Annotated in this window: 111 protein-coding genes and 1 tRNA gene (1 of these 112 only partly in view); 54 read left to right on the top strand and 58 right to left on the bottom strand. The window is 71.6% G+C overall.

The genetic code is table 11. The features are described from left to right. The 13 genes from ACFYNL_RS10595 to ACFYNL_RS10535 all read right to left on the bottom strand — a co-directional run. Positions 1-679, bottom strand: the 5' portion of a protein-coding gene (locus ACFYNL_RS10595; protein ID WP_388799826.1) for a GvpL/GvpF family gas vesicle protein. The gene continues 266 nt to the left of window position 1, outside the view; 679 of the gene's 945 nt are visible here — the first part of the coding sequence; the start codon lies at positions 677-679; its stop codon lies off the left edge, out of view. After that, positions 676-1,113 carry a gas vesicle protein gene (locus ACFYNL_RS10590; protein ID WP_388799823.1) on the bottom strand — a complete coding sequence of 146 codons (438 nt, stop codon included), beginning with the start codon at positions 1,111-1,113 and terminating at the stop codon, positions 676-678. Before ACFYNL_RS10590 ends, ACFYNL_RS10595 begins: the two co-directional genes overlap by 4 nt. Before the next feature lie 134 nt (positions 1,114-1,247). After that, entirely contained in the window at positions 1,248-1,781 is a 534-nt protein-coding gene (locus tag ACFYNL_RS10585; RefSeq protein ID WP_388799820.1) for an ABC transporter substrate-binding protein, read from the bottom strand. Between the two features lie 52 nt (positions 1,782-1,833). Next, the gene (locus ACFYNL_RS10580) at positions 1,834-2,100 is read right to left on the bottom strand and encodes a gas vesicle protein GvpG (protein WP_019755480.1); all 267 of its coding nucleotides are present in this window, start codon (positions 2,098-2,100) and stop codon (positions 1,834-1,836) included. Positions 2,101-2,149: 49 nt separating this feature from the next. Further along, positions 2,150-2,863, bottom strand: coding sequence for a GvpL/GvpF family gas vesicle protein (locus ACFYNL_RS10575; RefSeq protein ID WP_388799817.1), 714 nt, complete (start codon positions 2,861-2,863; stop codon positions 2,150-2,152). Between the two features lie 8 nt (positions 2,864-2,871). Next, positions 2,872-3,339, bottom strand: a complete 468-nt coding sequence (gene gvpJ, locus ACFYNL_RS10570) for a gas vesicle protein GvpJ (protein ID WP_388800604.1) — start codon at positions 3,337-3,339, stop codon at positions 2,872-2,874. Positions 3,340-3,390: 51 nt separating this feature from the next. Further along, positions 3,391-3,723, bottom strand: a complete 333-nt coding sequence (locus ACFYNL_RS10565) for a gas vesicle protein (protein ID WP_388799814.1) — start codon at positions 3,721-3,723, stop codon at positions 3,391-3,393. Positions 3,724-3,767: 44 nt separating this feature from the next. Further along, complete coding sequence (locus tag ACFYNL_RS10560; protein ID WP_388799811.1) at positions 3,768-4,199, bottom strand: DUF937 domain-containing protein; 432 nt, start codon at positions 4,197-4,199, stop codon at positions 3,768-3,770. Between the two features lie 255 nt (positions 4,200-4,454). Further along, positions 4,455-4,844, bottom strand: coding sequence for a D-ribose pyranase (gene rbsD, locus ACFYNL_RS10555; RefSeq protein WP_388799808.1), 390 nt, complete (start codon positions 4,842-4,844; stop codon positions 4,455-4,457). Beyond that, positions 4,841-5,830: a ribokinase gene (locus tag ACFYNL_RS10550; RefSeq protein WP_388799805.1), complete on the bottom strand. Its 990-nt coding sequence runs from the start codon at positions 5,828-5,830 to the stop codon at positions 4,841-4,843. The genes rbsD and ACFYNL_RS10550 overlap by 4 nt, the downstream gene beginning before the upstream one ends. Positions 5,831-5,949: 119 nt before the next feature. Next, the gene (locus ACFYNL_RS10545; RefSeq protein WP_388799803.1) at positions 5,950-7,905 is read right to left on the bottom strand and encodes a substrate-binding domain-containing protein; all 1,956 of its coding nucleotides are present in this window, start codon (positions 7,903-7,905) and stop codon (positions 5,950-5,952) included. Beyond that, a complete protein-coding gene (locus ACFYNL_RS10540) occupies positions 7,895-9,424 on the bottom strand; it encodes a sugar ABC transporter ATP-binding protein (RefSeq protein ID WP_388799800.1) in 1,530 nt (509 codons plus the stop codon). The genes ACFYNL_RS10545 and ACFYNL_RS10540 overlap by 11 nt, the downstream gene beginning before the upstream one ends. Continuing rightward, positions 9,421-10,437 (bottom strand): LacI family DNA-binding transcriptional regulator, encoded by a 1,017-nt coding sequence (locus ACFYNL_RS10535; protein ID WP_388799797.1) that lies wholly within the window; start codon positions 10,435-10,437, stop codon positions 9,421-9,423. Before ACFYNL_RS10535 ends, ACFYNL_RS10540 begins: the two co-directional genes overlap by 4 nt. A gap of 252 nt (positions 10,438-10,689) precedes the next feature. Between ACFYNL_RS10535 and ACFYNL_RS10530 the strand changes: the two genes are divergently transcribed. Continuing rightward, positions 10,690-11,055 (top strand): hypothetical protein, encoded by a 366-nt coding sequence (locus ACFYNL_RS10530; protein ID WP_019756724.1) that lies wholly within the window; start codon positions 10,690-10,692, stop codon positions 11,053-11,055. 272 nt (positions 11,056-11,327) lie between these two features. On the opposite strand, the gene ACFYNL_RS10525 is transcribed toward ACFYNL_RS10530, so the two are convergent. Then, the gene (locus ACFYNL_RS10525; RefSeq protein ID WP_388800601.1) at positions 11,328-11,777 is read right to left on the bottom strand and encodes a MarR family transcriptional regulator; all 450 of its coding nucleotides are present in this window, start codon (positions 11,775-11,777) and stop codon (positions 11,328-11,330) included. A gap of 123 nt (positions 11,778-11,900) precedes the next feature. Here ACFYNL_RS10525 and ACFYNL_RS10520 point away from each other — a divergent pair, with 123 nt between their 5' ends. After that, on the top strand, positions 11,901-12,773 hold the full coding sequence (locus tag ACFYNL_RS10520; protein WP_388799793.1) for an alpha/beta fold hydrolase: 873 nt from the start codon (positions 11,901-11,903) through the stop codon (positions 12,771-12,773). 88 nt (positions 12,774-12,861) lie between these two features. On the opposite strand, the gene ACFYNL_RS10515 is transcribed toward ACFYNL_RS10520, so the two are convergent. After that, positions 12,862-13,032, bottom strand: a complete 171-nt coding sequence (locus ACFYNL_RS10515) for a hypothetical protein (protein ID WP_019756725.1) — start codon at positions 13,030-13,032, stop codon at positions 12,862-12,864. Between the two features lie 527 nt (positions 13,033-13,559). Between ACFYNL_RS10515 and ACFYNL_RS10510 the strand changes: the two genes are divergently transcribed. Together ACFYNL_RS10510 and ACFYNL_RS10505 are read left to right on the top strand one after the other, a co-directional pair. Next, positions 13,560-15,809 (top strand): ATP-dependent RecD-like DNA helicase, encoded by a 2,250-nt coding sequence (locus tag ACFYNL_RS10510; protein ID WP_388799790.1) that lies wholly within the window; start codon positions 13,560-13,562, stop codon positions 15,807-15,809. A 263-nt stretch (positions 15,810-16,072) separates the two neighbouring features. Beyond that, on the top strand, positions 16,073-17,362 hold the full coding sequence (locus ACFYNL_RS10505; protein WP_388799787.1) for a citrate synthase: 1,290 nt from the start codon (positions 16,073-16,075) through the stop codon (positions 17,360-17,362). A 642-nt stretch (positions 17,363-18,004) separates the two neighbouring features. On the opposite strand, the gene ACFYNL_RS10500 is transcribed toward ACFYNL_RS10505, so the two are convergent. The 3 genes from ACFYNL_RS10500 to ACFYNL_RS10490 form a co-directional block, all read right to left on the bottom strand. Further along, entirely contained in the window at positions 18,005-20,317 is a 2,313-nt protein-coding gene (locus ACFYNL_RS10500) for a heavy metal translocating P-type ATPase (RefSeq protein WP_388799784.1), read from the bottom strand. 8 nt (positions 20,318-20,325) lie between these two features. Then, positions 20,326-20,565 (bottom strand): heavy-metal-associated domain-containing protein, encoded by a 240-nt coding sequence (locus ACFYNL_RS10495; protein WP_388799781.1) that lies wholly within the window; start codon positions 20,563-20,565, stop codon positions 20,326-20,328. Positions 20,566-20,912: 347 nt separating this feature from the next. Next, positions 20,913-21,584 carry a TetR/AcrR family transcriptional regulator gene (locus ACFYNL_RS10490; protein WP_388799778.1) on the bottom strand — a complete coding sequence of 224 codons (672 nt, stop codon included), beginning with the start codon at positions 21,582-21,584 and terminating at the stop codon, positions 20,913-20,915. Between the two features lie 161 nt (positions 21,585-21,745). Between ACFYNL_RS10490 and ACFYNL_RS10485 the strand changes: the two genes are divergently transcribed. Both ACFYNL_RS10485 and ACFYNL_RS10480 read left to right on the top strand, forming a co-directional pair. After that, a complete protein-coding gene (locus ACFYNL_RS10485) occupies positions 21,746-23,974 on the top strand; it encodes an MMPL family transporter (RefSeq protein ID WP_388799775.1) in 2,229 nt (742 codons plus the stop codon). 188 nt (positions 23,975-24,162) lie between these two features. After that, a complete protein-coding gene (locus ACFYNL_RS10480) occupies positions 24,163-25,206 on the top strand; it encodes a zinc-dependent alcohol dehydrogenase family protein (RefSeq protein WP_388799772.1) in 1,044 nt (347 codons plus the stop codon). Positions 25,207-25,209: 3 nt separating this feature from the next. On the opposite strand, the gene ACFYNL_RS10475 is transcribed toward ACFYNL_RS10480, so the two are convergent. The 4 genes from ACFYNL_RS10475 to ACFYNL_RS10460 form a co-directional block, all read right to left on the bottom strand. Next, entirely contained in the window at positions 25,210-25,800 is a 591-nt protein-coding gene (locus ACFYNL_RS10475; RefSeq protein ID WP_388799769.1) for a GNAT family N-acetyltransferase, read from the bottom strand. A 54-nt stretch (positions 25,801-25,854) separates the two neighbouring features. Further along, a complete protein-coding gene (locus ACFYNL_RS10470) occupies positions 25,855-26,055 on the bottom strand; it encodes a helix-turn-helix transcriptional regulator (protein ID WP_388799766.1) in 201 nt (66 codons plus the stop codon). A 482-nt stretch (positions 26,056-26,537) separates the two neighbouring features. Continuing rightward, positions 26,538-27,473 (bottom strand): helix-turn-helix domain-containing protein, encoded by a 936-nt coding sequence (locus tag ACFYNL_RS10465; RefSeq protein ID WP_388799763.1) that lies wholly within the window; start codon positions 27,471-27,473, stop codon positions 26,538-26,540. Between the two features lie 153 nt (positions 27,474-27,626). Then, positions 27,627-28,544, bottom strand: coding sequence for a sugar phosphate isomerase/epimerase family protein (locus ACFYNL_RS10460; protein WP_388799760.1), 918 nt, complete (start codon positions 28,542-28,544; stop codon positions 27,627-27,629). A gap of 123 nt (positions 28,545-28,667) precedes the next feature. Between ACFYNL_RS10460 and iolC the strand changes: the two genes are divergently transcribed. The 6 genes from iolC to ACFYNL_RS10430 all read left to right on the top strand — a co-directional run bounded on the left by iolC (position 28,668) and on the right by ACFYNL_RS10430 (position 35,379). Then, positions 28,668-29,618 (top strand): 5-dehydro-2-deoxygluconokinase, encoded by a 951-nt coding sequence (gene iolC, locus ACFYNL_RS10455; RefSeq protein WP_388799757.1) that lies wholly within the window; start codon positions 28,668-28,670, stop codon positions 29,616-29,618. Beyond that, positions 29,615-30,505 (top strand): deoxyribose-phosphate aldolase, encoded by an 891-nt coding sequence (locus ACFYNL_RS10450; protein WP_388799750.1) that lies wholly within the window; start codon positions 29,615-29,617, stop codon positions 30,503-30,505. Before iolC ends, ACFYNL_RS10450 begins: the two co-directional genes overlap by 4 nt. A 7-nt stretch (positions 30,506-30,512) precedes the next feature. Beyond that, the gene (locus ACFYNL_RS10445) at positions 30,513-31,235 is read left to right on the top strand and encodes a 5-deoxy-glucuronate isomerase (RefSeq protein ID WP_388799747.1); all 723 of its coding nucleotides are present in this window, start codon (positions 30,513-30,515) and stop codon (positions 31,233-31,235) included. Beyond that, on the top strand, positions 31,232-33,115 hold the full coding sequence (gene iolD / locus ACFYNL_RS10440; RefSeq protein WP_388799743.1) for a 3D-(3,5/4)-trihydroxycyclohexane-1,2-dione acylhydrolase (decyclizing): 1,884 nt from the start codon (positions 31,232-31,234) through the stop codon (positions 33,113-33,115). The genes ACFYNL_RS10445 and iolD overlap by 4 nt, the downstream gene beginning before the upstream one ends. 14 nt (positions 33,116-33,129) lie before the next feature. Continuing rightward, entirely contained in the window at positions 33,130-34,632 is a 1,503-nt protein-coding gene (gene mmsA / locus ACFYNL_RS10435) for a CoA-acylating methylmalonate-semialdehyde dehydrogenase (protein WP_388799740.1), read from the top strand. A gap of 594 nt (positions 34,633-35,226) precedes the next feature. Next, a complete protein-coding gene (locus tag ACFYNL_RS10430; protein ID WP_388799737.1) occupies positions 35,227-35,379 on the top strand; it encodes a hypothetical protein in 153 nt (50 codons plus the stop codon). A gap of 241 nt (positions 35,380-35,620) precedes the next feature. Here ACFYNL_RS10430 and ACFYNL_RS10425 read toward each other — a convergent pair whose 3' ends face one another. The 4 genes from ACFYNL_RS10425 to ACFYNL_RS10410 all read right to left on the bottom strand — a co-directional run bounded on the left by ACFYNL_RS10425 (position 35,621) and on the right by ACFYNL_RS10410 (position 37,706). Then, complete coding sequence (locus ACFYNL_RS10425) at positions 35,621-36,289, bottom strand: class I SAM-dependent methyltransferase (protein ID WP_388799735.1); 669 nt, start codon at positions 36,287-36,289, stop codon at positions 35,621-35,623. A 78-nt stretch (positions 36,290-36,367) separates the two neighbouring features. Continuing rightward, on the bottom strand, positions 36,368-36,835 hold the full coding sequence (locus ACFYNL_RS10420; RefSeq protein ID WP_388799733.1) for a glycine-rich domain-containing protein: 468 nt from the start codon (positions 36,833-36,835) through the stop codon (positions 36,368-36,370). A gap of 182 nt (positions 36,836-37,017) precedes the next feature. Further along, complete coding sequence (locus tag ACFYNL_RS10415; RefSeq protein WP_388799731.1) at positions 37,018-37,338, bottom strand: hypothetical protein; 321 nt, start codon at positions 37,336-37,338, stop codon at positions 37,018-37,020. Then, entirely contained in the window at positions 37,335-37,706 is a 372-nt protein-coding gene (locus ACFYNL_RS10410; protein ID WP_388799728.1) for a DUF6415 family natural product biosynthesis protein, read from the bottom strand. Before ACFYNL_RS10410 ends, ACFYNL_RS10415 begins: the two co-directional genes overlap by 4 nt. A 163-nt stretch (positions 37,707-37,869) precedes the next feature. On the opposite strand from ACFYNL_RS10410, the gene ACFYNL_RS10405 reads away from it, so the two are divergent. Continuing rightward, entirely contained in the window at positions 37,870-38,721 is an 852-nt protein-coding gene (locus ACFYNL_RS10405) for a helix-turn-helix domain-containing protein (protein WP_388799725.1), read from the top strand. Positions 38,722-38,738: 17 nt separating this feature from the next. Continuing rightward, the gene (gene cyaB / locus ACFYNL_RS10400) at positions 38,739-39,299 is read left to right on the top strand and encodes a class IV adenylate cyclase (protein ID WP_388799722.1); all 561 of its coding nucleotides are present in this window, start codon (positions 38,739-38,741) and stop codon (positions 39,297-39,299) included. 68 nt (positions 39,300-39,367) lie between these two features. Here cyaB and ACFYNL_RS10395 read toward each other — a convergent pair whose 3' ends face one another. Beyond that, positions 39,368-39,886 carry a hypothetical protein gene (locus tag ACFYNL_RS10395; protein WP_388799719.1) on the bottom strand — a complete coding sequence of 173 codons (519 nt, stop codon included), beginning with the start codon at positions 39,884-39,886 and terminating at the stop codon, positions 39,368-39,370. Positions 39,887-40,293: 407 nt separating this feature from the next. Here ACFYNL_RS10395 and ACFYNL_RS10390 point away from each other — a divergent pair, with 407 nt between their 5' ends. From ACFYNL_RS10390 to ACFYNL_RS10380, 3 genes are all read left to right on the top strand, one after another. Continuing rightward, positions 40,294-42,951 carry a CocE/NonD family hydrolase gene (locus ACFYNL_RS10390; RefSeq protein WP_388799716.1) on the top strand — a complete coding sequence of 886 codons (2,658 nt, stop codon included), beginning with the start codon at positions 40,294-40,296 and terminating at the stop codon, positions 42,949-42,951. After that, positions 42,948-43,814 (top strand): ABC transporter permease, encoded by an 867-nt coding sequence (locus tag ACFYNL_RS10385; protein ID WP_388799713.1) that lies wholly within the window; start codon positions 42,948-42,950, stop codon positions 43,812-43,814. Before ACFYNL_RS10390 ends, ACFYNL_RS10385 begins: the two co-directional genes overlap by 4 nt. Before the next feature lie 147 nt (positions 43,815-43,961). Beyond that, the gene (locus ACFYNL_RS10380) at positions 43,962-45,503 is read left to right on the top strand and encodes a von Willebrand factor type A domain-containing protein (RefSeq protein WP_388799710.1); all 1,542 of its coding nucleotides are present in this window, start codon (positions 43,962-43,964) and stop codon (positions 45,501-45,503) included. Positions 45,504-45,519: 16 nt separating this feature from the next. On the opposite strand, the gene ACFYNL_RS10375 is transcribed toward ACFYNL_RS10380, so the two are convergent. Further along, positions 45,520-46,125 carry a chorismate mutase gene (locus ACFYNL_RS10375; protein WP_388799707.1) on the bottom strand — a complete coding sequence of 202 codons (606 nt, stop codon included), beginning with the start codon at positions 46,123-46,125 and terminating at the stop codon, positions 45,520-45,522. 202 nt (positions 46,126-46,327) lie between these two features. On the opposite strand from ACFYNL_RS10375, the gene ACFYNL_RS10370 reads away from it, so the two are divergent. Together ACFYNL_RS10370 and ACFYNL_RS10365 are read left to right on the top strand one after the other, a co-directional pair. Then, a complete protein-coding gene (locus ACFYNL_RS10370; protein ID WP_388799704.1) occupies positions 46,328-48,247 on the top strand; it encodes an AMP-dependent synthetase/ligase in 1,920 nt (639 codons plus the stop codon). 89 nt (positions 48,248-48,336) lie between these two features. Continuing rightward, positions 48,337-49,629, top strand: coding sequence for a glycosyl hydrolase (locus ACFYNL_RS10365; protein WP_388799701.1), 1,293 nt, complete (start codon positions 48,337-48,339; stop codon positions 49,627-49,629). Positions 49,630-49,665: 36 nt separating this feature from the next. Here ACFYNL_RS10365 and ACFYNL_RS10360 read toward each other — a convergent pair whose 3' ends face one another. From ACFYNL_RS10360 to ACFYNL_RS10325, 8 genes are read right to left on the bottom strand one after another with little or no spacing between them, the layout of a single operon-like run. Continuing rightward, a complete protein-coding gene (locus ACFYNL_RS10360; protein ID WP_388799698.1) occupies positions 49,666-50,811 on the bottom strand; it encodes a GNAT family N-acetyltransferase in 1,146 nt (381 codons plus the stop codon). Beyond that, the gene (locus ACFYNL_RS10355) at positions 50,808-51,482 is read right to left on the bottom strand and encodes a lipopolysaccharide biosynthesis protein (RefSeq protein WP_388799695.1); all 675 of its coding nucleotides are present in this window, start codon (positions 51,480-51,482) and stop codon (positions 50,808-50,810) included. The genes ACFYNL_RS10360 and ACFYNL_RS10355 overlap by 4 nt, the downstream gene beginning before the upstream one ends. After that, entirely contained in the window at positions 51,479-52,621 is a 1,143-nt protein-coding gene (locus ACFYNL_RS10350; protein ID WP_388799692.1) for a glycosyltransferase, read from the bottom strand. Before ACFYNL_RS10350 ends, ACFYNL_RS10355 begins: the two co-directional genes overlap by 4 nt. Then, positions 52,618-53,409 carry a polysaccharide deacetylase family protein gene (locus tag ACFYNL_RS10345; RefSeq protein WP_388799689.1) on the bottom strand — a complete coding sequence of 264 codons (792 nt, stop codon included), beginning with the start codon at positions 53,407-53,409 and terminating at the stop codon, positions 52,618-52,620. The genes ACFYNL_RS10350 and ACFYNL_RS10345 overlap by 4 nt, the downstream gene beginning before the upstream one ends. After that, positions 53,399-55,111, bottom strand: coding sequence for a murein biosynthesis integral membrane protein MurJ (murJ, locus tag ACFYNL_RS10340; protein WP_388799687.1), 1,713 nt, complete (start codon positions 55,109-55,111; stop codon positions 53,399-53,401). The genes ACFYNL_RS10345 and murJ overlap by 11 nt, the downstream gene beginning before the upstream one ends. Continuing rightward, positions 55,108-56,448: an O-antigen ligase family protein gene (locus ACFYNL_RS10335; protein WP_388799684.1), complete on the bottom strand. Its 1,341-nt coding sequence runs from the start codon at positions 56,446-56,448 to the stop codon at positions 55,108-55,110. Before ACFYNL_RS10335 ends, murJ begins: the two co-directional genes overlap by 4 nt. Positions 56,449-56,454: 6 nt before the next feature. Then, positions 56,455-57,918, bottom strand: a complete 1,464-nt coding sequence (locus ACFYNL_RS10330; RefSeq protein ID WP_388799681.1) for an exopolysaccharide biosynthesis polyprenyl glycosylphosphotransferase — start codon at positions 57,916-57,918, stop codon at positions 56,455-56,457. Continuing rightward, complete coding sequence (locus ACFYNL_RS10325) at positions 57,915-59,057, bottom strand: glycosyltransferase (RefSeq protein WP_388799677.1); 1,143 nt, start codon at positions 59,055-59,057, stop codon at positions 57,915-57,917. The genes ACFYNL_RS10330 and ACFYNL_RS10325 overlap by 4 nt, the downstream gene beginning before the upstream one ends. Positions 59,058-59,481: 424 nt before the next feature. Here ACFYNL_RS10325 and ACFYNL_RS10320 point away from each other — a divergent pair, with 424 nt between their 5' ends. Beyond that, positions 59,482-59,787 (top strand): hypothetical protein, encoded by a 306-nt coding sequence (locus tag ACFYNL_RS10320; RefSeq protein ID WP_388800598.1) that lies wholly within the window; start codon positions 59,482-59,484, stop codon positions 59,785-59,787. A 394-nt stretch (positions 59,788-60,181) separates the two neighbouring features. Here ACFYNL_RS10320 and ACFYNL_RS10315 read toward each other — a convergent pair whose 3' ends face one another. The 4 genes from ACFYNL_RS10315 to ACFYNL_RS10300 form a co-directional block, all read right to left on the bottom strand. After that, complete coding sequence (locus tag ACFYNL_RS10315; RefSeq protein ID WP_388799674.1) at positions 60,182-60,502, bottom strand: hypothetical protein; 321 nt, start codon at positions 60,500-60,502, stop codon at positions 60,182-60,184. 61 nt (positions 60,503-60,563) lie between these two features. Next, positions 60,564-60,884 carry a hypothetical protein gene (locus tag ACFYNL_RS10310; protein ID WP_388799670.1) on the bottom strand — a complete coding sequence of 107 codons (321 nt, stop codon included), beginning with the start codon at positions 60,882-60,884 and terminating at the stop codon, positions 60,564-60,566. A 62-nt stretch (positions 60,885-60,946) separates the two neighbouring features. Further along, on the bottom strand, positions 60,947-61,285 hold the full coding sequence (locus ACFYNL_RS10305) for a hypothetical protein (RefSeq protein ID WP_388799667.1): 339 nt from the start codon (positions 61,283-61,285) through the stop codon (positions 60,947-60,949). Positions 61,286-61,682: 397 nt separating this feature from the next. After that, on the bottom strand, positions 61,683-62,078 hold the full coding sequence (locus tag ACFYNL_RS10300; RefSeq protein WP_388799664.1) for a hypothetical protein: 396 nt from the start codon (positions 62,076-62,078) through the stop codon (positions 61,683-61,685). 248 nt (positions 62,079-62,326) lie between these two features. Between ACFYNL_RS10300 and ACFYNL_RS10295 the strand changes: the two genes are divergently transcribed. The 5 genes from ACFYNL_RS10295 (at position 62,327) to ACFYNL_RS10275 (ending at position 65,785) form a co-directional block, all read left to right on the top strand. Next, positions 62,327-63,040 carry a beta-glucanase gene (locus ACFYNL_RS10295; protein WP_388799661.1) on the top strand — a complete coding sequence of 238 codons (714 nt, stop codon included), beginning with the start codon at positions 62,327-62,329 and terminating at the stop codon, positions 63,038-63,040. Then, on the top strand, positions 63,037-63,657 hold the full coding sequence (locus tag ACFYNL_RS10290) for a vitamin K epoxide reductase family protein (protein ID WP_388800595.1): 621 nt from the start codon (positions 63,037-63,039) through the stop codon (positions 63,655-63,657). Before ACFYNL_RS10295 ends, ACFYNL_RS10290 begins: the two co-directional genes overlap by 4 nt. Before the next feature lie 108 nt (positions 63,658-63,765). Beyond that, positions 63,766-64,263 (top strand): tyrosinase family oxidase copper chaperone, encoded by a 498-nt coding sequence (locus tag ACFYNL_RS10285; RefSeq protein WP_388799658.1) that lies wholly within the window; start codon positions 63,766-63,768, stop codon positions 64,261-64,263. Then, complete coding sequence (locus ACFYNL_RS10280; protein ID WP_388799655.1) at positions 64,247-65,107, top strand: tyrosinase family protein; 861 nt, start codon at positions 64,247-64,249, stop codon at positions 65,105-65,107. Before ACFYNL_RS10285 ends, ACFYNL_RS10280 begins: the two co-directional genes overlap by 17 nt. A gap of 84 nt (positions 65,108-65,191) precedes the next feature. Continuing rightward, positions 65,192-65,785, top strand: coding sequence for a DUF2087 domain-containing protein (locus tag ACFYNL_RS10275; protein ID WP_388799651.1), 594 nt, complete (start codon positions 65,192-65,194; stop codon positions 65,783-65,785). A 15-nt stretch (positions 65,786-65,800) separates the two neighbouring features. On the opposite strand, the gene ACFYNL_RS10270 is transcribed toward ACFYNL_RS10275, so the two are convergent. Continuing rightward, positions 65,801-66,760, bottom strand: coding sequence for a D-2-hydroxyacid dehydrogenase family protein (locus ACFYNL_RS10270; RefSeq protein ID WP_388799648.1), 960 nt, complete (start codon positions 66,758-66,760; stop codon positions 65,801-65,803). A 182-nt stretch (positions 66,761-66,942) separates the two neighbouring features. Between ACFYNL_RS10270 and ACFYNL_RS10265 the strand changes: the two genes are divergently transcribed. After that, positions 66,943-67,725: an SDR family NAD(P)-dependent oxidoreductase gene (locus ACFYNL_RS10265; RefSeq protein ID WP_388799645.1), complete on the top strand. Its 783-nt coding sequence runs from the start codon at positions 66,943-66,945 to the stop codon at positions 67,723-67,725. Positions 67,726-67,764: 39 nt separating this feature from the next. Here ACFYNL_RS10265 and ACFYNL_RS10260 read toward each other — a convergent pair whose 3' ends face one another. Further along, positions 67,765-68,745, bottom strand: coding sequence for a LuxR C-terminal-related transcriptional regulator (locus tag ACFYNL_RS10260; protein WP_388799642.1), 981 nt, complete (start codon positions 68,743-68,745; stop codon positions 67,765-67,767). Between the two features lie 268 nt (positions 68,746-69,013). Between ACFYNL_RS10260 and ACFYNL_RS10255 the strand changes: the two genes are divergently transcribed. From ACFYNL_RS10255 to ACFYNL_RS10235, 5 genes are all read left to right on the top strand, one after another. Continuing rightward, the gene (locus ACFYNL_RS10255; protein ID WP_388799640.1) at positions 69,014-69,355 is read left to right on the top strand and encodes a hypothetical protein; all 342 of its coding nucleotides are present in this window, start codon (positions 69,014-69,016) and stop codon (positions 69,353-69,355) included. A 423-nt stretch (positions 69,356-69,778) separates the two neighbouring features. Further along, complete coding sequence (locus ACFYNL_RS10250; protein ID WP_388799637.1) at positions 69,779-69,952, top strand: hypothetical protein; 174 nt, start codon at positions 69,779-69,781, stop codon at positions 69,950-69,952. 86 nt (positions 69,953-70,038) lie between these two features. After that, positions 70,039-70,278, top strand: a complete 240-nt coding sequence (locus tag ACFYNL_RS10245) for an MbtH family protein (protein ID WP_388799634.1) — start codon at positions 70,039-70,041, stop codon at positions 70,276-70,278. Further along, the gene (locus tag ACFYNL_RS10240; RefSeq protein WP_388799631.1) at positions 70,275-70,592 is read left to right on the top strand and encodes a hypothetical protein; all 318 of its coding nucleotides are present in this window, start codon (positions 70,275-70,277) and stop codon (positions 70,590-70,592) included. The genes ACFYNL_RS10245 and ACFYNL_RS10240 overlap by 4 nt, the downstream gene beginning before the upstream one ends. Before the next feature lie 15 nt (positions 70,593-70,607). Next, the gene (locus ACFYNL_RS10235; RefSeq protein ID WP_388799628.1) at positions 70,608-71,129 is read left to right on the top strand and encodes a hypothetical protein; all 522 of its coding nucleotides are present in this window, start codon (positions 70,608-70,610) and stop codon (positions 71,127-71,129) included. A gap of 456 nt (positions 71,130-71,585) precedes the next feature. Here the strand turns inward: ACFYNL_RS10235 and ACFYNL_RS10230 are convergent, their stop codons facing one another. After that, positions 71,586-72,320 carry an HAD family hydrolase gene (locus ACFYNL_RS10230; protein ID WP_388799625.1) on the bottom strand — a complete coding sequence of 245 codons (735 nt, stop codon included), beginning with the start codon at positions 72,318-72,320 and terminating at the stop codon, positions 71,586-71,588. After that, positions 72,317-73,591, bottom strand: a complete 1,275-nt coding sequence (locus tag ACFYNL_RS10225) for an MFS transporter (protein ID WP_388799622.1) — start codon at positions 73,589-73,591, stop codon at positions 72,317-72,319. Before ACFYNL_RS10225 ends, ACFYNL_RS10230 begins: the two co-directional genes overlap by 4 nt. A 39-nt stretch (positions 73,592-73,630) precedes the next feature. On the opposite strand from ACFYNL_RS10225, the gene ACFYNL_RS10220 reads away from it, so the two are divergent. Continuing rightward, positions 73,631-74,575, top strand: a complete 945-nt coding sequence (locus ACFYNL_RS10220; RefSeq protein ID WP_388799619.1) for a carbohydrate kinase family protein — start codon at positions 73,631-73,633, stop codon at positions 74,573-74,575. On the opposite strand, the gene ACFYNL_RS10215 is transcribed toward ACFYNL_RS10220, so the two are convergent. The 12 genes from ACFYNL_RS10215 to ACFYNL_RS10160 form a co-directional block, all read right to left on the bottom strand. After that, a complete protein-coding gene (locus tag ACFYNL_RS10215) occupies positions 74,523-75,029 on the bottom strand; it encodes an NUDIX domain-containing protein (RefSeq protein ID WP_388799616.1) in 507 nt (168 codons plus the stop codon). The two genes, ACFYNL_RS10220 and ACFYNL_RS10215, sit on opposite strands and share 53 nt — an antisense overlap. A gap of 54 nt (positions 75,030-75,083) precedes the next feature. Then, positions 75,084-76,340: a UbiD family decarboxylase gene (locus ACFYNL_RS10210; protein ID WP_388799613.1), complete on the bottom strand. Its 1,257-nt coding sequence runs from the start codon at positions 76,338-76,340 to the stop codon at positions 75,084-75,086. Further along, positions 76,337-76,912 carry a phosphoribosyltransferase gene (locus ACFYNL_RS10205; protein ID WP_388799610.1) on the bottom strand — a complete coding sequence of 192 codons (576 nt, stop codon included), beginning with the start codon at positions 76,910-76,912 and terminating at the stop codon, positions 76,337-76,339. Before ACFYNL_RS10205 ends, ACFYNL_RS10210 begins: the two co-directional genes overlap by 4 nt. Beyond that, on the bottom strand, positions 76,909-78,066 hold the full coding sequence (locus ACFYNL_RS10200; protein ID WP_388799607.1) for an IMP dehydrogenase: 1,158 nt from the start codon (positions 78,064-78,066) through the stop codon (positions 76,909-76,911). The genes ACFYNL_RS10205 and ACFYNL_RS10200 overlap by 4 nt, the downstream gene beginning before the upstream one ends. Before the next feature lie 14 nt (positions 78,067-78,080). Then, positions 78,081-78,683 carry a GTP cyclohydrolase I gene (gene folE / locus ACFYNL_RS10195; protein ID WP_388799604.1) on the bottom strand — a complete coding sequence of 201 codons (603 nt, stop codon included), beginning with the start codon at positions 78,681-78,683 and terminating at the stop codon, positions 78,081-78,083. Next, the gene (locus ACFYNL_RS10190) at positions 78,683-79,312 is read right to left on the bottom strand and encodes a 7-carboxy-7-deazaguanine synthase QueE (protein ID WP_388800592.1); all 630 of its coding nucleotides are present in this window, start codon (positions 79,310-79,312) and stop codon (positions 78,683-78,685) included. The genes folE and ACFYNL_RS10190 overlap by 1 nt, the downstream gene beginning before the upstream one ends. A 150-nt stretch (positions 79,313-79,462) precedes the next feature. Continuing rightward, complete coding sequence (locus ACFYNL_RS10185; RefSeq protein WP_388799576.1) at positions 79,463-79,831, bottom strand: 6-pyruvoyl tetrahydropterin synthase family protein; 369 nt, start codon at positions 79,829-79,831, stop codon at positions 79,463-79,465. A gap of 108 nt (positions 79,832-79,939) precedes the next feature. Then, the gene (locus ACFYNL_RS10180) at positions 79,940-80,116 is read right to left on the bottom strand and encodes a (2Fe-2S)-binding protein (RefSeq protein ID WP_388799573.1); all 177 of its coding nucleotides are present in this window, start codon (positions 80,114-80,116) and stop codon (positions 79,940-79,942) included. Next, positions 80,113-81,441 (bottom strand): aminotransferase class III-fold pyridoxal phosphate-dependent enzyme, encoded by a 1,329-nt coding sequence (locus ACFYNL_RS10175; protein ID WP_388799570.1) that lies wholly within the window; start codon positions 81,439-81,441, stop codon positions 80,113-80,115. The genes ACFYNL_RS10180 and ACFYNL_RS10175 overlap by 4 nt, the downstream gene beginning before the upstream one ends. Further along, complete coding sequence (locus tag ACFYNL_RS10170) at positions 81,438-82,403, bottom strand: nucleoside-diphosphate kinase (RefSeq protein ID WP_388799567.1); 966 nt, start codon at positions 82,401-82,403, stop codon at positions 81,438-81,440. The genes ACFYNL_RS10175 and ACFYNL_RS10170 overlap by 4 nt, the downstream gene beginning before the upstream one ends. Positions 82,404-82,407: 4 nt before the next feature. Continuing rightward, a complete protein-coding gene (locus ACFYNL_RS10165; protein ID WP_388799564.1) occupies positions 82,408-83,451 on the bottom strand; it encodes a formyltransferase family protein in 1,044 nt (347 codons plus the stop codon). Then, positions 83,448-84,629, bottom strand: a complete 1,182-nt coding sequence (locus tag ACFYNL_RS10160) for a hypothetical protein (protein ID WP_388799561.1) — start codon at positions 84,627-84,629, stop codon at positions 83,448-83,450. The genes ACFYNL_RS10165 and ACFYNL_RS10160 overlap by 4 nt, the downstream gene beginning before the upstream one ends. Before the next feature lie 256 nt (positions 84,630-84,885). On the opposite strand from ACFYNL_RS10160, the gene ACFYNL_RS10155 reads away from it, so the two are divergent. The 16 genes from ACFYNL_RS10155 to ACFYNL_RS10080 all read left to right on the top strand — a co-directional run bounded on the left by ACFYNL_RS10155 (position 84,886) and on the right by ACFYNL_RS10080 (position 100,005). After that, a complete protein-coding gene (locus tag ACFYNL_RS10155; RefSeq protein WP_388799558.1) occupies positions 84,886-85,566 on the top strand; it encodes an HAD family hydrolase in 681 nt (226 codons plus the stop codon). Further along, complete coding sequence (locus ACFYNL_RS10150; RefSeq protein ID WP_388799555.1) at positions 85,563-86,423, top strand: HAD family hydrolase; 861 nt, start codon at positions 85,563-85,565, stop codon at positions 86,421-86,423. The genes ACFYNL_RS10155 and ACFYNL_RS10150 overlap by 4 nt, the downstream gene beginning before the upstream one ends. Next, the gene (locus tag ACFYNL_RS10145; RefSeq protein ID WP_388799552.1) at positions 86,417-87,073 is read left to right on the top strand and encodes a dTMP kinase; all 657 of its coding nucleotides are present in this window, start codon (positions 86,417-86,419) and stop codon (positions 87,071-87,073) included. The genes ACFYNL_RS10150 and ACFYNL_RS10145 overlap by 7 nt, the downstream gene beginning before the upstream one ends. Then, positions 87,070-88,017: a hypothetical protein gene (locus ACFYNL_RS10140; protein WP_388799549.1), complete on the top strand. Its 948-nt coding sequence runs from the start codon at positions 87,070-87,072 to the stop codon at positions 88,015-88,017. The genes ACFYNL_RS10145 and ACFYNL_RS10140 overlap by 4 nt, the downstream gene beginning before the upstream one ends. 67 nt (positions 88,018-88,084) lie before the next feature. Then, on the top strand, positions 88,085-88,870 hold the full coding sequence (locus ACFYNL_RS10135) for a hypothetical protein (protein WP_388799546.1): 786 nt from the start codon (positions 88,085-88,087) through the stop codon (positions 88,868-88,870). Between the two features lies 1 nt (position 88,871). Next, positions 88,872-89,906, top strand: a complete 1,035-nt coding sequence (locus tag ACFYNL_RS10130) for a Gfo/Idh/MocA family oxidoreductase (protein ID WP_388799543.1) — start codon at positions 88,872-88,874, stop codon at positions 89,904-89,906. Further along, the gene (locus ACFYNL_RS10125) at positions 89,903-90,646 is read left to right on the top strand and encodes an SDR family NAD(P)-dependent oxidoreductase (protein ID WP_388799540.1); all 744 of its coding nucleotides are present in this window, start codon (positions 89,903-89,905) and stop codon (positions 90,644-90,646) included. Before ACFYNL_RS10130 ends, ACFYNL_RS10125 begins: the two co-directional genes overlap by 4 nt. Beyond that, a complete protein-coding gene (locus ACFYNL_RS10120; protein WP_388799537.1) occupies positions 90,643-91,314 on the top strand; it encodes a pyridoxamine 5'-phosphate oxidase family protein in 672 nt (223 codons plus the stop codon). The genes ACFYNL_RS10125 and ACFYNL_RS10120 overlap by 4 nt, the downstream gene beginning before the upstream one ends. Beyond that, positions 91,232-92,260 carry a diiron oxygenase gene (locus ACFYNL_RS10115; RefSeq protein WP_388799534.1) on the top strand — a complete coding sequence of 343 codons (1,029 nt, stop codon included), beginning with the start codon at positions 91,232-91,234 and terminating at the stop codon, positions 92,258-92,260. The genes ACFYNL_RS10120 and ACFYNL_RS10115 overlap by 83 nt, the downstream gene beginning before the upstream one ends. A 28-nt stretch (positions 92,261-92,288) precedes the next feature. After that, positions 92,289-93,086 (top strand): hypothetical protein, encoded by a 798-nt coding sequence (locus tag ACFYNL_RS10110; protein ID WP_388799532.1) that lies wholly within the window; start codon positions 92,289-92,291, stop codon positions 93,084-93,086. Next, positions 93,086-93,367: a PqqD family protein gene (locus tag ACFYNL_RS10105; protein WP_388799529.1), complete on the top strand. Its 282-nt coding sequence runs from the start codon at positions 93,086-93,088 to the stop codon at positions 93,365-93,367. The genes ACFYNL_RS10110 and ACFYNL_RS10105 overlap by 1 nt, the downstream gene beginning before the upstream one ends. Before the next feature lie 370 nt (positions 93,368-93,737). Further along, entirely contained in the window at positions 93,738-95,963 is a 2,226-nt protein-coding gene (gene asnB / locus ACFYNL_RS10100) for an asparagine synthase (glutamine-hydrolyzing) (protein ID WP_388799526.1), read from the top strand. Between the two features lie 16 nt (positions 95,964-95,979). Continuing rightward, complete coding sequence (locus ACFYNL_RS10095; protein ID WP_388799523.1) at positions 95,980-96,978, top strand: ABC transporter ATP-binding protein; 999 nt, start codon at positions 95,980-95,982, stop codon at positions 96,976-96,978. Next, positions 96,975-97,775, top strand: coding sequence for an ABC transporter permease (locus ACFYNL_RS10090; protein ID WP_388799520.1), 801 nt, complete (start codon positions 96,975-96,977; stop codon positions 97,773-97,775). The genes ACFYNL_RS10095 and ACFYNL_RS10090 overlap by 4 nt, the downstream gene beginning before the upstream one ends. A 24-nt stretch (positions 97,776-97,799) precedes the next feature. After that, the gene (locus ACFYNL_RS10085; protein WP_388799517.1) at positions 97,800-98,597 is read left to right on the top strand and encodes an ABC transporter permease; all 798 of its coding nucleotides are present in this window, start codon (positions 97,800-97,802) and stop codon (positions 98,595-98,597) included. A gap of 190 nt (positions 98,598-98,787) precedes the next feature. After that, positions 98,788-100,005, top strand: coding sequence for a helix-turn-helix domain-containing protein (locus ACFYNL_RS10080; protein WP_388799515.1), 1,218 nt, complete (start codon positions 98,788-98,790; stop codon positions 100,003-100,005). 97 nt (positions 100,006-100,102) lie between these two features. Here the strand turns inward: ACFYNL_RS10080 and ACFYNL_RS10075 are convergent, their stop codons facing one another. Further along, on the bottom strand, positions 100,103-100,711 hold the full coding sequence (locus ACFYNL_RS10075) for a hypothetical protein (protein ID WP_388799512.1): 609 nt from the start codon (positions 100,709-100,711) through the stop codon (positions 100,103-100,105). 479 nt (positions 100,712-101,190) lie between these two features. Between ACFYNL_RS10075 and ACFYNL_RS10070 the strand changes: the two genes are divergently transcribed. Continuing rightward, positions 101,191-102,234, top strand: a complete 1,044-nt coding sequence (locus ACFYNL_RS10070) for an alpha/beta fold hydrolase (RefSeq protein WP_388800589.1) — start codon at positions 101,191-101,193, stop codon at positions 102,232-102,234. Between the two features lie 92 nt (positions 102,235-102,326). Then, the gene (locus tag ACFYNL_RS10065) at positions 102,327-102,449 is read left to right on the top strand and encodes a hypothetical protein (RefSeq protein WP_388799509.1); all 123 of its coding nucleotides are present in this window, start codon (positions 102,327-102,329) and stop codon (positions 102,447-102,449) included. Between the two features lie 511 nt (positions 102,450-102,960). On the opposite strand, the gene ACFYNL_RS10060 is transcribed toward ACFYNL_RS10065, so the two are convergent. Continuing rightward, positions 102,961-103,033, bottom strand: a tRNA-Arg gene (locus ACFYNL_RS10060). Positions 103,034-103,354: 321 nt separating this feature from the next. Here ACFYNL_RS10060 and ACFYNL_RS10055 point away from each other — a divergent pair. The 4 genes from ACFYNL_RS10055 (at position 103,355) to ACFYNL_RS10040 (ending at position 109,889) form a co-directional block, all read left to right on the top strand. Next, a complete protein-coding gene (locus ACFYNL_RS10055) occupies positions 103,355-104,965 on the top strand; it encodes a dynamin family protein (RefSeq protein WP_388799505.1) in 1,611 nt (536 codons plus the stop codon). A gap of 219 nt (positions 104,966-105,184) precedes the next feature. Further along, on the top strand, positions 105,185-107,383 hold the full coding sequence (locus ACFYNL_RS10050) for a GTPase (protein WP_388800586.1): 2,199 nt from the start codon (positions 105,185-105,187) through the stop codon (positions 107,381-107,383). Between the two features lie 358 nt (positions 107,384-107,741). Continuing rightward, a complete protein-coding gene (locus tag ACFYNL_RS10045; RefSeq protein WP_388799502.1) occupies positions 107,742-108,206 on the top strand; it encodes a single-stranded DNA-binding protein in 465 nt (154 codons plus the stop codon). Between the two features lie 261 nt (positions 108,207-108,467). Next, complete coding sequence (locus tag ACFYNL_RS10040) at positions 108,468-109,889, top strand: Cys-Gln thioester bond-forming surface protein (protein WP_388799499.1); 1,422 nt, start codon at positions 108,468-108,470, stop codon at positions 109,887-109,889. Positions 109,890-110,118 lie beyond the last annotated feature (229 nt).

Below are 110,118 nucleotides of genomic sequence, written 5' to 3'. Positions count from 1 at the left end.
CGAGGTAGGCGTCGTTGGCGAGGTTCTCGCTGCCGGGGCGGGCGAGGGAGCCCTGCTGGGGGCGGTGCCGGGCGCGTTCCACCGCCAGGCCCCGCGCCTGCTCCTCCGTCCGGCGCACGGCCTCCTCCGCGGACCGCCGGATGTCCTCGTGCGCCTGGTGGTGCTGCCTGCGGCGGCGCAGATACGCGCGTCCGGGGGCCGGGTCGGCCACCAGGGCGCCGGACGCCGCGGGCGGAGGAGCGGGCTCGGAAGAGGCCGGGGTCTCGGCGTACACCTTCACGCCCCACTCCACATGGTCGTCGAACCGGTCGAGCAGCGCGGTGAACACGTCCTGCCGTTCGCGCAGCATCCGTTCGACCCGGCTCTCGTCGAGGTAGACGGTGGCCAGCCGCAGCGGCAGGACCGTCGTACGGGCGGCGAGCGTCTCGATGACGAGGTGGTGGGCGCGGGCCGTCGACTCCAGCCAGGCGAGGTCCTCCAGGCGCGCCCTGAGAGCCGCCTGGGAGAACTCCTCCCCGGGCACGGCGCTGACCGCGGCGGCCACCGGACCCGAGTGCACCAGGGTGACCGGGGCGTCCGCCACACCGCGGACACCGGACAGCGCGGCCTGCGCCGCGGCCGCCGCCGAGCCGGACGAACGGACCACGGCGTACGCGTATCTCAGCCGCTGTCCGCTCACGGCTCCCGGCCCTCGGCGTCGTCCTTCTTGCGGCGAATGCGGCGCGGCTCCGCGCCGGGACCCCGCTCGGTCTCCCGCGACCGGGTCTCCGGGCGCCGCTCGCCCGAGCCGCGTGCGGGCAGTTCGCCCGCGGGCCGCGCCTTCGCGGCCTTCTCGACCTTCGGGGCCTGCTCAGTCCGCTCCGCCTTCTCGGCCTTGTCGACCTTGCGGCGCAGTTCCTCGACCTCGGTGCGCAGGCTCTCGTTCTGCTCCTCCAGCGTGCGCCCGCGATGGGCGCGGGAGGAGAGCGCGGGGTCGTGCTCCCACCAGTCGATGCCGATCTCCTTGGCCTTGTCGACCGAGGCCACCAGGAGGCGGAGCTTGATGGTCAGCAACTCGATGTCGAGCAGGTTGATCTTGATGTCGCCGACGATGACGATGCCCTTGTCGAGCACGCGTTCGAGTATGTCTGCGAGGTTCGCACTGGATCCCCCGCCGCCGTAGGGGTACATCCCCTGTGACGGTGCGGACCCGGTGGGCACGGGCTCGGTCACGGCGTTCTCGACCTCGTTTCCCGGAACACCGGCGGTCACCCACGGCGCCCGCGCGTCGGGCGGGGTTCCTCGTCGGTGTCGTCGTAGCGGTCGTCGGGCTCCCGGTCTTCGTCCACCCCTTCCTCGTAGTCGTCGTCCGCGTTTTCGTCCGCGTCGTCATCCGCGTCTTCGTCCGCGCTCTCTTCCTCCTCCTCGCCCTGCTCCTCCTCGTCTTCCTCGTCCTCCTCCCACTCGCCCTTCTCCCCCTCCTCCCCTTCCTCGTCCTCGGCCCGCCCCTGCGTCCGCTCCCGCAGCCCCGCGGTGCGTTGGTGGAGCGCCTCGGCGAGGCTGTCGGCCTTCGCTGTCAGGACCGACGTCGCCGCAGCCTTGCCGGCGTCCGTCAGTTCGGAGCGCACCTGGTCGGTGAGGTCGTGCACCGAAGGGGACTCCTGGAGGGCCTTGCCGACCTGGCCCGGCCTGATCCGCGATCCGGCGAGCAACGCGCCGAGGCCGAGGGCGAGCTTGGCCTTCCTGGTCCGCCCCAGCACATAGCCGCCCAGCAGAGCGGCGCCGATCGTCGCGTTGTTCATGGCCCGTCTTCTTTCCTCACCCGCCTGTCGACAGCCCCTGGTCCCGGGCCCCTCACGGCCCGCCCTGCTGCCCTCCCCGGCGCAGCTGGTAGGCCCTGATCTCCTCCAACCGGTGCAGCAGGGCCTCCTCCTGCCGTGCGAACTCCTCGTCGTCGATCCGGCCCTCGGTCCACGCCCGTTCCAGCTGCACGAGTCCCTCCTGCACGGGAGCGGGGTCGTAGTACTCGTCCTCGGCGGTCCGCACCACCTTGTCGAGCACCCAGCCGATGCCCCGCACGGGGGCGAACGGCAGCCCCAGAATCCCGGTGACCAGTCCCACGGCACCTCCTCGCGCTCCTCATGGCCGGCCCGGCCGCCCCGCGCGTCCCTCAGACGAAGCTGTACGGCGGCAGCGGCCCGCGCATCCGCACCTCCACACCCTCGCCGTAGCGTTCCGCCAGGTCCTGACCGGCCCGGTCGAACTCCTCGGCACGGTCCTCCTCCACCAGGAAGGAGGCGTTCACGACGTACTGCTTCGACGGCTCGGCGACCTTCTCCGCCACGGCGAGCGGCCGCAGCGCCGCGACGACTTCCGCGGCGATCGCGTCCTGGCGGGCCTGCACCTCCTGAGCCACCATCTGGCCGAGCGCCAGCCGGTCCTCGTACGTCCCACCGCCCTCACGGGTGCGCTGGTTCAGCTCACGGATCTGTGCGTTCTCCTCGACGACGGCACGCAGCACCCAGTCCTCGTCGACGACACCCTTGACGTTGAACTCCGCCCGCCCCGCCAACTCGTCCAGGCGTTGCGTGAACGCCTGCGCCTGCTCCTCCAGCACACCGCGCACGGCGGAGTCGTCCGCGGCGACGAACCCGAAGCTCAGCGGCAGCACGGTGCCGTCCGTCCAGAGCCGTGCCTGGACCTCCTGGTGCGCCGACAGGTCGCGCCGCGTCACCGACAGATCGTCGGGGGCCTCGCTGACGACGGCGCACAGGGAGTCGCCCCGCACCACGCGCACCTCACCGGGGGGATCGCCCACGCCCTTGGTTCCGCCCAGGTCCAGCGGATGGGAGTCCTTGGTGATCGCGTACACATACACGGACATCGGGTCGCTCACTCCTCCCGGTCCCGTGCGGAACGGCGCTGCGAGCCGTGCTCGGAGCGCTCACGCCGCTTCTCGCGGGTGCGCTCGCGCTCCCCCTCCTCGTCACCGCCGCGCCCCTTGAGCGACTCGCTGACCGCCTCGACCGCGCCGGACAGCGCCCCTTTGCTCTTGCCCCGGGCGCCGCTCTCCACGGAGTCACCGACGATGTCGGTGAGCTGGGAGGGTGCCTTGCGGCCCGACTCCAGATCCAGCCGGTTGCACGCCTCGGCGAAGCGCAGATACGTGTCGACGCTGGCGACCACCACGCGCGCGTCGATCTTCAGAATCTCGATGCCGACCAGGGAGACCCGTACGAACGCGTCGATGACCAGGCCCCGGTCCAACACGAGTTCCAGCACGTCGTACAGGTTTCCCGACCCGGCCCCGCCGCCCGCGGGCCCGGGTACGCCGGCACCACCGTTGCCCTGTGGCACCACAGTCACGGTGCCGTCCCTTCCGGCCCGACTCCCCGGCGGGGGCGGGACGACCTAGCGGCCGTCCCTCCGGTCCACCTGCGCGCGCGTGTAGCGACGCCCACGCTCGTACGACACCAGCTGCCCCTCCGGGTCCAGAACCACGTGGTAACTGGCCATCACGCTGGTCGTCTCGGGAATGCGTTCCAGCTCTACTACTTCTACGGAGGCTTCCCAGCCCTGATCCGTCGGCTTCAGTGCGGAAACCGACTCGGGAGCCCTCCCCAGCAGCTCACCGAGCTGCTCGATCGCGAACCGGATCGCTCCGGCGGCGGAAACCCGCGGCTCGGCGGGCGTCTGCCGTTCGGAGGAGCGCACCTTGCGCGGCTCACGATCGCTCGTGATCATTCACCTTCTCGCTCTGTTCCTCCATCATCGGTCCCACGCGCAGCTCACGCCACTTCTCTCGTGCGGCGCAGCACCGCCTGCCCGGCGCGCTGCCTGCCTGCCGCCCGCTTGGTGAGCACCGCGAGCACCACCGGGACCACCATCTCCACCACCCGGGCCACCGCACCGGACGGCAGCCCCGTCCTGCGCGCCACCGCGCCGGCGACCGGCTCGGCCTCCTCGGCCAGCAGCCCGGCCATCAGGCCGCCCGTGGCGAAGCCGCCCAGCGTGGCCACCCCGGTGAGCGGGGCGTCGTGGGGGGTCGCGACCGCCTCCGCCTCATCGGACAGCGCCGCCACCGTCGTACCGACCATCTGCCGGGCCCCTGTCTCGTCCGTGCCCAGCAGGCTCGCGATGCGCCCGATCCGCTCGTCGCCGAGTTCGTCGAGCACATCGTCCTGAAGGCTCGTGAGGGGGTTCTCAGCTACCTCTGACATGTCTGAAACGCTACGTCCGACCGGATTCACCGGCACGCCGAGGGCGGTGGGAAAAGAAATTCCAGGAAACCGTGCAACCCTTCCCGGCCCAGGCGGGTCGTACTTGGCATCGGAACTCTTGGAGGGGGATCTGGGGGGATCGCGGGGGTTCCGACGGGAGGGGAAAACGCGAGGGGCCCGGTCGACGGACCGGGCCCCTCGAAACCTCTTCCGGCATCGCCGGGCATCTGCCCGAGCCTCAGCGCGCACCGGGCGTCAGAAGAACACCCCGCAGTGCAGCAGCACATTCGCGTACGGCCGCGCCTCCCCGGTCCGTACGACCAGCCGCGCCCCGGCCGACAGCTCCTTGAGCCGCTCGTGCGTGACCAGCTCCAGGTCGGGAAACTCCTGCTCCAGCAGGGCGGCCGCCGCCGGATTCGCCTCGCGGACCTCCGAGGCCGCCGTCGCCCCCTCCACCGCCAGCTCGGCCAGCAGACCGTCCAGCACCACGGCGAACGACGGCACCCCGGCCCGGAAGGCCAGGTCGACGACTCGGGGGCCGTCGGGTATCGGCATGCCCGCGTCGCACACCAGCACACCGTCGCCGTGACCCAGCTCGGCCAGCGCGCCGCAGAGATGACGATTGAGGATTCCGGCCTTCTTCACTCGGATCCCCCTCGCCGGCCTTCACGGGGCGCGCCGTCCCACCCCCGGCCGGGGGGCCGCGGCGTGTCCCTGGGAGGGGCACCGCACGCGGCCTCGACCTCCGCCGCCGTCGGGAAGGACTCCTGCGCGCCCTCCTTCGTGACCGCCGCCGCCCCCACCCGTGCCGCGTACGCCGCCGCGTCCACCGGCGACGAGCCCGCCCCGAGCCGGAAGGCCAGCGCGGCCGTGAACGCGTCGCCCGCGCCCGTCGTGTCCACCGCGTCCACCCGCACGGACGGCACCCGCGTCACCCCGTCCGCGGAGGCCACCAGCGCGCCCTGCGCCCCCAGGGTCACCACCACCGACCGGGGCCCCTTGGCGAGCAGGATCCGCGCCCAGTCCTCCGGGGTCTCGCCCACCGCGGAGTCACCGAGGATGACCTTCGCCTCGTGCTCGTTCACGATGAGCGGGTCGCAGGCCGCCAACACCTCCGTCGGCAGCGGCTGGGGCGGGGACGGGTTGAGCACGAAGCGGCTGCCGTCGGCCAGGCTGCGCACGACCTCCACGACCGTCTCCAGCGGGATCTCCAACTGGGCCGAGACCACCCGCGACGCCTGGAAGAGGCTCGCGGCGGCCCGTATGTCGTCCGGGGCGAGCCGTCCGTTGGCCCCCGGCGAGACCACGATGCTGTTGTCCCCGGACGGGTCCACCGTGATCAGGGCGACGCCGGTCGGCGCGCCGCCGACCAGGACGCCCACCGTGTCCACACCGGCCGCCCGCTGCGAGTCGAGCAGCAGCCGCCCGTGCGCGTCGTCGCCGACCCTGGCCAGCAGGGCCGTACGGGCGCCGAGACGGGCGGCCGCGACCGCCTGGTTGGCGCCCTTGCCGCCCGGGTGGACGGCGAGGTCGGAGCCGAGCACGGTCTCGCCGGCCCCCGGTCGGCGCTCGACGCCGATCACCAGGTCGGCGTTGGCCGACCCTACGACCAACAGGTCGTAGTCGTACATGAGGTCGCTCCCCTGATAGGTCCCCGTGTGACGTGAGGCGGACGGCCCCGTGCGGTATGAGCCGGGGCCCGCCCCATGCTCCCGCAACGGCCGTCCGCCTGTTCGCCGTTCGCCTTCTGTCAGCCGCCGAAACCGGCCACGTTCTCCTTCGTGACCACCTTCACCGGCACCTTCACCATCTCCTCGGTCCTCTTGCCCTCGGCCGCCCGCAGCGCGTTGTCGACCGCGATCCTGCCGAGTTCCTTGGGCTGCTGCGCGACGGAGGCGTACAGCGTGCCCGCCTCGACCGCCTTCAGGCCGTCCGGAGTGCCGTCGAAGCCGACCACCTGGACCGACTTGCCGGCCTTCGACCCCAGCGCCTTGACCGCACCCAGCGCCATCTCGTCGTTCTCCGCGAAGACGCCGTCGATGTCGGGGTGGGCCTGGAGGAGGTTGGTCATGACGTCGAGGCCCTTGGCGCGGTCGAAGTCGGCCGGCTGCTTGGCGACCACCTTGATGCCCGGGTAGGCCTTGAGGCCCTCGGCGAAGCCCGCGCCGCGCTCCCGGCTGGCGGAGGTGCCGGCCTGACCCTGCAGGATCACGATGGTGCCCTTGCCGCCCAGCTTCTCGGCGAGCGCCTTGGCGCCCAGCTCGCCGCCCTCGACGTTGTCGGAGGCGACCAGGGCCGCCGTCCGCGCCTTGTTGACGCCGCGGTCGACTCCCACGACGGGGATGTCGGCCTTGTTGGCCGCCCGCACCGACGGACCCGCCGCGTCCGAGTCCACCGGGTTGACGATGATCGCGCCGACGCCCTCCGACGTGAAGTTCTGCAGCTGGTTGGCCTGCTGGGAGGCGTCGTTCTGGGCGTCGGTGACGGTCAGGTCGACGCCCAGCTTCTTCGCCTGCGCCTCCGCGCCGGCCCGGATCTGCACGAAGAACGGGTTGTTGAGGGTCGACAGCGAAAGACCCACCTTCCGCGTCGTCGCCGAGGACGAGCCGCCGTGCAGGAAGGACGTGGCACCGACGATCGCCGCCGCGACCACGGCCGCGAGGACGTACGTCGCCGCCTGCCTGCCCTTGTCGCCGGGCCGACCGGCGCCCGACGGCGCCACGCCGGCCCCGGCCTTGCGCCGCACCGTGTCCAGCAGCACCGCCAGCGCGATGACGACGCCGATGACGACCTGCTGCCAGAAGGCGGACACCGACAGCAGGTTCAGGCCGTTGCGCAGCACCGCCAGGATCAGAGCGCCGATCAGCGTGCCGGACGCCTTGCCGGTGCCCCCCGCGAGCGAGGCGCCACCGATGACGACCGCCGCGATCGCGTCGAGTTCGTAGCCCTGCGCGGCCTGCGGCTGAGCCGAGGACAGCCGGGCGGCGAGCACGATGCCCGCGGCGGCGGCGAACAGCCCGGAGAAGGCGTAGATCGCGAGCTTGTGCCTCCGCACCCGCAGACCGGACAGGCGGGCCGCCTCCTCGTTGCCGCCGATCGCGTACATCGAACGGCCGATGTACGTCCGGCCCAGCACGAACGCCGTGATCAGGCCCATGCCGACCATCACCAGCACGGGCACCGGCAGCCAGCCGCCGAGCGCGTCACCGAGACGCGAGACCGAGTCGGGCAGGGCGATCGGGGAGCCCTGCGAGATCACCAGGGACAGACCGCGGGCCACCGACAGCATGGCCAGCGTCGCGATGAACGGCGGGAGTTTGCCGTACGAGATCAGGAAGCCGTTGACCAGGCCGCACACCGCGCCGGTCGCGATGGCGAGGAGCACGGCGACGAGGACCGGGACGCCTTGCGACGTCGCGCTCCAGGCCAGGACGGTGGCCGACAGGGCGGCGACCGAGCCGACCGACAGGTCGATGCCCGCCGAGACGATGACGAAGGTGACACCGAAGGCGAGGATGGCGGTCACGGCCGCCTGGACGCCGACGTTCAGGAGGTTGTCGGCCGTCAGGAAGTCGCCGGACAGCGCCGACATCGCGACGACGAGGACGATGAGCGCGGTCAGCGCGCCGTTGTCGAGCAGGATGCGGCGCAGGCCGCCCGAGGCGCCACGCGCGCCCGTCGAGCTCTTGAGCGTGTCAGTGGCCACGGGTGGCCTCCGTTTCGGTCTTCTCGTGAGTGGGGTTGCTGACGGCGAGCGCCATCACGGCGTCCTGGGTCGCCTCGCCGGAGGTGAGTTCGCCCGCGATCCGGCCCTGGGCCATCACCAGGACCCGGTCGCTCATGCCGAGGACCTCCGGCAGATCGCTGGAGATCATGAGCACGGCGGCGCCCTGCGCGGTGAGTTCGTTGATGAGCTGGTAGATCTCGACCTTCGCGCCGACGTCGATCCCGCGCGTCGGCTCGTCGAGGATCAGCACCCTGGTGTCGGCGAGCAGCCACTTGCCGATGACGACCTTCTGCTGGTTGCCGCCGGAGAGGGTGCGCACATGCTGGCCGAGTCCGGCCATCCGCACCCCGAGCTGCCGGGCGATCCGTTCGGCCGCCGCACGCTGCCCCTTGCGGTCGACGAGCCCCGCGCGCGTGGCCGAACGCAGCGTCACCAGCCCGAGGTTCTCCTCGACCGACGCGTCCAGCACCAGCCCCTGGCCCTTGCGGTCCTCGGGGATCAGCCCGATGCCCGCGGCCATCGCCGCGTTGACGTCGTGCCTGGCGACCGGGCCGCCGGCGACCTTGACGCTGCCCCTGTCGTACGGGTCGGCCCCGAAGACCGCCCGCACCACCTCGGTGCGACCGGCGCCGACCAGCCCCGCGACACCGACGACCTCACCGGCGTGCACCTCGAAGCCGACGTCGTGGAAGACGCCGTCCCGGGTGAGCCCCTCGACGGTCAGCAGCGCGGCGCCGCGATCGGCCCGTGTCCGCGGGTACTGCTGCTCGATGGAGCGCCCCACCATGAGCCGTACCAGCTCGTCCTGCGGCGTCGAGGCCGGGACCTGTCCGACGCTTCGGCCGTCCCGGATCACCGTCACCCGGTCGCCCAGCGCCGCGATCTCCTCCAGGTGGTGCGTGATGAAGACGACCCCCACGCCGTCCTCGCGCAGCCTGCGCACGATCGCGAAGAGCTTGTCGACCTCCTCGGAGGTCAGTACGGCCGTCGGCTCGTCCATGATCAGCACACGCGCGTCCAGGCTGAGCGCCTTGGCGATCTCGACCATCTGCAGGCGCGCGATGCCGAGTTCGCGGACCCGCGCGCGCGGAGAGACGTCGACGCCCACGCGCGCGAGGAGGACCTCGGCGTCGGCGTCCATCTTCTTCCGGTCGATCATTCCGAAGCGGCGCGGCTGCCGGCCGAGGAAGATGTTCTCCGCGACCGTCAGATCGGGAACGAGGTTGAACTCCTGGTAGATGGTGGCGATCCCGAGCCGTTCGGAGTCCTGCGCCCCCTGGATACGGGTCTCCTCGCCGCCGACCAGGATCCGCCCGGCGTCGGGTGTGTAGGCACCGGAGAGCATCTTGATGAGGGTGCTCTTGCCCGCGCCGTTCTCACCGAGCAGCACATGCACCTCGCCCCGGCGCAGATCGAAGTCCACGCCGTCCAGCGCGACCACGCCCGGGAAGGCTTTCCGTACGCCCTCGATGCGCAGCAACTCGTCCGCGTCGCTCACGTCTGGCTCCTGTTCTGTGCGGGGTCCTCGCCGCACGAGCGGCGTACGACGAGTCGGGCGGGGAGGGTGACGGACGCGGGGGGCCGCCCCTCGATGCGGTCGACCAGGGCCCGCACGGCGGCCCGGCCCAGCTCGCCCGTCGGCTGGGCGATCGCCGTGATCGGCGGGTCGGTGTGCACGAACCACGGGATGTCGTCGAACGCGGCCAGCGCGAGGTCGTCCGGGACGCGCAGCCCACGCGCGCGTACGGCGTCCAGGGCGCCGAGCGCCATCAGGTTGTCGGCCGCGAAAACGACCTCGGGGGGCTCCGGCAGGTCGAGGAAGCCCTCGGTGACCCGACGTCCGCTCTCGGCCTGGAAGTCGCCCTGGCCTATGTAGACGTCCGGGAGCGCGAGCCCCAGCGCGGCGAGCGCCTCCCGAAAGGCATCCACACGCTCGCGTCCGGTCGTGGTCGCCGCCGGTCCTGCGATGATCGCCAGCCGCCGGTGGCCGAGGCCGTGCAGATGCGCCACGAGGTCCCGTACGGCATCGCACCCGTCCGCCCGCACCACCGGCACGTCCACCCCCGGGATCCACCGGTCCACGAACACCATCGGCGTCCCCGCCCGCGCGGCGTCCAGCATCAGCGGGGAACCGCCGTCCGTGGGGGAGACCAGCAGGCCGTCGATACGGCGGTCCAGCAGCGTCCTGACGTGGTGGTCCTGCAGGTCGGGCCGCTCGTCGGCGTTGCCGATGACGACGCTGTAGCCGAGCGCGCGGGCCTCTTCCTCGACGGAGCGGGCCAGTTCGGTGAAGTAGGGGTTCATCACGTCGCTGATGACCAGGCCGAGGGTGCGGGTCTGGTCGGTGCGCAGGGAACGGGCGACGGCGTTGGGGCGGTAGCCCAGGGTCTCGACGGCGGCCAGGACGCGTGTGCGTGCCTCGGCGCTGACCGACGGATGGTCGTTCAGGACGCGCGAGACCGTGGCGACGGAGACGCCCGCCTCGGCGGCGACGTCCTTGATGCTCGCCATCGCCGTTCCACCTCCTTGTGGATCGTTGGGGTCGATGCCCGATGCCCGATGCCAGGCGCCCGGTGCCCGAGGCTCGTGGAATCGATTACATCGACGTGTTAGGGAGGATGGAATCGATTACATGGAAATTAATCAAGCCCTCAACCACGCCCCGAGACCGGATCGTGATGTCGCGGCCCGTCACGAGGCGATCCACGCTGGAAGTGCGGGGGTCGTGCGCCGAAGGTCCTCGTGGGCCGGAGCGGAGGAGTCATGACGGCAGCCAGGCGCGAGGAGGCACCCGTCATCGTCGGCGGTGACGGCGTGGAGGTGCGCAGCAAGGCGATCGGCGGCGGCATGTCCGTCGGTTACGTCAGCCTGCCCGAGGGGACCGACATGGGCCCCGCGCTCAAGGGCCTCGAAGGCGACGCCTGTCCGTGCCCGCACTGGGGCTACCTGCTGAAGGGCCGGCTGCGGATGCTGACGCCCGAGGGCGAGGAGTACTACGAGGCGGGCCAGGCGTACTACTGGGGGCCCGGCCATGTCCCGGTGGCCCTGGAGGACTGCGAGTTCGTCGAGTTCTCACCGACCGAGGACTTCCAGGCGGTGCTGGACCACGTGCTGGCCCAGGGCGGGTGAGCGCCGGGCGGCTTGTCCTCTCGTTCGGTCGGGGGCTGCCCGGGGTGCTCCGCCTGGGAGTGGCTCGCCTGCGAGTGCTCCGCGGCCGGGGAGTGCCGGGCCGCGCCGAGGCCGCGGGTCGTGAGGGGATGGCCCCCCGGTGCGCCCGGGTCGGCGGGTCACGAGTCCGTCGCCCGCTTCCTGCGACGGAGTGCGCCGCCCCCTTTCCCCGACGGGGGTCCGTCACCCTCCTCCCGCGACGGCGTCCGGCGTGGCCCGTCCTGGCCCCGGGTTCACGCGCTCCCTGTCGCCTGCTGCCGGTCCTCCTGGGCAGCCTCCCGCATCCCCGTCAGAAAGCCTCTGATGGCGGCGAGTTCACGCGCGTCGTACCCGTGCAGCAGATCCACCGCCCGGTCGATCAGCGGTCCGAAGTGCTGCCACCCGAGGGCGACGGCCCGCTCGTCCACCGTGACCGTGACCTTGCGGCGGTCCCGGTCGCTGCGCACCCGCCGCACATGTCCCGCCCGCTCCAGCCGGTCGACGAGTGCCGTGGTCCCCGCCGAGTTCAGTCCGAGCGCCGCGCCGAGCTGTCCTGCGGTGGTCTCCTCGCCCGCGCGGGCGGCGTCCATCAGGGCGATCAGCGCCCGTACGTCCGTGGGATGCATGCCGTTGCGCTGGGCGAACCGGGCGCTGTGCATCCCCAGTTCGACAGTCACCGCACGCAGCAGATGGACGATCTCCATCTCGGGCGTCCGTCCGGCCCCGTCGACGGACTCCTCGAACTCCTGGTCGGACACGTGCCGCCTCCGGCTATCATCTCGCTGAACAAGTATCTCGGTGAGCGAGATAATAGGGGGTTGCCGCTCATGAGCGCTCGCGATACGTACGACATGCACGCCTTTCACGCCGCCTACGACCAGGTCATGTCCACGTGGTCGGCGCCGGTGGAGGTCGCGGCCGTGCCCACGCCCCACGGCGTGACGCACGTCAACGTGTCCGGCCCGGCCGACGGCCCCCCGCTCGTCCTGCTGCCGGGCGGTGGCGGCGCGACCTCCGCCTCCTGGTACCGGCAGGCCGCCGAACTCTCCCGGGTCCACCGGCTGTACGCCGTCGACCTGATCGGCGCCCCGGGGCGCAGCACGCCCGCCGCCGACCGCCACCCGCGCACGCTCGCCGACCTGGCGGCCTGGCTGGACGCCCTCCTCAAGGGCCTCGGCCTCGCCGTGACCGACCTGGGCGGGTACTCGTACGGCGCCTGGATCGCGCTGCACCACGCCCTGCACGCGCCCGACCGGGTGCGCCGCCTGGTCCTGCTGGACCCGACCCAGTGCTTCGCCGGGTTCAGGCCGCGCTACCTGTGGCACGCGCTGCCGATGCTGCTGCGGCCCACACCCCGGCGGGTCCGCGCCTTCCTGGAGTGGGAGACGGGAGGTGCGCCCCTCGACCCGGACTGGCTCGCGCTGCAGGAGGCGGCCGCAGGCTTCCCCGCCCTGCAGCCGGTGACCGGGTCGCGCCCCGCGCCGGACGCGCTGCGCCGCCTGGAGCTGCCGGTCCTGCTGCTCCTCGCGGGAGGCAGCCGAGCCCATGACCCCGCCGAGGTGGCCGCCCGCGCCGAAGCGCTGCTGCCGCGCGTCACGGCGATCACGCTGCCGGAGGTCTCCCACCACGCCCTGCCGCTCGCGGCTCCGGCCGAGGTGGGCCGCCGTTTCACCGACTTCCTCACCCGCTCCACGGGCTGAGCGCCGGCCCGTCCCGCGAGGGTGCCGGTCGCGTGTGCCGGTCGGCGTACCGCCGTAGGCGACCCGGGGCCCGGCCCGCCGGCCGGCCTCACCGCCGCAGGCTGTAACTCACCAGCGACGCCCCGACGACCGACCCGAACGCCGGCAGCAGGAAGGGCGCGAAGACCTCCCATCCCCACGCGATCCCCGCGCACGCCGCCGTGACGTTGATGGCCAGCGACAGGATCCACAGGGCGACACTCTGGGCCTGGGGTGACATCGTCTCCTCGTCCTCGTGTGTTCGGGGGGAAGGTCCTGGACGGGCGGATATCAATCCGGTCCCGGTCTCGGAGAGGCAGGGAATTCCGAACCGGGTGTGCGCGTCGAAAGGGGAGCGCCGGAGGTGTTCCCGCTCGGCGCGGACGGTCCCGGAGCCACGATCGCGTGGTGACCGGAAAGCGCCGGAGCCATCACGAGCAGCGCCAACGTGCCGACCGCGCACAGGCCGACGAGCAACCTCCCGGCGGTGTACGCGGGCCGGGGGGCGTTCGGGCCCGGGGGAGGCATCGGTATCACGGTCGCTCCGGAATCGACTCCGTTCCCCCTTTTGGCAATCCCCTGGATTCTGGCACGAGAAAGGAAACCGAAAGACGCCCCGAGGATGCTTGAACTGTAAATCTTCGAGCTTCCTTGTGAATTCACCGTGAAAGCTGAGCGATCTTCCGCATACTGATCGGTTGCTTTATGGGGAGCGCATTCCGGCTCGCGCCCCCTCGGCTGTCGTACCCGGGCGGTAGCGTTCGGATCATGTCCAATCAGGCGGGGAGCGGTGAGCGGCGACTGGCGGTGCTCGAAGGCGTGTTGGAGCGCATCACCTACGCCAACGAGGAGAACGGCTACACGGTCGCCCGGGTGGACACCGGCAGAGGCGGCGGTGACCTCCTCACCGTCGTCGGCGCGCTGCTCGGCGCCCAGGTCGGCGAGTCGCTGCGCATGGAGGGCCGCTGGGGCTCCCACCCGCAGTACGGCAAGCAGTTCACCGTCGAGAACTACACGACCGTCCTGCCGGCCACGGTCCAGGGCATCCGCCGCTACCTCGGCTCCGGACTGGTCAAGGGCATCGGCCCGGTCTTCGCCGACCGCATCACCCAGCACTTCGGCATGGACACCCTGAAGATCATCGAGGAGGAGCCCAAGCGGCTCATCGAGGTGCCGGGCCTCGGCCCCAAGCGCACCAGGAAGATCGCCGACGCCTGGGAAGAACAGAAGGCGATCAAGGAGGTCATGCTCTTCCTCCAGACCGTCGAGGTCTCGACGTCGATCGCGGTCCGCATCTACAAGAAGTACGGCGACGCCTCGATCTCGGTCGTGAAGAACCATCCCTACCGGCTGGCGGCCGACGTCTGGGGCATCGGCTTCCTCACCGCCGACAAGATCGCCCAGTCCGTCGGCATCCCGCACGACAGCCCGGAGCGCGTGAAGGCGGGACTGCAGTACGCCCTGTCGCAGGCCACCGACCAGGGCAACTGCTACCTCCCCGAGGAGCGGCTGATCGCGGACGGGGTGAAGCTGCTCCAGGTCGACACCGGGCTGGTCATCGAGTGCCTCGCGGAGCTGGCCCAGGTCCCCGAGGACGGCGGCGATCCCGGGGTGGTCCGGGAGAAGGTCCCCGGCCCGGACGGCGGCTCGGAGCCGGTCACCGCCGTCTACCTCGTCCCCTTCCATCGGGCCGAACTCTCCCTGTCCGCCCAGCTGTTGGGGCTGCTGCGCACGGACGAGGACCGGATGCCGGGCTTCCGTGAGGTGGCCTGGGACAAGGCGCTGGGCTGGCTGAAGGGCCGCACGGGCGCCGACCTGGCCCCCGAACAGGAGGCGGCCGTCAAGCTGGCGCTGACGCAGAAGGTCGCCGTCCTCACCGGCGGTCCCGGCTGCGGCAAGTCCTTCACCGTGCGCTCGATCGTGGAGCTGGCCCGTGCCAAGAAGGCCAGGGTCGTGCTCGCCGCCCCGACGGGACGCGCCGCCAAGCGCCTGTCCGAACTCACCGGCGCCGAGGCCTCCACCGTCCACCGCCTCCTGGAGCTGAAGCCCGGCGGTGACGCGGCCTACGACAAGGACCGGCCGCTCCAGGCCGACCTGGTGGTGGTCGACGAGGCGTCCATGCTGGACCTGCTGCTCGCCAACAAGCTGGCCAAGGCCGTACCGCCGGGCGCCCATCTGCTCTTCGTCGGTGACGTCGACCAGTTGCCCAGCGTGGGCGCGGGCGAGGTCCTGAGGGACCTCCTGGCCGACGGCGGGCCGATCCCGGCCGTGCGGCTGACCCGGGTGTTCCGGCAGGCGCAGCAGTCCGGTGTGGTGACCAACGCGCACCGGATCAACGCCGGGCAGCATCCCGTCACCGACGGCATGAAGGACTTCTTCCTCTTCGTCGAGGACGACACGGAGGAGGCCGGACGGCTCACGGTGGATGTCGCGGCCCGCCGGATCCCGGCGAAGTTCGGCCTCGACCCGCGCCGGGACGTGCAGGTCCTCGCCCCCATGCACCGCGGCCCCGCCGGCGCCGGCACCCTGAACGGCCTGCTCCAGCAGGCCATTACCCCCGGACGCCCGGATCTGCCGGAGAAGAGGTTCGGCGGCCGGGTCTTCCGCGTCGGCGACAAGGTCACTCAGATCCGCAACAATTACGAGAAGGGGGAGAACGGCGTCTTCAACGGCACCGTGGGCGTGGTCACCTCGCTCGACCCGGTCGAGCAGCGCCTGACGGTGCTGACCGACGAGGACGAGGAGGTGCCGTACGACTTCGACGAACTGGACGAACTGGCGCACGCGTACGCGGTGACGATCCACCGTTCACAGGGGAGTGAATATCCCGCCGTGGTGATCCCGGTCACCACCGGTGCATGGATGATGCTCCAGCGGAACCTGCTCTACACGGCGGTGACCCGGGCCAAGCGGCTGGTCGTCCTCGTGGGGTCGCGCAAGGCGATCGGTCAGGCGGTGCGCACGGTCTCCGCGGGGCGGCGGTGCACGGCGCTCGACCACCGGCTCGCCGGCTTCTGACCGGTGACCGACTCCCGCTCGGTCAACTCCCTGACCTGCCGGTTCGTGGGGGCCCGAAAAAAATGATCGATCAAACGAGTCGTGAAGGTCACAGAGCACTTCCAGATGGGGAAAACAGCGGGCAGGATGACAGGTTGGCGGCACTCAGTGCCGCCAATAGGCCCAATGGTCGACCCCGAGTGCACTCTCCTGAGCCGAATGGGGGAGGGTAGAGACAGTCAGGGCAACCTCGAAGATGAGGCACAACGTCGGTGAGGGAAGACGTGAGCGACAACTCTGTAGTACTGCGGTACGACGGCAACGAGTACACCTACCCGGTGATCGACGGCACCGTCGGTGACAAGGGCTTCGACATCGGCAAGCTCCGAGCCCAGACCGGTCTCGTGACCCTGGACAGCGGCTACGGCAACACCGCCGCCTATAAATCCGGCATCACCTACCTCGACGGTGAGCAGGGCATCCTCCGGCACCGCGGCTACCCGATCGAGCAGCTGGCCGAGCGCTCCACCTTCCTGGAGGTGGCGTACCTGCTGATCAACGGCGAGCTGCCCACCGTCGACGAGCTCGCGACGTTCAAGAACGACATCACCCAGCACACCCTGCTGCACGAGGACGTCAAGAACTTCTACAAGGGCTTCCCGCGCGACGCCCACCCGATGGCGATGCTGTCCTCGGTCGTCTCGGCGCTGTCCACCTTCTACCAGGACAGCCACAACCCGTTCGACGAGCGTCAGCGCAACCTCTCGACGATCCGCCTGCTCGCCAAGCTTCCGACGATCGCGGCGTACGCGTACAAGAAGTCGATCGGCCACCCGTTCGTCTACCCGCGCAACGACCTCGGCTACGTCGAGAACTTCCTGCGCATGACCTTCTCGGTGCCGGCGCAGGAGTACGAGCTCGACCCGATCGTGGTCGCGGCCCTGGACAAGCTGCTGATCCTGCACGCGGACCACGAGCAGAACTGCTCGACCTCCACGGTCCGCCTGGTCGGCTCCTCGCAGGCGAACATGTTCGCCTCGATCTCCGCGGGCATCAACGCCCTGTGGGGCCCGCTGCACGGCGGTGCCAACCAGTCGGTGCTGGAGATGCTGGAGGGCATCCGCGACGCCGGCGGCGACGTCGACTCCTTCATCCGCAAGGTGAAGAACAAGGAGGACGGCGTCCGCCTGATGGGCTTCGGCCACCGGGTGTACAAGTCCTTCGACCCGCGCGCCAAGATCATCAAGGCTGCCGCGCACGACGTCCTTTCGGCCCTCGGCAAGTCCGACGAGCTGCTGGACATCGCGCTGAAGCTGGAGGAGCACGCGCTCTCCGACGACTACTTCGTCTCGCGCAACCTCTACCCGAACGTCGACTTCTACACCGGCCTGATCTACCGGGCCATGGGCTTCCCGACCGAGATGTTCACGGTCCTGTTCGCCCTCGGCCGGCTGCCGGGCTGGATCGCCCAGTGGCACGAGATGATCAAGGAGCCGGGTTCGCGCATCGGCCGCCCGCGCCAGATCTACACCGGCGTCGTGGAGCGCGACTTCGTTCCCGTCGAGGAGCGCTGAGCCTCGTCACCAGGAGCCCCGTGTCCGGCGTCGGCCGGGTGCGGGGCTTTCGTGCGTGCGTGCGCGGGCGGCTTGGCTGGGACGGGCCTTGCGGGGCTGCCCGTATGACGGGCCTGCCCCTATGACAGAAGGCGCCCTGGCGGCGGTCCCCCCACGGGCCGACGTCCAGGGCGCCTTCCCATGTCCCGGTGCGGATTCCCCCCACGGGATCCGGCCGGGCGTCTGTGAAGTCAGCGCCTGAAATCGCTGTTGAGCTAAACGAGCAGAACTCGACGTACTCATGTATGCGGTTGTGGTGTGCGATCTGCCGGGACAGCGCACGCTCGGGACGGCCGCTCAAAGCTTCCCGAGGTGCGTGCCCCGGCGACGCAACTCTGAGGAAGTCCCCCAAGACATCCCCAGATGCCAGGTGGCGCCCCCCAAGACGCCGACTGACATCGTCAACTTAGACCTTCGAACCCCTTCGATGGTTACGTTCACATCACTGTGATCTGCGTCTCTTGCATATGTCCGTTAGATGCGCAAGAGCCCCGATACGGCGATCGAGACCCCAGCGTAAGGACGATGCGCGAGTCTTGTGAAGAGCTTATGTGAGCCGGGCGCGGGACTCCAGAGGGGCCCAGCGGGGTTCTTACTACGAATTCACCGGAACGTCCGCAGCCGCAGGCTGTTGGTGACCACGAACACGGACGAGAAGGCCATCGCGGCCCCCGCGATCATCGGGTTCAGCAACCCGGCGGCGGCCAGCGGCAACGCGGCGACGTTGTACCCGAAGGCCCACACGAGGTTGCCCTTGATCGTGCCCAGCGTCCTGCGGGACAGCCGGATCGCGTCCGCCGCCACCCGCAGGTCCCCGCGCACCAGCGTCAGGTCGCCGGCCTCGATCGCCGCGTCAGTCCCCGTCCCCAGGGCGAGACCCAGATCGGCGGTGGCGAGCGCCGCCGCGTCGTTGACGCCGTCACCGACCATGGCGACGCACCTGCCCTCGCGGCGGAGCCGCCGTACGGTCTCGGCCTTGTCCTCGGGCAGGACCTCCGCGATCACCTGATCGATACCGACCGCCTGCGCGACCGACTCGGCGACGGCCCTGTTGTCCCCGGTCAGCAGGACCGGGGTGAGGCCCAGCGCGCGCAGCTCGCGCACCGCCTCGGCGCTGGTCTCCTTCACCGCGTCGGCGACCGCGAGGACCCCGCGCACGGAACCGTCCCAGGCGACCACGACGGCCGTACGGCCCTCCTGCTCGGCCTGCGCCTTGGCGCGGGCGAGTTCGGCGGGAAGCCCGGCGGTCTGCTCGGCGAGCCGCCCGACCGTCACGTCATGGCCCTGCACGCGCCCGCGTGCGCCCCGCCCGGGCACGTTCCGGAACTCCTCGACCTGCGGCAGTGGACCGACCCGCTCCTCGGCGCCCAGGGCGACGGCACGGGCGACCGGGTGCTCCGAGGCGTGTTCCACGGCGCCCGCGAGCCGCAGCACCTGCTCCTCGTCGGCGCCCTCGGCGGCGTGGACCCGCTGAAGGGTCATACGGCCTGTGGTGACCGTGCCGGTCTTGTCCAGCAGGACGGTGTCGACGCGGCGCGTGGACTCCAGGACCTCGGGCCCCTTGATGAGGATGCCGAGCTGGGCGCCACGGCCCGTGCCGACCATGAGGGCCGTGGGCGTGGCGAGTCCCAGGGCGCAGGGACAGGCGATGATCAGCACCGCGACGGCCGCGGTGAACGCGGCGACGGTGTCGTCGGTGGCGCCGAACCACACGCCGAAGGTGGCGACCGCGAGGACGATCACCACGGGGACGAAGACCGCGGAGACGCGGTCCGCGAGCCGCTGCACCTCGGCCTTGCCGTTCTGCGCGTCCTCCACCAGCCTGGCCATCCGCGCGAGCCGGGTGTCGGAGCCGACCCGGGTGGCCTCGACGACGAGGCGCCCGGCGGTGTTGACCGTCGCGCCGGTGACCGCGTCCCCGGCGGTCACGTCCACCGGTACGGACTCGCCGGTCAGCATGGAGGCGTCGACCGCGGAGGCGCCCTCGACGACGGTGCCGTCGGTGGCGATCGTCTCGCCGGGCCGTACGACGAACCGGTCGCCGACGGCGAGTGAGTCGACCGGGACCCGGACCTCGCGCCCGTCCCGCAGGACGGCCACGTCCTTCGCGCCGAGTTCCATGAGGGCGCGCAGCGCCGCGCCCGCGCGCCGCTTCGCTCGGGCCTCCAGATAGCGGCCGAGGAGGATGAAGGCGATGACTCCGCAGGCCACTTCGAGGTAGATCTGCGAGGCGCCGTCCGCGCGCGAGACGGTGAACTCGAAGTCGTGGCGCATACCCGTCATGCCGGCGTCGCCCAGGAACAGGGCCCACAGGGACCAGGTGTAGGCGGCCAGCGTGCCCAGGGAGACCAGGGTGTCCATGGTCGCCGCCCCGTGCCGGGCGTTCGTGAAGGCGGCCCGGTGGAAGGGCAGTCCGCCCCAGACCACGACCGGCGAGGCGAGGGTGAGCGCGAGCCACTGCCAGTTGTCGAACTGCAGCGCCGGGATCATCGACAGCAGGACGACCGGGACGGCGAGCAGGGCCGAGACGGTGAAGCGCTGCCGGTAAGCGGCCGGTTCGGAGTCTTCCGGGGGCGTCCGGGACGCGTCCGGGGACTCCTGGGGGGCGGGTTCCGGCGGAAGGGGCTCCTGTGCCGTGTACCCGGTTCTCTCCACGGTGGCGATCAGGTCGGCGACCTGGACGTCCGCGGAGTGGCTGACCCTCGCCTTCTCCGTGGCGTAGTTCACCGTGGCGGTGACGCCGTCCATGCGGTTGAGCTTCTTCTCGACGCGGGCGGCGCAGGAGGCGCAGGTCATCCCGCCGATGAGCAGCTCGACCTCGGCGGTGCCGGTGGACCCGGCCGAGGCGTGCGCCACGGCTGCCTCGGCCCCGTCGGCCGGTCCGACTATCGACGGTTGGTCGGTGGTGCGGGACATGGCCAGACTCAGGCCTTGCCGACCAGTTCGAAGCCGGCCTCGTCGACGGCCGCGCGGACGGCCTCCTCGTGGAGCGGGGCGGCCGAGACCACGGTGACCTCACCGGTCGAGGCGACGGCCTGCACCGAGCCGACACCGGGCAGCTCGGAGATCTCGCCGGAGACGGCGCCCTCGCAGTGCCCGCAGCTCATGCCGCTCACCTTGTAGACGGTGGTGACGGAACCCGGGGTGTCGGTCTGGGCGGTCATGTCGTTCTCCTCGTCGAGGCGTGTGGGGCTGACGGGCCCGCGGGGGCCCTTCGGATTCCACGGTATACCCCTACGGGGTATTAATCCAAGAAGGGTCTTCGTGGATCCGTGGGGGTGGCCTCGGGGCGTGGTGGATGCTCTCCGGGTGGGCGGGTGCCCGGAGCGTGGGTGGTGGTTCTGCGGGGTGGACGGGTGCCCCGAGCGCGGGTGGTTCTCCGGGATCGACGGGTGTCCACAGCGGGCGGGCGTATTCCCGGGCGGGCGGTGTGCTCCGGGCGGGAGCGGTGTGTTCCGGGCGGGCGGTGTGCTCCGGGCGGGGCGGTGTGCTCCGGGCGGGCCCCGTCGGGTCAGGCCGAGTCGAGGTGTCCGAGTCTGTCGCCCACCAGTGGGTCGAGGTAGCGGATCAGGGCGTTCTTCAGCTCCCGCACATAGGCGTCCCGCTCGGCTCCCTCGTGGGCGAGGATCAGCTCCAGGCCCGCCTTGTACATCCCCAGGCACATGTGCGCGGTGCGGGTGAGGTCGGCCGGCGGGGCTTCCGGGAGCAGCGAGGAGAGCAGGTCCTCGATGCGGGAGAGCAGGGTCGCGTGCAGGGCGTCGTGCTCCTCGGCGATACGGCCGGGGATGTCGGGGCCGTGCATCAGCGCGAAGAAGACGGGGTGCTCGCAGTTGAACGCGATGAACCGGTCGACGGCCGAGCCGACCGCCTCCTCCACCGGGGTGGCGGGGTCGACCGGCGCGAGCGCCTCGCCGTAGGTCTCGCGCATCTCGTGCATGAGCCGGGTGCCCAGCTCGATCGCGATCGCTTCCTTGTTCGGGAAGAACTGATAGAGCGTGCCCGGTGAGACGCCGGCCTCGCGGGCGATGGCGTTGGTGCTGGCGGCCGTGTAGCCGGTGGTGGTGAAGACGCTGGCCGCGGCGTCGAGCAGTTGGGCGACACGGCGCTCACCGCGGGCCTGGCGGCGGCGCGGCTGTTCCTTCTCCTGATGGGCCTGGCCGGCCTTCTCCCGGTTGGCGGACACGCGTTATCCCCAGCTCTCCGAACGCGATTGACAAACGCGAGCAGTCGCTCGCATTCTAAGGAAACGCGAGCGATGTCTCGTGTTTGTCAGTCTATGGCAGTGACAGCTCCATGCTGCCCTGCTGCGCACAGCATGGATCAGGGTGAAGGGGACACCGCACAATGACCGAAGTCAACAGGCCACCCGGGATCGGAGGCTGGACCCGCTTCGTCACGGCCCGCCCCCGCCTCTCGCTGCTCGTGGCCCTGGTGCTCACCGCGCTCGCCGTGCTGGTGGGCAGCGGTGTCGCCGACCGTCTGGGCAGCGGCGGCTGGGAGGATCCGCACGCCGGGTCGACGTACGCGACCAAGGCGCTGGAGCGCGAGTTCCCCGCCTCCCAGCCCAACCTCCTGCTCCTCGTGGACGCGGGCGGCGCCTCCGTGGACGACCCCGCGGTCGCCGCCGAGGCCAAGCGGCTGGTGGAGCGCCTGGCGGGTGAGAAGGGCGTCACCGGGGTCGGCTCCTACTGGCAGACCAAGTCGCCCTCCCTGCGCGCGCAGGACGGCCATGAGGCGCTGATCGCCGCCCGCATCACCGGCGACGAGAAGGAGGCGGGGGAGACCCTGGACCGGATCGCGCCCGCCTTCCGGGGCACGCACGGCCCGGTGGAGGTCGGTGTCGGCGGCCCGGTCGCCGTGCGGCACGAGATGCAGACGATCATCCAGGAGGACCTGCTCCGTGCCGAGATGATCGCCCTGCCGGTCACCCTGGTGCTGCTGGTGATGGTCTTCGGCAGCGCGGTGGCGGCCCTGCTGCCGCTGGGCATCGGCATCGTCGCCATCCTCGGCACCAACGCGGTGCTGCGCGGCCTGACCGAGTTCACCGACGTGTCGGTCTTCGCGATGAACCTCACCACGGCCCTCGGCCTGGGCCTGGCCATCGACTACGCCCTGTTCATCGTCCGCCGCTTCCGTGAGGAACTCGCCACCGGCGGCGACCCCCTGACAGCGGTCGGCACCACCCTGCGCACGGCCGGCCGCACCGTCCTCTTCTCGGCCCTCACGGTCGCGGTGTCCCTCGCGGCGATGCTGCTCTTCCCCCAGTACTTCCTGCGGTCCTTCGCCTACGCGGGCATCGCGGTGGTGCTGCTGGCCGCCGCGGCCGCGCTGATCCTGCTCCCGGCGGCACTGATCCTGCTGGGCCACCGGGTCAACTCCCTGGATCTGCGCCGGCTGTTCCGGCGCGGACGCAGGTCGCCGGAGCCCGACGGAGCGAGCGCAGCGCCGGAGGGCAGGGCCTGGACCCGCACGGCGAACCTCGTGATGCGCCGGGCCCCGTTCTTCGCGCTGGGCACCACCGCCGTCCTCGTCCTGCTCGGACTGCCCTTCCTGGGCGTGAAGTTCGGTACGGCCGATGATCGCCAGCTGCCGTCGAGCGCCGAGTCCCGAGTGGTGCAGCAACACATCCGCGACGGCTTCCCGGGCAGTCCCGGCGGTGGCCTGGAGGTGCTCACCGAGGGCCGGGCGACGCAGGCGCAGTACGCCGACTACAAGGAGCGGATCGCCGCCCTCCCCGGTGTGGTCCGGGTCGACGGGCCCCTGGTGAAGGGCGAGCACGCGTACTTCACGGTGCAGCCGAAGGGCGAGGCGGTCGACGAGCAGGCCCAGCGCCTCGTCGACGACCTGCGTGCTGCCCGGGCCCCGTTCGACACCGAGGTGACCGGTGCCGCGGCGGTCCTGGTGGACTCCAAGGACGCGATAGCCGAACGCCTGCCCCTGGCCGCGGCCTTCATAGCGGTCGTCACCCTGCTGCTGGTGTTCCTGCTGACCGGGAGTGTGCTGATCCCGGTCCAGGCGGTGGTGCTCAACGCGCTGAGCCTGACGGCGATGTTCGGCGCGGTGGTGTGGGTCTTCCAGGACGGCCATCTGTCCGGGCTGCTCGGCTTCACCAGCCCCGGCTCGATCGAGACGACCCTCCCGGTGCTGATGTTCTGCGTCGCCTTCGGCCTGTCGATGGACTACGGCGTGTTCCTGCTCTCCCGCATCAAGGAGGAGTACGACACGACCGGCGACCACGACCAGTCCGTCCGCCACGGCCTGCAGCGCACCGGCGGGCTGATCACCGCGGCCGCCGTGATCCTCGCGGTGGTGATGGTCGCGATAGGCACCTCCCGGGTCACCAACACCAAGATGCTCGGCCTCGGCATCGCCCTGGCGGTGCTGATGGACGCGATGATCGTCCGCAGCCTGCTGGTGCCGGCCGTGATGCGGCTGACGGGGCGGGCGACATGGTGGGCGCCGGGTCCGCTCAGGCGGTTCCATCAGAGGTTCGGGCTGAGCGAGGGGGAGCCGGCGGTGGCCCCGGTGACCGAGTCGGCACAGGAGCGGGAGAAGGTGAGCGCGCGCGGCTGACCTCACGGGAGCACGCCTGAGGACGCGGGGACCGCACACCTCCCCACGCCGACCGGCTGGACGGCGCAGGTCGTGTCCGGCGCAGGTCGCGTGCGGCGCAGGTCGCGTACGGCGCAGGTCGCGTGCGGCGCAGCGGCCGGCGTCCGCGATGATCTGCGTGCAAGGAGCGCGAACCAAAGGAGACCGGGATGCGGGCTGTCGTGTTCGAACGGTACGGGGAGGAGGCCGAGGTGCGTGAGGTGCCCGATCCCCGCCCCGCGCCCCACGGAGTGACCGTGCGCGTCGAGGCCACCGGTCTGTGCAGAAGCGACTGGCACGGCTGGCAGGGTCACGACCCGGACATCGCCCTCCCGCACGTCCCCGGACACGAGCTGGCCGGGGTCGTGGAGGCAGTGGGCGCCCGCGTCACGGGCTGGCGTCCCGGCGACCGCGTCACCGTGCCCTTCGTGTGCGCCTGCGGCAGCTGCGGGGCGTGCGCGGCGGGGGACCAGCAGGTGTGCGAACGGCAGACCCAGCCCGGCTTCACCCACTGGGGCTCCTTCGCCCAGTACGTGGCGCTGGACCACGCCGACGTCAACCTGGTCGCGGTACCCGCCGAGATGTCCTTCGCGACGGCGGCCGCGCTCGGGTGCCGGTTCGCCACGGCGTTCCGGGCGGTCGTGCAGCAGGGCCGGGTGGCGGCGGGGGAGTGGGTCGCCGTTCACGGCTGCGGCGGAGTGGGCCTGTCGGCGGTGATGATCGCGGCGGCGGCCGGCGCCCGAGTCGTCGCGGTGGACGTCTCACCGAAGGCTCTGGACCTGGCGCGGACGTTCGGGGCGGCGGAGTGCGTGGACGCGGCGAGCACACCGGACACCGCGGGCGCGGTTCGCGAGCTGACCGGTGGGGGCGCCCAGCTCTCCCTGGACGCCCTCGGTTCCCCTGCCACCTGCGCCGCCTCCGTGAACGGTCTGCGCCGCCGGGGCCGGCATGTCCAGGTGGGCCTGCTGCCCTCGGCGGACGGCACGACCCCGGTGCCCCTCGCCCGTGCCATCGCCCTCGAACTCGAACTGCTGGGCAGTCACGGCATGGCGGCGCACACCTACCCGGCGATGCTGGAACTGGTCCGGGCGGGCGTGCTGCGGCCGGATCTGCTGGTGACGTCGACGATCGGGCTGGACGCGGTGCCCTCGGCCCTGGCGGCGATGGGGACGGCGCCGGGGGCGGGGGCGACGGTCATCGAGCCATGGAGGTGACGATCAGGACGCGGCGGACGTGACAGCGGTGTCGGGGTGACCGCGATGGGCGGCCCACTCCGGGGCGAGGATCGACATCTGGATCTCGTCGATCCACTCGCCCCCGAACCACACCGACTGCCGGCTGACGCCTTCGGCGACGAATCCGACCTTCTCGTAGGCGCGCCGGGCCCGTGGGTTGTAGGGCAGGACGTGCAACGAGACGCGGTGCAGGTCGAGTTGCTCGAAGGCATGACCCACGATCAACCGGATGGCTTCCGTACCCAGGCCGCGATCGCGTCCCGCGGGGCCGATCAGGATGCGGAAGCTGCAGCTGCGGTTGTACTCGTCCCAGTCGTTCAGGACGACTTCGCCCACGAGTTCGCCGCTCGCCCGGTCCACGATGCCGAGGTCGAGCCGGTCGGTCTGGTCGTTGCGGCTCCCGTACCAGACGCGCAGCCGGTCCAGCCCGAACTTGTCGTCGGGGCTGCCGGTCAGCCGTATCACCTCGGGGTCGTCGAGGATCCGCGCCATCACGGGCGCGTCCTCCTCGACCAAGGGACGCAACAGCGCCCGCTCGCCGCGGAGTACGGGTTTCACGGAGAAGTCGCTCATGGGGCGACTGTGCCCCACGACCGGGGCGGGGCACAGCTCATTTTTTTCCGGCTGTCAGCCCGACCTGCGGCCCCGGTTCCCCGGACGGGAGGCCACCCAGGCCCGGACCGTGTCGGGATACCAGAAGGGCTTGCCGCCCTCCACATGGTCGGGTGGTGGCAGCAGCCCGTGCTTGCGGTACGACCGCACGGTGTCCGGCTGCACCTTGATGTGCGCCGCGATCTCCTTGTACGACCAGAGGATTCGGTCGGTCATCGTTTGCACCTCCCTGCGCGCGCCGCGGTGGCGACCGGGAGCGGTCGTCGGGGGGACCGTGCGCAGCGCTGGCGATCACAAAGCCTGTGTCCGGTCAACGACGCACAGTGAGCACGGGCAGGGTCTGTGCAGCGGGTGTGACGCAAGGCCTGCGGACATGCGACACCCGTGACAGGAAGGGTGCGCTTGTGACACAGCTGCCACAAAGGCGCGCGCCGGGGGCAGGGCGCGGCGCGTTGACAGATGCGGGCGGGCCGACCGGCAGCCGGCCGACCCGCGGACGGCTGCCCGTGCTATCGGACAACGGCTGCCCCTGCTGTCAGGCAACGGCGGGCCGGGCCGACCCGCGGACGGCTGCCCGTGCTGTCAGGCAAAGGTGGGCCCGGCCGGCACGCAACGGTGGGTCGGGCCCGCTGCGCCGGACCCGACCCACCAGCTCCCCCGCCTCGAACGGCTCGTTCGCCGAGGGCCACAGCCTGCATTCAGTCAGGCTCGCGGGTCTTGGAAAAAAGCGCACCCCGCTCGGACACGAGCGCGAGACTCGTCGCCGCACCCGTCAGCCGGTCCGGCGCCGGCACATGGCCCGGCGTCCGCCGGGCGGCGGTGAACTCGCGCGGTGTGCACCCCGTCATCGCCTTGAACTCACCGCTGAGATGCGCCTGGTCGTAGTACCCGCACACCGCCGCGGTCTCCGCCTGTCCCCGCCCCGCCGCCAGCAGCGTGCGTGCCCGTTGCAGCCGCAGCACGCGGGCCGCGGCCTTCGGACCCAGCCCGATCTGTTCCCGGAAGCGGTTCTCCAGGTGCCGTACGCTCCAGCCCACGTCGTCGGCGAGCCGCCGTACCGGTATCGCTCCACCCGTGCGCGTCAGCTCCGCCCAGGCCCGCACCACCCGCCGCGAACACGGCGTACCGGCGTCCGACCAGCGGGCGAACACGTCGTCCAGCAGCCGGAAACGGGCCTCCCAGGTCGGCAACGCGGCCAGCGCGGCGGCGAGTTCCCCGACGCGGGTGCCCAGGGCGTGCGGAAGCTCGTCGGGGTCGACGGTCCGGTTGGCGAGTTCGTACTGCGGCGTCCCGAACAGCGTGAACGCCGCCCAGGGCATCAGCAGTACCTCGACCCCGGCGAGCCGACCACTGTGCTCGCCGACGGCCGGGGTGGTCGTCGGCCCGCAGTAGACGCAGACCAGGGTGTCCGTGGGCCGGCCGGCCCGCGAGATCCGTACCGGCTCTCCGAACCCGAGCAGCAGGGTCGCCGCCCCGATGGGCGCTTCCAGCCGCGCCCGGGGCCGGTCCAGAGCCAGCCGCATCCCGCGATAGCCGATCACGCCGGGCCGCAGCCGTGGATCAGGCCGGGCCACCGCCGTCTCCCAGGATCCCCAAGGCCCCTCACCCGAGCGAACGCGCACGGCACTCGTCATCGACCCATGCTGCAACGCCACTCAAGGAGTGCGGGGCACCGTGCGGCAAGCCACACAGAACCCGCGCGGCAAGCCACACAGAACCCGCACGGCAAGCCACACAGAACCCGCACGCGCACGCGCCCCCACACCCCGCACCCTCAAGGGCGCCTCTCACGCCCCGCAGGACCTCAGGAAGGCCCGGGTCCGCCGAGCGATCGGCAGCGGTTTGTCCGGGTCGCACGGGTACATGTCCTGTTCGACGATCGCGAACAGCTCCACGTCCAGCTTCTGCGCGGCCTCCAGCACCGGCCCCAGCGCGGGGACCCCGCCCGGCGGCTCACACATCACGCCCTGTGCCACGGCCGGTCCGAACGGCGTCCCCTTGGCCCGGACGTCGGCGAGGATCTCCGGGTCCACCTGCTTCAGATGCAGGTAGCCGATCCGCGACCCGTACGTCTCGATCAGCTTCACGCTGTCCCCGCCGCAGTACGCGTAGTGCCCCGTGTCCAGGCACAGCGACACCAGATCGGAGTCGGTCCCGTCCAGGAACCGGACCACGTTCTCCTCGCTGTCGATGTGGGTGTCGGCGTGCGGGTGGACGACGATCCTCAGCCCGTACCGCTCGCGCACCTCCCGTCCCAGCCGCTCGGTCAGCGAGGTGAGGTTCCGCCACTGCTGCGGAGTCAACGTGTCCGGCTCCAGCACCTCACCGGTCTTGTCGTCCCGCCAGAAGGAGGGGATGACGACCAGGTGCTTCGCCCCCATGGCCTGCGCCAGCACCGCGTTGTCCGCCACGTGCGCCCAGGTCTTCTCCCACACCGCCTCACCGTGGTGCAGCCCCGTGAAGACCGTGCCCGCCGACACCTTCAGGCCACGCCGCGAGGTCTCCTCGGAGAGGACCACGGGGTCGGTCGGCAGATACCCGTACGGCCCCAGCTCGATCCACTCGTAACCGGAGTCGGCGACCTCGTCGAGGAAGCGCCGCCAGGGGACCTGCTGCGGGTCGTCGGGAAACCACACACCCCATGAGTCGGGAGCCGAGCCGATGCGGATGCGGGACAGTGAGGACTGAGGTGACAACGACGTCATGGCGGTCAGCTTCGGCGCGCGCAGCAAGCGCTGTCAAGGTCTGGTCCGAATGTCTGGACAAAACATTGACAGGGCTGCGTGCCTGGGACTACAAAGCGGGAGAGCCGATACGAAGGGAACGCGATGGCGTACGACCTGATCACCATGGGGCGGATCGGAGTGGACCTCTACCCGCTGCAGACCGGCGTCCCGCTGCCGCAGGTCACCTCCTTCGGCAAGTTCCTCGGCGGCTCGGCGACGAACGTCGCGGTCGCCGCGGCCCGCCTGGGGCGCCGTACCGCGGTGATCACCCGCACCGGCGATGACCCGTTCGGCACCTACCTCCACGAGGCCCTGAAAGGCTTCGGCGTCGACGACCGCTGGGTCACCCCGGTCCCGGGCCTGCCCACCCCGGTCACCTTCTGCGAGGTCTTCCCGCCGGACGACTTCCCGCTGTACTTCTACCGGCAGCCCAAGGCCCCCGACCTGGAGATCGACGCCCACGAGCTCGACCTCGACGCCATCCGCGACGCCCGCGTCTTCTGGGTCACCGGCACCGGCCTGAGCGAGGAGCCCAGCCGTACGGCGACGCTCGCGGCCCTCGCGCACCGCGCCAAGTCCGGCATCACGGTCTTCGACCTCGACTGGCGCCCGATGTTCTGGAAGGACCCGGAGGCCGCCCGCCCGTTCTACGCCGAGGCCCTCAAGCACACCACCGTCGCCGTCGGCAACCTCGACGAGGTCGAGGTCGCCACGGGCGTCCGGGAGCCGAAGGCCGCCGCGCAGGCGCTGCTGGAGGCCGGTGTCGAGCTCGCGGTCGTGAAGCAGGGCCCCAAGGGCGTGCTCGCCGTGGACGACAAGGGCGACGAGGCCGAGGTGCCGCCCCTCCCCGTGAACGTCCTCAACGGCCTCGGCGCCGGTGACGCCTTCGGCGGCTCGCTCTGCCACGGGCTGCTCGAAGGCTGGGACCTGGAGCGGACCATGCGGCACGCCAACGCGGCCGGCGCCATCGTCGCCTCCCGCCTGGAGTGCTCCTCCGCCATGCCGACACCGGACGAGATCGAGGCCGCCATCGCCGCGGGGGCCGTCAAGTGAGCGTCGACATCGCGGACCTCGTCCGCCTGCGCACCCAGCGCCCCGAGGCGATCGCGGAGGCTGCCGCCCGGCGTGTCCGGCGCCCCCTCCTCGGCGACTCCGGCCGGCTGATGATCGTCGCCGCCGACCACCCGGCCCGCGGCGCGCTCGGCGCCGGCGGCCGCAGCATGGCCATGGCCAACCGCGCCGACCTGCTCGAACGCCTCTGCCTGGCGCTGTCCCGGCCCGGCGTCGACGGTGTGCTCGCCACCGCCGACATCCTCGACGACCTGTTGCTGCTCGGCGCCCTCGACGGCAAGGTCGTCATGGGCTCCATGAACCGCGGTGGCCTGCAGGGCGCCAGCTTCGAACTCGACGACCGCTTCACCGGCCACCGCCCCGAGGACATCCAGCGCCTGCGCTTCGACGCCGGCAAGCTGCTCCTGCGTATCGACTACGACGACCCGGGCTCCCTCACCACCATGGAGTCCACCGCCCGCGCCATCGACGAGATGGCCGCACGGCAACTGCCCGTCTTCGTCGAGCCGTTCCTCAGCCACCGCACCCCCGACGGCAGGGTCGGCAACGACCTGTCCGCCGAAGCCGTCACCAAGTCCATCGCCATCGCCTCGGGCCTGGGCGGCACCTCGGCCTACACGTGGCTGAAGGTGCCGGTCACCGAGAACCCCGACGACATGGCCGAGGTCATGGCGACCTCCACGCTGCCCGCCGTGCTGCTCGGCGGCGAGGTGGGGGGCTCCGCCGAGGATCAGCAGGGGGCGTACGAGAAGTGGCGCGGCGCCCTTCAACTGCCCACGGTGCGGGGCCTGGTGGTGGGCCGCTCGTTGCTCTACCCGGCGGACGGGGACGTGGCCGCCGCCGTGGACACCGCCGTAGGACTGCTGTGAGGGCCCTATGACCAGCGAGCTGCACATCGCCGAGGGTGGCACCGCGAACGCCCGGTACGCCGTCGGCATCGATCCCGAGCGGGCCGGCGGGACCCGAGGCGGTCCAGGGGCTGCCCGTATGACGGGCTGCCCGCATGACGGGTGGATCGCCGAGCCGGAGCCGGCCTGCTCGCACACCTTCGCCGGCGGTGACGGCGAACGGACCGTGCCGCCGCTGAACGGCGGACGCACGGCTCGCCTCCACGGCGACGACGGGAAGGACGAGTTCCAACTCCCGGGCCGGAGGAACGTGTTCAGTGGAGTCAGCGACTTCGCGCACGTTCCCCGGGACGCCCGGGCACAGATCGCCTCCGGCGCGGGTGGCCGCTTTGCTTTGGCAGGAGCGAAGTGCGAGCGAAGACTCCCCGCCCGCTACGGCCCCGCGCCGGAGGTTCCCGTCGAGCGGCGGGGCAGCGGCACCCGCACCCGGCAGGTCCACGGCGAGAACCGGCCCGGCGAGAGGCCCGAGCCGGAGCAGGGCGGGTCCGACACCCTCGCGGAGGTCCGCTCCGGTGATGCCGCGCCGGAGGTCCCCGACGGACGGCACGGCCCGTCGATCGCCCGGCCCGGCCACGCCGTGTACTACTTGAACGTGATGGCCGGTCCGGGTGGGACCCCGTGGCGGATCCGCCTCCGTCCGGAGCACGCAGAAGGCACAGGGCACGCAGAAGGCACAGGGGGTTGCCGATGACCTCGACGACGAGGCTCACGGTGGCACAGGCGCTCGTCCGCTTCCTGTCCGCCCAGTACACCGAGCGTGACGGGGCGCGGCAGCGCCTGATCGGCGCCACCTGGGGAATCTTCGGGCACGGCAATGTCGCCGGGATCGGACAGGCGCTCGTCGAGTACGGCGACGCGATGCCCTACCACCAGGGCCGCAACGAACAGGCGATGGTGCACGCGGCCGTCGGCTACGCCCGCCAGTCCAACCGCCTGTCCACCCACGCGGTGACGACCTCCATCGGCCCCGGCGCGACCAACCTCGTCACCGGCGCGGCCCTCGCCACCATCAACCACCTCCCGGTCCTGCTCCTCCCCGGCGATGTCTTCGCCACCCGCCCCGCCGACCCGGTCCTGCAGCAGCTGGAGGTGCCGTACGCGGGTGATGTGTCGGTCAACGACTGTCTGCGGCCGGTGTCGAGGTACTTCGACCGGATCACCCGGCCCGAAGCCCTGATCCCCTCCGCGCTGCACGCCGTGCGGGTGCTGACGGACCCGGCGGAGACCGGCGCGGTCACCCTCGCGCTGCCGCAGGACGTGCAGGCCGAGGCGTACGACTGGCCCGAGGACTTCTTCGCCGAGCGCACCTGGGTGATCCGCCGCCCGGGCGCCGACCCGACCGAACTGGCCGAGGCGGTGCGCACGATCAGGTCCGCCCGCAGGCCCCTGGTCGTCGCGGGCGGCGGCGTCCACCACAGCCGTGCAGAGGAGGCGCTCGCCGAGTTCGCCGAGTCCACCCGCATCCCGGTCGCCTCCACCCAGGCAGGCAAGGGCTCCCTGCGCTTCGACCACCCCCAGGACGTCGGCGGCATCGGCCACACCGGCACCGCCACCGCCGACGAACTCGCCCGCACCGCCGACCTGGTCATCGGCGTCGGCACGCGTTTCACCGACTTCACCACCGCCTCCGGCACCCTGTTCACCGGCGCGGGCGTCCGTTTCCTCAACCTGAACATCGCGCCCTTCGACGGACACAAGCTCGCCGGCCGGCCGCTGATCGCGGACGCCCGCAGCGGCCTCATGGAGCTGACCGAGGCGCTGGGCATGCACGACCACCGGGTCGCCGACTCCTACCTCAGCGAGTACTCCGAGGACAAGGAGCGCTGGGAGCAGCGCGTCGACGCCTGCTACGAGGCCGACGAGCCGGACGTACGGCCTACCCAGCCGCAGGTCCTGGGCGCGCTGGACGCGATCGTCGACGAGACGGACGTGATCATCAACGCCGCCGGCTCACTCCCCGGCGACCTGCACAAGCTGTGGCGGGCCCGCTCACGCGACCAGTACCACCTGGAGTACGGCTACTCCTGCATGGGCTACGAGATCCCGGCCGCGATCGGCGTCAAGATGGCCGCCCCGGACCGGCCCGTGTGGGCGCTGGTCGGCGACGGCACCTATCTGATGATGCCGACGGAGATCGTGACGGCCGTGCAGGAGGGCGTCGCCATCAAGGTGCTGCTGGTGCAGAACCACGGGTACGCGTCCATCGGCGGCCTGTCGGAGCAGACCGGCGCCGAGCGCTTCGGCACCGCCTACCGCTACCGCGCGGACGACGGCACCTTCACCGGTGCCCCGCTCCCCGTCGACCTGGCCGCCAACGCCGCGAGCCTCGGCATGCGGGTGCTGCGCGCGAAGACTGTACGGGAGCTGCGCGAGGCGCTCGTCGCGGCCCGCGCGGCCGACACTCCCACATGTGTCTACGTCGAGACCGAAACGGCAGACACTGTGTCGGGCGCGCCGCCCGCGCAGGCCTGGTGGGATGTTCCTGTGGCCGAGACCGCGACCCGACCGTCGACGGTCAAGGCGCGTGAGCTGTACGAACGGCACGTCTCGACCCGACGCCGCCATCTGTGAAGGAGCAACTGGGCATGACGAAGATCGTCAACCACTGGATCGGCGGCAAGACCGCCGAAGGCGCGTCGGGTACGTACGGGCCGGTCACCGACCCGGCCACCGGCGCGGTCACCACGAAGGTCGCGTTCGCCTCGGTCGACGAGGTGGACGCGGCGGTCGCCGCCGCCAAGGAGGCGTACCTGACCTGGGGCCAGTCCTCGCTGGCCCAGCGCACCTCGATCCTGTTCAAGTTCCGCGCCCTGCTGGACGCCCACCGCGACGAGATCGCCGAGCTGATCACCGCCGAGCACGGCAAGGTGCACTCCGACGCCCTCGGTGAGGTGGCGCGCGGCCTGGAGATCGTGGACCTCGCGTGCGGCATCAGCGTGCAGCTGAAGGGCGAGCTGTCGACGCAGGTCGCCAGCCGCGTGGACGTCTCCTCGATCCGGCAGCCGCTGGGCGTGGTCGCGGGCATCACACCGTTCAACTTCCCGGCGATGGTCCCGATGTGGATGTTCCCCCTCGCCATCGCGTGCGGCAACACCTTCGTGCTCAAGCCGAGCGAGAAGGACCCGTCGGCGTCGATCAGGATCGCCGAGCTGCTGGCGGAGGCCGGCCTGCCGGACGGCGTCTTCAACGTGGTCCACGGCGACAAGGTGGCCGTCGACCGCCTCCTGGAGCACCCGGACGTCAAGGCGGTCTCCTTCGTCGGCTCCACCCCGATCGCCCGCTACATCCACACCACCGCCTCCGCCAACGGCAAGCGCGTCCAGGCGCTCGGCGGCGCCAAGAACCACATGCTGGTCCTGCCGGACGCCGACCTGGACGCGGCTGCCGACGCCGCCGTGTCGGCCGCCTACGGCTCGGCGGGCGAGCGCTGCATGGCCATCTCGGCGGTCGTCGCGGTCGGCGCGATCGGCGACGAGCTGGTGGAGAAGATCCGCGAGCGCGCCGAGAAGATCAAGATCGGCCCCGGCAACGACCCGGCCTCCGAGATGGGCCCGCTGATCACCGCCGCGCACCGCGACAAGGTGGCCTCCTACGTCACGGGCGCGGCGGCCGAGGGCTGCGAGGTGGTCCTGGACGGCACCGGCTACACGGTCGACGGCTTCGAGGACGGCCACTGGATCGGCATCTCGCTCCTCGACAAGGTGCCGACCAGCGCGAAGGCGTACCAGGAGGAGATCTTCGGCCCGGTGCTGTGCGTGCTGCGTGCCGAGACCTACGAGGACGGCGTGGCCCTCATCAACAGCTCGCCGTTCGGCAACGGCACCGCGATCTTCACCCGGGACGGCGGCGCCGCCCGCCGCTTCCAGCTGGAGATCGAGGCCGGCATGGTCGGCGTGAACGTCCCGATCCCGGTCCCCGTCGGCTACCACTCCTTCGGCGGCTGGAAGGACTCGCTCTTCGGCGACCACCACATCTACGGCAACGACGGCACGCACTTCTACACCCGCGGCAAGGTCGTCACCACCCGCTGGCCCGACCCGGCCGACGCCCCCTCCGGCGTCGACCTGGGCTTCCCGCGCAACCACTGAGCACCCTCCTGTCACACCCTCTGACCTGCACTAATCTGGTCAGAGGGTGTTGCCTGTCCACCCAGAGTCCGCAGCGTCTTGATCCGGGGCGTTGTATGCCCCGTCGATGGCACGCCTCGTCCGGTCCTCCGAGTCGGGAAAACAGGTGGCTGTACACATCAAGGTCACAGATGCTCCGACACGACCTTGACCGACTCGCCCGCTGCGATCAGCAGCGAGGCGTAGGTCTGCCGCAGTTGGTGCATGGCCACCTAGGGCAGGCCGACCTTATGGCGCGCGGGTCGCCATGCGCTGTCCATGAGCCGCGTGGCGACGACAGGACCGCCTTGGGGCCTGGAGCAGGAAGTCGTCTGGTCCGGCCGGATGTGCTGCAAGGTGCGCCACGATGGCGCGTAGCACCACGTCCGGAAGCGGAATGACCCTCTCAGATTCCTATGTCTTCGGCGGACAGACTCGCGTGCTGCCGCCCTTTGTCTGCTGCACCTGCTGCTCGACGCGCATCACCCGCAGTGCGGGGGGGCAGCGGCCCGGTCACGGTCGCTTCCATCATGGGCTGGCACCGCGTCCAGGGACAAGGCGACCGCCTTCTCGGGCGTGCTGGCCGACCTGAAGAAGCGCGGCTTGTCGTCGGCGCTGCTGCAGCAGATCGCCGAGGCCGGTATCGAGGGCGGCGGTCTGGAGACGGCGGGGGCGCTGCTGGCTGCGTCGTCGTCGGAGATCGATTCCCTCAACAGTCTGCAGTCCTAGATCGGGAAGGCAGCCGGGTCCTCGCACCCGGGACGCGGGTGTGGTCGAACCCCGACCGCCGGCGGATAGCAGCAGGCGTGGTCGTCGATGCTCAACGAACCAAGGCGCCCGTCATCCCGGGGTTACAGTCCTGCACCCTCGGGGGAGCGGGAGGTCAAGTTGGTTCGCGCGCGAGGTGCCCCGCCCGCCCTCTGATGCATGGGGTGCAAGGATGGGGCGGGCGTTCATACGGCGGCGCGGCTCACGCGCGGGCAGAGACGATGAGCGTCCCCACCGTGCGTCGTCCGGGTGGCGCCGCCAGCACCGTCGCGCGCACGTCCGTGTAGCCATGCTCAGCCAGTACCCGCTCCCACACGTCCGGCTCGTAGTCCCAGCGCTTCACGACGAGCGGGTCATCGTCGGGGCCGCGCGGGATGTACGAGGCCTGGCAGCCGTAGCAGCCCTCGACGGGAGGCCGTTGCGAGAACACCAGACGGCCGCCCGGGCGGAGCCGCTCACGCACGGTGGGCAGCAGCTTGGCGGGGTCGGTAAACCACAGAGCTCCGTACACCGAGTACATCGCGTCGAACGTCTCCGCCGAATCCTGCAGGAAGGTGACGGCCTCCGCCTGGTGCAGCTCCAGGCCAGGCGCGCCGGCCCAGCGTTCGCGGGCGGCACTCAGCTGCGCGCACGAGATATCGATGCCGACAGCTCGCATACCGAGGGCAGCCAGATGCGCGGCGTTGCCGCCCTTGCCGCAGCCGAGGTCCAGGGCGCGGCCTCCGGGTCGAAGACTGAGGAGTTCGGCCCCGGGCCCGTGGTCGGGGTACTGGGTCCAGTTGAACCAGGTCGTGTCGCCGCGGGCGTTCACTGGTCGGCGCTCAGGCCGCTGCCGCGCGTAGGTGTCCCAGGCGATCGCGGTGTCTGTCACGTCGTACTCCGCTCATAGGGCCAGCCGTCCGGCTGTGACACCGGACGGCTGGAGTGTCTTACAGGGGATGCAGGGTTGTCAGCCGGTCTTGGGGCTGTCGTGGCATCCGGCATGGCACTGGTTGCAGTCGGCTGCCGAGTGCCACAGTTCGGCGTCGACGGTGTATCCGGCGGCCTGGATCGCGGCCATGGTGCGCTCGCGTGCGGCTGCGGCCCCGCCCGGCGCCTGCTCGTTCCCGTCGTCGGTCGGGACGTGGTGGACGAACCGGCCGACGACGCGTTCGCAGAAGTCGGCGTAATCGATGGTGTGCAGGATGAACGCGTGCCAGCCGTAGTCGACCAGCTCGCTCGGTACGAGGTTCCTGCCGGGCTGCTGGCCCGAGGCCGCGATGAACGCGGCGGCCTGACCGACGATGCGGCGCGCGGTCGCATCGTTGATGTCAGGGTGCTCGGTGGTGATGCGCCGGGCGAGCCGCTCGGTCACCTCGGGGTCAACCAGGGTGATCGGGTCGGTGGTGCCCACGGGGCGTTCCAACGCGATGGTCACGCTCTTCCTCCTCGTGTGGACGGACGCCTCCTACGGGAGGCGCAGTGCCCGTCCGCCCTCTCGTGTTGTTGGGGTGCTGAGAGGGCGGGCGGGTGCTTTGGGCGGCCGCCCCCGACGGGGGGGCGGCACCGTTCATCCCGCTACCGGCGCGGCCGGGAGCCGGGGGCCATGGCAGATCGGAGTCAGAGAAGGCGGGCATCCTCTGCAGGCAGGAACAGGTCACGAGCCCGGTGTTCCAGCCACAGATCCTCAATGCCCTGCGTCTCGGCCCGCTGGCGGTAGTAGTCGCAGGGCGCGCAGTCCTGGTGACGGTCGGGCACGTCGCCCGCATGCCGGCTCGCGAGATGAGCGGCGAGCAGCAGCTGGCAGCGGACGGAGCCGTCGTACAGGGCGTGGCCGGCGGCGAGGGTGAAGGCGATGCCGAGCTCTGTGAGGAAGTGGGCGCATTCGCGGCATGCCCACATGAACGGTGGTGGCACCGGCAGGTCGGGGACGCGGGTCATCGCAGGCCGCCGAGGTTCTCGTAGTGGTCGCACAGGGCGTTCACGCAGCGGGCCAGCTTCTGTGCCACGGCCACGCGGGCAGGCAGGGTCTGGCCGTTGCCGATGCGCAGCTTCCGCCGTGCCTCGCCGACGCAGGCGAGGGCGCAGTACCGCGGGATGCTGTCCTCGGGCTGCTGTCCGGCAGCGGCCTCGACTTCGGGGATGAGTACCTGCATGTGGCTGCGCAGTGTGTGAGCGAGGGTGGTGAGGTCGTTTGTGTCGTGGGCCTCGGTGAGGGCGCGGCGGGCTGAGGTGCGCATCGTGGTGATGTCCGTCGGTACTCTGTCCAGCTCTGCCTCTGTCGGCAGTTGGGCGGTACGGTGCACCATGTCGACTCCATCCAGTCGGCCACTCCCGGGGCCGTTCGCGCGGCCGCCGGGGTCCTTGACCTGGACAGCGTCTTGTGACTCTTGGTGTCGACTCGATCCCCTACCGGTAATCTCACGGTGGGATGGGTTTCCATCCCTTTCGTGGATAGCCGGGGGCTGCGCCATGGGGACCGCACTAGAGCCGATCGAGCTGCCCGACTGGGCATGGGAACGCGCCGAGGTACGCCAGGCCCTTAGAGTCCGCGACATGGGCGCCGTGTTTCGGCACACGCAGCAGTACGCCGGCGCCAGTCAGGCCCGCATCGCCACGGCTACCGGCATGACGCAGGCACGCGTCTCCGAGATCATGAGCGGCCGCCGCGAGGTGTCACGGCTGGACGTGTACGAGCGGATCGCCGACGGACTCCACATGCCCGACGACGCACGCCACCTCCTTGGCCTTGCGGCTGGCCGGGAGCGCCGGACCGGCGGGGCCGCGTTCGACCTCGCCGCGTTCCCCGAAGTCGTGCGCGTGTACGCCGCGCAGAACTCCGCAGCCGCCGAGATTCAGCAGCAGGCCCGCGAAGCTACAAAGTTGGACGTACTGGCCGTACGCGGCCTCGGGCTGATCGGGCTCAACGATTCCTTGCTGCGCGCCTGTCTGCCGCGCGAACAGGGCGGTAAGTGCCTCCGCGTCCGGGTCGCCCTCCTCGACCCCGACAGCGAGGCCCTGGCCCGCCGTGCGGCAGAGATCGGGGAGTCTGCCGAGTCCCTCGCTGGCGGCGTGCGGCTCGCTGAGGCGCGGCTGCGGGAACTCGCGGGCGCGGGCGACGTTGGTGTATGGCGCTACCAGACGCTCCCGACCTGGCGGGTCATTCGCATGGACGGAACGATGTTCGTCGGCGCGTTCGACGCTGGGTGGGAGGGGCACGAGTCGGCGATGTACAAGGTGATGGAGACTCCGCACGGCCCGCTGTACCGGGGATTCCGGCGGATGTTCGAGGCGGTCATCGACGGCGCTGTGCGCACGGTCTGACGAGGAGGGAACCTCACGTGATCGAGGCGGAGTTGAAGGCACGCGTGCATGCGCCCGAGCAGGTGATGCGGCAGCTGGACGAGCGCGCTGAGGCACGGGTCGAGGTGTACCGGGACACGTACTACGACCGGCCGAACGGCTCGTTGGAGAAGGCGGGCGAAGAGCTGCGGGTGCGTACGGTGCACGGCGCGGACGGCACCTGTACGGTGCTCACTTTCAAGGGCACGGCGGTCGACGAGGAGTCTGGGTCGAAGCCCGAGCACGAGACCCGTGTCGAGGACGCGGAACAGGCGCACGCCATCCTTCGGGGCCTCGGGCACGTGGAACTGATCGCGTTCGAGAAGCGCTGCCGGAACTACAACTTCGAGGCGCGCGGCCGGCGTATGCTCGCCACGCTCGTGCGGGTGCCCGAGATCGATGGCACGTTCCTGGAGATCGAGACGATCGTCAACGAGCACGAGGTGCCCGCGGCCCTGGACGACATCCGTGCGGTGCTCACCGAGTTGGGCATCGGGCCGGGGGACCTGACGCGGGAGACGTACACGGGCGCTGTAGCCGCACAGCGCGAGGTGACTTGAGTGAAGACACGAGATGCCCCAGGCAGCCCGCCACGGGGCCGCGCTGGGGGCTTTCCTGAGCCGTGCACTCAGTCTCCCGAACGCGTCCACGGCTTGCAGCCAGACGTCTTGAAGAACTCGCCTTCCGTCAACTTCACGATTGCCCGCCCCGCAGCAAGGTCGTTGGCGATGCTGGACTCGGACTGGCCAGACGCATTCCGCATCCGCGCCCAGTAGCAGTCAAGCTCCTGGTCAGCCGGTCCTTTCGAGGTGTAGGTGCCCGGCGTGATGTACTCGTCGTCAAGCGCGAGCGATGGATCGTCGTACTGGGGCTGGGAGTTCGTAACTTCGTAGGTGCCCTCCTGGACACCGAGGGTCTCGCCGAGGGCGTTCTCAAGGTCGTCCAGTGACTTCTCGAAGTCCTCTTCGGCTTCCTTGAGCGCGTCTTCCGCCGCGCCCGCATCGGAGGTAGCCGATTCCTCGGCGGTGGGTGCGGCGGTTGCCTTGGGAGAGGCGGACGGCTTGGCGGTTTTGTCGCTGTCGCTCCCGGTGCAGGCGGTGAGTAGTAGGCCAGCGGCAAGTACCGCAGTGATGGTGGCGCGGCGCATGGTCCCCCCATGGATCAGTCGTGCGTGGAGTGCATCATGCGCGCTGATGTGTGTGACGTGGAGCCGATGTGTCCAGGTTGTGATGCTTGATGAGTGATGCGTCCTTTGAGATCACCGATGCGGAACTCGACCGTGGGGTCCAGGGCCAGCCACAGCGCGAGGGCGCGCAGGGACGCGGTTTTGCCCTGGAGGCGCAGCGGGTGGCAGACCCGCCGGCAGGGGTGTCCGTCCCGGACGCGTGAAACGCCCGGCGGCGCGGGGAACCGTGCGGCACCGCGAGGCAAGCGTGCGGCACCGCCTACCACGAACGCGGTAGACAAATCACCCCGCCGTACCCCTGGGGAAGGGCCCGCGATTCAGCCCTCGGTCGATAACCTCCCGACAGGTTGACCCCGTACGGTTGAAGCATGGATCTTCGACTGCCCGGGCTGCGAGGGCGTATACGGAGGCCGCGCCGGTGGATCGCCGCCGCGGCCTCCGTCGTCGTGCTCGCCGGTGCCGGTACGTGGACGGCCGTCGCCGACGACGACGCGTCGCCGGTGCGCAGCACCGACCGGGTCATGGACATGGGGGACGGGGTGCGCGTCGACACCTCGTACTTCACCTCGGGCACCTCGGGACGCCGGCCGGCCGTGCTGCTGGGGCACGGCTTCGGTGGGAGCAAGGACGACGTACGGCGGCAGGCCGAGGACCTCGCCCGGGACGGGTACGCCGTCCTGACCTGGTCGGCCCGCGGCTTCGGCAGGTCGACCGGCAAGATCGGGCTCAACGATCCGAAGGGCGAGGTCGCCGACGTCTCCCGGCTGCTCGACTGGCTGGCCGAGCAGCCCCAGGTGGAACTCGACAAGGCCGGCGACCCCCGGGTCGGCATGGCGGGCGGCTCCTACGGCGGCGCGATCGCGCTGCTCGCCGCCGGGCACGACGACCGGGTGGACGCCATCGCCCCGGCGATCACGTACTGGAACCTCGCGGACGCCCTGTTCCCGAACGGTGTGTTCAAGAAGCTCTGGGCCGGCATCTTCGTCAACACCGGCGGCGGTTGCGACAGGTTCGAGAAGCGGATCTGCGCGATGTACGAGCGGGTCGCCGAGTCCGGCGTCCCGGACGCCGACGCCCGCGCCATGCTGGAGGAGCGCTCGCCGGTCGCCGTCGGCGACCGCATCAAGGTGCCCACGCTGCTGATGCAGGGCCAGTCCGACTCCCTCTTCCCGCTGGACCAGGCCGACGCCGCTGCGAAGGCGATCCGTGCCAACGGGGCGCCCGTCGACGTCGACTGGATCTCCGGCGGCCACGACGGCGGCGACATGGAGACGGGCCGTGTCCAGCAGCGCGTCACGGCCTGGTTCGACCGCTACCTCAAGGACGACAAGAGCACCGACACCGGCCCCGCGTTCCGCGTCACCCGTACCCTCGGCACCGGCACCGGAGACGGCGAGCCCCGGCTGAGCGGCGTGAGCGCGGACGAGTACCCCGGCCTGGAGGCCGACCGGCGTTCGATCGCCCTCACCGGACGCGAGCAGAGCTTCACCAACCCCGCCGGCGCCAGCCCGCCCGCCGTGTCGGCCCTGCCCGGACTCGGCAGCGCCGGCGGTCTCGCCCAGCTGTCCTCGCTCGGCATCGGCGTGTCCCTCGACTTCCCCGGGCAGTACGCCGCATTCGAGTCGGCGCCCGTCCGCGACGACCTGCGCATCACCGGGTCGCCGAAGGTCACCGTCCATGTGCGGTCCAGCGGCGACGACGCCGTGCTCTTCGCCAAGCTGTACGACGTCGCACCCGGCGGCCGGGCCGGGCAGGTGCTGCCCTCGCAACTCGTCGAGCCGATCAGGGTCGAGGACGCGAAGGCCGGCAAGGACGTGACCCTGACCCTCCCGGCGATCGACCACGAGGTCGTCGACGGCCACCGTCTGCGTCTGGTCCTCGCCTCCACCGACCTCGGCTACGCCTCCCCGACGGCCCCGGCGACGTACACCGCCTCCCTGAAGGGCGACCTGTCGGTGCCGACGGCGCTCGGCGACACCAACGGCCCGACGGGGCTGCCCGCCTGGGTGTGGTGGCTGCCGCTCGCCGGCGCACTGGTCGCGCTCGCGCTGGTGGTGACCGGACGGCGCCGTACGGCGGCGCCCGCGGCCCCCGACCCTGACCTGGCCGATGTGCCGCTGCAGATCACCGACCTGAGCAAGCGCTACGCGAAGTCGGCCGAACGGTACGCGGTCAAGGACCTGTCCTTCCGCGTGGAGAAGGGCCAGGTGCTCGGCCTGCTCGGTCCGAACGGCGCCGGCAAGACGACGACCCTGCGCATGCTGATGGGCCTGATCAAGCCGGACGGTGGCGAGATCCGCCTCTTCGGGCACGCGATCGCGCCGGGCGCCCTGGTGCTCTCCCGCGTCGGCGCCTTCGTCGAGGGCGCGGGCTTCCTCCCGCACCTGTCCGGCCGGGAGAACCTGGAGCTGTACTGGCGTGCCACCGGCCGCCCGGCCGAGGACGCGCACATGGAAGAGGCCCTGGAGATCGCGGGCCTGGGTGACGCGCTCGCCCGCGCGGTGCGCACCTACTCCCAGGGCATGCGCCAGCGCCTCGCCATCGCGCAGGCCATGCTCGGTCTGCCCGACCTGCTCATCCTCGACGAACCGACCAACGGCCTCGACCCGCCCCAGATCCGCGAGATGCGCGAGGTGATGATCCGCTACGCCGCCGCGGGCCGCACGGTCATCGTCTCCAGCCATCTCCTCGCCGAGGTCGAGCAGACCTGCACCGACCTGGTCGTGATGGACCACGGACGGCTCGTGCAGGCCGGACCGGTCGAGGACATCGTCGGCTCGGGCGACACCCTCCTGGTGGGCACGGCCACTCCCGTGGACGAACCCGTGGTGGAGAAGGTCGCCGCGCTGCCGGGCGTCGCCTCCGCGGTGCGCGCCGACGAGGGCCTGCTGGTCCAGCTCGACGCCGACGGCACCCCGCAGCGCCTGGTCGCCGACCTCGTACGACTGGACGTGCCCGTGCGCTCGGTCGGACCGCACCGCCGCCTGGAGGACGCCTTCCTCACCCTGATCGGAGCCGAAGAATGAGCAAGCTCGCCGAGCCGCCCGTCGAGGTCGCCGACGGCTACCGCGCGGGCCGCACCCTGCCCGTCCGGGTCGAGCTGGTCCGGCAGCTGAAGCGGCGCCGCACGCTCGTGATGGGCGCCGTCCTGTTCGCGCTGCCGATCGTGCTGCTCGTCGCCTTCCAGGTGGGCGGCGAGCCGGGCGAGGGCAACGACCGGATGAACCTCATGGACACGGCCACGGTGTCCGGCGCCAACTTCGCGGCGGTCAACCTCTTCGCCTCGGCGGGCTTCCTGCTCGTCATCCCGGTGGCGCTGTTCTGCGGGGACACGGTCGCCTCGGAGGCGAGCTGGTCGTCCCTGCGCTATCTGCTCGCGGCGCCCGTGCCCCGGGGCCGGCTGCTGTGGTCCAAGCTGGCCGTGGGACTGAGCCTCAGCCTGGCCGCGCTCGTCCTGCTCCCGCTCGTCGCCCTCGCCGTCGGCACGGCGGCCTACGGCTGGGGTCCGCTCCAGCTGCCCACCGGCGGCACCCTGGACACCGGTACGGCGGCGCAGCGCCTGCTGATCGTCGTCGCGTACATCATGGTGTCCCAACTGGTCACCGCCGCACTGGCGTTCTGGCTGTCGACCCGGACCGACGCCCCGCTCGGCGCGGTCGGCGGCGCCGTGTTCCTGACCATCATCGGCAATGTCCTGGACGAGGTGACGGCCCTCGGCGACTGGCGCCACTTCCTGCCCGCCCACTGGCAGTACGCCTGGCTGGACGCCGTACGGCCCCAACTGGACTGGTCCGACATGATCCAGGGCACGTCCCTGTCGGTAACGTACGCCCTCGTGCTGTTCGCGCTGGCCTTTCGCGGGTTCGCACGCAAGGACATCGTGTCCTAGGTCAACGGAGGATCACCCACCGGTCTCGACGGGCCGTCCCCGTGCCCTCTTCGAGACGCATCCGCAACACCCCGTAGCGCACGTTCCGGCCCTCTGCCCCGTCACAGTCGCAAGTGGCGACGTCAACGGACCAAGGGGGCACGGACGATGGAGCGGTACCGGACACGACGGCTGCGTGCGGCGCTGGTCGCGCTCACCGCGGCGGGCGGGTTGCTCGCCGGGTGCGGTGCGAGCGACAGCGGCGGCGGGGGCAGTTCGGCCGACAGCAGCAACAAGGGGGGCGGCTTCCCCGCGCCGGCCCCGGATCGCGGCTACGGCGGCGACGGCGACGAACAGCGCGACACGTCGGGCGACTTCGCCCCCGGACCGGATCCGGACCATCTCTCCACCTTCGCCCTGGACGTCGACACCGCCTCCTACGGCTACGCACGCCGCACCCTCGCCGAGGGCCGGCTGCCCGACCCGTCGACGGTCCGCCCCGAGGAGTTCGTCAACAGCTTCCGCCAGGACTACGAGCGCCCTGACGGCAACGGCTTCACGGTCACGGTCGACGGCGCCCGTACCGCCCGCGACGACTGGTCCCTGGTCCGCGTGGGCCTGGCCACCCGCCCGGCGCGGGACGAGGGTGAACGACCGCCCGCGGCCCTCACCTTCGTCATCGACATCTCCGGATCCATGGCCGAACCGGGTCGGCTCGACCTCGCCCGGGACTCCCTCGGCGTCATGACGGACCGCCTGCGCGACGACGACTCCGTGGCCATCGTCACCTTCAGCGACGAGGCCGAGACGGTGCAGCCGATGACCCGGCTCGGCGGCAACCGCGACGAGGTCCACGACGCGATCGACAGCCTGGAGCCCACCGACTCCACCAACCTCGGCGCGGGTGTCGAGACCGGCTACGAGACGGCCGTGGAGGGGCTGCGCGAGGGCGCCACCAACCGCGTCGTCCTGGTCTCCGACGCGCTGGCCAACACGGGCGACACCGACGCGGACGCCATCCTCGAACGCATCGCCTCCGAGCGCCGCGAACACGGCATCACCCTCTTCGGTGTCGGTGTCGGCAGCGACTACGGAGACGCCCTGATGGAGCGCCTGGCCGACAAGGGCGACGGCCACACGGCGTACGTCTCCACCGACGAGGACGCCCGGGAGGTCTTCTGCGAGGACCTTCCCAGGAACGTCGACCTGACCGCCCGTGACGCGAAGGCGCAGATCGCCTTCGACCCGGCGACGGTCGCCGACTTCCGCCTCATCGGCTACGACAACCGCCGGGTCGCCGACGAGGACTTCCGGGACGACACGGTCGACGGCGGCGAGATCGGCCCCGGCCACACGGTCACCGCCCTCTACGCCGTCCGCACCGAGCCGGGCGCCGAGGGCCACCTCGCCACGGCGAGCGTGCGGTGGCTCGACCCCGGCACCCGGGACCCGCACGAGGAATCGGGCCGTCTGGAGACGGACGCCCTGCACGACTCCCTCGGGGACGCCTCCCCGAGGTTCCAGGTGGCCGCGACCGCCGCCTATTTCGCCGACGCCCTGCGCGGTGACGACGGCCGGTCCTCCCTGCCCGGCGCTCCGGCCCTCGACGACCTGGAGGAACACGCCGAGGACCTGGCGAGGAGGACGGAGGACGGCGAGGTCCGCCGCCTCGCCGAGGCCATCGGGCGGGCGGACAGGATGCTGGACTGAGGTACGGCCTTGCGGTTCAGCCGGCGCAGACCGAGGGCAGCGCCCGCACGAGCCCGGCCGCATGCGGCGAGTCCAGTCCGTGGCCGTACGCCGATCGGGCGGCGGCGACACCCAGCAGCGGCCCGCAGGACGGTGCCGCCCGCAGCCGCTGGGTGCGCACGAGGGCGTCGAGCAGCTCGGTCGTGATGCGGTCGAGTTCCGGCCGGACCTCCTTGACCAGGTCGGGGCGCTCGGTGGGCCGCTCCCCGGGGTGCGCGTCCCAGCGCGCGTACAGCGCGCGCTGCACCAGCTTGTTGGCCTCGATCTGGTCCCGGAAGACCGACCTGACCTCGCCCGCGTCGAGGCCCAGGCCCGTCGCCCGCGCCCCCACGTCGGCCAGGATCTGCTGCTCGCGCACCGGGTCGTCGATCGGCTTGTCGGTGCCGTACTTGGCGGCGGCGACCTTGTCGGCGAGCAGCAGCCGTTCGGTGAACAGGTCGGTCAGCGGGGCGAGTCCGGGGGCGACGGAGGCCGCCTGCACCGGGGCGGAGGGGTGCGCGGCGGCCGGTGCGGCGCCGGCGAGGGACACGACCGTGGCGGCGCAGAGGGCGACCAGGTGGGACCGAAGACGCGGGGAGGACAAGGGGCTTCCCTTTCCGTGGGGGCGCCGTACAGCTCCGCGGGAGAGGTCGTACAACCCGGTGGGAGTGGCCGTACAGCTCCATGGGGGGTGGTCTACAGCACCGTACAGACGCACACACCTTCACCACGTCCGACCCATTGACCTTTTGTTACGCCCAAGTAAGTTTACTCTGGAGTAAGTACACCTGGCACCAGGAGCCGACATGGGCGTACGCAAGGATCTGAAGCGGGCGAAACGGCGCACCGACCTGATGGACCGCACCAGGATCGAGGTCGTCAAGGACGCCGGGGGAGTGGTCCGCGAGGCCCGCACTCCGCCCCTCGCCCTCCACCCGACCACCGGCACCATCGCCGACCTGCCCTACACCAACGCGACCGAGGCGCCCGACGCCGTGGTCCTGCGCCGCAGACAGGGCGCCACCTGGCAGCCCGTCACCGCCGATGCCTTCGCCCGCGAAGTCACCGCCGTGGCCAAGGGGTTGATCGCCGCCGGCCTGGAACCGGGCGGCCGCGTCGCCGTGATGTCCCGTACCCGCTACGAGTGGACGGTCCTGGACTTCGCCGTCTGGGCCGCCGGCGGCCAGAGCGTCCCCGTCTACGCCACCTCCTCCGCCGACCAGGTGGAGTGGATCGTCCGCGACTCGGGCGCCCGTCACGTCGTCACCGAGACGGCGGACCACACCCGGGTGGTGGCGACGGGCACGGCCGGCCACCCGCGACCGCCCCGCATCTGGGAGTTGGACCAGGGTGCCGTCGCCGCACTCACCGCCCTCGGCCGGGACCTCCCCGACGACGAGGTCACCAAGCGCCGCGCCGCCCTCACCGCCGAGACCATCGCGACCGTCTGCTACACCTCCGGCACCACCGGCCGGCCCAAGGGCTGCGTCCTCACGCACGGCAACCTGCACGCCGAAGCCGCCAACACGGTCGAGTTGCTCCACCCGATCTTCAAGGAGGTCTCCGACCAGGACGCCTCCACCCTCCTGTTCCTGCCGCTCGCCCACATCCTCGGCCGCACCCTCCAGATCGCCTGCCTGATGGGCCGCATCGAGATCGGCCACTGCCCCAGCATCAAGCCCGACGAACTCCGCCCGGCCCTGAAGGAGTTCCGCCCCACCTTCCTCGTGGGCGTCCCGTACCTCTTCGAAAAGATCCACGACACCGGCCGCGCGACCGCCGAGAAGATCGGCCGCGGCGCCTCCTTCGAGCGCGCCGACCGCATCGCCGTACGCTTCGGCGAAGCCCACCTGAACAAGTTCCTCGGCACCGGCAAGGGCCCCGGCCCCGCCCTGTACGCGGCCTGGGCCCTGTACGACCTGCTGGTCTACCGCCGGGTCCGCAAGGAGATCGGCGGCCGCGTCCGCTACGCCATCAGCGGCGGCTCCCCCCTGGACCGCAACCTCAGCCTGTTCTTCTACGCCGCCGACATCCTCGTCTACGAGGGCTACGGCCTGACGGAGACGACGGCCGCCGCCACCATCGTCCCGCCCCTGAAACCCCGCCCGGGCACGGTCGGCCGGCCCGTCCCCGGCACCGCCGTGCGGATCGCCGACGACGGCGAGGTGCTCATCAAGGGCGGGATCGTCTTCGGCTCCTACTGGAACGACCCGGCCGCCACCGACGCCGTGCTCCGGGACGAGTGGTTCGCCACCGGCGACCTCGGCGCGCTCGACGAGGACGGCTACCTCACCATCACCGGCCGCAAGAAGGACATCCTCGTCACCTCCGGCGGCAAGAACGTCTCCCCGGCCGTCCTGGAGGACCGGCTGCGCAGCCGCCCGCCCGTCGGCCAGTGCCTCGTCGTCGGCGACAACCGGCCCTTCGTCGGCGCCCTGATCACCCTCGACCCCGAAGCGGTGGCGCACTGGCTCGCCGTCCGCGGGATGCCGGCCGACACCCCGATGTCCGAGATCATCGAGGACCCCCGGATGCGCGAGGACGTCCAACGGGCCGTCGACTACGCCAACGAGGCCGTCTCCCGGGCCGAGTCCATCCGCGCCTTCACGCTCGTCGAGGGCGAGTTCACCGAGGACAACGGCATGCTCACCCCCTCACTGAAGGTCAAGCGGCACGCGGTGACCACGGCGTACGCGGACGCGATCGAGGCGCTGTACGGCAGGTGAGCGTCCGTTCGGGCGCGCTCCATTGGTGCGACGGCCGCGGATGTGACTACGTATCAGTGAAGGGAGAGGAGCCGCACCGAGGAGGACGCATGGCCCCTGACCATCGCCGGCCCGCCCCCAGGGGACTGGCGTTCATCACCGCGGGAGTCGTCCTGTCGGCGACGCTCGCTCCGGTCACCGCCTTCGGGGCCGACACCGCATCCCGTCCCGACCCCCGCGTTTCCGCCCCCGTGACGCGGACGGCGCCGCGGGACGGGACCCGGCCGGCACCGCGCCCCGACCCCGCGTTCGGCGCGTACCTCCACTACGGGCCGGCCGGCCTGCAACGGATGAAGGAGCTCAGCCGCTGGCTGGGCGGCCACGAGGTGCGGGTGGGCCACACCTACCTGCCGGGGGACCTGTGGCACAACATCGAGGGCGGGCACGGCTTCCTCGACAGCTGGGCCGAGTGGCGGCGGGAGAAGTCCGACCGGATGCTCGTGCTCAACGTCCCGATGATGGAACGCAACGAGGAGAACGTCCCGGACGACGAGGTCAGACGGCTGCTGCGGCGCGCCGCGGCCGGCGCCTTCGACGACCACTTCGAGATCCTGGCCGAACGGCTGGTCGACCTGGGTGTGCCGGACACCGTCATCGTGCTCGGCTGGGAGATGAACGGCATCACCTACACCCACCGCTGCGGCCCCGACCCGGAGAGCTGGAAGCGGTACTGGAAGCGCATCGTCACCGTGATGCGCTCGGTCCCCGGCCAGAAGTTCAAGTTCGACTTCGCCCCGAACCGGGGCATGGACGCGATCCCCTGGCCGGAGTGCTACCCCGGCGACGAGTACGTCGACATCATCGGCATGGACGCCTACGACCAGCCGTACGGACTCGGCTTCGACCAGCAGGTGTCCGAGCCCTACGGCCTCCAGCACCACGTCGACTTCGCACGCATGCACGGCAAGCCGATCTCGTACCCGGAATGGGGGCTGTTCCGCAACGGCGACAACATCACGTACATGCTGCGGATGCTCGCCTGGATGGACGAGCACAAGCCGCTGTACAACACCATCACCGACTACTGCCCGCACGGCGTGTGGCTGTGCTCCGACAACCCCCGCGCCTCCGCCCTGTACCGCGCCCTGCTCTCCGTCCCGCGGCGGCCGCGGCCGGAACCGGGACCGACGGTCCCCGCCCCGGCCCGGCCCACGCCTCCCGGCAGACCGGAACCGACGCCGGTGACGACCGAACCGGCGCAGGATCCGGCGGACCAGACCGGGCACCCGCCGACGCCCCGGCCCTCCGAGCTGCCCCACTGCACCCCGCTGGACCTGGAGGACTGGCTGGAGCGCCAGACCGGCGGCGAGCTCACCGTCTGCCTGGAGGGCACGGAGCGCTAGGCCGTGTCCGCACAGTCCCGCCTGCCCCGGGGCGTCCTAACTCCGTGCGGCGGGCGCGGGGTCGCCACGCAGGATCCGCTTGGCCCGGCGCCGGGCCACCGCCTCGCCCGCGGCCGCCGCCAGCAGCGGTGCGGTGCGGCGCCGCGCCAGCAGGAAGCGCTGGTTGACGACCGGCTCGGGACGCCAGCGGTACTTGTACGGCTCGTCGCCGCGCAGCAGGCTCAGCGACTGCCGTTCGCCGGGCGCGAGATGCCCGGCGGACGCGTTCAGCAGCATCGTCGCCACATCCACCTTGAGCTCGCGCAACCGAGGGTGGAAACCGTACATGTACATGCCCGCCAACCGGCCCGACAGCAGCGTGATGTCGACCGCCACCACCTCGCCGTCGAGCCGGAACTCCGTCGTGGCGGCCTCACCGGCCCGGGCCAGGGGGACCGCGGCCCGGATCAGATGCTCCAGGAACCGCGGCCGCAGATGCTCCGGCGACACCTGCCTGCCCTCCCACTGCAGCCGGTGCAGTTCCACCAGCCGGGTCAGCGCGGCCCCGGTCTCGTCGGCGCCCACGACACGCCACTGCATGCCGAGCCGGGCGAGCTGGTTCACCTTGCTGCGGATCCGCCGGGCCCGCCCCGTCGGCAACCGTCCGACCAGCTCCTCCATGGAGACGGCCGGCAGCTCCAGGCACACGGAGTCGCGCATCCGGTGCCGCGGACCGCGCCAGCACAGGTAGACCCGCTCCATCGCGCCGCCCGGCCGCACCTCACCGAAGTCGATCAGCGCCGTGCGGGCCAGGTCGCCCAGTCCGTCCGCGAGTGCTCCGGCGCCCGGCGCGGCCACCGCCTCGTCGATGAGCACATCGCACAGGTCGGTGATGGCACCGCCGATCGGCACCAGCGCCGGCAGCGGCCGGTGCACCCGCATCAGCGGTGCCGCCGCCACCAACTCGCCCCCGTCGCGAACCAGGACGAGCCGCAGCCTGCCCGGGCTGCCGTACGACAGCCACCACGAGTGCAGCCAGGCGTGGCTCTGGAACGGCGTCGCCGACGGGCACGCCCGGTACAGGCGCTCCCACTGCCCCGCCAGCTCCGTGAAGGCACGCTCGTCGGTGCACACCTCCACCGACAGCCTGCGGGCCGGCGACAACGAGCGGGGGGACGGGACGGCACGTGCGGGCGCGGTCATCCCAGCGTCCCGTGGACGTCGGCGGCGTTGGCCGGGCCGGGCACCGACGCCCGGCTCCGGTCATCGTCGTCGTCCGTCGCCCGCCGCGGCCGGGCCAGCAGCGCCAGGCCGCCCAGCAGGACGCCGGCGCTGCCGCCCACCAGCGTGGTCAGCGCCGGTGACGCCGACGACGGCTCGGTGGGCTTCATGGCACGGGCGAGACGCTCCAGCCGGATGCCGGTCCGCTCCTTGGTGTGGTCCGCGTGCGTGATCAGCGCCCGGGACACGGCGTTGGCGATGTCGACCGCCTGACCGGGCCGCGACGAGGTCGCCGAGACCGCGACCATCGGCGCGTCCGGCGAGGTCGCGGTCTCCACGCTCTCGCGCAGCGTCGACACCGGCACACCCGCCCACACCTGCGCGTCCCCGAGCACCGCGAGCTGCGTGGCGACCCGGCCGTACGCCTGCGCGAAGCCGAGCGCGTCGGTGCAGTCGGCCTCCGTCGCGCCGTTGGGCACGGCCACTACGGAACTCGTCGCCGTGTACTGCGGCGGCGCCAGCTGACCGTAGGCGCCACCGGCCACCGCACCGAGCAGCGCGCCGGCCGGCAGCCATCCCCACGCGGGCATCCGGCTCAGGCGGGTGCGCGTCCCGTCGAACCGCGGGGCACGCCGATCGGGGTTGTCTGTCATGAGGAACTCACTTCCGGGGTCGAGCCGGCCACAGCGGCCGTGTACAGATCCATCAGCTGCCGTGCGGTGCACGCGATGTCGTAGCGGTCCACGGCCGGCGGGGCGGTCCGCTCGCCCGGCCCCGCCGCCCGCAGCCGCAGCACCTGCCGCGCGTACGCCCCGGCACCGCCCGTCACCCGCCGGGCGCCGGGGGCCGCCTCCGGCGGCAGGTCCTCGACGGCGGGACAGCTCGCGTACAGCACGGGGAGCCCGGCCGCGAGCGCCTCCACCACGGCCAGCCCGAAGGACTCCTCCGCGGACGGCGAGGCGAGCACGTCCATCGCGGACAACAGCGCGACCAGGTCGGGTGCGGTGCCGCCGGGCTCGGGCAGACAGGGCCGCTCGCCCGTCAGCACCACCCGGTCCGCGACCCCCAGCCCGCGGGCGAGCCGCCGCAGCGCCTCCTCCTCGGGCCCGCCGCCGACCAGGATCAGCCATACGTCGCCGGGCAGCAGGGCCAGTGCCTGCACGAGCAGGTCGAAGCGCTTGCCCGGGGCGAGGCGCCCCACGCCCCCGACGACGTACGCGTCCTGCGGCAGCCCGTGGAACGCCCGTGCCCGCTCGCGGCGCACCTCGTCGAAGCGGAACCGGGGCGCGTCGATGCCGTTGGGGATGACATGGATGCGAGGCCCGGGCACGCCCCAGCGCCGCAGCCGCTCGGCGACCGTCGGCGACACGGCGACCGTGGCGTCACCGAGGCGCTCGCCGGCCAGGTACAGCGCGCGCACACCCGGGTTCAGCGGGCGGCCCTCCAGCCGGGTGTCGCCGATCGAGTGCTCGGTGGCCACCACGGTGCGCACCCCCGCGAGCCGCGCCGCGATGCGTCCGTACAGGCAGGCCCGGTACAGGTGGGTGTGCACCAGGTCGTAGCCGCCGGCGCGGATCAGCCGGGTGAGGCGGGGCAGCGCCCCGATGTCACGGTTGCCGCCCATCCCGAGGTGGGTGACGCGGACCCCGTCGGCGGCCAGGCCCGCGGCGACCGGACCCGGGTTGGTCAACGCCACCACCTCGCACTCGGCGGTCAGGTGACGCAGCAGCAGCCGCAGCTGCTGTTCCGCCCCGCCGACGCCCAGGCCGGTGATGACGTGCAGGGCCTTCACACGGCCCCCAGGGTGCGCCGGTGGACGCGGGCCAGCCGCCGCTTCAGCTCCAGCCGCACCGGGTGGTCCGCCTGCCCGACGTGGATGCGGGGCAGCGCGAAGTCGCCGGAGCCGGCCGGGCCGGGGGCGATCGCGCAGCCGTAGCGGTAACCGGCCCGGCGCACCGCGGCCGTGGCCCGCTCGTCCAGATAGCCGTACGGGTAGCAGAAGCCCTCGACATCGCCGCCGACGAGCGCGGCGAGCCGGGCCCGGCTGTCGGCGACCTCGGCGCGCAGCACGTCGTCCGGTACGCCGGTCAGGTCCAGGTGGGTCAGCCCGTGCGAGGCGACCTCCATGCCCGCGGCGGCGGCCCTGCGGATGCCGTCCGCGTCCAGCAGCGGCTTGCGCGGGCCGCCGGGCTCCCAGGTGTTCGCGCCGCCGAGCAGTCCGGGCAGCACGAACACGGTGGCCGTGAAACCCAGGCGGTGCAGCAGCGGCACAGCCTCGGTGACGAAGTCGTCGTAGCCGTCGTCGAAGGTGAGTCCCACCAGACCGCGCTCCGCACCCCGGGCGCGCGCCGCGAGCAGTTCGCGGACGCTCACCCCGCGCAGGCCGCGACCGGCCAGCCAGGCGAGCTGCCGCTCCAGACGGGCGGGGGTGACGGTGACGTCGTACGGGTCGTCCGGGCAGTTCGAGACGGAGTGGTACATGGCCACCCAGGCCGCGGGACGCCGCTTCGGGCGCCCCCGGACGGCTGGTGCGGGAGTGGGTTCGTCCGCGCGCGGCGCGGCGGAGATGTCAGCGACCATGGCGAGGCTTTCGTGTGACGGAGCGACGGACAACGTGTGCGACGGGAAGCAGGAGGGCCCGGGCGCCCGCCGCGTCGAGAACCCGGGCCAGCAGCAGGAAGACGACGGTCACGCAGGCGCAGCAGGCGGCGACGGCCGCGGCGGGCGAGGCGAACAGCCCCGCGCAGACCGTTCCGGCCCCGCCGGCGCACACGGCCGCGTACACCGGCCGGGCCAGTTCGACGACGACACCCCGCACCCGCACCGGTACGGTGCGCGGACCCAGGCCGCACAGCAGGAGCAGCGCCGTCAGGGTGATGCCGGCCGCGTTGGCCCCGGCGATGCCCCGGGCGCCCCACGGGTCGACGGCCCAGGCGCTGAGGACGGCCGTGGCGAGCGCGCCCACGCCCATCGCGCCCAGCGGGTACCAGGTGGTCCGGCCGGCCGAGAAGTACGAGCGGACGAGCGCGCCCACCAGGGTGTGCCCCAGCAGCCCGAGCGCGTACACCCGCATCACCGCGGCGGTCGCGGCGGTGTCCTCGGCGGTGAACGCGCCGCGCTGGAACAGGAGTCGGACGATCTGCGGCGCGCAGGCCATGACCACCGCGGTCCCGAGCAGCACGAGGCAGGCCATCAGCGCCAGGTCCCGCTCGACCCGCTCCCCGGCCCGCCGGGTGTCGCCCTCGGCGACGGCCCGCGCCACCACCGGGAAGGTGACGACGCACACCATCATCGCCAGCGACATCGGCAACTGGGCGATCTTCTGGGCGTAGTTGAGGTGCGAGATGGCCCCGGCGGGCAGCCCGGAGGCGAACCAGCGCTCGATGAGGACCTGCGACTGCCGGCACAGCGCGAAGAGCAGCACGGCGCAGACGAGCCCGAACGCGACGGACCGCTCCGGCGAGTGCGCGGGCCGCTCGGCGAGCGGCCCGGACCGCCCGGCGATCCGCCGCCACAGCGACGGCGCCTGTACGGCGGCCATCAGGCAGCCGCCGATCGCGACACCGACAGCGGCGGACCGTACGCCCCAGCGCGCACCGGCGACGAGCATCGCGGCGATGACGGCGAGGTTGTAGGCGATGTAGATCGCGCCCGGCGCGAGGTAGGCGCGGTGGGCACGCAGCGCCGCGCTGCAGTACCCGGCGAGCCCGAAAGTGAGCACGCAGGTCGCGGTCAGCCGGGTGCAGGACACCGCGAGGGACGGGTCGGGCAGGCCCGGCGCGAGGGCCGCGACCAGCAGCGGCGCCCCGGCGGCGAGCACGGCGGCCGTACCGGCGAGGGCGAGGGACAGCCGCGGCAACGAGGCGGCGACCAGGGCCCGGACCGGATCGGGGCCGCCGACGCCGCCCGCCCGTCGCGCGAGCGCCATGCTGAACGCGGGTACGAGCACGAACGCCATGCCGTCCTCGATCAGCAGCGTCGACGCCATCTCGGGGACCGTCCAGGCCACCAGGAACGCGTCGGTCTCCGCCCCTGCGCCGAACAGACGCGCCAGCACCTGATCCCGGCCGAGCCCGAGCACCGCCCCCGCCATCGACAACGCGGCCGACAACAGCGTCGCCCTGGCGAGGAACCGCCCTGAGGGCACCGACGAACGCCGGGCCTCCTCGCGCAGGGGACGCGTGCCGGGCACCGAAGCGTCCCGGCCGGCCGGCGGGAGCCCGTCCGCCAGGCCGGTCGCCCGGCCGGGGGTGCCCCCGGCCGCCGTCGGGCGGGTGCTCATCGCGGGACCGGCTTCGTGGACGGGGCCGCGGTGTCGGCGGGAGGCAGTGCCCACCAGGCGGTGAGACCCAGGCAGACGGCCGTCAGGACGGTCGCGGGGCCGCCGATGTCGGCGTACAGGAAGTTGACGAGCTGCCACAGCAGCAGGCCGCACACCGGCAGGGCGCAGTCCCACGCGGCGCGTCCGCTCCGCCGCAGCCGGCGCAGCGCGCACACCAGCACGGCCACCCAGCTGCCCGCCACCGTGAGCAGCCCCAGCATCCCCTGCTCGCTCAGGAGCAGCAGATACATGTTGTGCGGGGACAGCAGCGGCTGGCGCCGGAAGGCCTGCCCCGCCCCCTCCGTGTCACTGGCCGACGACAGCGCGAGCGAGGCATGGCCGTCGCGGTGCGCCGGGAATCCCTTCAACCCCACGCCCGTCACCGGGTGTCGGCGCCAGATCTCGCCCGCCGCCGCCCACATCGTGTACCGGTCGACGACGGACTGGTCGGGCGCGTCGGTGACCTGCGTGATGCTGGTCAGCCGCTCCTCCAGCGCCGCGGCGCCCAGCCCGAACCCTCCCACCAGCACCACCGAGGCGGCGACCGCGGCCGCGAACACCTTCACCGCCTGCCGCACCCCGGCCAGCAGCAGCTGCGCCCCGCAGGCCACCGCCGTCGCGATCCAGGCGCCCCGGCTGAAGGACAGGGCGAGCGGCACGAGCAGCGCCAGCGCGCACCCGGCCGCCACGAGCCGCGGGCGCCGCTCCCGGGCCCCGAGCGCGAGACCGGTCGCGGCCACCACCCCGAACGCGACGACGGTCGCCATCCCCATCACGTACGACGGCCCGAACGTGCCCACCGCCCGGATGTCCGCTCCCTGATACGAGGCCCCGGTCCCGGTGAGGTACTGGCGTACGCCGATCGCCCCCTGCCACAGCGCGAGGCCGACCACCGACCACAGCACCAGCCGGGCACCCCGCCGGTCACGCACCAGCAGCACCACAGCGATCGGCACGAGCACGAACGCCTGCAGGTAGCGGGCGAGCCCGGAGACCGCGTCGGCCGTGGTCGCCGCGCCCGCCGCGGCGACCGCGATGCCCACCACGGGCAGCCCCAGCACGATCGCCGCCGTCCGCGTCAGCGGGCGCCCGGCCCGCCGTACCGCCTGGACCAGCGCGCACAGCACGACCAGTCCCGACGCCGCGTCGGCCGGTGTGCCGGCGCCGTCCGGTGTCACCGGCAGCCCCAGCAGGACGACTACCGCGACGACGGGCAGGACGGACAGCACGGGCCGGACCCGGTGCAGCGCCCACGGCAGCGGCACGGCCGGGAAGGAGGCCGCCGAAGGAGTGCTCACCGGCGCTCAGCTCCCCGTCGGCCGGACGACCTGGGCCACCGTGCGCAGCAGGATGCAGACGTCCTGCCACAGCGACCAGGTGTCGATGTAGGTGTTGTCGTAGCGGCACCGGTCCTCGATCGAGGTGTCACCGCGCAGCCCGTGGATCTGGGCGAGTCCGGTGATCCCGGTCCGCATCCGGTGCCGGTCCGGATAGCCCGGGTACGCCTGGCTGAACCGGGCCACGAAATAGGGGCGTTCGGGCCGGGGCCCGACCAGGCTCATGTCGCCGCGGAAGACGTTCCACAGCTGCAGCAGCTCGTCCAGCGAGGTGCGGCGCAGGAAATGGCAGAAGCGGCTCATGTCCTGCTCGTTCGCCACGCTCCAACGGGTCGCCGCCTCGTGCGCGTTGGCGGGCCGGTGGGTGCGCAGCTTCAACATCGTGAACGGCCGCCCGTCCTTGCCGATCCGCTCCTGCCGGAACACCACCCCCGGCCCGTCCGTGACCCGCAGCAGCAGCGCGCACACCGCGAGCACCGGGCCGGCCAGCACCAGCAGCGCTCCCGAGAGCACCACGTCGAGCGCCCGCTTGCCCGCCCCGCCGCGCCGCCCGTCCCACGCCACCAGCAACCTGCGCGAGAACCCGGCCAGTTGCGCACCCCGGCCCCGCGCCCCGCCGAGACCGTACGCCGGTACGTCCGCGTCCAGCTCCCACACCGCGCACCCGTGGGCGGCGAGCCCCCGCAGCACGTCGGCCTGCTCCACCCGGGTGGCGGCCCCGACGACGAGCACCGTCCCGACACCGTTCTGGATGACCGCCCGGCGGGCCTGGAGAGCCGTGGTCAGCACCGGCAGGCCGGGCTCGTCGCCGGCGTCGCCGAGCACCTCCGGGTCGTCGGCGAGCAGTCCCACCGGCCTTACCCCGCAGTCCGGTTGGCGCAGCAGCGCCGCCGCGACCCGCCGGGCCGTGGCGACCGGGCCGACGACCAGGGCGGGCGAGGGCCGGCGCCGCAGAGCCCGGCGGCGGTGCCCGTGCACCACCGCGCGCCCCGCGCCGGCCACCGCGCAGTGCACGGCGACCGCGGCGGCCAGCACCGCCATCGGCAGCGACCTGAGCGGGGAGAGCGTGACGGCGAACGCCCAGCCCACGGCGACCCGCACGCACACGGCGGGCAGTTCGTCGAGTACGTCCGGGACGACGGAGGTGTCGTACAACGAGGCGCGCCGGTTCAGGGCGATCACGCCGAGGGCCAGCAGGACGAGGACCAGCGTGGACCGGTGCTGCGCGGGCAGGGCGAGGGCGGCGGACAGGGCGGCGCCACCGTCGACGGCCCACAGCAACGCCCCGGACGCCCGCCGCGGACGGCGAGGTCCCCGCGCGCCGGGGTTCCTCCGTCCGGCCGGGTTGCCGCGCGGGCCGAGAACGGAGACGGCGCCCTCGGGCACCCCGTGCTGCCCCGCGGGCGAGGCAACGGTGCTTTCCGCTGTCATGTGGTGATGCACTTCCTGCCCTCGCTAAGTCCGACGACCGGCGCGGCGGCGACGCCGAGCAGTTCGCGGTACAGGTCGGTCACTGCGTCCGTGACGTGCCGCAGGTCGTGGGCGTCGAGCATGTACGCGCGGCCCCGGGCGCCCAGCGACGCGCGCAGCGGCTCGTCCCGCAGCAGTGCCGTGAGCGCACCGGCCAGCGCGGCGGGGTCCTCCGGCGGCACCAGGCAGGACGGCGCGTGACCGGGGGGAAGGCTCTCGCGCGCCCCGTCCACGTCCGTGACGACGACCGGCCGGGCACACGCCATGGCCTCCAGCGGAGCGAGCGCCATGCCCTCCCAGCGGGACGGCAGCACCACGACGTCGGCGGCCCGGTACCAGGGGGCGGTGTCGGAGATGGCACCGGCGAACTCCACCGACGCGGGCGCACCGCTGCGCAGCCGCTCCCCGTCGGGACCGTCGCCGACCAGCACCAGGCGCGCGCCCGGCACCCGCCGCACCACCTCGGGCCAGGCCGCGAGGAGCACGTCCTGCCCCTTCTGACGGCACAGCCGGCCCACGCACACCACGAGCGGCCCCGCCCCGGAGCGCACGCCGCTCCCGTCCGGCCGGAACCTGCCGGTGTCCACACCGTTGGGCACCACCCGCCAGGCGGCGGCGATCCCGTGTCTCTCCCCGGTACGCCGCTCGGCCTCGCTCACGCAGACCACGCGCGTCGCCCATCGCGCCCCGAACCGCTCCCAGCCCAGCGCCAGCCGCCCGACGAGACCGTCGGCGGCCTCGAACGACCAGGCGTGCGGCTGGAACACCGTCGGCAGCCCGCCGCGCACCGCGAGCCGCACCGCGAGCCCCGCCTTCGCGCTGTGCGCGTGCACCAGGTCCGGCCGCACCTCGCGTACCAGCCGCCCCAACCGCCCTACCTCACGCGGGAGTCGGGGCCCAGGGCTGCGGGTGGCGTCCCAGCGGAGCACCGGGCAGCCGAGCGCGCGCAGGGCGCCCGTCAGCGCGCCGCCCTCGGGACAGGCCACCGTCACCCGCAGACCCGCGGCGAGCTGTGCCGCCGCCAGGTCGGTCACGACCCGTGCGACTCCGCCCTCGACGGGCTGGGCGACATGCAGGATGTGCGGCGCGGTGATGCGCATGACCGAGGCTGCCCTTTCGAGGAAAAGAGTCCGAACCGGCGACACGATGTGTGGCTCGCGTTCCCGACGTGAGATCCCGCGTCTGTTCGAGAGGGTCTGTGCTGCGACCGGCGTCCTGGATTCGGGGGGTGAGCGGCACCTGCCACGTTTTTATATTTATCTGCCAACCCGTCAGTCGGGTAGGAATGGCGGCGCTTTGCGAGCGGTTTCTCGCATGGATCACCCGTTCGGAGTCGGGCTACTGCTCCTGCCGACGGGTCTTTTCGTATGAGTTCCTGGAACTTGGCGGCGGCAGAGTTTCCACAGAGGGCCCGTGTCGTTAGCCCAGGAGAACCGAGACCGACTCACTCGACCGTCCCGCGGGATCAAATCCTGTGGCACGCAGGCGAGTTACGGAAGACGAGTTTCCAGGAAAGGGAACATGATGAAGAAGCTGAAGGCCGCCGCCGTCGTCGCGGGCTCCCTCGCCGTTGCCGGTGTCGCAGGTCCCGCCGCCGCGATCGACATGCCGGCGCAGGGCCTGGTCGACAACGGGAAGACGGTGGCCCGCAGCCTCCCCTCGGCCGCCAAGCTGCCGACGGGCTACGTGGGCAACAACGTCAAGCGCACGGCGGACGGTGTGAAGAAGGGCGTGAAGCGGTCGAGCGTGGTGAAGACCCCCGTCTTCGGCGGCACCCTGCCGAACCCCGTCGACGGCCAGCTGCTCGGTGGACTTCCGATCAACAAGTAGGCGACCAGGCAGGCGATTCGTTCCTCGACTTCGTCGCCCATCGGCTCGACGTTCAGGGCCGGCTCCGCATCGAGCGGGGCCGGCCCTTCGGCGTGCGCGGCGGCGGTTTCGCGGCTCGGCCGATGCACCCGTGGCCGTTCACCATATTGTCTCAGCCCGTTGGGCCGAACGAATGGTTCGGGGTGACCACGGGCGGAGTACGGCCGTTGGACCATGTGAGTGGGCGCTCTTTCCTCCTTGCCGGCGCTCTGGCCTCGGGCCCCGTCCGCGCTTTACGCGGACGGGGCCCGAGGCTTTTCCATGTGACCCGTCGAACGGTCATGGATCACGGCGGCACGGAAAAACGATGGCGGCCCGCCGGATATCCGGCGGGCCGCCATCGACGGGGTACCGCTCAGAACAGCAGGCCGCCGATGTACGGGGCGTTCTGCTGCTGGTTGACCGTGGCCGTGTCGCAGGCGGCGTAGTGCGAGTTCGGCGCGGCGACGCCACCGAGGACGGCACCGTTGGACCACGGGGCCAGGCAGCGGGCGTCGAGGACCGCGCCGTTGACGACGGCGATGCCCTGCTGCGGTTCGTTCACGACGACCGGGGCCGACGAGAAGCCGCTGCCGCCCTTGACGGTGGTGGTGTCACCGTCGGCGGCGGCGGTGCCGCCGGCCGCGAGGACGATGCCCGCGGCGATGGCGGAAATGGCCGTGACCTTGTTGCGCATGAGCTGAGCCTTTCCGGGCTGCGTGTGGGATTTACCTGCACCGAGTCGCTCGGAGCAGGAGTCAGAACAGCAGGCCGCCCTTGTACGCGGCGTTCTGCTGCTGGTTGACCGTGGCCGTGTTGCAGGCGGCGTAGTGCGAGTTCGGCGCGACGACACCGGCGAGGACGGCACCGTTCGACCACGGGGCGGCGCAGCGCAGGTCGACGACCGTGCCGTTGGCCACGAGGAGCCCCTGCTGGGGAGCGTTCACGACGACCGGGGACTGCGAGAAGCCGCTGCCGCCCTTGACGGTCGTGGTGTTGTTGTCCGCGGCGGCGGTGCCACCGGCCGCGAGGGCGATGCCGGCCGCCAGGGCGGAAATGGCCGTAACCTTCTTCAGCATGAGTTGCGCCTTTCCGGGCTGCGTTGGGGGAATAACCTGCTGGTAACCGCTCCGAGCAGGCGTCAGAACAGCAGGCCGCCGGCGTACGGGGCGTTCTGCTGCTGGTTGATCGTGGCCGTGTTGCACGCGGCGTAGTGCGAGTTCGGCGCGGGGACGCCACCGAGGACGGCACCGTTGGACCACGGGGCGAGGCAGCGAGCATCGACCAGGCTGCCGTTGAGGACCAGTACGCCCTGCTGGGGCTCGTTCACGACGACCGGCGCCGACGAGAAACCGCTGCCACCCTTGACGGTGGTGTGGTTGCCGTTGGTGCCGTTGTAACCACCGGCAGAGGCGATACCGGCGGAGCCGACGACGGTGCTGAGGGCGAGGGCCGTGATGACCGCGAACTTCTTGGGCAACTCGGTTCCTTCCTGAATTCACGGTTGCGCACGCTTACGAAAAGGAAACCCGTATATGCACGCATAAGTCACGGCGGGAACAATCAAACGGGGGCAGATTCCATCGGATGGCGCAATGTAACGTGCCGGTCGAAGGAACCGGCTTTAGCTTGATTCACGGAGTGGGTACCGGGCGCAGGGCCGGAGCCGAGTTTTTCGGAATCCGTGCCTTGTTGGCCCGAAAATCCCGGCCGGTGGGCCGGACGGAGTCGGTGGAACGGCCGCCGACGTGCCTCCGGCCCACCGGTCATGGGGCCGGTGGGCCGGAGTGGTGGTGCGTGGGTGCCGAGAACCGGATCAGAGTCTCAGAATTCCGGCGCCAGGGAGAGCCAGGGACTCGTAAACGGTTGCCGGGTCGTCACTTGGGGAGGAAGGTGCCGAGCCCGGCGGCGGTCGGCGCGTGCAGCGGGTGGACCTGGACCGAGCCGGTCCCGGCCGGGTTCTTCACCGGAATCGTGGGCCGCTTGGCGGCCTTCGGGTCCATTCCGTCCAGGTAAATGCCGGACGAACCGACCGAGCCGGGCTTCTTGTCAAAAGCACTGCCCTTCGTGACACCACCGTCGCGCGCCAACCGGGTGACGGCGTCGGCCGCCGGCACGATCGCCGGGCTCACCTTGGTCGGGGACACAAGACCCCCGAGAGAACTGGTGGAGGCGCCCGATCCCCCGGAGGCGGCCGACGCCGCGGCGGCGGAGCCACCCACAAGACCCGCACCGATGGCCAACGCCGCAGTGGTGAAAACTGCCTTCTTCATGATTCACCTCGCTTGAAAAGTACCTCTGATCCGACGGTTGGAGAACATAGCAGCCCAAGGGCCCTGCAAAAGCGGCGCGCTGCTCCATACGTGTGAATGTCACGGGGGTGAAGAATGGAATGCGCAGAGGCATTCGGATGGATGGACATCTGGTCGGCGAATCAATTGATCGTATGGTGCTCCCGGCGCGTTTCGAGCGTCTGCGCGAACCGAAGGGATAATGGGGCAGGTGGCCTACTCTCGCCGCCATGACCATCGACACCGCCACGTTCACTCCGACCTGGTCGGAGGAGTTCGACGCCCCGATCGCCTGGGGTGCCAAGTGGGTCGGCGACCGATCGAGCGCCTATCGCCACTGCGATCACAACCCGGACGACAACAAGCTCGACTGGCTGAGCCCGAGCTGTGTGACCGTCTCGGGCGGCACGGCCACCTTCACCGCCACACCGGCCGACCGCATCCTGGAGAACGGTCTGCGGGCCTGGCACACCGGGCTGCTCACCACCGAGTACTCCGAGGAGGGCTTCCGGGTCCGCACCGGCGACTACGTCGAGACCCGCGTCCAGCTCCCCTCCCGGGTCGGAGCCTGGCCGGCGCTGTGGACCTGGAAGGACGGCCGCAACGAGGTCGACTGCTTCGAGTACCACCCGGACAACCCGAACCTGCTGGAGCTGTCCAACCACGTCAACTGCTCCTCGGCGTACCACACCGACCCCGGCGCGATCGCCCCCGGCCGCTGGGTGACCGTCGGCACCCGCTACGGCGCGCGCTGCGTCGAGTGGTACGTCAACGGCGACCGGGTCTTCCGTGACGGCACCGGTGTCGGTGACGACTGGTCGGCGTATCTGATCCTGAACCTGTCCGTGTGCGCCGGGCAGTACCACCCGGCCCCCAACGGCCCGGCGCCGATCACCTTCGCCGTCGACCACGTGCGTGTCTATCGCGGGGCCCCGCGGTGGTGACCCCCGCGCCCGGCTCCGGCGCCACCTCCGCCGGGCCGCGGTCCGTGGGCGCCGGCCGCGCCTTCGCCGTGCTGCTGGTGATCACCGGGGCGGCCGGGCTGCTGGCCTCGTGGGTCATCACGCTGGACAAGTTCAAGCTGCTTCAGGACCCGGACTTCACCCCGGGCTGCAGCCTGAACCCCGTGCTGTCCTGCGGGAGTGTGATGGAGAGCGACCAGGCCTCGGCGTTCGGGTTCCCCAACCCGATGCTGGGGCTGGTGACCTACGGCATCGTGGTCTGCGCAGGCATGGGTCTGCTGGCCGGGGCGGCGTTCCCACGGTGGTACTGGCTCACCTTCGAGGCCGGATGCGTCTTCGGGATCGGGTTCGTCTCCTGGCTGCAGTTCGAGTCCCTGTACCGGATCAACGCCCTGTGCCTGTGGTGCTGCCTGGCCTGGCTCGCGACGATCGTGCTGTTCTGGTACCTGACGTCGTTCGTCGTGCGGACCGGCTTCGTGCCCGCGCCGGAGCCGGTGCGGACCTTCTTCGCGGAGTTCACCTGGCTCCTGGTGCTGCTGCACATCGGGATCGTCGGGATGCTGATCCTGACCCGTTGGTGGGACTTCTGGACGAGCTGACCACGCGGGATCGACGGACGACACCTCCGTATGGGCGCCTCGGTGGTGACCCCGAGCGGGCGTGAACGGTTACTCGTACGAACAGCCGAACCGTACGAGGAGTGAGCGATGGCCGTCAGCGCAGACGGGATCCCGGTGGGTGCGGTCCACAAGGCGGGCACGCCGGTGGGCGGTGAGCCCAGGCGGCGGACACGGCGGGAGATGGCGCGGCTGCTGCTCGCCTCGTCCGCCGTGGCGCTCACACCGGTGCTGGCCGCCTCCCGGCCCTCACGGTCCGCGGACGGGCGGCGGGAGACCGACATGCCCTTCGACGAGACCTACCGCGGCCGTCACATCCAGGGCGCCCCGCTTCCCCTGGAAGGGCTCAGCGCCCTCGGCGCCCCGTGGCGCGTCACCGTCGACGGCAACCCGCTGCACCTGATGCGCCGTGCCGACGGCAGCTGGCTGAGCATGCTCGACCACTACAGCTGGTACCGGACGCCGCTGGAGGCGACCCGCGCCGCCGTCGACGAACTCGGTCCGAGCCGGCGACTGCGGGACCTCGCCCCGGGGCCGTTCGGCGGCGGACACCGGCACGGGGAGGCAGCTCATGGTGTACGTGCGTAAGAACGTGACCAGGCTGACGGCCACCGAACGGCGACGGTTCGTCGAGGCGTTGCTGGAGGTCAAACGGCGGGGCGAGTACGACGAGTTCGTACGGCTGCACATCGCGTACTTCGTCGGGGACGGCGACCGCGGTCTGCGGGCCGCCCATATGGCTCCCTCCTTCCTGCCCTGGCACCGGCAGTTCCTGCTGGATCTGGAGAGCGCCCTGCGCAGCGTCGACGACTCGGTGACGATTCCGTACTGGGACTGGACCCGCGACCGTTCCACCACGTCGACGCCGTGGACCGACGACCTGCTCGGCGGCAACGGGCGGCGCGGGGACCGGCAGGTGACGACCGGGCCGTTCGCCTTCGCCACGGGCAGATGGACCATCAGGGCGGGCATCACCGACGGCCGGTTCCTCACCCGTGACCTGGGCCGTTCCCGCAATCCGATCGACCTGCCCACCAAGGCCGATCTCGAATGGGCGCTGAAGGACCCCGTGTACGACGTGTCCCCGTGGGACTCGACGGTCTCCAGGGGCTTCCGCAACAAGATGGAGGGATGGGGCCGCGGCCGGAACCCGTGGCGCAACCACAACCGGGTGCACCGCTGGGTCGGGGGACACATGCTGGGCGGCGCGTCCGTCAACGACCCCGTCTTCTGGCTGCACCACGCCTTCGTGGACATGCAGTGGTCGCGCTGGCAGCGGCGCCACCGCAAGCACCGCTACCTGCCGGCCCGGCCGCCCGGCCGGGACGGCGACCGGTACCGCAGGATCGTCGCCCGGCACGAACGGCTGCCGCCGTGGGACCTGACGCCGGACGACCTGGAAGACGTGTCCGCCATCTATCGGTACGCCTGAGACCGCCCGCCCCGCGGCGGCCCGCGAAGGCGTCCGCGGAAAAATGGCTCAGCTCCACGAGGTGGCGTCCACTAGCCTCCCGGCATGGCAACCGATCCCACGGAACAACTCGTCCGGCTCTTCGCCGAGGAGAGCAGGGTGCGCGCCTTCGCCGCCGTGGCGCTGGGCGCGGGCAGCGCCGACGAGGTCGCCCGGAGGGCGGGACTGTCCTCGAAGGAGACGGCCGTGGCACTGCGCCGACTGAGGGAGCGGGGCGCGGTGACGGCCGGGGACGACGGCGAGCTGACCGTGGCGTACGGCTTGTTCAAGGAGCACGCGCGGACAGCGGCGCGGCGCGAGCAGGACTCCGCCGCCGAGAGCCGGGCGTCCGGGGACGAGCGGGCCGACACCGTGCTGCGGACCTTCGTCCGGGACGGGCGGCTGGTACGGCTTCCCGCGCGGTGGACCCGTAAGAAGCTGGTGCTGCGTCACATCGCCGAGCGGACCTTCGAGCCGGGCGTCGAGTACCCGGAGCGGACCGTCGACGACAAGCTGCGCGCCTGGTGCGAGGAGAGCGGCGACATCGACCATGTGACGCTCCGGCGCTATCTGGTCGACCTGCACCATCTGCGCCGGAGCGAGGGCATCTACCGGCGGCCGGTCGAGGTCGCACACCCCGAGGGCGCGGACACCGCCTGACCCGCCGGCCCTCGGTCAGGGCAGTCGCCGTACCGGTGAACCCGCCAGGTACGCCTGGATGTTCTCGACCGCCTGGCCGTAGTAGGTCGCGTAGTTGGCCCGCGAGACGTAACCCAGGTGAGGGGTGGCGAGCAGGCGGGGGGCCGTGCGCATCGGGTGGTCGGCGGGGAGGGGCTCGACGTCGAAGACGTCGACGGCCGCGCCCGCGATGCGGCCCTCGCGCAGAACGGCCAGCAGGGCGTCCTGGTCGACGATCGCCGAACGTGAGGTGTTGACCAGGTAGGCGGTCGGCTTGAGGAGGGCCAGTTCGGGCGCGCCCAGCAGGCCGCGGGTGCGGTCGCTCAGGGCGAGGTGGACGGAGACGAAGTCGCTGTCGGCGAGCAACTCCTCCTTGGACCCGGCCAGATGGACACCGACCTCGTCGGTGTACTCCTTGGTGAGGTTCTGGCTCCAGGCGCTGACGTGCATGCCGAAGGCGAGGCCGACATGTGCGACCCGGCTGCCGATCCTGCCCAGGCCCAGCAGGCCGAGGCGGCGACCGTGCAGATCGGCGCCGACCGTGCTCTGCCACGGACCGCCGCCGCGCAGGGCGTCGTTCTCCTGGACGATGCCCCGGGCGAGGCCGAGCAGCAGGGCCCAGGTGAGTTCGACGGGCGGAGTGGAGGAGCTGGCCGTGCCGCAGACGGTGACGCCGTGCGCCTCGGCGGCGGCGTAGTCGATGACCGAGTTGCGCATGCCGGAGGCGATCAGCAGCTTCAGCCGGGGGAGACGGCCGATCAGGGAGCCGGGGAAAGGGACGCGTTCTCGCAGGGTGACCACGATGTCGAAGTCGGCGAGTGCCGCGGCCAGGGCGTCCTCGTCGGGCAGGTGGGTGGTGAACGGGACGACCTCCACGTCGTCCGCGAGCGGTGACCAGTCGGCGACCTCGGTCGCCGCGTTCTGGAAGTCGTCGAGCACAGCACAGCGCAACCGCACGGGGGTTCCTTTCCAGGGCCGGGTTCCAGCGACTGTACGGGCCGCCGCCATCGGCGCCGGGACGCGCGTACGGCTGTGCGGCCGGCCGCCGCGGGCGGTGTTCCGCACCCCCCGTGCGCTCACCGGGTTGTCTCCGCCGTACTTTTCCCGTACGTACTCCTCCTTCGACACACGGGAACGTCGTGGACACGAAACGGGCACTGACCAACAAGATCGCACTCGTCACCGGGGCCGGCCGTGGGATAGGCAGAGCCATCGCGGGACGGCTCGCCGAGGACGGGGCCGTCGTCGGCGTCCACTACGGTCACAGTGAGGCCGCCGCCGTGGAGGTCGTCGCGGGGATACGCAGGAACGGCGGGCGCGCGTTTCCCGTCGGAGCCGAGCTCGGCGTGGCCGGCGACGCCGCGGCCGTCTTCGAGGCCTTCGACGCCGGGGTGCGGGAGGAGGGGGTGGCGGACGACGCGGGCTCGCTCGACATCCTGGTGAACAACGCCGGGGTGAGCGGCTCCGGTCCGGTCGGTGAGGCGGTACCCGAGGTCTTCGACCGGATGATCGCCGTCAACGCCAAGGCACCGTTCTTCCTGGTGCAGAGCGCACTGCCGCGGATGCGCGACGGCGGCCGCATCGTCAACGTCTCCTCGCTCGCCTCCCGGCGGGCGTTCCCCGAGTCCGTCGGGTACGCCATGTCCAAGGGCGCCCTGGACTCGATGACCCTGTGTCTGGCCAAGGAACTCGGCGGACGCGGCATCACCGTCAACGCGGTCGGGCCCGGGTTCATCGAGACCGACATGAACGCCCGGCGCAGGACGACGCCGCAGGCGTGTGCCGCGCTGGCCGCGCGGTCCGTCTTCGGCCGGATCGGCAAGCCCTCCGACGTGGCCGACGTGGTGGCGTTCCTCGTCTCCGACGACGCGCGGTGGATCACCGGTCAGTGCATCGACGTCAGCGGGGGCACGGATCTGTGACAGGGGGAGTGCGGGCGGCGGAGCCGACGTCACGCCTCGTCAGAGCCAGCCCAGGCGTGCGGCTTCCACGCCGGCCTGGAAACGGCTCTGGGCGTTGAGCCTCTTGAGCAGGTCGGCCATGAGCCGGCGGACCGTGCGGATGGAGACACCCAGCTTGCGGGCCACGCCCTCGTCGGTGAGGCCGTCCTCCAGCATCTTCAAAAGCGCCAGGTCGCGCTCGCTGGGCCCTTCGCAGTCGGGCGCCGGAACGTCGCCGAGCGGTGCGGCGCGCTCCCACACGAGGTCGAAGAGCTGGTTGAGCGCCGCGATCACGCTGGAGAGGTGGATGACGAACGCCCCGTCCCGGCTGGCATCCTGGTTCACCGGGAGAACCGCGACGGAGCGGTCGCACAGGATCAGGCGCATCGGCAGCGAGGGCGCGGTCCGCGCCTGGCCTCCGCGGGCCGTGAACCAGGTGGCGTACTCCACCGTGGCGTGGTCGTTGCGCACGCTGTCCAGGTAGACCGTCTGCATGCGCACGCCACGGGCGAGCGTGTCCTCGTCCAAGGGGCGAGCCGCCTGCAGCGCGCCGGGGCTCATCGCGCCGCCGGGCATGAAGGCGCGAACCTCGCCGGTGGCGCTCTGCGCGAGTTCCTGCAGGCGGACGCGGACGCCGTCCAGGCCCTCAAGACGTTCCAGGCCCTGGGTCCCCGCGTGGATCCGCAGCGAGGTGTACTCGGCGGTCAGCGCGGCCACCGTCGCCCGGTCACGGGCGAGCTTCGCGCGCTGCTCGTCGAGTTCGGCCTCCATGCGCTCCAGAAGGGGCTTGAGTTCGACATCCGGGTTGGCCGTGACGAAGTGTTCGTCGCCGGAGCCGGGGCGCAGCAGGGACAGTTGGGCGAGCCGGTCCAGTGCCGAGCGGACCTCGTCCTCCGCTAGGCCCAGATGCTGTTGTATCGCGTGTATGTCCCAGTCGGGGTGCAGGAGTAGCGCCCGATAGACGTCCTGGTCCTGAGCGGCCAGCCCGACACTTTCCAGCATGACGGTCATCCCCCCGTTTGCCGCGGCGGGCATCCGGCCGCGGTCCTGCGGCATCATACTGACAGGAATGTTCGGATCAACAGAACGTATTCGGCTCCTGCGGCACGGGTGACGACGGACCGCCGTCCCTGGCCCACGACGGAGGCCGGCCGCCCCGGGCCGCGGACGCCCGCGGGGTTGTAACGGTCCAGTGGCAGCTCCATGTCATGTCCGCTAGTGGTCTCGTGACCCGACGCTCCAAGAGTCCGCAGGTGCGTATGTTCTCCTCATGTATGCCATCAAGGTGGTCCTTCAGCCGGAGCGCGGGGCCTCACAGACTGCCCAGCAGCTGTGTGACCTCGCGTACGAACGGATCCGGCGCGAAGCACAACCGGGCGTGGAACACGTAAGCCTCGTTCCGGACCCGCCCCTGGTGATGGCCATGACCTTCGTGATGGCCGCAAGCGTGGCCCAGGCAGAGCAACTGGCCGCCACCGCCTGGGCGGAATGGCACCGTCGCGGTTGCCTCCACGGCTGGAGGTCGACCTCCTGTACGGCGGATCTGGCGCTGGGCGTGTGGGCGGCCCAAGCGCCTTTTCTGTCCGACGGCGGTGTGTTCGGAGCCGATTGAGCGGCTCACCCCTGAACTCCCGTCCGAACGCGCCAGGTTGTGGCGGAGCCCGGGGCGAGCGGCGCTTATCTGCCACGCCGTCCGCTGCTCCTGGGGGGCGATCCGGCCGTGTCGGCGGACTGTCCGCTCCGCGAGACGGGGGCGCTGGGTGTCCAGCTGGACCCGCCGACTCCTTCCTCCCCGCGCTGAGCAGGGAATTCACCGTCCCTTGCCGATCCGGCGGCGATGGCAGCTGTAGGTCATGTCCTCCTGCTGCCAACCGGGAGCGCTGACACGGCACCTTCACACGGGTCAGGATCTAGCCAGTCGAACCGGAAGAAACTTTCGCCGAGAAGACGGATGTCCGGAATGACGCAATCCCCTTCCTGAGATTTCGCGCACCCATCCGCGCTGCTCCGGCGCGCCCGAAAACAGTGAGGTCGAATGAGCCGTTGTGTCAAGCAAGCCCTGCGGGTGACGGTCCTTTCCGCGCTTTTCACGCTTCCCGCGATAACCGCCGCGCAGGCGTCCGAGGCCCCTGCCTCCGTGACCGTCCAGACGGAGACCGCGCAGGTCACCGGCGTGTCGGCGCCGCAGGACAACTGGGCGTGGGACTGATTCGGCGGACCCGCCGGATCCGTTTCCGCACAATCGGCCGACGTGCTGCCCATCGAGAAAAGAACCCAGGTAAAGAGTGAGGCGTAATGTCGAATCCGCTCGACGACCCCAATGGCCGCTTCTTCGTGGTGATGAACGCCGAAGGCCAGTATTCGCTGTGGCCCGAGTTCGCTGAGGTGCCGGCCGGCTGGACGGTCCGCCACGGTGTGGCCGACCGTTCCTCCTGCATTGATTTCATCAATGTGAACTGGACGGATATGCGACCGCTCAGTCTCGTGTCTCACCTGGCGAGTACCGCGTCGTCCGAAAAGGAATCCGGCCGATGAGCGCCGCGGGCCCCGTCGGCCAACTCGTCTCGCAGGAGCTCCACCCGGCCGGTGTCCGGGGAAGAGAGGCCGAACTCGCCCCTCGGCTCGACTACTGGCGGCGGACGCTGCGGGGGGCACCCGCCGTCACCGACCTTCCGATCGACTGGCCCCTGGCCGCGGTGCAGAGCTTCCATGGAGCGCTGCACCGGTTCGTGCTGCCCTCGGGGGTCCGGCCGGCGGCGACCCGGCCCTCGCACCCGGCGCCCCCGTCGGGGAACTCCGGCTGGGCGGCGCATGCTTCGCCGGGGGTTCCCGGAACCGGCCGGACCTGACAGCGCGGCGGTTTCATGTCCGGCGACGTCGGCCGACTGCACATGAGCGTCGACGCACTGATCACCGACGCGTGGGCGTACAACCTGCTGATGCGCGAGCCCACGCACCTGTACGGCGACCCCGACGCCGCGCTCCCCGAGCTCGAACTGCCCTTCCGTGACTACGTACCGGCCGAGCACGGCCTGGAGTCGACCGAGCGCTTTTTGCAGCGCCGAGCGCTACTGGCAGGAACGGATACCGGAGCCGGCCCTCGCCCCCGAGCTGCCGCCGGCCCGCGACCCGCGCACCATCGAGTCCCCGCGTTTCGCCCGCACCGCCGGAGAGCTGCCGCGCGTGCAGTGGACGGCACTGAGGGCGGCGGCCGCACGACGCGGCATCACGCCGGAGCATTCCGCGGCCGTCCTGCGCATCCTCGCCGCGGAGCTGTGTATCCGCCGATCGACGCCCAGCTGCCCGCCGAGCGGATCCGTTTCCTGCTCGAACGCGGCCGGGCGCGTGCCGTTCTCACCCAGCCTCGTATCGCGGCGGCGGACTAGGGCCGGTTCGCCGGTGTGCGCACGGCGCCGACCGTGGACGAGCCGCCGTACGACCCCGCGGCGGCGGCCCGGCCGCTGCCGCGGAGCGCCACCACGCCGAGGGACCTCGCGTACGTCATCGTCACGTCGGGCTCCAGCGGCTGTCGGGCGCCTTCGTGGTGCTGCCCGGCGGGTGCGGCACCCTCGACGAGCTGATGGAGGTGGCCACCTGGAACCAGCTGGGCCACCACGACAAGCCGATCGCCCTCGTCCATGTCGTCCCGGACCCGGGTGCGGTTCTCGACGCGATCGGGGTGCCGAGCCCGACCGAAGTAGCTGCCGTCGTATGGCGAGATCGTCGTGCGGCGGCACGACGGTGGCGGCATCACGGATGTTCCGCCGCGGTCCGGCCCGGATCGCGACGGAACATCGAGGGGAATTCCGCCGCCGTGCCGCGGAACGAAAAAGCCCCGGAAATCAGGCGGTTTCACGGAGCGACGGCGTCGGCCGATTCCACTCGTCCACCACGCTCAGCACTTCCTTCAACGTCCCGACCACCGCGTCCGGCACCGCGCCGTACGCACCCAGCTCCTCCTCGGGAATGCTGCTGTGCGGCACCAGGATCGTCCGCATCCCGGCCCGCTGAGCCCCGTACACGTCCTCGAAGGCCCGGTCCCCGACGAACACGCAGCCGTCCGCCGAAGCCGCGCCCAGCCCGGCCAGCGCCGCCGCGAAGATGTCGGGGTGCGGTTTGGTCCACGGCACCTCGCTGGAGTAGACGGCGGCGTCGACATAGCCGAGCACCTGGTCCCGCTCGAATATCTCCTCGTGCCATCCGGCCGGCCACAGCGTGTTGGAGAGCACGCCGACACCCAGGCCGCGTTCGCGCAGCCCGTCCAGCATCTCCAGGGCATGCGGGTCGATGAGGGTGTGCGCCTCCCAGGCCCGCCGGTAGGTCTGGAGCGCACGCGCCCCGGGCGTCACCCCGGCGAGCTCGAAGACCTCGTCGAGCCGGGCCGAGCACTGGGTCTCGCGGCAGCGTGTCATCAGCTCCCGTTCGGCCCGCAGCAGCCGCCCGCCGACCTCGGCCGCCTCGTGCGCGCCCACCCCGTCCAGCGCGGCGGCCGTCTCCACCCAGATGCCCGGCAGATCCACCGTGTGCCAGGGGGTGAGGGTGCCCGCCCAGTCGAAGATCACGTACTCGACGGTCATGCCGCCTCCTTCACACTCGTCCTCCCGTACGACGGCTGCCGTACGGCGATCTGCAACAGCGCCAGGCCCGCCACGCACACGGCCAGCAGGCACGGACCCACCGCCCACCACCCGTCCGCCGCGGTGACCGCGAGCCCCACCAGGGGCGGCGTGGCCAGAGCTCCGATGCTGCCGAACTGCGCGACCAGGCCGTTGGCGGCGCCCAGGTCGGCGGTCGCGCGCACCGCCAGCGGCACGGCCGCGAACACGGTGGCCACGACCAGCTCGTTGGCGAGGGCGATCACCAGCGCGCTGCCGACCGACACCCCGAGCCCGCCCGCCCCGGCGAAGGCGGCGAGCGCTCCCGCCGGCATCAGCAGCACCGCGACGAACAGCAGCCGCACGCCGACGCCGCGCACCAGCAGCCAGCTCGCCAGGAACCCGCCGACGACCCCGACGAGGGACACCACACCGGTGAGGGTGCCGGCGGACTCGGTGGACAGGCCGAACTCCTCGTGCAGGTACGGAGGATAGAGAGTGACGCAGGCCACGATCGAGCCGCTGACCGCTGCGAACCCGGCGCCCAGCGATGCGGGCCGCGCGAGCCGTCGTACCGCGGCCGCCCGATCCGGGCGCGTGGACTCGCGCCGCTCCCGGTGCCCGGCCACCGCGGGCAGCCGCGTGGTCAGCACGGCGACCAGCAAGGTCGCCGCCGCGGCCACCGCCAGCCATTCCCGCCAGTCGAGCCACGACGAGAGCACTCCGCCCGCGAAGGAGCCGAGCGCCAGACCCACCGGCATGAACGTGCCCCAGATCGCGAGCGCCCCGGTGAGCCGCTTGCCGTCGCCGAGCGCGAACAGCAGTACGGGGGCGACGATCACCACGACGACGTATCCGACGCTCTCCACCAGCCGGCCGCCCAGCATCGCGGCGAAGCTGTCGGTCCGGGCGCAGAACAGCCCGGCCAGGCCCATGACGACGAGCCCGGCGACCAGCATGCGGTGCGGCGGCAGGGGACGGATCAGATAGCTGACGAACAGACCGAGCACGGCGGCGACCGCTGTCACCAGTGAGGTGAGCAGGGCGACCTGAGCCAGCGAAAGGGAAAGGTCCTCGCGTAACGCCACCGATATCGGCGTCATTTTTCCCATACTTGTGGCGGCGAAGAGCCCGGCCAGATAAATTAGGCAGAACTTCCATCGGAATGCGCGGGCCTCGCGCCTTTCTGCGAGTTCTTCCGATGTCGATTCAATTCCCTTGCCAGCCTTGACCACTTCGGTCTCGTCTGTCATCAAGCCTTTCCTCGCTCTTCGATTTTCGGGGGTCATGCCGTGGGATACGACGTGCTCGTGCTGGGCTCGCTCGTGATGGACCGCAAGTACTTCGCCACCGGCATGCTGGGCGGGGCCGAGCCGGTCTGGGGCGTACAGCGCCACCACGGCGGCGTCGGCCGCAACATCGCCGTCAACACGGCCCGGCTCGGCGCCCGGACGGCCTTCGCGGGCCTGTCCGGGTCCGGGCAGGACGCCACCGATCTGGAGGAGGAGCTGACCGCGCTGGGGGTACGGCCGCTCCACGTGCTGCGCACCGACGACGGCATAGGCCGCTGGGACGTCCTCCTCGACGAGCGGGGACGACAGATCACCTCCCGCGTCGCGCTGCCCGACCCCGCCGCCGCCCGGCCCCTCGCCGGACCCGGTCTCGCCGGCACCGTGGCCGCGGCGAAGACCGTGGTGGCCGAGGGCGGACTCGACGAGGACCTGCTCGTCTGGCTGTCACGGCAGGCCAGGGCGAACGGGACCCCGATGTGCGGTCTGCCCACCCGGCAGCGGGACTTCGGCCCCCGCACCGGGTTGCTGCCGCTGTACGACGTGCTGGTGCTCAACGCCCGTGAGGCGCAGGCCCTCACCGGAGCGCCGGGCACGCCCGGTGAGCAGGCGCGACGGCTGCTCGGACAAGGACCGCGCGTGGTCGTGGTGACCGCGGGCGCGGCCGGCGCCGCCGTCGCCTGCGCGCAGCAGCCCGTACCGCTCACCCTGCCCGCCGAGGAAGGCCCCTGCACCGACGACACCGGCGCCGGGGACGCACTGGCGTCCGCGTTCGTAGTCGGCCTGGTACGCGGCGCGAGCCCCAGAGCGGCCCTGGCCCTGGGGCTGCGCGCGGCGCGGCTGACGATCGGCTGCCGGCAGAGCACCTGCCGCAGCCTGGCGACGGATCCGCTGCTCACGGCGCGGCGCACCGGGCGGTGGACGCCACCCGGTGCGCGTGCATCGTGATGCCGTCCGCCGCCAGCGCCCGGGCGATGGTCTCCTCGTCGTAGGCGGCCAGCCCGGCGTCGGTGAGGATCTGCAGATCCGTGGAGTGCATGTCGATCTCCCCGATCCGGGCCTGCCGGATCGCCCCCACGTTGTCCCCGGCGAACCCGGGCCGCAGCGGGTACTCCCCGTCGGCCAGGAAGGCGAACATCAGCAGGTGGTATCCGCCCTGCTCCCAGGTCCCGGTGAACTCGTAGACGGCGAACAGCGAACAGGACCGCACGGCGATGCCGGTCTCCTCGCGCGCCTCCCGCAGCGCCGCCGCCTCGGCCGGCTCACCCGGTTCGATCCCGCCCCCGGGCAGCAGCCAGTTGTTCGCGTACGGCCCCTTCAGCTGGCGGATGAAGGTGACGGTGCCTCCCGGACCCGGGATCACCATGAGGGCGGCGGGCAGCGCCCGTGCGAATCGGTCCATCGTCGTGCAGTCCTCGCTCGGTGCGGTGTCGGTACGCGGTTCGGTTACGCGCTGTCAGTACTCGGTCGGCCAGCCGTCCGGTGGGATCACCAGCGCCAGTCCGATCCGTTCCCCCTCCACCCGGCCCTTGCGGTAGTAGGGCTCGGTCCGGGTGGTGAAGCCGTAAGTGGCCAGTGCCTGACCGGGGTTGGCGAGGTCAGGACCACAGACGACCACCTTGGAGCGTACGTCGAAGGCCATCGCCTCGCGCACCAGATCATCACTGGGTTCGTCCGACTCGATGTACGCCACGAACTCGCCCCGCGCCCTGATCGAGTAGTGCACCGACCTGACCGGATAGCCGAGGCCGCTCAGATGGGCGTACATCAGGTACTCGTTCTGGAAGCTCATCAGGGTCAGACCGGACCGGGCGCCGGCCACGATCGTCGGCCAGGGCGCGCCCGGTGCGGCGGACACCCCGGTCACGGTGAGCACGTTGCTGCGCCGGGCCTCGGCGTAGTAGCCCTTGAACTCACCGAACGGCCCCTCCACCGCGTCCCGTTCCTCGACGAAGCCGGTGATGACATGGGTGGCGTCGTCCGGCACCGGTGGGAAGCCCCCGACGTCCACCCGGCGGCCCAGCAGCCGCCCGGCGATCTCGTAGTCGTCGCCCTCGGCCGGCAGCCGGGAGGCGGCCACCACGGTCAGCGCCGGGTCGGCGCCGAGGAACAGCGAGATCGGCATGGGGCGGCCGGTCTCCAGCCAGGCCAGCAGGTTGCGGTGGCCGTCGGTGCGCGGGTCCAGGAAGATCCGGGCTTCGTCGGGGCCGACCACCTGGGTGCGGTAGAAACCCATGTTGACGCCGCTGCCGTCGGGTCGGGTGGTCACCCCGACCCCGGCCGTGATGTACGGCCCGGCGTCGGCGGGACGGTGCTGGAGGATCGGCAGGTCGTCCATCAGACCGGGCAACTCCCGGCGGACCGAAGGGAGTCCGGCGCAGGTGCCCGGCGGCGGGACGGGACCCGCGAGCCGCCGGGACATCTCCGGAAGGTGCTTCTCCTCCGTCGTACCGAGCGCGGCCAGCAGCACCTCGCGCGGATAGGGGTGGCACAGCACCCGGGCACCCGGTCGCTCGGCGATGTCCGTGAACACCACCGTCGGCCGGGCCCCGTGCTCCTTCTCGATCTCCGCGAGGGTGCGCGCGACCTCGACCCGGCTGCTGAGCCGGCGGTCGTAGGTGTACAGGTCGACGGCGTCGTAGCAGCCGGGCAGGCCCAGCGCGGCGGCGTCCGCGGCCCGGGTCAGCCCGCTGCCGGGAAAACCGCGGCTCACGTGCCCACCCGCGCCGCCGCCGGGAACGGACGGCAGTCCTCGGTCGACTCCCGGGCCGTCTCCCAGGGGAACACGATCCAGTCGTCGACGACGGCCGGGCAGTGGTCGGGGACGTAGCCGCTGCGGTGATTGCGGACGACGGCCGCGAACCGCACGTCCTCGCGCGCCACCCCGCGGGCAGCCAGGAACTCCAGCACCGCGTCGGCGGTCGCCCCCGTGCCCACGATGTCGTCGACGACCAGCACCTTGTCGCCCGCCCCGAGCCCCAGTGACCCCGAGGCGTCGACGACCGGCCGCTGCTTGGCGGCGTACCTGCTGTCGTCGGCCGTCCGGCGCACACGCACCGTGTGCATCACCGGCACGTCCAGCGCGCAGGTCAGGTACCCGCCCGCGGCGAGCCCGCCCCGGGCCACCGCGAGCACGGCGTCCGGAACGAAACCCGCCGCCCGCACCTCGCCGGCGATGTCCTCCAGCAGCCGCCCGAAGGTCGTCATGTCCAGGAGGTACGGCCCCTGCCGGGTCCACATGCCGGGCTGCTCACCCGCGACCGCGGGCTCGGACGCCGCGCTCATCCCGCCACCGCCTTCGCCACGTGGTCGATGTCGATCTGCACCGAACGCTCCCGGGCGTGTGGCACGTTCTCCGCGCGGCCGGCGGCCGTCACCCGGATGAACTCGGCGTGCGCGCGGAAGGCGTCCAGGTCGGCGGCGCCCGAGTAGCTCATCGCCGACTGCACACCGCCGACCAGCTGACGCAGCGTCCGCGCCAGCGACCCGGAAGCGGGGAAGGTCGCCTCGACGCCCTCCGGGACGTAGTCGTCGACCTCCTCCTGCGTGACCGTCCCACCGGCCGCCTTGCGCAGCGTGAGCTCCATGCCGAGCGAGACGAAGCCGTTGCTGACCCGGTAGCGGCGGCCGTCCCGTTCCACCGGGGTTGCCTCGCTCTCGTCGGCGCCCGCGAGCGCCGAGCCCAGCATGACCGCGTGGGCGCCGGCCGCGAGCGCCTTGGCGATGTCACCGGCCTGCCGGATGCCGCCGTCGGCGATGATCGTCACCCCGGCCTCCTCGGCCGCGTCGGCGCAGTCCATGACGGCGGTCAGCTGCGGTACCCCGGTGCCCGCCACCAGCCGCGTGGTGCACACCCCGCCCGGCCCGATGCCGACCTTCACCGCCTGGGCACCGGCCGCCGCCAGATCCCGTACGCCGTCCGCCGTGGCCACGTTGCCCGCGATGAGCGGGGTGCCGGGGTAGCTGGAGCGCAGCTCCTTCACGACGTCGATGACCTGGTCGCTGTGCCCGTGCGCGACATCCACCAGCAGGATGTCCACCTCGTGCGCGACGAGCTGGGCCGCCCGCTCCCGCCAGTCACCGGTGACGCCGACGGCCGCGCCGGCCAGCAGCCTGCCCCTGGCGTCGAGCGAGGCCCGCCCGGCCTGCTCGGCGTCGGGCCGGACGGCCTTGACCGCGTCCAACTGGGCGACCTGCTGCTCGACGGTCTGCATCCGGTGCAGGATGCCCAGGCCGCCCTCCAGGGCCATCGCCGCCGCCATCCGGTCACCGGTGCACCACTGCGTGTTGGCCGAGACGACCGGCACCCGCAGGGTCAGACCGGGCAGCAGCTCGCTGCGCGGGTCGGCCTGGCGCCTGCTGGTCAACGAGGTGCGCCGGGGCACGAACAGGACGTCGTCGAAGCTCAGCCCGGTCCGTTCGGGTTCACAGATGCGCATGGGGCGTGTCCTCTTCAGTGACGGGTGTCGTTGGTGAGCGCGATCAGCTCGCCGCGCAGGGCGGGGTCCTTGAGCGCGCCCCGCCATACGGCGGTGGTCATCGTGGCCGGCGTACGGATGCCGCGCATCGCCATGCACAGGTGCTCGCCGCGGCCGATGACCGCCACGTCACAGGAGCCGGTCAGCCGCTCCACGTCGTCGGCGATCTGCTGCGAGAGCTGCTCCTGCGACTGGAGCTTGTGGGCGTGCTGGTGGGCGATGCGGGCGAACTTGCTCAGGCCCAGCATCTTCTCGTTCGGCAGATAGCCGATGGTGACCCGGCAGGAGAACGGCAGCAGATGGTGCTCGCACAGGGACCACACGCTGATCCCGGAGACGGCGACCAGGTTGCCGCTCGCCGTCGTCTCGAACAGGGTGTCGACGGACCCCGGCTCGTACCGGGTGAACTCCCGCCACCAGCGCGCGTAGCGGGCCGGGGTCTCCTTCAGGCCCTCACGGTCGGGGTCCTCGCCGATCTCCACGAGCAGCTGACGGGCGATCGACTCCAACGGGTCCGTCTCCTCGCCCGCCTCCAGCAGGTCCAGGTCCTCGGTCAACACTTCCACGCTGCTGGTCATCAGACACCCCGCTTGCTTCCCCACACGTTGACGTGCAGTCGTCCGGACAGATTCCATTTGCGCGTGATCACGTCATCGGCCAGCGCGCGCATGCCCTGGTCGATCTCCTCGGGGGACTGCCCCCGCGGCATGATCCAGACATTGCTCAGGCCGAACCTCTCGACCAGTTCCTCGACCTCGGCCAGGTCGTCCAGGTCGCCGCAGACGAACTTGAAGGAGACACCGGGCAGTTGGCCGAAGCGACGCAGCGCCTCGGGGACGATGCGCCGGTCCTCGGCGACCCCCGAGTGCGCGAGCTTCGGCGACACGTTGAACCGGGCCCCGGACGCCACGAGCGCGTCGCGCGGCACCACGGTGCCGTTGGTCTCGAACTCCACCCCGACCCGGCGCTCGGCCAGGGCCTGGACCACGGGCAGCACCCGGTCCTGCTGGCTGAGCGGTTCCCCGCCGGAGATCACGATCAGCTCGACACCGAAACCGAGCAGCCGCTCGGTGACCTCGGTGACGGTCAGCGCGTGCAGCTCGTCCGCCGCCCGGTAGGCGACGCCGGTGTCCGACTCGCCCTTCCAGTCCCATGTGTACGGCGTGTCGCACCAGCGGCAGGTGAGGTTGCAACCGCCGAGCCGCAGGAACGCACACGACCTTCCGGTGGAAGGCCCTTCGCCCTGTACGGCGCTAGGTGGGTCCGAAAATCTCGTTGACCACGAGTTTCGGAACCGCCATTTTCACCACCTCCTTGAGCCCGAAACGGGCTTGTGGGTACGTGTGTTGCCGACCCGTCAGGCGGCGGGTCGGTACGTCGCCCAGGTCTTCGGTGTCTCCGAGACCCGAACGGCGGTCAGCTCGGGGAAGTCCGCGGCCCACGTCCGGTAGATCCACATGGCGATGTGCTCGGCCGACGGGTTGGTGCCGGTCAGCACGTCGTTGAGGTGCCGGTGGTCGACGGTGTCGTCGAGCCACTTCTTGAAGACGCCGAGCTCGCCGTAGTCCCGGACGAAGCCGGGCCCGGTCAAGTCGTCCTCGGTGGCGCTGAGTTCGAGTACGACGACGTAGTTGTGGCCGTGGAGCCTGCCGCACGGATGGTCCGGCGGCAGCCCGGCCAGCCGGTGGCTGGCGGAGAAGTGGAACTCCTTGGTGATGGAAAGCACGGTCCGGGTCCTCTCTCCCATGTCCCTCTGATCCTGAACGCCGGCAAGCCCGGTGTCAGCGCTTGCCGTTGGCAGCTGGCGGACATGACCGGCAGCTGCCACGAGGCGTCACTCCAGGAGCTCTTCCAGATCGGTCAGACAGTCCCCGCAGCCCGTGTTCGCGCCGGTGGTCCGGCGCAGGGCGGGGACGTCCCGGGCGCCCGAGGCCTTCGCCGCGAGGATCACGCTCTCCGGGACGTGTGCGCACAGGCAGATCAGCGGGTCCTCCGTCGGGCAGTGGGTCATGAGCCGCCCTCCGCGCTCCCGCCGAGCAGGCTCAGGGCACGGTCGAGGACCTCCGTCATGACATCCAGGTCCCGTTCTGCGACGACCAGCGGCGGATGGATGTTGATCACGTCGGGGGCCATCCCCGTCGAGGCGACGATGAGCCCGACGCGCGGGTCCGCCGACAGGCACAGCCGCCGCAGAGCGGGGGCGTGGTCGCCGGTCAGCACGAGGCGGGCGGCGCCCCCGAAGGCCTGGCAGTCGCGCACCAGGGCGGGGTGGTCGGCCTGCAGACGCTTCAGGCGGTCCGTCAGTCGTGCGGCGAGCACGTCCATGTCCGCGGCCGGGTCGGCCCAGGCGTCCCAGCGGTCCAGGACCGCCCGTGTGACCCCGAGGGCGTGCGGGATGCCGATGTAGGTCGAGGAGTGACTGCCCGGCCGGTAGGTCCGCGGGGCCGCGAGCGGTTCGCGCGCCCACACCGCGCTCAGGGCCGCGGCGCCGTTCGTCAGCGCCTTGCTGGCGACGACCACGTCGGGGGCGACCCCCGAGCGCTGGAAACCCCAGCGCGGGCCGGTCCGGTGCATGCCGGTGAAGATCTCGTCGGCGATGACCACGGCACCGTTCGCGCGGGCGTGGTCCACCGCCGCTCGCAGCAGCGCGTGATCCGGCTCGGCCATGCCGCCGACGTTCTGCACGGACTCGAAGACGAAGGCGCTCACCTTGCGTCCGAAGCCGGCCCCGCCGACACCGGAGAGCTCCGAGCCCCATCGGGTGGCCGCGGCGACGCACCCCTTCCCGCACGCCGTCGCGGTGGGGCTCGCGTGCGGGCAGCGACCGCAGTCGGGGCTGGGCAGCCGTACGACCTCCAGGCCCCAGGCAGCGAGGAGTTCGCGGTAGCGGGGGCTGGAGCTGAGCATGCTGGTCACGCCGGACCTGCCGTGGAACGCGCCTTCGAACACCACGACCGTGCCCGGTCCGACCGCGCTGAACGCGATGCGCAGCGCCGTCTCCATGCCCTGCGCGCCCCCCAGATCCAGCTCGACGCGTCCGGGGGCACCGATGGCCTCACCGAAGAGCCGCTCCAGCCGCTGGAGCACGTCCAGCCGCAGCTCGGACTCGCAGAAGGACGGCAGTGCGGGCAGGTCCTCGCAGTGGGCGAGGGCCTCCCGCAGGATCTCCCGGTCGTAGCCCCAGGCCACCGTGCCGTTGGCGGCCTCGGCGTCCAGGTAGCGGCGCCCGTCGGCGGCTTCGAGGTAGCTGCCCTCGGCACGGACGAAGCGCGGTACCTCCTCGGCGCGGTAGATGAGGTTGCCCGCTCCGGCGAACGGGGGGACGGCGGTGGTCATGCGTACGTCGCCTCTCGGGTCGGTTCGCCCGCCGAGGCGCGCCAGGCGTCAGCCGTCCCGGTGGCGATGATCGGGCGGACGCCCGCTTCGTTGCAGTCGATCCAGCTGGTGAGGACGGTCAGGACGTCCCAGCGGGCACTGCCGGGCGGAAGCGGCGCCCGTCGCAGCACACCGAGCCATTCCTCGACGTGTCCCGGCTCCGGCCAGTCCCGGGCGCAGGCCCCCCACGGCCCCTGCTGCGCGGCGAGGCGGCCGAGGCTGGCGTCGACGTCCAGGTCGTGCGCCGGGATCTCGGCCTCCACCTCGGCGAGCAGCCTCGTCACCGTCTCCCGGGGGTCGGTGGCGCCCGGTGCCGCCGTGCCGAAGAGGGGACCCGCGCACCAGTCCCAGCCCGCCTGGTACGAGAAGAGTTGCAACTCCCGGGCCACGTCGGCCGGTTCGTCGGCGGTGTGCATGAAGTTGTACAGCCCGTTGACCCGCCCGATCCGGGTGCGCAGGTCGGTGCTGCGCGCGGCGGAGGGCTCCGCCGCACCCTTGGCGGCCGTGAGGCGTGCGCTGGCGGGCAGCCATGCGGGCCGGTCGCGGTCCTCCAGCAGCACCAGCAGACTGCGGCCCGTGGACAGCAGCGGGTCCACCACGGCGATGCGCTGCGCGGAGGCGGCGTTGAACTGGTAGCGCCACAACTCCCGTACGAGCAAGGGGTCGAAGCGCACGGTGGTCGCCGCGACCGGGTGCCAGCCCTCCGACCGCAGGATGCCGAGGATCAGTTCGCAGCGGCGTCCGGCCACGGCGTCGGGTTTGAGCACGACGAACGTGTGGCGGTCGAGCACCCCGGGGTCGGGCATGGGGGCCAGTGAATCCAGCGCCTCGCGCATGTAGGGGTCCAGGCGGTAGGCCTCGGCCTTCCGGGGATCGCGTGTCAGCGGATCCAGGGCCCCGGCGCCGATCGCGGAGTACGGCACGACGTCACATCCCTTCGGGGGTCTCGTGGGCGGTCAGCCGTCGGCCGCCGAGCGGCGTGGCGACGCCGTCGACCAGGACGACCCGGCTTCCGTCGGCATGCGTGCCGGAGCCCAGGGCGAGCGAGCCGTCGGCGAAGGCCCGCACGGTCCACTCCAGGCAGGGGCGGTCACTGAGGCGCTTCTGCTCCAGCTCCTGCGCCCCGGGGTCCACCCCGCGCCGGACCGGGACGGGCGGGCCCTGGCACAGCAGTGCGCCGCCGTCGTGGCTCCGGTCGACGAGGAAGCAGGACGTCCGGGTGGCGGTGTGACCGAGGTCCATGGCCAGGGTGACCGGGTCGTTGCCGATCAGGACCCGGCGGTGTGCCTCGTCGAGCACGGTCAGGTCACCGGGGTGCTGGTTGATCATCCGGCCGTGGTAGCGGGTGAGCAGCTCGCCCTCGATCCAGCGGTGGTACGCCAGCACGACGAGGTCCAGCGCACCGTTGTCCTCCTCCCAGGCGGCGATCCTGGAACCGAGCCGGTCGTGCCACTGCCGGGCCCGCCGCCGGTAGGCGGCACGCTCGGCCGGGTCCTTCGCCCGGGAGGCGGTTCCGCAGTGGGCGTCGAAGTCACCCGGCCAGGCCTCGATCCCGTGGTCGCGGGCCAGGCCCAGGGCCTTGGACCGGGTGCCGTGCGAGGCGACGAGGGCGACCTCGTACCGGTCCGGCTGCGCGTGCTGCATGTCGATCAGGGTGCGCAGGTTGGCACCGGTGGCGGAGACGAGGACACCGATCCGCAACGGCCCGTCGGAACTGATCCGGCGCAGGGGGAGCGGAGCGAGGCCGGGCTGCGCGCCGAGGGGGGTGGGGTCGGTGGGCGGGTCGCTGAGCCCGGTCGCGTCGGTGGGCTCGGGCGTGTCGGGGAGGCCGGTCGCGTCGGGGAGGCCGGTGGCGCCTGTGGGCTGGGTGGCGACGGTGGGCCTGGTGCCGCCGGTGAGCCCGGTTCCCCCGGTGGGGCGGGTGCCGTCCGTGAGCCGGGTGCCGTCCGCGGTGGCGATGCCCGTCATCATGCGGCGTCCGCCACGTCGAGGGACGCCCACTGCTCGTGGGTCGCCGCGAGCATGCCGTCGGGAAGCTGACCTGCCTCCAGGGCGGTGATCCCGAAGGCGCGGTGTGCCGTGCCGGCGGCCAGGTCCCACAGCTGCCGGCCCTTGATGTCACGCCCCATCGCGTTGCGCATCTGCTGGGCCAGAGGTTGGGAGCCCGCGGCGACGATGCCTCCCGCCTGGTACCACAGGCCGTTCTCCTCGCCCTGGGTCAGGTCCTGGCCGCCCAGCCGTGCGGAGTCGCAGCGGTCGGTCATCATCATGGAGTTCTCCAGTCCCATGAGACTGACCGCGCGGCCGGCGATGGCCAGGTCGACGTGCTCGCCGTCGAAGTTGATGCAGGCGGCGATCCGCCCGGCGGCTGCCTCGCGCATGATGGCCGCGGGCACCGGTCCGGCGATCTCGTCCATGGCGTCCAGCGTCCAGCCGGGCAGGTCGTACGAGGCGAGCGTCGCGTCACGGGTCGCGCGGGCCCGCGTGGTGCGGAAGGCGTGCCGGATGTTGAGCGGCATGTCGTTGAACAGGTGGTCGGTCACCACCCGGGCGCCCTTGCCGTTCCACTCCGTGTCCCAGGCGATGTCGACGATGTCCTTGACCAGGCGGGCACTCAGGCCGGGGTCGGTGCGGGTGAAGTGCCCCAGCGCGGGCCGCACCCCGTGGCCGAGCAGCATCGGGACGATCCACTCGAAGCCGGGGTGGCGGTCGAAGGTCTGCCCGTGGAAGTCCGAGGCGGGCGAGAAGGCGTCGGGGGAGAGGACCATGTAGCACAGGCCGAAGTCACCGAGGCGGGCCAGCCGTTCCCATTCGGCGCGGGTCGGGGCCCACACGGTGTCGGCCGGCGTGCCGCCGTGGCTGGAGAGCAGCGGCCCCTCCAGGGCGACGCCGACGACGTGCGGGATGCGCCCGGCCCGGCGCATCGCGTCGTAGCGGCGCATGAACTTCTCGAACTCGCCCAGCCGGTGGTGGTGCAGATAAAGGGTCGGGATGCTGAGCACCCCCTCCCGCGCGCATACCTGCTCGAGGAGTTCGAGGTCGAGCAGGGAGAACTCGGAGAAGTCCACGCCGGCAAAGCCATGACAGTGGACCTCCACCGGAAGCAGCGGGGTGTGGGTCTGCTCGGCCGAGCCAGACAGGTTCTCCATCTTTCATCCCTCTCGCGTTCCTGCTGACGGTGTTGTCAAGGCAACTTGACAGACATTGACAGACTGGTTGGACGAGCGTTGACGATATCACCGGAATCCCTTTAGGCAAGGGGGTAGATTCCCGTGCTTGAACCGGCCTTTGGCGTGCGAACCTTGCCGTCCTGGCCTGTCAAAGGCGATCTGTAAGGGCTTGACTTGCTTGTCAAGCATCCTTATGTTGATCTGGCAATTGCAGGCAACGAGTCGGGGGTCAGGGGTGGAGCACGAGCTGGTCGTCTTCGACAACAGCGGTGTCCTCGTGGACAGCGAGCGCCTCGGCAACCGACTGCTGGCCGGCATGCTCACCGACGAGGGGGTGCCGACGACGTTCGCCGAGGCCGTCGAGCACTACCTGGGCAAGTCCTTCGCGGACGTGGTCGAAACGGTCCGCCGACGCACCGGCACGGTCCTCGCCGACGACTTTTCGACCCGGTTCCACACCCGGCTCTTCGACCTCTTCGCGAGCGAACTCACGGCCGCCGACGGAGTCCACGAGGTGCTGGACGATCTCGACGCACGGGGCGTCCCCTACTGCGTGGCCTCCAACGACACCGCGGACCGCGTCGCCCTCTCCCTCGAAGTCGCCGGACTCGCCCCGCGGTTGGCCGGCCGGATCTTCGGCGCGGACCAGGTGGCCCGCCCCAAGCCCGCCCCGGACGTCTTCCTCCACGCCGCCCGGCACTTCGGTGTCGCACCCGCCGCATGCCTGGTCGTCGAGGACAGCGCACGAGGAGTCGCCGCCGCACGAGCGGCCGGCATGACGGTGGTCGGCCTGGCCTCGCTCACTCCGCGCACCCGGCTCGGCGAGGCCCAGCGGATCGTCGCATCCCTCGGGGAGCTGCGGGAACTGCTGCCCGCGCTCTTCCCCGCCAGGCCGCTGCAGGAGACCCGCCGATGACCGACGACCGCCGCCTCGGCCTGCACGTCTTCGACCTCGACGGGACGCTGCTGCGGTCCGACGCCACCCTCAGCGCGTACGCCCGTGACGGACTCAACGCCTTGCTGGACGCGGGCACCCGACTCACCGTCGCCAGCGCCCGCAGCGCCGTCGCCATGCGCGGGCTGCTCGCGGGCGTGCGGCTGACGCTGCCCGTCATCGAACTCAACGGCGCGTTCCTCACCGACCTCGCCTCCGGCCGCCACCTGGCCCACCGGACGCTGGACGAGGCGGCGGCCGCCACCGCACTCGACGCCCTCGCGCACCTGGCGGCCGAACCGGTACTGACCACCTGGGACGGCACCGCCGACCGCGTCCTGCACGGTCCGTGCGGCAACCCCGCCCTCGCCTGGTACGTGGAGGAGAAGCGAGCGTACGGCGACCCCCGGTTGACCGCCTGCGCGGACCCCAGGGCCGCCGTCGCCGGCACACACACCGCCGCGGTGATCACCTTCGTCCCCGACGAGGAGGCCAAGGCCGCCGTCACCGTCCTCGAAGAGGCTCTCGGCGGCACGGCCGGCGTCCTGGCGGCCGCCAACCGCTACGTACCCGGCTGGACCGAGATCCAGGTCGCGCACCCGCAGGCCGAGAAGGGGCACGCCGTAGGTCTGCTCCGGCGGTCCACCGGGCTCGGGCGGCTGCCGCTGACGGTGTACGGCGACCACCTCAACGACCTGCCCATGTTCGACGTCGCCGACCGCACCGTCGCCCCGGCCAACGCGCACCCCGCCGTCCGTGCCCGGGCGACCGCCGTCACGGCCACCAACGACGAGGACGGCATCGTCCGCCACCTGCTGGACGGAGCCGCGCCGTGCTGATCGTCATGGAGGGCATCGACGGCAGCGGGAAGTCCACCGTGGCCGGCCTCGTCGCACGCGAGCTCGACCCGGACCGCACCACCTGCGCGGACAAGAAGGACATGGCGCCGGCCGACCCCGGCACCGCCGCCCGGGCCGCCCTGCTGCGCGACCTCATCTGGGCCTCGCCCGAGGAGCAGGGCGACACCTACGGAGCCGCGCACTGGATCCTGCTGATCGCCTCGTGGTACGCGGGCCTGGCCCGGCTGCGCCCCGAACTGGCGGACGAGCACACCTTCGCCGTGATGGACGGCTGGTACTACCGGAACATCGCCAAGACCCTGGTGCGCGAACCGCTGGACCCCCACTGGGTCGAGTCGCTGTTCGCTCCCGTCCCCGAACCCGCGCTGACGGTCCTGCTGGACGTCCCGCCCGAGGTCGCCTGGTCGCGCCGCGACGACTTCAAGGACACCGAGATCGGCCGCTGGGACGGCTTCACCGGCCCACCGCGCGCATCCTTCTGCGCCTACCAGGCGGTCGTACGCGAGGAGTTGCTGCGCATGGCGAAGGAGCGCGGCTGGCTCGTACTGACCCCCGACCCGGACGACCCGCCGGAGCGCACCGCGGCCACCGTCGTGACCGCGGCGCGGGCGCTGAGGAGGACACCGTGAGCCCCACCCGTGACGTGGTCGGCACCTCCGACCTCGACGTCTACGCCGAGACCCTCGCCGATGTCATCGCCGGACGGCGCCCGGCGGACGAGCTGGCCCGGCTGCCGGGCGCCACCTCGCCGGCGGCCCTGCACATCCGCCGGGCGCACGAGGAAGCGCTCGCCGCCCGAGCCGCCGAGCAACCGCCGGCACCGCACGGCGGGCCACTGCCCGAACCGCCCCCGTACCAAGGAGGAAGCGTGATCGACCACCTCGACCGGCTCACCGTCGACTGGAACGACTTCGAAGCTGCGGGCGAAGCCACCCGCGACGTCGTCCAGCGTCTCGCGGACGACAAGGAGTCCCTGCGCAAACTGGTCTACGACGTGGAGAACAAGCCGGAGCTCCTCGCCATGTGCGAGAGGCACCAGCTGCTCGACTACATCGTGCTGTACGACGCGCTCGACCGGGGCGTCCGGCTGCGCCTGCACATCTCCACCGAGGACCACTTCGACCGCCCGCACGACCACCGGTTCTCCTTCTCCAGCCGCATCGTCACGGGTGGTTACACGCACACCTGGTACCACATGGACGGCGACCTGTACGGCGACGGACCCGACCCGCAGGCGCGCCAGTACCTCAACCGCCACAACCCGGACCCGCGGGTGAAGGACCAGCTGAACAGGCTCACTCCGCACATCGTCCGCTGGGAGGGGCCGGGCAGCTGCTACACGATGCACCACAGCGCCATCCACACCACGTTCACCACGCCCGACACCGTCTCCCTCTTCCTGCGCGGTCCGGCCGAGAAGGACCGGTCCGTGATCATGGACAAGGAGGAGGGCACCCTGTGGTGGCGCTTCGGCCGCCAGGACGAGCCCGAGGAGCGCCGCCAGCAGAAGGCCATGGGCCTCGATGCCTACCGGCAGATCCGCGACCGGCTGGAGAAGCTCGGCGTCATCTGACGCCCGGTGCGGTCCCGTTCCCTTCCCGCACCGCACGACCGGTGCCCTCCAGAGGAGAAAACCACCCATGAGCATCGAGACGGCTGACCGGGTACACGTCAACAACACCGTCGTCGAACTCTTCGAGAACGTCGGCCCCATCGACTGGGACGACCTGCCCCGCGCCGCGGAGCTGACACAGCGGCTCATCCGTGAGTTCGCCGCCGACAAGGCGCTGTTCCGCAAGCTGCTGTTCGCCGTCGAGCACGACCCCTATCTGTGGGCCAAGTGCGAGGAGGACGTGGTCGAGGACAAGATCGTCCTGTGGGACGACGTGGAGAAGGGCCTGCGGATCCGGCTGCGGATGTCCACCGACCACCAGCAGCAGCTGGCCCACAACCACCGCTTCTCCTTCACCAACCTCGTCCTGCGCGGCACCTACCTGCACCGCAACTACGTGGCGCGCAACGGCTTCGACGAGAACACCCTGCCGGACGAGGTGCAGCCGGTGATGCTGCACCAGGACCAGGCCGGCGAGTGCTTCACCATCCACCACAACGCCCTGCACTCCACCCCGTTCACCGAGCTGGGCACGATCTCCCTGGTCCTGCGCGGCAACCCGGTCAAGGACCGGGCGCCGGTCATGTTCAAGGAGGCCCGGGGGCGCGAGGAGGCGCTGCGGCAGATGCGGCAGGGCCAGGACGGCACCCGCGGCGAACTGTCCGAGGTCGAGCCGGAGGCCGCGGAGGTCGGCACCATGTTCTGGCGGGTCGGCGAGGACCGCGAGTCCGCGGAGCGCCGCGCCGAGCGCCAGATGACCAAGGAGAAGTACCACTACTGGTGCCGCCGGCTGGAAGAGCTGGGGATCATCTGACATGTCGATCCGACGGCTCATGCCCGGGCGGGCGGCACTGCGCTACGGGCTCATCGGCCCCGGCACCCATGCGCAGGAGAACCTGCTGCCCGCCCTGTCGGTGCTGGACGGCGCCCGGCTGACCGCCGTGGCCGCACGAAGGCCCGACGCCGCCGCCGAGGCCGCGCGGCGCTGGGGCGCGGACCTGTGGACCGACGACTGGACCGACCTGGTCGACGGCGAGGGCACGGCCGAGATCGACGCCCTGATCGTCGCCGGCTCCCCGCAGTTGCACGCCGACGTGGTACCGCGGGCCCTGGCCCGGGGCATCAGCGTCTTCGTCGAGAAGCCCCCGGCCCCCGACACCGCGACGCTGGAGAAGCTCGCCGTCGACGAACGCGGCGCGCCCGAGGGCACGGTGGCGTTCGTCGGCTTCAACTTCCCCTACGGACAGTCCTACCGCAAACTCCGCGACACCCTGCGCGCCCACGGCACGGTGCGCACCGTCGACCTGCGCATGGTCTCGGCCAAGCCCACGTCCCCGGTGTGGGGCTGCGCGACGGTGACGGACAGCCTGCTGCAGGGGCTGGGCACCCACGCCGTCGACCTGGTCCTGCGCGAACTGGGCGGCCCGGACCGGGTCACGGCCCGACGCGCGGACATCGGCACGGACCGCCATGCGCTCCATGTCCTCCTGGAGTACGCCGACGGGCGGCTGGCCACCCTGCTCCTCGGCAACTACTCCAACCGCCTGGAGTACCGCTGCGAGCTGGTCACCGACCAGTCCGTCGTCGGTGTCCTCGACGACTTCAACACGCTGACGCTCAGCCGCCCGTCGAGAACGCCCGGCGTGGGTGTGCTCGACGGCAAGGAGACGCTGCGCCACACATGGCCCGGTCGCCGCGGCGGCTACGGCCGGACCGGCTACTCGACCGAACTGGAGTCCTTCCACCGCAGCGTCCTGCACGGGGAACCCAGCGACTCGCCGCTGTCGGCGTGCCTGGAGGTCTACCGCGTACTCGACGAGGTGCGACGGCAGACGGGAGACCGCCCGTGAACTCCGGGTCCCTCTCCCTGCGGGGCCGCACCGCCCTGGTCACCGGGGGCGGCAGCGGCATCGGCCGGGCCGTCGCCGGGGCACTCGCCGCGCTGGGCGCGCAGGTCGCGGTCAACCACCCGCCCGGTGCCGAGCGGGCCGACGGGGACCTCGCCGACGGCTGTTTCGCGGTGGAGGCCGACGTACGGGACCGGCAGCAGGTCGCCGCGATGTTCGAGACGGTGGGCCGCCGGTTCGGCCGGCTCGACGTGCTCGTCAACAACGCGGGCGTCTTCCCGCGCGCACAGGTCCTGGACCTCGACGAGGCGCTGTGGGACCTGGTCCTCGACACCAACCTCAAGGGCGCGTTCTTCTGCGCCCAGGAGGCGGCCGCGATGATGATCCCGCAAGGCGGCGGGCGGATCGTGAACGTGTCGTCGAGCGCGGCCTTCACCGGGTCGCCCAAGGGGGCGCACTACGCCGCGAGCAAGGCCGGACTCGTCGCCCTCGGCAAGTCGCTGGCCCGTGCCCTCGGCGTGCACGGCATCACGGTGAACACCGTCGCCCCCGGTGTCACGAGGACCGCCCAACCGGGCCTGGACGAGGAAGGGTTCCTGGCCGAGGGGGAGAAGATCCCGCTGGGCAGGGTGGCCCGGGCACAGGACGTGGCGAACGCCGTGGTCTTCCTCGCCGGCGACATGGGCGGCTATCTGACCGGCCAGACACTGGGCGTCAACGGGGGCGCGGTGATGGTGCCGTGACCTCGTCGGACGTCCCGCCGCCCGGCTCGGTACGCGAGGAGCTCACCGAGCGGTGGGGCCCTGCGCTGCCACGGGTGCAGGCCAAGCTCTCACCGGTGCTGCACCCCTGGTTGTGCCGGTTCATCTCGCTGTCCCCCTACGTGGTGATGGCGAGCACGACCGGGCGGGGGCGCTGCACGGCCTCGCCCCGAGGCGGTCCCCCCGGGTTCGTACGGGTCCTCGACGAGCGGACGCTGTTCGTGCCGGAGGAGTCCGGCAACAGGCTGCTGCAGACCCTGCGCAACCTGGAGGAGGACCCCGGCGTCGGCCTGCTCTTCCTCCTGCCCGGCATGCCGGAGACGGCCCGGGTCAACGGGCGGGCCGAACCCCTCTCGCGTACCGATCCGCGCTGGCCGGCGCTCCCGCTCGACGCGGACGAGCGCGAACGGCTGCTGTGGGGGTCGCTCGTGCACGTCGAGGAGGCGTACTACCACTGCGGCAGGGCGAGCCGTTTCGCCGATCTGTGGGACGTCGGCCGGATCAACCGCAACCAGTCCGACCCGCCCTTGAGCAAGCGGCCGGCCACGGCAGCAGGAGGAGAGAAGCATGTGCGGCACAGTCGGCCTGTTCATGGGGTGCTCGGCGGTGAGCCTGTGCCCCAAGCAGGCCCTGCTCGACCAGCGGGCTGACCCGGCCGCGGAGGACGACGACTACGTCAGCCCGTTCCGCAACTGGCACGAGCGGGCCACCGTCCGCGCCGCGAGCCGACGCGAACTGACCCCCCTCCAGGACGGGCAGGGCTTCTTCGCTCCCGAGCTGGTGCCGCTGGCCTCCCATCCGCTGATCGAGGCGCTGCGCGACGAGCGTCCGGACGTCTACCGCGACGTGCTCGTGCGGCATCTGTACCGCTACCTGGACTTCACCGCGAAGCTGGAGCACCTGGTGGTCAACCGCACGGCGCTCGGCATCGCACACGGGACCATCGGCGTGCGGGTGCCCGACGCCATGCGGCTGGACGCCTTCAAGATCTACTGCGACGAGGCCTACCACGCGCTGTTCTCGGCGGACCTCGCGGGACAGGTGCGCGAGCTGACCGAGGTCGACGCGGAACTGCCGCGGGTGCCCTACTTCATCACCCGCCTGGAACGGTTCCTGGAGGAGAGCCAGGACGACCTCGCCGCGCTCACGGAAATCCTCTTCGTCATCGTGTCGGAAACACTCATCACGGCACAGCTGGCGGGCATGTGGAACGACACGAGCGTTGCCCCGGCCGTCCGTGAGACCGTCCGCGACCACGCGCTCGACGAAGGCCGGCACCATGCCTACTTCGCGATTTTCCTGCGCCATCTGTGGGGACAGCTGACACCCGCCACTCGAAAGCGTGCGGCGCTCCAGGTGCCCCGGCTGATCCGAATATTCACCGATCCCGACGTGCCCTCGGTGGAAAAGGAGATAACCGGTTACGGCTTCTCCCACGACGACGCCAAGCGCATCGTGGCCGAGCTTTTCCCGGACGCGGCCGTCGAGGCGTACGCGAAAAGCGTGGCCCAGCAGACGGTCCGGCATTTCGAGTCGGTCGGGGCACTGGACGACGAACAGGTGAGCGCGGAGTTCGCGACGCACGGGCTGCTCTGAGGCCCGACCGATGTGAAAGGACATGCCGATGGTGCAGACGATCACCCCCGAGGACGGCCCACGCCTCCTCGGCCAACTCCGGGAGCAGGGACTGCTCCCGGACGCGTACCGATGCGTGTACGCGGCCGGCTCGCTGGTACGGGGCTGGGGCAACGAGACCAGCGACCTCGACCTGTACGTCGTCACGGACACGCCGTTCCCGGCGGAGGGCGCCGTCGACTTCCACCCGGTGGCCCTGGTGCCGGACCGGGTACCGGTGGCGGTTCCCGCCCTGGACGACCGGCGCGGGGACGTCGAGTTCTGGCTGGCGGAGCAGTACCGGCAGGTCATGGAGAAGGTGTCCTGGGAGGCGTACCGCAGTGAACGCGACACCGGGGCCACCCTGAGCCAGTTCGAGCGCGACTGCCTGGTCAAGCTCGGGCACGCCATCGCCCTCGACGGCACCGAGTGGCTGGCGCAGCAGCAGCGGCTGCTGCACGCGTCCGCCTTCGGACGGACGATCGTCGCGCACAGCCTGGACCAGGCGGACACCTTCGCCGAGGACGCCCTGGGCCAACTCGGCTCGGGCGACGCGGAGAGCGCGCTGCTCACCGTGAAGCTCGCCTTCGGATACGCCGCGGACGCGCTGCTGGCCCACCACGGGGAGTACGGCACCACCGCCAAGTGGCGGTCCAGGAAGTACCGATTCGCGGCGCCGGCGGTCCTGCCGTTCGAGCAGTACTGGGCGATCGAGACGATGCGCGACTACGACCCCGCCGAACCCGACCGGTGGATCGAGGACGTCGTCGGCTGGGTCCGGCGCATCTCCATGGAGGCGGAGGTCTGATGGCGGCGAACATCGAGGCGCACAGCGTCCCCCGGCACCGTCTGGAGGTCCGCATCAGGTCCTCCGAGGGCGCTATCCTGCTCGCCCGCTACGACCAGGCGTACGAACTGCCCGAGGTGGCGGCGTTCATCTGGCGGCGTATCGACGGCACCGACCGGGTGGCGGACATCGCCCGCTCGGTGGCCGAGCACTACGGCATCGACGCCGGCACGGCGCTCACCGACACCACCGAAATGCTGGAGTGGCTTCTCGAAGAGAAGCTGGTGAAATTGTCCAGCTGAATTCATTCTCCGTCCTGAAAGCATCCTGAATGGGTGCTGAATAAGCCGTTCGCGCACGTCGCGGACGGCTTGGGGGCGTTTCCCTGAAATGCTTTTCCGAGAGTTTTCGGGAATTTCCCGCCCGGGCTTGCGGAGCGATGAAAAGCCCTCCTAATATCAGTTCAGCACGCCGGGCCGAAAACGTCGGGCCGGCGGAATTCACCGATGAATGAGGTGTATCTATATGAAGCAGTACAACAAGCCTGAGGCCAAGAAGATCGACTTCGGTCGCGTCATGATGGTGGTCCGCTAACCACAAGCGGACCAAGGGCGCCTCTCCATCACATCGAGGGGCGCCCTTCCCCTTTTTCTGAAAGAAAGGAACTGGAGCATGTGCGGACTCGGCGGTCTGGCCCGCGTCGACGGGCGAGACCTCGGCGTCGAAGCCGACGCGATCCTGACGACCATGGCCCGCACGCTTGCGCACCGCGGCCCCGACGCGGAGGAACTGCTGCGCCAGGGCCCGGTCGGCATGGCGTTCACACGACTGTCCCTGGTGGACCCGGAGAACGGCGGACAGCCCCTCTACAGCGAGGACCGCTCGGTCGTCCTCATCGCCAACGGCGAGGTCTACAACCACCGGGAGCTGGCGGCCACGCTGCCGGCCGGGACCCGGCTGCGCACCGGCTCCGACTGCGAGGTGCTGGTCCACCTCTACCAGCAGAAGGGCCTCGACTTCCTCGACGACGTACGCGGCATGTTCGGTCTGGTGCTGTGGGACCGGCGCCGGAACGTGCTGCTCCTCGCCCGTGACCACTTCGGCGTCAAGCCGCTGTTCTTCACCCGTGACCGCGAACGGATCGCCTTCGCCTCCGAGATCAAGGCGCTCTTCGCCGACCCGGCGACCCCGCGCCGCGTCGACTGGGACCGCGCGCTGGTCAACCCCCTGATGACGTCGGCGCCCTCACTGGACCTGACCGCGCCCGCCACCTACTTCGAGGGCGTGGAGTCCGTACCGGCCGCCACCATCGTGGAGATCGACCTGCGCGACGGCGCGACCCGGCGCCACACCTACTGGCAACTGCCCGCGTTCGACGGGGACTCCACCCGCAGCGACGAGGAGATCGTCGCGGAGTTCCGCGAACTGCTCGCCGACTCGGTGCGGGCCTGCGCCACCGCGGACGTGTCCATCGGCCTGTTCCTCAGCGGCGGAGTGGACTCGGCCGCGGTCGCGGCCCTCGCCGCGGACACGACGGAACTGCAGACCTTCTCCGTGCTGAGCGGCTCGACCGTGGTCAACGGGGACGCCGAGCACGCACGCATCGTCGCCGACAAACTCGGCGTGGCCAACCACCAGATCCGCTTCGACGCCTCCCAGCCGCCCACCGCCGACGAATGGAAGCGGCTGCTGTGGCTCACCGAGATGCCCACGTGCAGCCCGGAGCAGTACTACAAGCACGAACTCCACCGCCACGTCCGCGCCGAGCACCCCGAGATCAAGGGCATGCTGCTGGGCGCGGCGGCCGACGAGTTCTGCGGCGGCTACTCCAGCACCCTCGCCGCCGACGGCGGCTGGCAGGGCTTCGAAGCCGGCCTCGCCGGCATGGCCCGCCGCGGCCTGCTGGAGGACAACCGGCCCAAGCTCGGCGCCTGGTGGGAGGGCATCGAGGGCGGCCTGCTGACCGACGCCGCGCTCGACCACGGCAGGAGCCTTCTCGCCCGGGACCCCTATGCCGCGTTCGTGACGGCGAAGATGCGCGACGTCGAGCAGTTCAACTGCTGGCAGGAGGACCGCACGGCGGCCGGCAGCGGCACCGAGGCCCGCGTTCCCTTCCTGGACCGGCGTCTGGTCGAGCTGGTCGCCTCGATCCCGGCCGCCAGGCGCGAGCGCCTGCTGTGGGACAAGGCCGTCATCCGCGAGGCGGTCGCCGACCTGCTGCCGCCCGAGGTCGTCCACCGCCCCAAGGTCCCCTTCTTCTACGGCGACGGCATCCAGCACACCCACCGGCCCTTCATCGAGATGCTCACGCGGGACGGCTTCGCCCTCGTCGAGGAGGCCCTGGCCACCGAGCGCGGACGCACCATGCTGAACGCCGACCGGGTCCGCGCCCTGCTGCACCGACTGGCGCACGCTCCGCTGTCCGCCCACGTGGAGCGTCTGCTGCCGTTGCTCAACCTGTGCCTGCTCGACACGATGGTCGCCGAACTCCCGCCCCCGCTCGTCGACTCCGCGGCGACGCTGCCCCCGCCCCGCCCCCTCCACCGGTTCACCGAGTGGGAGTCGGCCGCCCCCGAGATCGAGTCACTGGTCTTCGCGCCCTCCCGCTGGAAGGCGGACAGCGTGATCGCCCTGGCGGACCACGTGGTGCTGCTGAAGGACACCACCGGTACCTCGTACCTGGCCGTCGACGGCTCCCTGGAATACGTGCTGGAGGACGGCGACGACTGGACGGCCCTGCTGCACGGGCTCGACGGCACCCGGACCCTGGCCCAGGTGTGCTCCGAGAGGGGCAGCGCCCCCGAGTCCTTCCGACAACTGCTGGACGACTCCCTCGACCTCGGCCTGCTGCGCCTGTACGAGCCGGCCGCAGCCGACGCCACAGCCCCCACCGAGTGAGACGAGAAGGTTGCTGATGACCACCGACCTGGCGATCGAGGCCGAGAACCTGGCCCGCTCCTATCGGACCCGCACCGGCTGGCTCCGGCCCCAGCGCAAGACGATCGACGCCGTCCGCGGCGTCTCCCTCGCCGTCGGCCGAGGCGAGCTGTTCGGTCTGCTCGGTCCGAACGGCGCGGGCAAGACCACCACGATCAAGATGCTCAACACGCTGCTGCTGCCCACCTCGGGCACCGCACGCATCCTCGGGCACGACGTGGCCAGGAACCCCCTGGAGGTCCGTCGGCGCATCGGTTACGTCTTCGGTGGCGACCGCGGCCTCTACGAGCGGCTCTCCGCCCTCGACAACCTCCGCTACTTCGCGGAACTGTACGGCGTCGAGCCGCGCGAACAGCTGCCCCGCATCCACGAACTCCTGGAGACCGTGGGCCTCAGCGGCCGCGAGAAGGAGCGCGTCGAGGGCTACTCGCGCGGCATGCGGCAGAAGCTGCACATCGCGCGCGGACTGCTGCACCGGCCGCAGGTGCTGTTCCTGGACGAGCCGTCGATCGGCGTCGACCCCGCCGCCGCACGGGAACTGCGCCGGGTGGTCGCCGATCTCGTCCAGGGCGGTACGACCGTCCTGCTCACCACGCACTACATGGCCGAGGCCGACGAACTGTGCGACCGCATCGCGGTCATCGCCTCGGGAACACTGCGCGCCGAGGGCACCCCCGCCGAACTCAAGGACCGCGTACGCAAACTCGACGTCCTGGAGGTCGAGGTCCACGAGGCGGTCGGGGAGGAGCAGCTGCGACGGCTGCGGGAGACCGCGGGCATCGAGCAGGCCACCGTCGAGACCAGCGGCACCGTGGACGTCGTCACCGTCCACGCCCGGCCGTCCCACGGCACCCACAGCACCGTCATGGCGGCTCTCGCGGGCCTGCGCACCGGCAAGGTCACCACGCGCGAGCCCACACTGGAGGACGCCTACATCTCCATCATCAGCGGTCCGGCCGCGGCGGTGAGCGCATGATGGGGCCCTTCACCTGGCGCGGCCTGTACCGCTTCTGGCGGCTCATGGCGGTCGGCGTGCGCACGCACGTGCTGTACCTGTCCCGTTCCGGCCTGGAACTGGTCATGGCGGTCTTCGCCCCGATCGTCTTCGCGACCCTCGCCGTCTACCTGTTCCGTGCCGGAGACCACCCGGACCGCCTGCTCCAGGCCGCGGTGGGCGCCGGCCTGATGGGCGTGTGGTCCGCGGTCCTGTTCGGCGGCGGCGGCGCCATCCAGGAGCAGCGCTGGATGGGCACCCTGGAGACACTGGTCTCGGCGCCGACCCGGCTCTCACTCGTCCTGCTGCCGATCACCTTCGCGACCGCGATCGTGGGGACCTACTCCCTGGTGGCCACCGTGGTGTGGGGTGTCGTGCTCTTCGACATCCCCTTCACCCCCGCCTCGCCCGCCCTGTTCGTCCCGGCGATGCTGGTCTGCGTGGTGGCGCTCGGCATGATGGGCCTGCTCATGGCCGCCACCTTCGTGCTGCTGCGCAACGCCAACGCCCTGGCCAACGCGCTCGAGTACCCGGTGTGGATGTTCTCCGGCGTCCTCGTCTCCACGGCGTCCCTGCCGGAGTGGACCCGCCCGGTCACCTGGGCGCTGCCGACGAGCTGGGCCTCCCGCGCGGTGCAGGCGGCGACCGGCGGCGGAGAGGTCCTGCGGCCGGCGGCCGTCGCCCTCGCCCTCGGCGTCGGATATGTGGCGGTGGCCCTGGTGGCCCTCATCTGGGTGGAGCGCCGTGCCCGCGGCACGGGCACCCTCGCCCTCACCTGAGCGCCGAAGAAGCGGAGACACGCGATGACTGCTCTGACCCGCGCCCTGCGCCTCGCCTTCCACGGCGGGGGCCTTTCCTACCGGGCCCTGTTCAACTGGACCACCCCGCCCATGTTCATCGGGACGCTGCTGGTGGGTCCGCTGTTCCAGATCTTCTTCTTCGTCCACGTCGGACGGAGCCTCGGGGTCGCCGACGACCGCTTCTACCTGCTCGGCAACACCGTTCTGGCGACCAGCATGCCGTGCGTGTACGGCGCGATCATGGCGGTCGCGAACGAGCGGCGGTACGGCACGCTCGGGGCGGTGCTGCTCAGTCCGCGTTCCCGGGGCCTGATCTGGGGCGGCCGGGTGCTGCCGTACGCCGTCAACGGGCTCGCCGTCATGACCTTCATGATGCTCATGGGCTGTCTGGTGCTGGGCCTGGACCTGCCGGCGACGACGCTGCTCGGCCTCGCGCAGGTCTTCGTCGTGGCCGCGACCTCGTGCGCCCTGTTCGGCCTGGCGCTGGGGGCGCTGGCGGTCCGCATCCGGGACGTGTTCGTCATCTCCAACTCGGCCTTCACCCTGTTGATCCTCTTCAGCGGTGCCAATCTGCCGCCGGAGTCCATGCCGGGGTGGATGAACGCGGTCGGCTCGTTCCTCCCGCTCCACCACGCCATCGAGGCCCTGCGCGCCGTCTTCGACGGCGCCTCGCTCGCGACGGTCTGGTCGGGCCTGGGACGGGAGGTGGCGGTCGCCCTGGGGTACGCGGTGCTGGCGTACGGACTGCTCCGGTTCTTCGAGTGGCGGAGCCGGGCGAACGCCGCGCTGGACGTCATGTGACCCCGGGACCGGCCCACCGGCTCGCGCGGAAATTTACCGGGCACACCCCGGAAATTGTCTAAGTGGTCAATATTTGCCACGATTGACAGCGCGTGCGACCATGCGGGGGGTGGTCCACGCGACCCACCCCCCGTCAGGCGTTGTGCTCCCGCCGGGACGGCGAGAACAACCCTTCCGACAGAGGTGCAATGTGCTTGAGCAGCCAGCGTTCGGCAAGCGACTGCGCCAGATGAGGCAACACCGGGGCATCTCCCAGGTGGACCTCACCGGACCGGGGATGTCGGCCGCCTATCTGTCGAGGCTGGAATCCGGGAACCGCCGCCCCACCGAGCGGGCCGTGGCCTACCTGGCGGAGCGGCTCGGAGTACCCGCGGAGGCGTTCGAGGACGACCGGCCCGAGGACAGCCTCATCGACCTGGTCGCGAACGTGGCCGCCATGCCGGAGCGTGACCTCGACGCCGAGACCGGACGGCTCCTCACCGAGAGCCTCGCCGCGGCCGACGACGCCGACGCGCTGACCCGCTGGCACGCGCTCACCCAACTCGCGCGCGTCTACGAGGTGTTGGGCCACTTCCGCGAGGAGTACGAGGCGCTGGTCCGGCTCAACGCCCTCAGCGAGGAACTCGGCCGTTCCGCCCTGCAGGTGCGCGCCCGGCTCAGGCTCGCGCGCTGCGCCCGCGACCTGGGCGACGCGAAGGCGGCCAGGGACGCCGTGGTCGAGGTGCTGGGGCTCCGGGAGGAGCGCCGGTCGCGGATCTCCGCGGCCGAACTGGTGCGCAGCAAGCTCCTGCTGGTCTCCGTCCAGGCCGAACTCGGCGACCTCGCGGAGGCCGCGCGGCTGGCGGACGAGGTCTGCCAGTCGCTGCGGGGCGCGACCGGAGTGCTCGCCGGCGAGGCCCTGTGGAGCGCCGCCACGGTGGCCGCCCGCCAGGGCAATCACGCTCTTGCGATGGAACGCCTGCTGGACGCCAAGGCCGCCATCGACAGCCGTGACGACCTGAAGCTCTGGATCCGGCTCCGGCTGGCCGGCGCGTCCCTCTCCCTGGAGGCCGCCCCCGCCCAGGTGGCGGACGCCGAGTCCTTCCTGGCGGAGGCCGAGCCCGCACTGAAACTCATCGGCACCCCGCGCCATCAGCAGGAACTGCTCTTCCTCCAGGCCAAGCTGGCCTTCCACCAGGGCGACCCGGACGGTGCCGCGAAACTGCTGGCCGCGGGCGAGGACGGCAGGCAACTGCTGTCGTACCGCGACCAGATCCGCTTCGACGTCCTCCGCGGCCTGCTCGCCCTGCGCGCGGGCGACCGCGAGGCCCTCCGCGACCTCAGGGAGATCGCCGCCCGCGTCCAGGCGGGAAACATGCCGGACCTGGCGGCCGAGGTGTGGCGTACGGTCGCCGAGAACACGATCTGAACGCAGCACCGCGTCCCCTCCGGGCGCGTTCCCGGCACATCCCGGCATACGACAGACGGCACAGGCGGAGCACTGCCGTGCCCCCCGCCGAGGCGACCTACTCGCTCAGCCCCACGACGCACCACCCTCGCCGAGCCGCTTCCGTCAGGACGTGTCCCCACCGCGTCAGCAGGTCCACGAACGCGTCGAAGTCACCGACCCAGCCGTCGGGGACCGCGGCGTGCTCGACGAAGGGCCCTCGCACTCGGTCGAGGTGAGGAAGGACTCGATCCCAGATCGCGGCCAGGTCCCGCACGCCGTCCGGTGACCGTGCGAGCAGCACGCCGTAGCCGCCCTCACCGAAGAAGGCCGTATCGGTGCGCTCGGCCTCGCCGTCCGGCCCGTCCCAGAAGAGCCCGCTCAGCAACACATCCAGTTCCCCCCGCAGCGAGGGGTCCACATGGCCGCGGACGCGTTCCCACCGCTGCCCGGCCCAGAAGTGCGCCTTGAAGGAACCGAGGGTGTGCGCAAACTCGTAAACGGCGAAGAAGGCGCCGCTCGATCCCCGCGGCCGTACCCAACCCTCCCCGCCCGTCAGCGCGTCGTGGTCCCACAGCCCCGTCTCGTCGGCGTACCAGGCGTCCCTCAGCCGCGGCAGCCGCTCCCGCGGCGGGACCCGCGCCAGCCAGGACCGGTCGGCGATCAACACGGTGATGTCGAGCCCCATGACCGGGAGCGTACCGACCACGTGCTTTCGCGGAGACCACGGGCCGACCCCGATACCGCGGACACCGACCACGCGGCGACCCGCGGCTCCCCACCGCCCGCGCCACGCCCTGTGCGCGACTCCAGCCTGGTGACCTGCGGTGGACCCCCTCTGAACAGCAAAACCAGGCCGCTGAGCAGCATGCCGGGCCGACGGGACCGGCGGGCGAGCCGACTGCCGACGGGGTGGCGCTGTCGCTGTCGCCGTTGGAGGGCGACGAGCAGGAACAAGCCGCCGTCGGCACGGAGAAAGTGCACGTCACACGACTGGCCGCCTGCTGTGGCGCGGACGGTCTCGCGCATCGAGCGTGGTCAGGGCGGGGCAACGACGCCCCGGCCGAGCCCAGAGAACGGATCCTCATGCCCGTCACCGTGCAAGACCACCGGGTACCCCACGAGTCCACTGTCCCCGCGAACAAGGGCGACGAGGTCGAACTCTTCGTGCGGGAGCGCGACGGCACGACCCTCGGCCACCTCGACGAGCGCACGGCCGTCCTGATGCTCCACGGCCGGAGCGTTCCGGTGCTCGCGGGCGTTGATCTCGACTTCAAGTCGTACAGCTGGGCCGATGCGCTGGCGAAGGCTGGTTACGACGTCTTCATGATGGACCTCCAGGGCTCGGGGCTGTCGCCGCGGCCGAAGATGGACGACCCTCGCAACGTCAATCCCGCCCAGCAGCACCTTCTGAAGCCGAGACCTCCAGGTTTCACGCCGGGCCCGCCGAACTATCCGTTCCAGCTGACCAACTCGGACAGCGACCGGGACGAGCTGAACACCGTCGTGGAGTGGATCATCCGCGAGCGAGGGGTGAAGAAGGTCGCCTTCATCGGCTGGTCCGCGGCCGCGTTCACGATGGGGCCGTACGCGGTCAAGAACCCGGGCAAGGTGTCGAGCCTGTTCCTGCTGGCGCCGATCTTCCCGCCCGAGGGCACGTCGACCGCCCCCGACCCGCTGCCGCAGCCCGGCTTCCCGATGTTCCTGAGCACGAAAGACGGAACCTGGAACGGATGGGGCAGCGAGGTGCACTGCGATGGGCAGCGCGAAGAAGAGATGCGCGACAAGGTGTGGGACGCGATCATGAAAAGCGATCCGGTGGGCAGCACGTGGGGGCCGGTCGGTGAAGGGCGCAATCGCATCAGGAACTTCGTCCGGTGGGGCTGGAACAAGACCACCGCGGCGCAGGGCGGCGTCCTCGGCGGCAGCGTGCCGGTCCTCATCGCGTACGGGGAGTACGACCGGCAGGTGAACACGTCGAGCGAAGATCCGGAATTCAACTTCTCGGTCCCCGCGCTCTACAACGCCATCGCCGGCGACCACAAGCTGATGGTCAAGCTGGCCTGCGCCGGGCATTCGGTGGTGTGGGAGATGCAGCACAAGAACGTGCACAACCTCTCGAAGCACTGGCTCAAGCACCTGAAGGTCGACGGCAAGACCCAGGGCATCTTCACCATGAACACCAACGGCGACATCAGCCCGGCTCCGTAGAACAGCCGAGCCCTCGACCGCGAACCGTGGGGCCCAGGGTCCATACGTAACCCTTACGCCCTCGTCAGGGCCGCGCCACAGGGACCGGCGAGGTGGAGTCCCGCCGTCTGCGCGCCCTCGCCCGAACGGCGGGCCGCGGCATCGTCCGCGGCGGCGCCGGCGCCCTGGGCGCGAGCGTGACCGGGTGGGTCATCTGGTGGCTCCAGCAATGCTGACCCGGCGCCAGTTTTGGCAATGGGTATGCGGATCGGAGCTGAGCTGACCAGACGCTGAGCTGCTTGTTCGGGGGATGCTCGCCTGCGGCAGCCCACCGAGGGCGAGCAGCTCAAGCCGGGTGACCTGCTGTTCCAAGGCGAGGCGGGCGGCGTCCTCGCCGGCTCCGTCATCCACGCGCCTGACGAAGTGCCCAGGTGGCCGAGTGGGCGGGGAACAGTCTGGCCGTGCTCCTGGCGATCTACGCCTGATGCATCGAGGGCCAGCTGCCCGACCTGAAGAGGCGGCTCGAACCTGCCGGAGACCTCCCCGAGCGGTCGTCCGACGGCTGGCGCCTCGGCCGCCCAGAGCCTCGACGCGTATTCGACACAGCCACCCGCGAAAACCCGGTGCCAGCCGGACAGCCCCGGAGTCTGCCCTTGATCATAAAGAGGGTGCCCGGGGCTTCGTCGTAACAGCTGGCATGTGCTCTGACCAGCAAAAGCGCCCTCCCGAAGGAGGGCGGAGACGGGGCGCCCCCGGCAGGACTCGAACCTGCGGCCAAGCGCTTAGAAGGCGCCTGCTCTATCCACTGAGCTACGGGGGCCGGTTGTGGTGGCCTCGTTCGTGGTGCCCGGGTGTGGGCTGATCCGTGACGTTGCCGGGGACAAGGATAGGGCTCCCGTGTCCATGTCCCTGTTGCTTCGCCTCCGTGGCTCGATGTGGAGGTTCGGTGAAGCGGTCCTGATAATCGCAGGCAGGTACGAATCGTGCACGGTTTTTGGCCCCTTGTGTACCCGGTGTTGTGCACTCGTTATGCCTGGACTGTGCCCGTGTCCCAGTCGTCCCTTCCGTCCCTTGTGTTCCATCGGCGCGCAGACATGCTCATATGCTTCAGAATTCCCCTAAAATTGGGCATTCTTCGCATGTGGTGACCTTGGACGTACGGCCTCAGCTGCTCGACGCACTCTCCGCCCTGCGCGACCGTGTCGCCGCCGCACGCTTCCCGCTGCCCCTGGCGGGGGCCCCACGCGCGCGTGCCAACCGCGACGAACTGCTCGCGCAGCTCGACGACTACTTGGTGCCCCGCCTGAGACAGCCCGAAGCACCCTTGCTGGCCGTGGTGGGCGGATCCACCGGGGCGGGCAAGTCGACGCTCGTCAACTCCCTCGTGGGCAGACGCGTGACCGAGGCGGGCGTGTTGCGGCCGACGACCCGGACGCCGGTGCTGGTCTGCCATCCGGAGGACCATCACTGGTTCAGCGGGATGCGCGTACTGCCCGACCTCACGCGCATGTGGGTGCCCGACCACGACCCGGCCGAGGAGTTGATGCTGCCCGGCGAGGACTCCGCCCGGGTGCTGCGGCTGGAGACGGCCGACACCCTGCCCCCCGGGCTGGCCCTCCTCGACGCGCCCGACATCGACTCCCTCCTCGGCGACAACCGCGCCCTCGCCGCCGAACTGATCTGCGCCGCCGACGTCTGGGTCATGGTCACGACGGCCGCCCGGTACGCCGACGCCGTCCCCTGGCATCTGCTGCGCACCGCCAAGGAGTACGACGCCACCCTCGTGACCGTCCTGGACCGGGTCCCCCACCAGGTCGTCTCCGAGGTGTCGCGGCAGTACGGAGCGCTCCTGACCAAGGCCGGACTCGGTGACGTACCCCGCTTCACCGTGCCCGAACTGCCCGAGTCCGCATGGGGCGGTGGTCTGCTGCCGGCCACTGCGGTGGCACAGCTGCGCACCTGGCTCGTCCACCACGCCCAGGACCCGGCGGCAAGGGAGCACGCCATGGCCCGTACGGCCTACGGGCTGCTCGACTCCCTCAAGGCCCGCGTGCCCGAACTCGCCGGTGCCGCGGCCGCCCAGTACGCGGCCGCGCTGCGGCTGACGGCCGCCGTTGACTCGGCGTACGACAGCGAGTACGCGCGCGTGCGGGCCCGGTTGCAGTCCGGCGCGGTGCTCGCGGGCGACGCCCTCAAGCGCTGGCGTGCCTTTCCGCTGGACTGTTCCGCCGGGGAACTCCTCGACTCGCTGGTGGAGAGCCTGAGCACCCTGCTGCTGTGCGCCGTCACCGCCGCCGACGAGCGCGTCGACGACGCCTGGCGGCGCGAACCGGCCGCCGAGGCACCGGAGCTGACGGGCCGTGATCCGAGGCCGGGAAGCGTGGAGCACCGTATCGGCGTGGCCGTACGGCGCTGGCGGCGGGAGCTGGAGGAGTACGCCGAGGACGAGGTGAGCGACGTCGAGCGCAGCGGCGTCGTGCCGGACCCCGAGGTCGTCGCGGCCCTGGTCGCCACGGCCCTGCTCGGTGCCCGCCGGGCGCGGTCCGCGGGCGAGGGGCTCGCCGAGCGGATCGGGGCGCACGGGGCGCTGCGGCTGCGCGACCGGGCCGGGCGGCTGCTCGCCGAGCATCTGGACCGGGTCATGCACAACGAGCGGGAGCGGCGGCTCGCGCCCCTCGACGCACTGGAAGTCCACGCGGAGCCCCAGGCCGAGCTCATCGCCGCGCTGTCCGTACTGCAGAAGGAGAGGTGACCGGTGACTGCCGTCACTGACCAGGACCAAACGGAACAGGACCAGACGGAACGCATCGATCGCCCCGAGGAAAGCGCCCCCGACCACGCCGAGCGCGGGAAGGCCACCATGGAGCCCACTTCCGGGGAGGCCGTCCCCGAGAACAGCCTCGCCGCCGACACCCACCCCGCAGCCGAAACCGGCCTCGCCGCCGCGGCCGACCGCGCGGGGGCCGACCGCATGGACGGTGAGCCCGGCGAGGGCGAGCGCGGGGGGAAGCAGGACGACCGGCCCGACGGCGCCGGCGGCGACCGGCACGCGCGCGTGGAGGACGGTGACGCCCCCGTGAGCGGGGACGCGGAGAACGACACCGCGCGCGGCACCGCGGACGAGGGGGGCACCCCCGCGCGCGTGGAGGCTGGCGACGGCCACGCGCGCGTGCGCGTCCCCCACTCCGGGAGCTCCGGGGACGGTGCCGTCCCGCCTCGTACGAGACAGGCCTCTCGCAAGGAGACCTCCCCGTCCACGGAGCCCTCCTCCCGTAAGGACACCTCCGCGCGCAGGGACTTCTCCCCGGGCAGGGACTCCTCCCCGCGCAAGGAACCCTCCCGCGCGAAGGCCCGTACCGGCGCCGCTTCCCGCACCACCTCTGCGCCCCGTACCGAGTCCGGTGGCGAGGTTCCTTCGCGCGCGGGATCCTCCTCCCGTACGGCCCCGGCTCCCGCCGCGGACTCCACCACCCCCTGGGACGACGGACTGATCGCGCGCCGGGTCGGTGATTCCCCCGCTCCGGAACAGCCCGCCGCCGCGGAGCCCCGGGCCCCCGGCAAGCCGGTCGTGATGCCGCTCGCCTACGACGGGCCGCTGCGGTCCCGGCTCGACGCGCTGCGCGAACTGGTCGGTCTCTCGCGCACCCGGCTCGACAGCAAGACGCTCGCCGAGGCGGGCCGGGTGCTCGACGAGGCGGCGGCGCGGCGCAGGCTCTCCGGGCAGCACACCGTCGTCGCCATCGCCGGTGCCACGGGCAGCGGCAAATCGCAGCTGTTCAACGCGCTGGCCGGGGTGACGATCTCGGAGACGGGCGTACGGCGGCCGACGACCGCCTCGCCGCTGGCGTGCAGTTGGAGCGACGGCGCGGTCGGCCTCATCGACCGGCTGGGCATCCCGCCGAGGCTGCGGCGCCGGCCGGCGCAGAGCGCGGCCGCGGACGGGCAGTTGCGCGGGCTCGTCCTGGTGGACCTGCCCGACCACGACTCGGCGGCCGTGGCGCACCGTGAGCAGGTCGACCGCGTCCTGGCGCTCGTCGACGCGGTCATCTGGGTCGTCGATCCGGAGAAGTACGCCGACGCCGTTCTGCACGAGCGCTATCTGCGGCCCATGGCGGGACACGCAGAGGTCATGTTCGTCGTCCTCAACCAGGTCGACCGGCTGCCCGGGGAGGCCACCGACCAGGTTCTCGACGACCTGCGGCGGCTGCTCGACGAGGACGGCATCGCGCTGGGCGAGCACGGTGAACCGGGCGCGACGGTGCTCGCGCTGTCCGCGCTCACCGGGGAAGGCGTGGGGGATCTGCGCGAGGCGCTCGGTCAGTTCGTGGCGGAGCGCGGGGCGCCGGCCCGCCGTATCACTGCCGACATGGACGCAGCCGGCTGGCGGCTGCGACCGGTGTACGCCGCCCACCGGCGGACCGGGCTCAGTGAGGAGGCGCGCGACGAGTTCTCCGCCCGGCTCGCGGATGCGATCGGCGCCACCGCCGCGGGGGAGGCCGCCGAACGGGCATGGCTGCGCAACGCCAACCGCGCGTGCGGGACCCCGTGGCTGCGACTGTGGCGCTGGTACCAGGACCGGGGCGAACCTCCGACGGGACGCCTGTCCCTTCGGGCCCAGACGGACGAGGAGGCCACCGCGCGGCAGCGCGTCGAACAAGCGGTGCGTACGGTCGCCGAGCAGGCGTCGGCCGGGTTGCCGGCGCCGTGGGCACAGGCGGTGCGGGAGGCGGCCGTACGGGGGGCGCAGGGACTGCCGGAGGCGCTGGACGACCTGGCCGCGCGGGCCGGACTGCCGCCGGGGCGGCCACCGCGCCCGGGGTGGTGGCCGGCGGCCGTGCTGGTGCAGGCGGCCATGACGATCCTGCAAGTCGTCGGCGGGCTGTGGCTGGTGGCGCAGATCATCGGGATCATGGCGCCCAACCTCGGCGTGCCGGTGCTGCTGATGGTGGCCGGCATCGTCGGCGGCCCGCTCGTGGAGTGGGGCTGCCGGATCGCGGCACGGGGGCCGGCGCGGCGGTACGGCCTGGAGGCGGAACGCCGGTTGCGGGAGGCGGCGTCCGGCTGCGGCCGGGCCCGCGTACTGGATCCCGTAGCGGCCGAACTGCTGCGCTACCGGGAGGTTCGGGAGCAGTACGGGAGGGTGATGGGGGTGGGCTTGGGCGTGAGGTGACGGGGTGACCCGCGGTTGCGGGAGGGGAATTCGGGCGGCCGTCGCGGTGTCGCGGTGTCGCGGTGTCGCGGTGTCGCGGCGACGCGGCGACGTCGTGTCGCGGTGAGGTGGTCGCCGGCGACCGGCAGGGGGCGTGGTCGCCGCTCGTGGTGGCTGTCGGTGACCCGTTGGGGTGACGGGGATATCCACAGCCGAGCGGTGATCCACAGGGCTCAGCGGGCTCGGCCCGACGGAGGCAGTCTGGCTTCACGGCGATCGCGACGGACGCGGTCGACCGCGGAGACGGACGCAGCCGTACGGGACGGGCCCGTACGCGTATCCGCCCGGCGAAGGCGGCCGGGCCAGGGAGGGGTTCGCAATGAACGAGACGATCATCTGCGCGGTGGGCAACGTGGCCACACAGCCGGTGTACCGGGAACTCGCGACGGGGCCGTCCGCGCGGTTCCGGCTGGCGGTGACCTCGCGCTACCTGGACCGGGGGAAGAACGAGTGGACCGACGGCCACACCAACTTCTTCACGGTGTGGGCCAACCGGCAGTTGGCCACCAACGCCGCCGGGTCGCTGAACGTCGGCGATCCGGTGGTGGTTCAGGGCAGGCTCAAGGTCCGCTCGGACGTCCGCGAGGGACAGAGCTGGACCTCGGCCGACATCGACGCGGTGGCGATCGGCCACGATCTCGCGCGCGGCACCTCGGCCTTCCGCCGCACACCCAGGCCGGAGTCGGGGGCCGTGTCCGCACCGGCCCGGCCCGAGCCCGACTGGGAGACACCCCCGGCGGACGACGACGCCCAACAGGTCCCCGAGGCAATGGCAGTGACGTGACGTCAGTCACGAGACGCAGCTGACCGAACTGCGGCTTATCGACGAATGCGCGCCGAACGACCCTGGTGGATTTGTCGATAAGCCCTGCTCGCGGCGGGCGCTGGCGATAACGATTCCGAGTCGGATCGGCCCTCCGACGGGATCACAGGGAAGCGTGGTGCGCGGCGTCCTTAGGATGCCGGAAATAGCTCTAGGGGCATCTGATTCTGCTGGTGGGACCCTACCCCCCACGTCAACGGGTCCTGCTCGAAGGGGAATTCTGTGTTTGCTGCGTTCTCTGCGCTGTCGGTGCGTGGGCGAGGGGCGGCCCGTCTCGCCGCCGCGACCCTTGTCTCCGGGCTCGTCGCCGCCTCGGCGATGGCCGGGGCCGGCACGGCGACCGCGGCCGACGGGAGAACGCAGAGTCAGGGCGGGGCCGCCGCCACCATAGGCGGCCTGAAGACGTACGGCGCGGCGGTCGTCCACGCCGACTCCGGGGACCAGGAGATCTCGGCGGGCTTGTTCGAGATGTCCGTCGACGGCGGCGGCACCCTGCAGACCTACTGCGTCGACATCCACAACCCCACGCAGCGGGACGCGCGTTACCACGAGACGCCCTGGAGCGGCACCTCCCTGGGCGCGAACAAGGACGCGGGCAAGATCCGTTGGATCCTGCAGCACTCCTACCCGCAGGTGAACGACCTCGCGGCACTCGCCGCCGAGGCGGGCGTCAAGGGCGCCCTCACCGAGCAGGACGCGGCGTCCGGCACCCAGGTCGCCATCTGGCGGTATTCGGACGGCGTGAAGGTCGACGCCCTCGACCCGCAGGCCGAGCAACTCGCGGACTACCTGGAGAAGAACGCGCGGGGCGCCGCGGAGCCCCGGGCCTCCCTCACTCTCGACCCGCCCGCCGTCTCCGGTCACCCCGGTGAGCGGATCGGCCCGGTGACGGTGCACACCGACGCCGACAGCGTAACGGTGACGCCGCCCGCCGACGCGTCCACCAGCGGAGTGCGGATCGTGGACAAGGACGGCAAGGCCGTCACCTCCGCGGCGGACGGCGGCCAGGTGTTCTTCGAGGTGCCCGAGGACGCCGCGAACGGCCAGGCGGAACTGACCGTGCAGGCTTCGACGACCGTGCCGGTGGGCCGCGCCTTCGCCGCCGAGAGCCGCAGTCAGACGCAGATCCTGGCCGGCTCCAGCGAGTCCACCGTCTCGGCGACGGCGAGCGCGACCTGGGCGAAGAGCGGCGCGATACCCGCGCTGTCGGCGACGGAGAACTGCGCCGAGAACGGTGTCGACATCACCGCGGCCAACGAGGGCGACGAGCCGTTCACCTTCGAGCTGCTCGGCGCCGAGTACACCATCGCGGCGGGCGAGTCACGCACGGTGACGGTCCCGTTGCAGGAGGACCAGGCCTACGACTTCACCATCCGGGGCCCGGGCGGTTTCGAGAAGCGGTTCGCCGGTGTGCTGGACTGCAAGACACAGGCGGCCGAGGCCGACGAGGCGGGCACCGTCACCCAGACCCTGAGCGAGCCCACCCCCGCCACGGTCGGCACCACCTCCGACGACACCAACCTGGCCGCGACCGGCGGCTCGGGCATGACCCCGCTGATCGCGGGCATCGCCATCGGCCTGGTCCTGATCGGCGGCACGGCCCTGGTCGTCCTGCGCAAGAAGGAAGCACCGGCGCGGGACTGAGCGGGGCACGACGGGAGTCCGACCGGGATCGGACACGCGGAGGGCGTTCGGCGACCATGACCGGCGCCCTCGGCGGCCCGCGGCTCTCCGTGTCGCGGCTCAGTGATCCAGTACGGGTGTCACCAGCGAAGTCCCCAGGTCAGGTCCCCTCGGCGATACGGGTTTCCCCCCAGGGGTAGCCGTCGGGCAAGATGGGGTGTATCTGCCCACTGCCAGATTTCAAGCTGCC

The sequence above is a fragment of the Streptomyces sp. NPDC007808 genome (genome assembly GCF_042868655.1).
Classification (GTDB): Bacteria; Actinomycetota; Actinomycetes; order Streptomycetales; family Streptomycetaceae; genus Streptomyces.
This window is presented reverse-complemented; position numbering and strand designations above follow the sequence as displayed.

What these genes read in the sequence shown, in the direction of transcription:
- ACFYNL_RS10310 (WP_388799670.1), bottom strand. Translation starts at nt 60,884, where the DNA reads ATGCTGAAGAAGGTTACGGCCATTTCCGCCCTGGCGGCCGGCATCGCC.
- ACFYNL_RS10295 (WP_388799661.1), top strand. Translation starts at nt 62,327, where the DNA reads ATGACCATCGACACCGCCACGTTCACTCCGACCTGGTCGGAGGAGTTC.
- iolD (WP_388799743.1), top strand. Translation starts at nt 31,232, where the DNA reads ATGACCTCGACGACGAGGCTCACGGTGGCACAGGCGCTCGTCCGCTTC.
- ACFYNL_RS10275 (WP_388799651.1), top strand. Translation starts at nt 65,192, where the DNA reads ATGGCAACCGATCCCACGGAACAACTCGTCCGGCTCTTCGCCGAGGAG.
- ACFYNL_RS10230 (WP_388799625.1), bottom strand. Translation starts at nt 72,320, where the DNA reads ATGACCGTCGAGTACGTGATCTTCGACTGGGCGGGCACCCTCACCCCC.
- folE (WP_388799604.1), bottom strand. Translation starts at nt 78,683, where the DNA reads ATGACCAGCAGCGTGGAAGTGTTGACCGAGGACCTGGACCTGCTGGAG.
- ACFYNL_RS10085 (WP_388799517.1), top strand. Translation starts at nt 97,800, where the DNA reads ATGACTGCTCTGACCCGCGCCCTGCGCCTCGCCTTCCACGGCGGGGGC.
- ACFYNL_RS10575 (WP_388799817.1), bottom strand. Translation starts at nt 2,863, where the DNA reads ATGTCCGTGTATGTGTACGCGATCACCAAGGACTCCCATCCGCTGGAC.
- ACFYNL_RS10320 (WP_388800598.1), top strand. Translation starts at nt 59,482, where the DNA reads ATGAAGAAGCTGAAGGCCGCCGCCGTCGTCGCGGGCTCCCTCGCCGTT.
- ACFYNL_RS10585 (WP_388799820.1), bottom strand. Translation starts at nt 1,781, where the DNA reads ATGAACAACGCGACGATCGGCGCCGCTCTGCTGGGCGGCTATGTGCTG.
- ACFYNL_RS10215 (WP_388799616.1), bottom strand. Translation starts at nt 75,029, where the DNA reads ATGGACCGATTCGCACGGGCGCTGCCCGCCGCCCTCATGGTGATCCCG.
- ACFYNL_RS10255 (WP_388799640.1), top strand. Translation starts at nt 69,014, where the DNA reads ATGTATGCCATCAAGGTGGTCCTTCAGCCGGAGCGCGGGGCCTCACAG.
- ACFYNL_RS10365 (WP_388799701.1), top strand. Translation starts at nt 48,337, where the DNA reads ATGGCCCCTGACCATCGCCGGCCCGCCCCCAGGGGACTGGCGTTCATC.
- mmsA (WP_388799740.1), top strand. Translation starts at nt 33,130, where the DNA reads ATGACGAAGATCGTCAACCACTGGATCGGCGGCAAGACCGCCGAAGGC.
- ACFYNL_RS10225 (WP_388799622.1), bottom strand. Translation starts at nt 73,591, where the DNA reads ATGACAGACGAGACCGAAGTGGTCAAGGCTGGCAAGGGAATTGAATCG.
- ACFYNL_RS10415 (WP_388799731.1), bottom strand. Translation starts at nt 37,338, where the DNA reads ATGACCCGCGTCCCCGACCTGCCGGTGCCACCACCGTTCATGTGGGCA.
- asnB (WP_388799526.1), top strand. Translation starts at nt 93,738, where the DNA reads ATGTGCGGACTCGGCGGTCTGGCCCGCGTCGACGGGCGAGACCTCGGC.
- ACFYNL_RS10110 (WP_388799532.1), top strand. Translation starts at nt 92,289, where the DNA reads ATGGTGCAGACGATCACCCCCGAGGACGGCCCACGCCTCCTCGGCCAA.
- ACFYNL_RS10465 (WP_388799763.1), bottom strand. Translation starts at nt 27,473, where the DNA reads ATGACGAGTGCCGTGCGCGTTCGCTCGGGTGAGGGGCCTTGGGGATCC.
- ACFYNL_RS10390 (WP_388799716.1), top strand. Translation starts at nt 40,294, where the DNA reads ATGGATCTTCGACTGCCCGGGCTGCGAGGGCGTATACGGAGGCCGCGC.
- ACFYNL_RS10550 (WP_388799805.1), bottom strand. Translation starts at nt 5,830, where the DNA reads ATGTACGACTACGACCTGTTGGTCGTAGGGTCGGCCAACGCCGACCTG.
- ACFYNL_RS10090 (WP_388799520.1), top strand. Translation starts at nt 96,975, where the DNA reads ATGATGGGGCCCTTCACCTGGCGCGGCCTGTACCGCTTCTGGCGGCTC.
- ACFYNL_RS10250 (WP_388799637.1), top strand. Translation starts at nt 69,779, where the DNA reads ATGAGCCGTTGTGTCAAGCAAGCCCTGCGGGTGACGGTCCTTTCCGCG.
- ACFYNL_RS10160 (WP_388799561.1), bottom strand. Translation starts at nt 84,629, where the DNA reads ATGGAGAACCTGTCTGGCTCGGCCGAGCAGACCCACACCCCGCTGCTT.
- ACFYNL_RS10050 (WP_388800586.1), top strand. Translation starts at nt 105,185, where the DNA reads ATGGACGGTGAGCCCGGCGAGGGCGAGCGCGGGGGGAAGCAGGACGAC.
- ACFYNL_RS10300 (WP_388799664.1), bottom strand. Translation starts at nt 62,078, where the DNA reads ATGAAGAAGGCAGTTTTCACCACTGCGGCGTTGGCCATCGGTGCGGGT.
- ACFYNL_RS10325 (WP_388799677.1), bottom strand. Translation starts at nt 59,057, where the DNA reads ATGCGCATCACCGCGCCGCACATCCTGCATGTCGCCCAGCCCGTCGAG.
- ACFYNL_RS10235 (WP_388799628.1), top strand. Translation starts at nt 70,608, where the DNA reads ATGTCCGGCGACGTCGGCCGACTGCACATGAGCGTCGACGCACTGATC.
- ACFYNL_RS10135 (WP_388799546.1), top strand. Translation starts at nt 88,085, where the DNA reads ATGAGCATCGAGACGGCTGACCGGGTACACGTCAACAACACCGTCGTC.
- ACFYNL_RS10105 (WP_388799529.1), top strand. Translation starts at nt 93,086, where the DNA reads ATGGCGGCGAACATCGAGGCGCACAGCGTCCCCCGGCACCGTCTGGAG.
- iolC (WP_388799757.1), top strand. Translation starts at nt 28,668, where the DNA reads ATGGCGTACGACCTGATCACCATGGGGCGGATCGGAGTGGACCTCTAC.
- ACFYNL_RS10075 (WP_388799512.1), bottom strand. Translation starts at nt 100,711, where the DNA reads ATGGGGCTCGACATCACCGTGTTGATCGCCGACCGGTCCTGGCTGGCG.
- ACFYNL_RS10475 (WP_388799769.1), bottom strand. Translation starts at nt 25,800, where the DNA reads ATGAGCGACTTCTCCGTGAAACCCGTACTCCGCGGCGAGCGGGCGCTG.
- ACFYNL_RS10405 (WP_388799725.1), top strand. Translation starts at nt 37,870, where the DNA reads ATGGGGACCGCACTAGAGCCGATCGAGCTGCCCGACTGGGCATGGGAA.
- ACFYNL_RS10315 (WP_388799674.1), bottom strand. Translation starts at nt 60,502, where the DNA reads ATGCGCAACAAGGTCACGGCCATTTCCGCCATCGCCGCGGGCATCGTC.
- ACFYNL_RS10130 (WP_388799543.1), top strand. Translation starts at nt 88,872, where the DNA reads ATGTCGATCCGACGGCTCATGCCCGGGCGGGCGGCACTGCGCTACGGG.
- ACFYNL_RS10245 (WP_388799634.1), top strand. Translation starts at nt 70,039, where the DNA reads ATGTCGAATCCGCTCGACGACCCCAATGGCCGCTTCTTCGTGGTGATG.
- ACFYNL_RS10460 (WP_388799760.1), bottom strand. Translation starts at nt 28,544, where the DNA reads ATGACGTCGTTGTCACCTCAGTCCTCACTGTCCCGCATCCGCATCGGC.
- ACFYNL_RS10175 (WP_388799570.1), bottom strand. Translation starts at nt 81,441, where the DNA reads ATGACCACCGCCGTCCCCCCGTTCGCCGGAGCGGGCAACCTCATCTAC.
- ACFYNL_RS10180 (WP_388799573.1), bottom strand. Translation starts at nt 80,116, where the DNA reads ATGACCCACTGCCCGACGGAGGACCCGCTGATCTGCCTGTGCGCACAC.
- ACFYNL_RS10280 (WP_388799655.1), top strand. Translation starts at nt 64,247, where the DNA reads ATGGTGTACGTGCGTAAGAACGTGACCAGGCTGACGGCCACCGAACGG.
- ACFYNL_RS10370 (WP_388799704.1), top strand. Translation starts at nt 46,328, where the DNA reads ATGGGCGTACGCAAGGATCTGAAGCGGGCGAAACGGCGCACCGACCTG.
- ACFYNL_RS10045 (WP_388799502.1), top strand. Translation starts at nt 107,742, where the DNA reads ATGAACGAGACGATCATCTGCGCGGTGGGCAACGTGGCCACACAGCCG.
- ACFYNL_RS10520 (WP_388799793.1), top strand. Translation starts at nt 11,901, where the DNA reads ATGAGCGCTCGCGATACGTACGACATGCACGCCTTTCACGCCGCCTAC.
- ACFYNL_RS10530 (WP_019756724.1), top strand. Translation starts at nt 10,690, where the DNA reads ATGACGGCAGCCAGGCGCGAGGAGGCACCCGTCATCGTCGGCGGTGAC.
- ACFYNL_RS10470 (WP_388799766.1), bottom strand. Translation starts at nt 26,055, where the DNA reads ATGACCGACCGAATCCTCTGGTCGTACAAGGAGATCGCGGCGCACATC.
- ACFYNL_RS10565 (WP_388799814.1), bottom strand. Translation starts at nt 3,723, where the DNA reads ATGATCACGAGCGATCGTGAGCCGCGCAAGGTGCGCTCCTCCGAACGG.
- ACFYNL_RS10260 (WP_388799642.1), bottom strand. Translation starts at nt 68,745, where the DNA reads ATGCTGGAAAGTGTCGGGCTGGCCGCTCAGGACCAGGACGTCTATCGG.
- ACFYNL_RS10385 (WP_388799713.1), top strand. Translation starts at nt 42,948, where the DNA reads ATGAGCAAGCTCGCCGAGCCGCCCGTCGAGGTCGCCGACGGCTACCGC.
- murJ (WP_388799687.1), bottom strand. Translation starts at nt 55,111, where the DNA reads ATGAGCACCCGCCCGACGGCGGCCGGGGGCACCCCCGGCCGGGCGACC.
- ACFYNL_RS10445 (WP_388799747.1), top strand. Translation starts at nt 30,513, where the DNA reads ATGACCAGCGAGCTGCACATCGCCGAGGGTGGCACCGCGAACGCCCGG.
- ACFYNL_RS10560 (WP_388799811.1), bottom strand. Translation starts at nt 4,199, where the DNA reads ATGTCAGAGGTAGCTGAGAACCCCCTCACGAGCCTTCAGGACGATGTG.
- ACFYNL_RS10380 (WP_388799710.1), top strand. Translation starts at nt 43,962, where the DNA reads ATGGAGCGGTACCGGACACGACGGCTGCGTGCGGCGCTGGTCGCGCTC.
- ACFYNL_RS10510 (WP_388799790.1), top strand. Translation starts at nt 13,560, where the DNA reads ATGTCCAATCAGGCGGGGAGCGGTGAGCGGCGACTGGCGGTGCTCGAA.
- ACFYNL_RS10535 (WP_388799797.1), bottom strand. Translation starts at nt 10,437, where the DNA reads ATGGCGAGCATCAAGGACGTCGCCGCCGAGGCGGGCGTCTCCGTCGCC.
- ACFYNL_RS10115 (WP_388799534.1), top strand. Translation starts at nt 91,232, where the DNA reads ATGTGCGGCACAGTCGGCCTGTTCATGGGGTGCTCGGCGGTGAGCCTG.
- ACFYNL_RS10360 (WP_388799698.1), bottom strand. Translation starts at nt 50,811, where the DNA reads ATGACCGCGCCCGCACGTGCCGTCCCGTCCCCCCGCTCGTTGTCGCCG.
- ACFYNL_RS10525 (WP_388800601.1), bottom strand. Translation starts at nt 11,777, where the DNA reads ATGGAGATCGTCCATCTGCTGCGTGCGGTGACTGTCGAACTGGGGATG.
- ACFYNL_RS10485 (WP_388799775.1), top strand. Translation starts at nt 21,746, where the DNA reads ATGACCGAAGTCAACAGGCCACCCGGGATCGGAGGCTGGACCCGCTTC.
- ACFYNL_RS10500 (WP_388799784.1), bottom strand. Translation starts at nt 20,317, where the DNA reads ATGTCCCGCACCACCGACCAACCGTCGATAGTCGGACCGGCCGACGGG.
- ACFYNL_RS10205 (WP_388799610.1), bottom strand. Translation starts at nt 76,912, where the DNA reads ATGAGCGCGGCGTCCGAGCCCGCGGTCGCGGGTGAGCAGCCCGGCATG.
- ACFYNL_RS10495 (WP_388799781.1), bottom strand. Translation starts at nt 20,565, where the DNA reads ATGACCGCCCAGACCGACACCCCGGGTTCCGTCACCACCGTCTACAAG.
- ACFYNL_RS10355 (WP_388799695.1), bottom strand. Translation starts at nt 51,482, where the DNA reads ATGACAGACAACCCCGATCGGCGTGCCCCGCGGTTCGACGGGACGCGC.
- ACFYNL_RS10395 (WP_388799719.1), bottom strand. Translation starts at nt 39,886, where the DNA reads ATGCGCCGCGCCACCATCACTGCGGTACTTGCCGCTGGCCTACTACTC.
- ACFYNL_RS10165 (WP_388799564.1), bottom strand. Translation starts at nt 83,451, where the DNA reads ATGATGACGGGCATCGCCACCGCGGACGGCACCCGGCTCACGGACGGC.
- ACFYNL_RS10330 (WP_388799681.1), bottom strand. Translation starts at nt 57,918, where the DNA reads ATGACAGCGGAAAGCACCGTTGCCTCGCCCGCGGGGCAGCACGGGGTG.
- ACFYNL_RS10095 (WP_388799523.1), top strand. Translation starts at nt 95,980, where the DNA reads ATGACCACCGACCTGGCGATCGAGGCCGAGAACCTGGCCCGCTCCTAT.
- ACFYNL_RS10240 (WP_388799631.1), top strand. Translation starts at nt 70,275, where the DNA reads ATGAGCGCCGCGGGCCCCGTCGGCCAACTCGTCTCGCAGGAGCTCCAC.
- ACFYNL_RS10515 (WP_019756725.1), bottom strand. Translation starts at nt 13,032, where the DNA reads ATGTCACCCCAGGCCCAGAGTGTCGCCCTGTGGATCCTGTCGCTGGCC.
- ACFYNL_RS10150 (WP_388799555.1), top strand. Translation starts at nt 85,563, where the DNA reads ATGACCGACGACCGCCGCCTCGGCCTGCACGTCTTCGACCTCGACGGG.
- ACFYNL_RS10345 (WP_388799689.1), bottom strand. Translation starts at nt 53,409, where the DNA reads ATGGTCGCTGACATCTCCGCCGCGCCGCGCGCGGACGAACCCACTCCC.
- ACFYNL_RS10285 (WP_388799658.1), top strand. Translation starts at nt 63,766, where the DNA reads ATGGCCGTCAGCGCAGACGGGATCCCGGTGGGTGCGGTCCACAAGGCG.
- ACFYNL_RS10200 (WP_388799607.1), bottom strand. Translation starts at nt 78,066, where the DNA reads ATGCGCATCTGTGAACCCGAACGGACCGGGCTGAGCTTCGACGACGTC.
- ACFYNL_RS10480 (WP_388799772.1), top strand. Translation starts at nt 24,163, where the DNA reads ATGCGGGCTGTCGTGTTCGAACGGTACGGGGAGGAGGCCGAGGTGCGT.
- ACFYNL_RS10410 (WP_388799728.1), bottom strand. Translation starts at nt 37,706, where the DNA reads ATGGTGCACCGTACCGCCCAACTGCCGACAGAGGCAGAGCTGGACAGA.